81 protein-coding genes, 8 pseudogenes and 1 riboswitch (1 of these 90 running past the window's edge) are annotated in these 115,343 nt (G+C 62.9%); of the genes and pseudogenes, 50 read left to right on the top strand and 39 right to left on the bottom strand.

Translation table 11 applies throughout. From position 1 onward, the window contains the following. A protein-coding gene (locus tag CEX87_RS18640) for an NAD(P)-binding protein (RefSeq protein ID WP_094288571.1) crosses the window boundary here: on the top strand, window positions 1-498 show its 3' end. It extends 885 nt beyond the left edge of the window; the window shows 498 of its 1,383 coding nt (coding positions 886-1,383); its start codon lies beyond the left edge, outside the window; it ends in the stop codon at window positions 496-498. Between the two features lie 102 nt (window positions 499-600). Here CEX87_RS18640 and CEX87_RS18635 read toward each other — a convergent pair whose 3' ends face one another. The 3 genes and pseudogenes from CEX87_RS18635 to CEX87_RS27675 form a co-directional block, all read right to left on the bottom strand. Continuing rightward, complete coding sequence (locus tag CEX87_RS18635; RefSeq protein WP_094288569.1) at window positions 601-2,445, bottom strand: ABC transporter ATP-binding protein; 1,845 nt, start codon at window positions 2,443-2,445, stop codon at window positions 601-603. Further along, on the bottom strand, window positions 2,442-4,367 hold the full coding sequence (locus CEX87_RS18630; RefSeq protein ID WP_094288567.1) for an ABC transporter ATP-binding protein: 1,926 nt from the start codon (window positions 4,365-4,367) through the stop codon (window positions 2,442-2,444). Before CEX87_RS18630 ends, CEX87_RS18635 begins: the two co-directional genes overlap by 4 nt. Window positions 4,368-4,535: 168 nt before the next feature. Further along, window positions 4,536-4,790 (bottom strand): annotated as a pseudogene (locus CEX87_RS27675) (molecular chaperone HtpG); the annotation flags it as partial. 531 nt (window positions 4,791-5,321) lie between these two features. On the opposite strand from CEX87_RS27675, the gene CEX87_RS18620 reads away from it, so the two are divergent. Continuing rightward, the gene (locus CEX87_RS18620) at window positions 5,322-6,419 is read left to right on the top strand and encodes an acyltransferase family protein (protein WP_094288565.1); all 1,098 of its coding nucleotides are present in this window, start codon (window positions 5,322-5,324) and stop codon (window positions 6,417-6,419) included. Window positions 6,420-6,492: 73 nt separating this feature from the next. Here CEX87_RS18620 and htpG read toward each other — a convergent pair whose 3' ends face one another. Beyond that, window positions 6,493-8,418: a molecular chaperone HtpG gene (htpG, locus tag CEX87_RS18615; RefSeq protein ID WP_094288563.1), complete on the bottom strand. Its 1,926-nt coding sequence runs from the start codon at window positions 8,416-8,418 to the stop codon at window positions 6,493-6,495. Between the two features lie 340 nt (window positions 8,419-8,758). Here htpG and CEX87_RS18610 point away from each other — a divergent pair, with 340 nt between their 5' ends. Then, window positions 8,759-9,637, top strand: a complete 879-nt coding sequence (locus CEX87_RS18610; protein ID WP_198957253.1) for an SDR family NAD(P)-dependent oxidoreductase — start codon at window positions 8,759-8,761, stop codon at window positions 9,635-9,637. Here the strand turns inward: CEX87_RS18610 and CEX87_RS18605 are convergent. The 3 genes and pseudogenes from CEX87_RS18605 to CEX87_RS27990 form a co-directional block, all read right to left on the bottom strand. Beyond that, the gene (locus tag CEX87_RS18605) at window positions 9,624-17,324 is read right to left on the bottom strand and encodes an amino acid adenylation domain-containing protein (RefSeq protein ID WP_094288561.1); all 7,701 of its coding nucleotides are present in this window, start codon (window positions 17,322-17,324) and stop codon (window positions 9,624-9,626) included. The two genes, CEX87_RS18610 and CEX87_RS18605, sit on opposite strands and share 14 nt — an antisense overlap. 686 nt (window positions 17,325-18,010) lie before the next feature. Next, window positions 18,011-18,814 (bottom strand): GAP family protein, encoded by an 804-nt coding sequence (locus CEX87_RS18600; protein ID WP_094288559.1) that lies wholly within the window; start codon window positions 18,812-18,814, stop codon window positions 18,011-18,013. Between the two features lie 22 nt (window positions 18,815-18,836). Further along, a pseudogene (locus tag CEX87_RS27990) lies at window positions 18,837-19,073 on the bottom strand (TniB family NTP-binding protein); the annotation flags it as partial. 51 nt (window positions 19,074-19,124) lie between these two features. Here CEX87_RS27990 and CEX87_RS18595 point away from each other — a divergent pair. Both CEX87_RS18595 and CEX87_RS18590 read left to right on the top strand, forming a co-directional pair. Further along, a complete protein-coding gene (locus tag CEX87_RS18595; RefSeq protein ID WP_094288557.1) occupies window positions 19,125-20,177 on the top strand; it encodes an NAD-dependent epimerase/dehydratase family protein in 1,053 nt (350 codons plus the stop codon). Between the two features lie 687 nt (window positions 20,178-20,864). Next, a complete protein-coding gene (locus CEX87_RS18590; protein ID WP_094288556.1) occupies window positions 20,865-21,830 on the top strand; it encodes a class I SAM-dependent methyltransferase in 966 nt (321 codons plus the stop codon). Between the two features lie 50 nt (window positions 21,831-21,880). On the opposite strand, the gene CEX87_RS18585 is transcribed toward CEX87_RS18590, so the two are convergent. Continuing rightward, on the bottom strand, window positions 21,881-23,149 hold the full coding sequence (locus tag CEX87_RS18585; RefSeq protein ID WP_094288554.1) for a glycosyltransferase: 1,269 nt from the start codon (window positions 23,147-23,149) through the stop codon (window positions 21,881-21,883). A 764-nt stretch (window positions 23,150-23,913) separates the two neighbouring features. Between CEX87_RS18585 and CEX87_RS18580 the strand changes: the two genes are divergently transcribed. Beyond that, window positions 23,914-25,197: a glycosyltransferase gene (locus CEX87_RS18580; RefSeq protein WP_094288552.1), complete on the top strand. Its 1,284-nt coding sequence runs from the start codon at window positions 23,914-23,916 to the stop codon at window positions 25,195-25,197. A 103-nt stretch (window positions 25,198-25,300) separates the two neighbouring features. Here CEX87_RS18580 and CEX87_RS18575 read toward each other — a convergent pair whose 3' ends face one another. Further along, the gene (locus CEX87_RS18575; protein WP_094288550.1) at window positions 25,301-26,524 is read right to left on the bottom strand and encodes a class I SAM-dependent methyltransferase; all 1,224 of its coding nucleotides are present in this window, start codon (window positions 26,522-26,524) and stop codon (window positions 25,301-25,303) included. Window positions 26,525-27,098: 574 nt separating this feature from the next. Next, window positions 27,099-28,355: a glycosyltransferase gene (locus tag CEX87_RS18570; RefSeq protein ID WP_094288548.1), complete on the bottom strand. Its 1,257-nt coding sequence runs from the start codon at window positions 28,353-28,355 to the stop codon at window positions 27,099-27,101. A 496-nt stretch (window positions 28,356-28,851) separates the two neighbouring features. On the opposite strand from CEX87_RS18570, the gene CEX87_RS18565 reads away from it, so the two are divergent. Then, a complete protein-coding gene (locus CEX87_RS18565) occupies window positions 28,852-29,193 on the top strand; it encodes a hemophore-related protein (protein ID WP_094288546.1) in 342 nt (113 codons plus the stop codon). 215 nt (window positions 29,194-29,408) lie between these two features. On the opposite strand, the gene CEX87_RS18560 is transcribed toward CEX87_RS18565, so the two are convergent. From CEX87_RS18560 to CEX87_RS27670, 6 genes are all read right to left on the bottom strand, one after another. After that, window positions 29,409-29,747, bottom strand: a complete 339-nt coding sequence (locus CEX87_RS18560; RefSeq protein ID WP_198957252.1) for a hemophore-related protein — start codon at window positions 29,745-29,747, stop codon at window positions 29,409-29,411. A gap of 247 nt (window positions 29,748-29,994) precedes the next feature. Beyond that, complete coding sequence (locus tag CEX87_RS18555; RefSeq protein WP_094288544.1) at window positions 29,995-30,789, bottom strand: GAP family protein; 795 nt, start codon at window positions 30,787-30,789, stop codon at window positions 29,995-29,997. 2 nt (window positions 30,790-30,791) lie between these two features. Continuing rightward, window positions 30,792-38,447, bottom strand: coding sequence for a non-ribosomal peptide synthetase (locus CEX87_RS18550; protein ID WP_094288542.1), 7,656 nt, complete (start codon window positions 38,445-38,447; stop codon window positions 30,792-30,794). Continuing rightward, entirely contained in the window at window positions 38,444-48,703 is a 10,260-nt protein-coding gene (locus CEX87_RS18545) for a non-ribosomal peptide synthetase (protein ID WP_094288540.1), read from the bottom strand. Before CEX87_RS18545 ends, CEX87_RS18550 begins: the two co-directional genes overlap by 4 nt. 26 nt (window positions 48,704-48,729) lie before the next feature. Continuing rightward, window positions 48,730-48,960, bottom strand: coding sequence for an MbtH family protein (locus CEX87_RS18540; protein ID WP_094288538.1), 231 nt, complete (start codon window positions 48,958-48,960; stop codon window positions 48,730-48,732). A gap of 1,140 nt (window positions 48,961-50,100) precedes the next feature. After that, window positions 50,101-50,340 carry a hypothetical protein gene (locus CEX87_RS27670; protein WP_094288536.1) on the bottom strand — a complete coding sequence of 80 codons (240 nt, stop codon included), beginning with the start codon at window positions 50,338-50,340 and terminating at the stop codon, window positions 50,101-50,103. 532 nt (window positions 50,341-50,872) lie between these two features. On the opposite strand from CEX87_RS27670, the gene CEX87_RS18530 reads away from it, so the two are divergent. From CEX87_RS18530 to CEX87_RS18515, 4 genes are all read left to right on the top strand, one after another. Further along, window positions 50,873-51,820, top strand: coding sequence for an ATP-binding cassette domain-containing protein (locus CEX87_RS18530; RefSeq protein ID WP_233151436.1), 948 nt, complete (start codon window positions 50,873-50,875; stop codon window positions 51,818-51,820). Then, complete coding sequence (locus CEX87_RS18525) at window positions 51,817-52,560, top strand: ABC transporter permease (RefSeq protein ID WP_094288534.1); 744 nt, start codon at window positions 51,817-51,819, stop codon at window positions 52,558-52,560. Before CEX87_RS18530 ends, CEX87_RS18525 begins: the two co-directional genes overlap by 4 nt. Beyond that, the gene (locus CEX87_RS18520; RefSeq protein ID WP_094288532.1) at window positions 52,560-53,348 is read left to right on the top strand and encodes an ABC transporter permease; all 789 of its coding nucleotides are present in this window, start codon (window positions 52,560-52,562) and stop codon (window positions 53,346-53,348) included. The genes CEX87_RS18525 and CEX87_RS18520 overlap by 1 nt, the downstream gene beginning before the upstream one ends. Window positions 53,349-53,573: 225 nt before the next feature. Beyond that, window positions 53,574-54,626 carry a glycosyltransferase family 2 protein gene (locus CEX87_RS18515; RefSeq protein ID WP_094288530.1) on the top strand — a complete coding sequence of 351 codons (1,053 nt, stop codon included), beginning with the start codon at window positions 53,574-53,576 and terminating at the stop codon, window positions 54,624-54,626. A 31-nt stretch (window positions 54,627-54,657) separates the two neighbouring features. Here the strand turns inward: CEX87_RS18515 and CEX87_RS18510 are convergent, their stop codons facing one another. After that, window positions 54,658-55,440, bottom strand: a complete 783-nt coding sequence (locus tag CEX87_RS18510) for a methyltransferase domain-containing protein (RefSeq protein ID WP_094288528.1) — start codon at window positions 55,438-55,440, stop codon at window positions 54,658-54,660. A 198-nt stretch (window positions 55,441-55,638) separates the two neighbouring features. Between CEX87_RS18510 and CEX87_RS18505 the strand changes: the two genes are divergently transcribed. Continuing rightward, window positions 55,639-56,646, top strand: a complete 1,008-nt coding sequence (locus CEX87_RS18505; protein ID WP_233151435.1) for a Gfo/Idh/MocA family protein — start codon at window positions 55,639-55,641, stop codon at window positions 56,644-56,646. A gap of 231 nt (window positions 56,647-56,877) precedes the next feature. Continuing rightward, window positions 56,878-57,318: pseudogene (locus tag CEX87_RS18500) on the top strand (leucine zipper domain-containing protein); the annotation flags it as partial. Here the strand turns inward: CEX87_RS18500 and CEX87_RS27665 are convergent. Next, a pseudogene (locus CEX87_RS27665) lies at window positions 57,307-57,564 on the bottom strand (IS110 family RNA-guided transposase); the annotation flags it as partial. The pseudogenes CEX87_RS18500 and CEX87_RS27665 sit on opposite strands and share 12 nt — an antisense overlap. A gap of 138 nt (window positions 57,565-57,702) precedes the next feature. Between CEX87_RS27665 and CEX87_RS18495 the strand changes: the two are divergent. From CEX87_RS18495 to CEX87_RS18470, 6 genes and pseudogenes are all read left to right on the top strand, one after another. Then, a complete protein-coding gene (locus CEX87_RS18495; protein ID WP_094288526.1) occupies window positions 57,703-59,064 on the top strand; it encodes a Mu transposase domain-containing protein in 1,362 nt (453 codons plus the stop codon). Further along, window positions 59,061-59,453: pseudogene (locus CEX87_RS18490) on the top strand (ATP-binding protein); the annotation flags it as partial. The gene CEX87_RS18495 and the pseudogene CEX87_RS18490, both read left to right, overlap by 4 nt. Before the next feature lie 120 nt (window positions 59,454-59,573). Next, window positions 59,574-60,755 carry a tyrosine-type recombinase/integrase gene (locus tag CEX87_RS18485; RefSeq protein WP_094288524.1) on the top strand — a complete coding sequence of 394 codons (1,182 nt, stop codon included), beginning with the start codon at window positions 59,574-59,576 and terminating at the stop codon, window positions 60,753-60,755. After that, window positions 60,752-62,911, top strand: coding sequence for a tyrosine-type recombinase/integrase (locus tag CEX87_RS18480; protein WP_094288522.1), 2,160 nt, complete (start codon window positions 60,752-60,754; stop codon window positions 62,909-62,911). The genes CEX87_RS18485 and CEX87_RS18480 overlap by 4 nt, the downstream gene beginning before the upstream one ends. Continuing rightward, on the top strand, window positions 62,908-63,351 hold the full coding sequence (locus CEX87_RS18475) for a DUF6262 family protein (protein ID WP_094288520.1): 444 nt from the start codon (window positions 62,908-62,910) through the stop codon (window positions 63,349-63,351). Before CEX87_RS18480 ends, CEX87_RS18475 begins: the two co-directional genes overlap by 4 nt. Before the next feature lie 43 nt (window positions 63,352-63,394). After that, window positions 63,395-63,859 (top strand): annotated as a pseudogene (locus tag CEX87_RS18470) (ATP-binding protein); the annotation flags it as partial. A 62-nt stretch (window positions 63,860-63,921) separates the two neighbouring features. Here the strand turns inward: CEX87_RS18470 and CEX87_RS18465 are convergent. Further along, a pseudogene (locus CEX87_RS18465) lies at window positions 63,922-64,388 on the bottom strand (IS110 family transposase); the annotation flags it as partial. A gap of 94 nt (window positions 64,389-64,482) precedes the next feature. Here CEX87_RS18465 and CEX87_RS18460 point away from each other — a divergent pair. Next, a pseudogene (locus tag CEX87_RS18460) lies at window positions 64,483-64,647 on the top strand (integrase core domain-containing protein); the annotation flags it as partial. 13 nt (window positions 64,648-64,660) lie between these two features. Here CEX87_RS18460 and CEX87_RS27140 read toward each other — a convergent pair. The 3 genes from CEX87_RS27140 to CEX87_RS18445 form a co-directional block, all read right to left on the bottom strand. Continuing rightward, complete coding sequence (locus CEX87_RS27140; protein WP_158220783.1) at window positions 64,661-65,941, bottom strand: glycosyltransferase family 87 protein; 1,281 nt, start codon at window positions 65,939-65,941, stop codon at window positions 64,661-64,663. Window positions 65,942-66,278: 337 nt separating this feature from the next. Beyond that, complete coding sequence (gene rffA, locus CEX87_RS18450) at window positions 66,279-67,418, bottom strand: dTDP-4-amino-4,6-dideoxygalactose transaminase (protein WP_094288516.1); 1,140 nt, start codon at window positions 67,416-67,418, stop codon at window positions 66,279-66,281. Between the two features lie 77 nt (window positions 67,419-67,495). Next, window positions 67,496-68,476 carry a glycosyltransferase gene (locus CEX87_RS18445; protein WP_233151440.1) on the bottom strand — a complete coding sequence of 327 codons (981 nt, stop codon included), beginning with the start codon at window positions 68,474-68,476 and terminating at the stop codon, window positions 67,496-67,498. A gap of 133 nt (window positions 68,477-68,609) precedes the next feature. Here CEX87_RS18445 and CEX87_RS18440 point away from each other — a divergent pair, with 133 nt between their 5' ends. From CEX87_RS18440 to CEX87_RS18420, 7 genes are all read left to right on the top strand, one after another. Further along, on the top strand, window positions 68,610-69,938 hold the full coding sequence (locus tag CEX87_RS18440) for an FAD-dependent monooxygenase (RefSeq protein WP_332888964.1): 1,329 nt from the start codon (window positions 68,610-68,612) through the stop codon (window positions 69,936-69,938). Window positions 69,939-70,201: 263 nt separating this feature from the next. After that, complete coding sequence (locus tag CEX87_RS18435) at window positions 70,202-70,837, top strand: methyltransferase domain-containing protein (protein ID WP_094288512.1); 636 nt, start codon at window positions 70,202-70,204, stop codon at window positions 70,835-70,837. A 9-nt stretch (window positions 70,838-70,846) separates the two neighbouring features. Then, complete coding sequence (locus tag CEX87_RS27135; RefSeq protein WP_142301111.1) at window positions 70,847-71,800, top strand: DegT/DnrJ/EryC1/StrS family aminotransferase; 954 nt, start codon at window positions 70,847-70,849, stop codon at window positions 71,798-71,800. Window positions 71,801-72,225: 425 nt separating this feature from the next. Further along, complete coding sequence (locus CEX87_RS18430; RefSeq protein ID WP_094288510.1) at window positions 72,226-72,921, top strand: WbqC family protein; 696 nt, start codon at window positions 72,226-72,228, stop codon at window positions 72,919-72,921. A gap of 84 nt (window positions 72,922-73,005) precedes the next feature. Then, window positions 73,006-73,656: a methyltransferase domain-containing protein gene (locus CEX87_RS27130; protein WP_142301110.1), complete on the top strand. Its 651-nt coding sequence runs from the start codon at window positions 73,006-73,008 to the stop codon at window positions 73,654-73,656. Between the two features lie 432 nt (window positions 73,657-74,088). After that, complete coding sequence (locus tag CEX87_RS18425; RefSeq protein WP_332888965.1) at window positions 74,089-74,931, top strand: class I SAM-dependent methyltransferase; 843 nt, start codon at window positions 74,089-74,091, stop codon at window positions 74,929-74,931. Window position 74,932: 1 nt separating this feature from the next. Beyond that, complete coding sequence (locus tag CEX87_RS18420; protein WP_094288508.1) at window positions 74,933-75,550, top strand: class I SAM-dependent methyltransferase; 618 nt, start codon at window positions 74,933-74,935, stop codon at window positions 75,548-75,550. 420 nt (window positions 75,551-75,970) lie between these two features. On the opposite strand, the gene CEX87_RS18415 is transcribed toward CEX87_RS18420, so the two are convergent. The 3 genes from CEX87_RS18415 to CEX87_RS18405 are packed head-to-tail and all read right to left on the bottom strand — an operon-like array spanning window position 75,971 to window position 82,239. Beyond that, window positions 75,971-78,919, bottom strand: a complete 2,949-nt coding sequence (locus CEX87_RS18415) for an MMPL/RND family transporter (protein WP_094288506.1) — start codon at window positions 78,917-78,919, stop codon at window positions 75,971-75,973. A gap of 9 nt (window positions 78,920-78,928) precedes the next feature. After that, the gene (locus CEX87_RS18410; RefSeq protein WP_094288504.1) at window positions 78,929-81,823 is read right to left on the bottom strand and encodes an MMPL/RND family transporter; all 2,895 of its coding nucleotides are present in this window, start codon (window positions 81,821-81,823) and stop codon (window positions 78,929-78,931) included. Next, on the bottom strand, window positions 81,820-82,239 hold the full coding sequence (locus tag CEX87_RS18405; protein ID WP_094288588.1) for an MmpS family transport accessory protein: 420 nt from the start codon (window positions 82,237-82,239) through the stop codon (window positions 81,820-81,822). The genes CEX87_RS18410 and CEX87_RS18405 overlap by 4 nt, the downstream gene beginning before the upstream one ends. 1,094 nt (window positions 82,240-83,333) lie before the next feature. On the opposite strand from CEX87_RS18405, the gene CEX87_RS18400 reads away from it, so the two are divergent. The 7 genes from CEX87_RS18400 to CEX87_RS18370 all read left to right on the top strand — a co-directional run bounded on the left by CEX87_RS18400 (window position 83,334) and on the right by CEX87_RS18370 (window position 89,887). Beyond that, the gene (locus tag CEX87_RS18400; protein ID WP_094288586.1) at window positions 83,334-84,377 is read left to right on the top strand and encodes an acyltransferase family protein; all 1,044 of its coding nucleotides are present in this window, start codon (window positions 83,334-83,336) and stop codon (window positions 84,375-84,377) included. A gap of 71 nt (window positions 84,378-84,448) precedes the next feature. Further along, a complete protein-coding gene (locus tag CEX87_RS18395; protein ID WP_094288502.1) occupies window positions 84,449-85,741 on the top strand; it encodes a sensor histidine kinase in 1,293 nt (430 codons plus the stop codon). Further along, a complete protein-coding gene (locus tag CEX87_RS18390; protein WP_094288500.1) occupies window positions 85,729-86,373 on the top strand; it encodes a response regulator transcription factor in 645 nt (214 codons plus the stop codon). The genes CEX87_RS18395 and CEX87_RS18390 overlap by 13 nt, the downstream gene beginning before the upstream one ends. A 20-nt stretch (window positions 86,374-86,393) precedes the next feature. Further along, entirely contained in the window at window positions 86,394-86,852 is a 459-nt protein-coding gene (locus CEX87_RS18385; protein ID WP_064396412.1) for a DUF6197 family protein, read from the top strand. Next, window positions 86,849-87,730: a hypothetical protein gene (locus CEX87_RS18380; protein ID WP_064396414.1), complete on the top strand. Its 882-nt coding sequence runs from the start codon at window positions 86,849-86,851 to the stop codon at window positions 87,728-87,730. The genes CEX87_RS18385 and CEX87_RS18380 overlap by 4 nt, the downstream gene beginning before the upstream one ends. Window positions 87,731-87,833: 103 nt before the next feature. Then, window positions 87,834-88,547, top strand: a complete 714-nt coding sequence (gene prrA / locus CEX87_RS18375; protein WP_064396416.1) for a two-component system response regulator PrrA — start codon at window positions 87,834-87,836, stop codon at window positions 88,545-88,547. After that, entirely contained in the window at window positions 88,547-89,887 is a 1,341-nt protein-coding gene (locus tag CEX87_RS18370) for a HAMP domain-containing sensor histidine kinase (RefSeq protein WP_094288498.1), read from the top strand. Before prrA ends, CEX87_RS18370 begins: the two co-directional genes overlap by 1 nt. A 75-nt stretch (window positions 89,888-89,962) precedes the next feature. Here the strand turns inward: CEX87_RS18370 and CEX87_RS18365 are convergent, their stop codons facing one another. Further along, window positions 89,963-90,346, bottom strand: a complete 384-nt coding sequence (locus tag CEX87_RS18365) for an FKBP-type peptidyl-prolyl cis-trans isomerase (RefSeq protein WP_198957251.1) — start codon at window positions 90,344-90,346, stop codon at window positions 89,963-89,965. Window positions 90,347-90,368: 22 nt separating this feature from the next. Between CEX87_RS18365 and CEX87_RS18360 the strand changes: the two genes are divergently transcribed. Next, window positions 90,369-90,617, top strand: a complete 249-nt coding sequence (locus CEX87_RS18360) for a DUF2630 family protein (protein WP_094288496.1) — start codon at window positions 90,369-90,371, stop codon at window positions 90,615-90,617. Continuing rightward, window positions 90,614-92,152, top strand: coding sequence for a phytoene desaturase family protein (locus CEX87_RS18355; protein ID WP_094288494.1), 1,539 nt, complete (start codon window positions 90,614-90,616; stop codon window positions 92,150-92,152). Before CEX87_RS18360 ends, CEX87_RS18355 begins: the two co-directional genes overlap by 4 nt. On the opposite strand, the gene CEX87_RS18350 is transcribed toward CEX87_RS18355, so the two are convergent. The 5 genes from CEX87_RS18350 to pdxH form a co-directional block, all read right to left on the bottom strand. Next, complete coding sequence (locus CEX87_RS18350) at window positions 92,149-92,568, bottom strand: MarR family winged helix-turn-helix transcriptional regulator (RefSeq protein WP_094288492.1); 420 nt, start codon at window positions 92,566-92,568, stop codon at window positions 92,149-92,151. The two genes, CEX87_RS18355 and CEX87_RS18350, sit on opposite strands and share 4 nt — an antisense overlap. Continuing rightward, window positions 92,558-93,970, bottom strand: coding sequence for an MFS transporter (locus CEX87_RS18345; protein WP_198957256.1), 1,413 nt, complete (start codon window positions 93,968-93,970; stop codon window positions 92,558-92,560). Before CEX87_RS18345 ends, CEX87_RS18350 begins: the two co-directional genes overlap by 11 nt. A 196-nt stretch (window positions 93,971-94,166) precedes the next feature. Next, entirely contained in the window at window positions 94,167-95,474 is a 1,308-nt protein-coding gene (locus CEX87_RS18340; RefSeq protein ID WP_082680721.1) for a citrate synthase, read from the bottom strand. A gap of 97 nt (window positions 95,475-95,571) precedes the next feature. Beyond that, window positions 95,572-96,222: a TetR family transcriptional regulator gene (locus CEX87_RS18335; protein WP_064425020.1), complete on the bottom strand. Its 651-nt coding sequence runs from the start codon at window positions 96,220-96,222 to the stop codon at window positions 95,572-95,574. Window positions 96,223-96,334: 112 nt separating this feature from the next. Next, entirely contained in the window at window positions 96,335-96,964 is a 630-nt protein-coding gene (gene pdxH / locus CEX87_RS18330; protein WP_064418805.1) for a pyridoxamine 5'-phosphate oxidase, read from the bottom strand. 116 nt (window positions 96,965-97,080) lie between these two features. Here pdxH and CEX87_RS18325 point away from each other — a divergent pair, with 116 nt between their 5' ends. The 3 genes from CEX87_RS18325 to CEX87_RS18315 all read left to right on the top strand — a co-directional run bounded on the left by CEX87_RS18325 (window position 97,081) and on the right by CEX87_RS18315 (window position 99,392). After that, a complete protein-coding gene (locus CEX87_RS18325; RefSeq protein ID WP_094288488.1) occupies window positions 97,081-98,199 on the top strand; it encodes a citrate synthase 2 in 1,119 nt (372 codons plus the stop codon). Further along, window positions 98,196-98,813, top strand: coding sequence for a maleylpyruvate isomerase family mycothiol-dependent enzyme (locus tag CEX87_RS18320; protein ID WP_064418803.1), 618 nt, complete (start codon window positions 98,196-98,198; stop codon window positions 98,811-98,813). The genes CEX87_RS18325 and CEX87_RS18320 overlap by 4 nt, the downstream gene beginning before the upstream one ends. 123 nt (window positions 98,814-98,936) lie before the next feature. Next, window positions 98,937-99,392, top strand: coding sequence for a VOC family protein (locus CEX87_RS18315; protein WP_064398196.1), 456 nt, complete (start codon window positions 98,937-98,939; stop codon window positions 99,390-99,392). A 5-nt stretch (window positions 99,393-99,397) separates the two neighbouring features. Here the strand turns inward: CEX87_RS18315 and CEX87_RS18310 are convergent, their stop codons facing one another. The 3 genes from CEX87_RS18310 to CEX87_RS18300 all read right to left on the bottom strand — a co-directional run bounded on the left by CEX87_RS18310 (window position 99,398) and on the right by CEX87_RS18300 (window position 102,713). After that, window positions 99,398-101,077, bottom strand: a complete 1,680-nt coding sequence (locus CEX87_RS18310; RefSeq protein WP_094288486.1) for an FAD-dependent oxidoreductase — start codon at window positions 101,075-101,077, stop codon at window positions 99,398-99,400. Between the two features lie 9 nt (window positions 101,078-101,086). Then, window positions 101,087-102,103, bottom strand: a complete 1,017-nt coding sequence (locus tag CEX87_RS18305) for an AurF N-oxygenase family protein (RefSeq protein ID WP_064398192.1) — start codon at window positions 102,101-102,103, stop codon at window positions 101,087-101,089. Window positions 102,104-102,269: 166 nt separating this feature from the next. Then, window positions 102,270-102,713 carry a CAP domain-containing protein gene (locus CEX87_RS18300; RefSeq protein ID WP_064398191.1) on the bottom strand — a complete coding sequence of 148 codons (444 nt, stop codon included), beginning with the start codon at window positions 102,711-102,713 and terminating at the stop codon, window positions 102,270-102,272. A gap of 186 nt (window positions 102,714-102,899) precedes the next feature. Here CEX87_RS18300 and serC point away from each other — a divergent pair, with 186 nt between their 5' ends. Continuing rightward, window positions 102,900-104,012 carry a phosphoserine transaminase gene (gene serC / locus CEX87_RS18295; protein ID WP_066810136.1) on the top strand — a complete coding sequence of 371 codons (1,113 nt, stop codon included), beginning with the start codon at window positions 102,900-102,902 and terminating at the stop codon, window positions 104,010-104,012. Window positions 104,013-104,304: 292 nt separating this feature from the next. After that, entirely contained in the window at window positions 104,305-105,120 is an 816-nt protein-coding gene (gene sepH / locus CEX87_RS18290) for a septation protein SepH (RefSeq protein WP_094288484.1), read from the top strand. Window positions 105,121-105,135: 15 nt separating this feature from the next. Here sepH and CEX87_RS18285 read toward each other — a convergent pair whose 3' ends face one another. Together CEX87_RS18285 and CEX87_RS18280 are read right to left on the bottom strand one after the other, a co-directional pair. Beyond that, window positions 105,136-105,408 (bottom strand): DUF2537 domain-containing protein, encoded by a 273-nt coding sequence (locus CEX87_RS18285; RefSeq protein WP_094288583.1) that lies wholly within the window; start codon window positions 105,406-105,408, stop codon window positions 105,136-105,138. 5 nt (window positions 105,409-105,413) lie between these two features. Next, window positions 105,414-106,259 (bottom strand): TrmH family RNA methyltransferase, encoded by an 846-nt coding sequence (locus tag CEX87_RS18280; protein ID WP_064398185.1) that lies wholly within the window; start codon window positions 106,257-106,259, stop codon window positions 105,414-105,416. A 51-nt stretch (window positions 106,260-106,310) separates the two neighbouring features. On the opposite strand from CEX87_RS18280, the gene CEX87_RS18275 reads away from it, so the two are divergent. Together CEX87_RS18275 and CEX87_RS18270 are read left to right on the top strand one after the other, a co-directional pair. Further along, entirely contained in the window at window positions 106,311-106,550 is a 240-nt protein-coding gene (locus tag CEX87_RS18275; RefSeq protein WP_064398183.1) for a DUF2530 domain-containing protein, read from the top strand. Between the two features lie 27 nt (window positions 106,551-106,577). After that, on the top strand, window positions 106,578-107,030 hold the full coding sequence (locus tag CEX87_RS18270; protein WP_094288482.1) for an SRPBCC family protein: 453 nt from the start codon (window positions 106,578-106,580) through the stop codon (window positions 107,028-107,030). Window positions 107,031-107,033: 3 nt separating this feature from the next. On the opposite strand, the gene CEX87_RS18265 is transcribed toward CEX87_RS18270, so the two are convergent. After that, on the bottom strand, window positions 107,034-107,795 hold the full coding sequence (locus CEX87_RS18265) for a DUF3027 domain-containing protein (protein ID WP_064398178.1): 762 nt from the start codon (window positions 107,793-107,795) through the stop codon (window positions 107,034-107,036). A gap of 211 nt (window positions 107,796-108,006) precedes the next feature. Here CEX87_RS18265 and CEX87_RS18260 point away from each other — a divergent pair, with 211 nt between their 5' ends. Then, window positions 108,007-109,593: an MFS transporter gene (locus tag CEX87_RS18260; RefSeq protein WP_198957255.1), complete on the top strand. Its 1,587-nt coding sequence runs from the start codon at window positions 108,007-108,009 to the stop codon at window positions 109,591-109,593. Then, entirely contained in the window at window positions 109,590-110,072 is a 483-nt protein-coding gene (locus CEX87_RS18255; RefSeq protein ID WP_094288478.1) for a DUF2771 domain-containing protein, read from the top strand. Before CEX87_RS18260 ends, CEX87_RS18255 begins: the two co-directional genes overlap by 4 nt. A gap of 7 nt (window positions 110,073-110,079) precedes the next feature. On the opposite strand, the gene CEX87_RS18250 is transcribed toward CEX87_RS18255, so the two are convergent. Next, window positions 110,080-111,096 (bottom strand): glutathione S-transferase family protein, encoded by a 1,017-nt coding sequence (locus CEX87_RS18250; protein ID WP_094288581.1) that lies wholly within the window; start codon window positions 111,094-111,096, stop codon window positions 110,080-110,082. Between the two features lie 53 nt (window positions 111,097-111,149). Between CEX87_RS18250 and CEX87_RS18245 the strand changes: the two genes are divergently transcribed. Further along, complete coding sequence (locus tag CEX87_RS18245) at window positions 111,150-112,019, top strand: endonuclease domain-containing protein (RefSeq protein ID WP_094288476.1); 870 nt, start codon at window positions 111,150-111,152, stop codon at window positions 112,017-112,019. Between the two features lie 45 nt (window positions 112,020-112,064). On the opposite strand, the gene CEX87_RS18240 is transcribed toward CEX87_RS18245, so the two are convergent. Beyond that, complete coding sequence (locus CEX87_RS18240) at window positions 112,065-112,475, bottom strand: cold-shock protein (RefSeq protein ID WP_064398168.1); 411 nt, start codon at window positions 112,473-112,475, stop codon at window positions 112,065-112,067. A 150-nt stretch (window positions 112,476-112,625) separates the two neighbouring features. Here CEX87_RS18240 and CEX87_RS18235 point away from each other — a divergent pair, with 150 nt between their 5' ends. The 4 genes from CEX87_RS18235 to CEX87_RS27660 form a co-directional block, all read left to right on the top strand. After that, a complete protein-coding gene (locus tag CEX87_RS18235; protein ID WP_064418793.1) occupies window positions 112,626-113,030 on the top strand; it encodes a YccF domain-containing protein in 405 nt (134 codons plus the stop codon). Continuing rightward, window positions 113,027-114,076, top strand: coding sequence for a GTP 3',8-cyclase MoaA (moaA, locus tag CEX87_RS18230; RefSeq protein ID WP_094288474.1), 1,050 nt, complete (start codon window positions 113,027-113,029; stop codon window positions 114,074-114,076). The genes CEX87_RS18235 and moaA overlap by 4 nt, the downstream gene beginning before the upstream one ends. Window positions 114,077-114,089: 13 nt before the next feature. Then, complete coding sequence (locus CEX87_RS18225) at window positions 114,090-114,359, top strand: MoaD/ThiS family protein (RefSeq protein WP_064398163.1); 270 nt, start codon at window positions 114,090-114,092, stop codon at window positions 114,357-114,359. Window positions 114,360-114,612: 253 nt separating this feature from the next. Next, window positions 114,613-114,793, top strand: a riboswitch (cyclic di-AMP (ydaO/yuaA leader). A 9-nt stretch (window positions 114,794-114,802) separates the two neighbouring features. Further along, window positions 114,803-115,343: transglycosylase family protein (locus CEX87_RS27660; RefSeq protein ID WP_142301109.1), on the top strand; the 541-nt coding region annotated here is incomplete at its 3' end.

Genomic DNA, 115,343 nt, shown 5'->3' with positions numbered 1-115,343 from the left:
ATGGGCCACGTCCGGGCGATCGAGCCCGGGCGGATCGTGCTCGACGACGGTGTCCGCGAGGTGGACGGCTCGGTGCTGTATATCGACTGCAGCGCAGACGGTTTGGGTAAGGAGCCGGTGACGACGATCTTCGACGGCGACCACATCGCGCTCCAGACCGTGCGCACGTGCCAGCCGGCGTTCAGTGCGGCCGTCATCGCACACGTCGAGACCGCGTACCCCGACGACGACGCCCGCAATCGGCTCTGCCGGCCGGTCCCCTACCCGCACGTGCCGGTCGACTGGTTGCGGATGATGTTGATCTTCAACGAAAACCAACTGCAGTGGTTCTCTGACCCGGACATGATGGCGTGGGTGGACGCGGCGCGGCTCAACGCGTTGCATCATGTGACCGCGAACGTCAGCGAGCGGGCCCGCGAGCGGATCATCTCGATGCTCACCTCCGAACTTCCGGCAGTCAACGAGAAGTTGAAAGCGCTGCTGGCTTCAGCCGGCTAGTTGTCGCCCCGCCCCCGCTCCCCGCGCCGAATCTGAGCTTCTGCGCGAGATTTCGCGCGAATCTCGCGCATTTCTTCAGTTTCGGCGCGTGGAACGCCCGTATCAAGCCAGTGACTCCACCCATGCGCGGTGCAGCGCGGCGTAGTGACCGCCCGAACGGGCGATCAGTTCGGCGGGTGTGCCGTCCTCGACGATGCGACCGTGCTCGAGCACCAGCACACGATCGGCGACCTGCACAGTGGACAAGCGGTGCGCGATCACCAACGCGGTGCGGTCGGCGAGTACGGTCTCGAGCGCTCGCTGAACCATCCGCTCGCTGGGGATGTCCAGCGATGACGTCGCCTCGTCGAGGATCAGCACCGCCGGGTCGGCGAGGAACGCCCGCGCGAACGCGACGAGCTGCCGCTGCCCTGCCGAGAGCCGTCCGCCACGTTTGGCGACGTCGGTATCGTATCCGTCGGGCAGCGCCGCGATGAAACGGTCGGCGCCGACGGCTTCGGCCGCAGCGGCGACCTCGGCGTCGGTGGCGTCGGGTCGGCCGAACCGGATGTTGTCGGCGATGGTCCCGTCGAACATGAAGTTCTCCTGGGTGACCATCACGACGTGGCGGCGCAGTTCGCTCTGCGAAAGCTCGCGCAGGTCAACGCCGTCCAGCGTCACCGAGCCGGATGTCGGATCGTAGAACCGTGCGATCAGCTTGGCGATCGTGGTCTTGCCTGCGCCGGTGGTGCCGACCAGCGCGACGGTCTGGCCGGCAGGCACCTCGAGCGTCAGCCCGGGCAGCACCGGGCGGTCGGCGACGTACTGGAATCGCACATCGCGGAAGGCGATCTCACCGCGCACGTCGGTCAGCGTCACGGGGTTCTTCGGGTCCTTGATGCCCGGTCGCTGGGCGAGCACGCCCGCCAGCTTCTCCAGGGCCGACGCCGCCGACTGGAACGTGTTGAAGAACTGCGAGATCTCCTGCATCGGTTCGAAGAACATGCGCAGGTACAGCAGGAACGCGGTCAGCGTCCCGATGGTCATCTGTCCGTTCAGGACGCGGTAGCCGCCGTACAGCAGCACCACGCCGGTGGTGAGGTTGCCGACGAGTTTGACCCCCGGCATGAAGATCGCCAGCAGTTGGAAGGTGCGCTCGTTGTCGGCCTTGTAGCGGTCGGCGATGTCTTCGAAGATCTGCTGATTGCGCGGTTCGCGGCGATAGGCCTGCACGGCCTTGATGCCCGTCATCGTCTCGACGAACTGCACGATCACCAACGCCGCGCTTTCGCGCACCCGCCGATACGTCCTCGCCGACTCGTTGCGGAACCACCACACCAGCCCGATCAACACCGGGAAGGCACCCAGGCACATCAACCCGAGCCGCCAGTCGAGCACGACGAGCAGGACCGCGGTGCCGAACAGCGTGAGCACCGCGGTGACCAAGCTGTCGAAACCGGTCTCCAGCATGTCCTGGATGGCCTCGACATCATTGGTGGACCGACTCACCACCCGCCCGGAGGTGTACCGGTCGTGGAAGGCGATGTCCAGGCGCTGGAAGTGCCGAAACACCCTGCGGCGCAGCTCCAGAAGCACTTTCTGGCCGATGCGCCCGGAGCGGCGGAGGAAGAACATCCGACTGGTGGCCTGCACCGCCACGACGATGGCGAGGGTGCCGACGATCATCAGCAGTGTGTGGGCCGGACCGCCGTCGACGATCGGCGGGATGCCCCGGTCGATGCCGCGCTGCACGAGGATCGGAACCGACAGGCGTGCCGCGTTTTCCACAACCACGACGAGGGCGAGCAGCGCAACGGTGAAGCGGTATGGGCGCAGCAGATCCCCGAGAAGCGAGCGGGCCTCCCGGCGACGGTCGAGGGTCTCGTCGATCGGGAGGTCGTCCTGTTGTTCTTCGAACTTGCCGCGCCATTCTGGTGTCGCGGTATCAGGGGTGTCGGTGGCGGTCATCGGCGTTCGGCCTCCGAAGCGGCGAACCGTCGCTGCGCCGGGTCGCGGTGCAGCGCCTCCTGGTCCTCGACGGCGTGGTCGAGGAGGCGACGGTCCCGATCGGCCTCCCATTCACACACGCGCTCGGTGCCGTCGTCGAGTTCGTCGTCAGCGGCCAGCAGGTAGCGGTACTGGGGCACGTCGGCGAGCAGTTCGGCGTGGGTGCCGACATGGGTGATGGTTCCGTTCTCCAACAGCGCCACCTTGTCGGCGAGCAGCACCGTCGATGCACGGTGGGCCACAACGATTCCGGTGACGGAGTGCAGCACCCGGCGCAGGGCCTCCTCGACGACCGCTTCGGTGTGCACGTCGAGCGCAGACAATGTGTCGTCGAGAACGAGGATCTTGGGCGCCGCCAGGATCGCACGCGCCAGAGACAGCCGCTGTCGTTGCCCGCCTGACAGGCTCATGCCCTGTTCGCCGATGCGGGTGTCGAGGCCGAACGGAAGGTCGTAGACGAAGTGCGCTGCCGCGACGTCGATCGCCTCGGCCAGATCGTCATCGGAGGCTTCCGGTCTTCCGAGTCGTAGATTCTCGGCGACCGACATGGAGAACAGCGTCGGGTCCTCGAACGCCGTGGCCACCGTTTCACGCAGCGCGGGCAGGCTGAGCTCCCGGATGTCGCGGCCGTCGATGCGGATGGAGCCTTCGGTGACGTCGTACAACCGGGACAGCAGCGCGGCCAGCACCGACTTTCCCGATCCCGTCGAGCCGACAAGCGCGAGCGTCTCCCCCGGTTCGACGGTGACCGTGACGTGGCGCAGCGCACACTCGTCCGAGTCGGGGAATCGGAATCCGACGTCGACGAGTTCCAGGCGCCCGCCACTCGGCGGCTGGTCCACGGGACCGTCGACGATATCGATTGGCGTATCGAAGATCTCGGTGATCCGGTTCGCGGCGGTGAACGACTCCTGCGTCATCGACAACAAGAAGCCCAAGGAGGCGATCGGCCAGACCAGCGACAGCATCATCGTGATGAACGCGACCAGGGTCCCCAGGGTCACGTGACCTTCGCCCGCGGCGTAGGCGCCCAGACCGAGCACCAGGATCAACGTCAGGTTCGGGATGACTTCGAGCAACGTCCAGAACTTCGCCGAGACCGACACTCGATTGAGCTGCGTGTCATAGAGATCGGTGAGTTGGTCGTCGAACCGTTCGTAGACGTAGTCCTCGCGTCCGAAGGATTTCACCACCCGCAGCCCGAGCGCGGACTCCTCGACGTGGGTGGCGACGTGGCCCGCCTGATCCTGCGCCAGTCGCGACAACCGGGTGTACTCCCGTTGGAAGTGCAGCACGGTCAGCGTGATCGGCACGATCGACACCATGACCACCACGCCGAGCGGCCAGTACATCGCGAGCAGGATGGCTGTCACGACGGTGATCTGCAGCCCGTTCAGCAGCAGGAAGAGCAAGCCGAAGGACATGAAGCGACGAATAGTGCTGAGGTCGTTCATGATTCGCGACAGCAGCTGGCCGGACTGCCAGCGTCCGTGGAAGCTCATCGGCAGCACCTGCAGCCGGGCGTAGAGATCTTTGCGGATGTCGGCCTCGACCCCCATGGTCGCGCGGGCCGCCAGCCATCGGCGGATGAACCACAGCACCGCCTCGGTGATACCGACGCCCATCGCGGCGGCGCCGAGCAGCCACAGCCCCTGCTGATCCTGATGGCGCACCGGACCGTCGATGACGGCCTTGGTCATCAGTGGGATTGACACGGTGGCCGCCAGGCTGGCGATGGCGACGGTGACCATCGCGATCCAGCGCGCCCGATACGGCATCAGGTACGGCAGCATCCGCCACAGGTCCGAGCTTGCGCGTCGGCGTTGCGGTGGCGGGGCGATAGCCGACGTAGTGCGCAGGTCCTGGATTACGGGGTCAACCACTTAGCCCATCTTCCCACGCTGGGCAAACGGATAACGGCTGCGGCGAACTGCCCGCTTCGATGCTCATGAAATCACCGTAGAACCTCAACAACGGATGAGGTCAACGGCTTCCCACGCCGCTGACCAGGGCACATACTGGGTACCCAGGTTCGGCGCGCTCGCCCGCGGTCAGACGGTACGGGCGAGGCGTTCGGCGATGAGCCCGGCGAACTTGGCCGGGTCGTCGGGAAGGTCGCCTTCGGCGAGAAGAGCCGTGCCGTAGAGCAGTTCGGCGGTGTCGTTCAGTGCGGCCGCCTCACCGCTGTTCTTGTGCGCCTCCCGCAGACCCGTGACGAGCGGATGCTTCGGGTTGAGCTCGAGGATCCGCTTCGAGACAGGGACCGTCTGGCCCGAGGCCCGGTACATGCGGGCGAGTGCGGGTGTGCTCGCCGCGCGCGACCGGGGAACCAGGCGCTTCCAGCGATATACCGTCTTTGCTGTGCGTATCGGAGCTTTTGGAGTGTTGCGCTGACTCACTGACGTCGCAACGCAAGTTGCCGTAGACCCGAAGGTAGTACTTACCAAGCGAAATACCACCTGATAAGGAGTGGAGAAGAGTTTAGGCGGGACCCAAGGGTCTTCCATCTGAGGGGATCCGACGCCTCGGTACCGTTTCGAACCGCGGTTGAAGATCGCTCTGGCCCTTCGCAATTCGATGCTGGCTCAGCATTTTGCCGACATCGTGACGGGACCTGAACCTGTTACTTGCCGTCTCGATCAACACGGTTTGTCGCCGGTTCAACCACAGCCAGGTTGATCAGATTGAATCAGCAATTACTGCCCACACTTCGATACATAACCCAAGGAGCGGAGCCCCGCCTATGTGCACCACCTGGTTGCTGAAAACGCGATCGTACTCAGCGGACCAACGATATGATGGCGCGGTTGTCCATCTCATAGGCTAGCCAGGTGTCGATGAAATTAGAGCAGGTCTTTGATCCGCGGAAGAATGCGCTGAACGCCTTGAGGCTTGCGTTGGCGGCCGAGGTGATCCTGTTCCACTCCTTTCCGATCACAGGACGAATGCCCCCTGCCGCGACGCTCCAACTCCTCTTCGCGGTCGGGGTGGACGGATTTTTTGCTATCTCGGGTTTTCTCATCGCTAGAAGCTGGCTCACCAACCCACGCCTGCGCGAGTACCTCGCTGCCCGAGCGCTTCGCATCCTTCCGGGCTTATACGTCTGTCTGATAGTGACCGCATTCGTCATTGCTCCGATCAGCGTGGCGCTTCAAGGCGGCTCGGCGCTGAAATTGTTGACATCCACAGGCCCGATCGAGTTCGTCCTCAAGAACAGCGGAGTGATTTATCTTCAACACAACATTGAAGGCACGCCGACCGGGATTCCGTCCCCCGGCAACTGGAATGGTTCCCTTTGGTCACTCATTTGGGAGCTGATGTGCTACCTCGCCGTCGCCGTCCTCGGTGTCCTGGGACTCGCGTCCCGGCGGTGGATTTCTCCAGTGCTGCTGACACTGGCAGTGACGGGGGCACTGTTGTTGCCGCCCCTGACGTTTCCCGGGCTGTGGACCATCCCTCAGGTACTTGTGCGTTGTGCGATCATGTTCGCGGCTGGGGCGGTGATCTATCACTGGAAAGACGTGATCCCCGCGCGATGGTCGCTAGTAGCAGTGAGCGTGGCCTTTGTCGTTCTCTCGACTATCTTCCTGCCCGACTATCGAGTCGTAGCTGCTCTTCCCCTCGCGTACGCCGTTATCGTATCGGGTGCGCTGATCAAGAACAGGCGCCTAAGACTGCGGACTGATGTCTCCTACGGCCTATACATCTACGCATTCCCCGTTCAACAGCTGCTAGCCGTCCTTGGGCTCGCATTTCTGCATCCCGTGGTGTTCTTTCTTGTCTCGACAGTCGCCACCTTGCCGCTTGCCGCCCTGAGCTGGTTCTTGGTCGAGAAACGTGCGATGTCTTTGAAGCATCGCCTCAAACGTAAGAAGGATCCCTCCGCCGGTGAACCCGAGCACGGCGTTGGTGACGAGGTGCGACAACCAGGCTGACTTCGGTTTCGCCCTACCGTCCGTTTCCGGCTTGATTTCACCACGCATGCTTGGTGCACCGACACAAAGGGATCTACACGGTGCGGGCGAGACGTTCGGCGATGAGGCCCGCGAACCTGGCTGGGTCGTCGGGTAGGTCGCCCTCGGCGAGCAAAGCCGTCCCGTAGAGCAATTCGGCGGCATCCTCGAGGGTGTCCGAGTCGCCGCGTTCCTTATGCGCCTGTCGCAGACCGGTGACGAGCGGATGCTTCGGGTTGAGTTCGAGGATTCGCTTCGAGACAGGGACCGTCTGCCCGGAGGCCCGGTACAGGCGGACCAGTGCGGGTGTGATCCCGAAGGTCGGGGTGATCAGGCACGCCGGGGAGTCGGTGAGGCGGGTTGACAGCCGAACCTCGGAGACGTGCTCGCTCAGGGTCTCCTTCAACCAGTCGAGCAGATCTGCGAACTCCTTCTGTTGTTCCTCGCGCTCGGCGTCGCTCTTGTCGTCGTCAGAGTCCAGGTCCACCTCGCCGCGCGCGACCGACTGCAGCGGTTTGCCGTCGAACTCGGGCACAGAGCCCACCCAGACTTCGTCGACCGGGTCGGTGAGCAGCAGCACCTCGTAACCCTTGGCGCGGAACGCCTCCAGATGAGGTGACTTCATGAGCTGTTCGCGGGACTGTCCGGTGGCGTAGAAGATCTGCTCTTGACCGTCCTTTATCCGCTCGACGTACTGGGCGAGGGTTGTGGATTCGTCGTCGCTGTGGGTGGAGGCGAACGACGAGATCCGCAGCAGGGTGTCGCGGTTGTCGAAGTCCGACATCAGACCCTCTTTGACGACCGACCCAAAGTGGGTCCAGAAGGCGCGGTAGTCGTCCGGCCGTTCGTTCTGGAGTTCCTGGAGCGTCGACAGGACCTTCTTTGTCAGCCGGCGGCGGATCGCGGTGACCTGCCGGTCCTGCTGGAGGATCTCGCGAGAGACGTTGAGCGACATGTCCTGTGCGTCGACGACGCCTTTGACGAAGCGGAGGTACATCGGCATGAGGTCTTCGCAGTCGCCCATGATGAACACGCGCCGCACATACAGCTGTATGCCGACCTTGGCGTCGCGGGTGAACAGATCGAAGGGCGCTTGCGACGGGATGAACAGCAGGGCCTGGTACTCGAAGGTGCCTTCGGCTTTCATCGCGATCACCTCGAGAGGGTCGTCCCAGGCGTGCGCGATGTGCTTGTAGAACTCCTTGTACTCCTCGTCGGATACCTCGTCCTTGGACTTGGCCCACAGCGCCTTCATCGAGTTGAGGGTCTGCGTCTCGACGGTGACCGTCTCCTCGCCGCCCTCTTCCTCCGGCGGGGTGCGGCGCTCGACGTCCATCCGGATGGGCCAGGCGATGAAGTCGGAGTACTTCTTCACCAGCTCCCGGATCTTCCACTCCGAGGTGTAGTCGTGCAGCTGGTCCTCGGTGTCTTCGGGTTTGAGGTGCAGGGTGACCGAGGTGCCCTGGGGAGCGTTCTCGACGGATTCGATGGTGTAGGTGGCCTCGCCGCTCGAGATCCACCGGGTCGCCTCGCTCTCGCCGGCCTTGCGGGTGAGCAGCTCGACCTTGTCGGCGACCATGAACGTCGAATAGAAGCCGATGCCGAACTGACCGATCAGTTCCTCGGCGGCGGCGGCGTTCTTCGCCTCGCGCAACTGCTGCCGGAGCTGGCCGGTGCCCGACTTGGCGAGCGTACCGATGAGCTCGACGACCTCGTCGTGGGTCATGCCGATGCCGTTGTCGCGGACGGTCAGGGTGCGGCCTTCTTTGTCGGCGACGATCTCGATGTGCAGGTCGGAGGTGTCGACGTCCAGGTCCTTGTTGCGCAGCGACTCCAGCCGCAGCTTGTCCAGCGCGTCGGAGGCATTCGAGATCAGCTCCCGCAGGAACGAATCCTTGTTGGAGTAGACCGAGTGGACCAGCAATTCCAGAAGTTGGCGGGCCTCTGCCTGGAACTCCAACTTCTCGACTCGAGCAGACATGTGCCTCCGTTCCACCTATCCAGTTTGCGAAAGTCCGGAGACCATAGTACTGCGGGCGCCGTGACCTCTGTTCATGTCGTGCCGTGCCGATCGGACTGACGTTGCCAGGGGCGCGCCTAGGCCGCGACCTACGTCGCCACTGCGGCGTCCGAACCATTCTGGTGAGATTGTTGCCAGAGGCTCAGTTGCTGGCTGAAAAGCCGTGCACTGGCGAAGATGCATTTGAGCGTTCTACTTGCTAGTGTTCTTCCTGTTTCACATACGTCTAGCCGCCCGGGTCACGGCTCGACACCCATCGGTCTGGCATCAGGTCGACGACGAGGTGACGTCGAGGAGCAAAGTGGCTAAGTCGCGGGTGATGATCAGCGGCCGGACGGCGGTCATCAGCGGCGCCGGGTCTGGTATGGGCCGCAGCTTGGCGCAACGCCTCTCTGCTCACGGCAGTCCGGTGGCGATCTCTGACATCAACGAACAGGGCCTGGCGGAGACTGCAGCCAATCTTTCAGGACCGGTTTTGTCGAGGGTTCTCGATGTAAGGGATGCGCAGTCTCAGCTCTCCTTCGCCAAGGAAGTGAGTGACTGGACACCCACGAAAATCGGTGCTGTCTTCAACAATGCCGGCGTCGTCTTGGCGGCCACCATCCTCGACGGTGACCCCGCTGATGATGAATGGCTGTGGGACATCGACTTCCGTGGTGTCGTTAACGGAACCCGAGCGTTCCTCCCGATACTCGTCGAACAGGACGAGGGGGTAATCGTCAACACCTCCAGCGTGTATGGCCTAGCTGCCATGCCGGTGCAGAGCGCCTACTCGGCCGCGAAGTTCGCGGTACGGGGATTCACCGACTCGCTGCGTCATGAGTTGCGAGATACGGGAGTGAGTGCAGTTTGCGTTTTTCCCGGAGGCGTGAATACGAACATCGTTCAAAACGCCCGCTTCCGCGAAGGCCCCGAGGGGATCGGCATTTCGCGCGAACAAATGAAAGCGGATTTTGCGGCCATCTCACTGACGCAGCCCGACAAGGCCGCAGAGATCATCCATCACGGCGTTGAAGCCGGAAAAGCACGTATCTTGGTGGGACCGGACGCATACGCGATAGATCTTCTCGCGCGCATCACGCCCGCCCACTACATGGACGTAATGATCAAGTTTCAATGGGTTGCGGACAAGTCTTTGCGCCTCCTCAACCGCATCCGAGCGGGGCTCAGCACCGCATAGTCGCGCAGTGAACACGCTGGAGCAGCCCCAGCCGCTCTAGGTCGGTGGCATACTTGACGATGACCGGTGCCGTTACATGGGGAATGTCCGGATTGTGCTTATCGGGCCCGATTTTGGCCTCGCGTACCGCCGCTCGGAAACGGTCGGTTGGTCCATACGCCCCCAGCGTCGGAGGTGGAGGCTCGAGGCTCTTCGCATTGTGCAGCACGACCAGCAGCATTTGAAGGACGGAGTTCTGGCGCTGCTCATCGGGCAGGGCTCGGAGGCCCGCCTCGAAGCGACGCAACCATTCGCCGAAGTCGTCGACTCGCTCAATGGGATAGCCGGCCTCGATGAGCCAGTCGACGTACTCGTCGAGTCCGATGCCGTCGTCGTGGGGATTCATGACGTGATAAGTCTCAAAACCTTCAACTATTTGAGACCCGAGCGTCGCGATCGCCTCGGCGACGAAATCCACGGGAAGACCATCGAAGTGGGCTCGTTGCCGGTTGCCTCGCGCGTCGCGCCGGTAGAAGGAAACCGGCGCCAACCCGGCCGCTACGAGGCTGAGCACCAACCTTGTCGCGTTGTCCGACACATTCAGCTGACCGGCGTACGTGGTCTCGGGCAAGATCATGTCGCATCGAAAAACCGAAACCGGTAGCCCGCACAGGTCGTGCGCCTCACGCAGCAACACCTCACCGGCCCACTTGCTCGTGGCATAACCATTGGCGAAGCTACCGTCGAGCGTCCGGGTGGGACTGATGACGCGGATGTCGGCGTCCTCGGTGAACGATGCGGGTTCGATCTGCTTGCTGACATCCGCCGTGGAGGCGAATGCGTACCGTTTGAGCCTCGAGGTCAAGGCGAACCGGATGAGCTCGGCGGTACCCATCACGTTCGGGCCGAAGAGTTCGCTGTAGGGCAGCACGCTGTTGACCAACGCGGCCGAATCGGCAATCAAGTCAACGGATTCGGTCAACCGTTGCCAGGTGTGCTGATCCAACCCAAGCTGGGGTCTGCCTTTGTCCCCGGCCACGACCTCCAGATGCCGAGCGGCCATGCCATGGAAATGCCGCAGCAGGTGGGCATCTCCTGTGTCGAAGGTCTTGTCTAGACGGCACCGGGCATCCTCGTTGGTTTCTCCTCGCACCAAGCAGATCAGCCGGCCGCCGACCTGTTCCATCTGCTCGAGCAACTGCAACGCCAAATACCGTCCGAGGAATCCGGTTGCGCCCGTCAGTAAGACAGTCCGCACTTCGGCGCTCGGGGCGGCCAACAGCGGCGCACCCCTCAACGTGTCGGCATCGAGGAACTTGTCGAGCGTCAGATCCCGTGCATGCACCTCGGTGGCGTCGCGGCCGTGTACCGCCTCAAACCTGGCCGCGCTGACACGGCCCGCTTTGGCCTCACCGGTGTTGTCCAGGTGTTGGCTCAAGCCGCTGACGCTGGGCGCGGAGAACAACGCGTGCACGGCGAGGTTAGCGTCCAGAGCCGTGTTGATCGCTGCGGTCACCCGCATCGCCGAGATCGAGTCCCCGCCAAGGTCGAAGAACGAGTCATCGACACCGACCCGCTCGACCGCCAGCACCTGGGCGAAGATTCCGGCGATGATCTCCTCGACTGCGCTCGACGGTGCCCGATAGCGGGCCACCCCGTGGTATTCCGGTGCGGGCAGGGCGCGGGCGTCCACTTTGTTGTTCGACGTCAGCGGCAGTGCGTCGAGCACCATGATCGAAGCAGGCACCATGTAGGGCGGAAGTAGATCGGTCAGCTGCGCGCGGAGGCCCCCAGGATCAGCTGTTCCGGTGACATAGGCGACCAGGCGCTTGTCGCCGGGGCGATCCTCTCGAGCGATCACCGCGGCCAGGTTGACGCCGTCCAGCCCGGCCAGCGCCGCCTGGATCTCGCCGAGCTCGATGCGGTAACCGCGGATTTTGACCTGGTCGTCCAGCCGCCCCAGATACTGCAGCTGACCATCGGAACCCCAGCGCACTAGATCGCCCGTGCGATACATCCGCGCACCAGGCGAACCGAATGGGCAAGCCACGAACCGCGACGCGGTCAACTCTGAACGACCCAGATAGCCGACTGCCACCCCGGCGCCAGCCACATACAGTTCACCGATCACACCCGCAGGCACTGGGCGCAACCACTGATCAAGGGCGAACAGCGCCGCCCCCCGGACAGGCGAACCGATGGGCACCGCCCCTCTTCCCGAGTTCAGCGGCGCACTGATGGCGACACACATGGTGGTTTCCGTCGGACCGTACGCGTTGATCATCACCCGTCCCGGCGCCCACTGGTCCACCACTGAACTCGGACATGCCTCACCCACGACGGCCAATGCCGTCGACTCCAATACCTCTGGAGACAGCATCATCACCGCCGACGGCGTCTGGGTCAGCACGCTGATGCTCTGCTCGACCAGAGCAGCGTTAAACGCCTCGGGAGACTTCGTTATCACGTCGGGCATCACAACCAGGCGTCCACCGCGCAATAGTGCGCCCCAGATCTCCCAAACCGAAACATCAAAGGCCAGAGAATGGCACAACGGCCACACGCCGGGGCTCGGCAATCCCGCGTCGAGACATGTCATCAGCTGGGTGACATTCCGGTGGGTGACCGCCACGCCCTTCGGCGTTCCGGTGGTCCCTGAGGTGTAGATGATGTAGGCGAGATCATCGGGTTCCGGTGTTGACAACGGTGATTCGTGCGGGCCGCCATCGATTGGGGCATCGATATCGATGGCGACCACATTCAGCCCGTCGAGCCTTGACCGAAGTCCGGTAGTCGTGATCACGGCCGCCGGCGCCGCGTCCTCGAGGATGAACCGCAAACGCGCCTCAGGCACGCCCGGGTCGATCGGCAGATACGCCGCGCCGGTCTTGAGTACAGCCAGTATCGCGACGACGGCCCGGGATGACCGTTCGGATAGCAGCGCGACCGGGTTGCCCGGGCCAACCCCATATGCCGCCAACACATTTGCGAACCGCGCAGCCGCGTCGTTCAACTCTCGATACGTCCACGAGTCACCACCGGCAGTGAGGGCTTCTGCGTCCGGGGTGTGGGCTGCCTGGGCGTCGAACAACGCCGGGATCGAGACGGGCGTGCCGATCGGCTCGTTCAGTGCTGCCCGATTCTCCCATCCCGCGAGTTGGTCGTGCTCGCTGGCGTTCAGCAGGTCGATCGAGGACACCCGTGCGTTCGGGTCGGCGGCCATCTCGTCGAGGATTCGCTGGAAGCGTGCGGCCATCATTTCGATTTCGTAAGGATCGAAGACCTCAGCGTCGAATTCAACGCGCAGACCGATCTCGTAACCCGGAATGGCCACCATCGACAACGGATAGTGGTTGTATTCGCGACTGCTGAAGGCGGTTATCGCCAGCTCGCGCACACCCGTCAACGCGGCAGCGTCGATCGGATAATTCTCATACACGAAGACGGTGTCGAACAATCGGTCGTGACCGGTGGCGTGATGAATCTCGTTGAGCGGCAGATGCTCATGCTCAATTGTGTCGTTGTGACAGCTCTGCAGCTGAGCCAGCAGGTCAGCAATGGTGGTGGCGGGGCTGATATGCGCACGTACCGGCACCGTGTTGATCATCAACCCGACCATGGCATCGGAGCCCGGCAGATCCGCCGGCCGCCCCGATACCGCGGTACCGAAGGCCACGTCATGCCGGCTCGTCATCACCATCAGCAGTTGCGCCCACGCAGCTTGCAGCACAGTGCTGACGGTGGTGTGGCAGGCGCGCGCCAGCTCACCGAGCGCCTGTGTGGTGCGGGCCGATACCCGGAACGTCCTGTCGCATTGCCTTCCCGTCACGTCGGGGGGCGCCACCAAGGTCGGCGTATCAAACCCGTCGAATAACCGACGCCACTCCGATTGGGCCGCGGCACGGTCCTGATTGGCCAGCCAGGTGACGAACCGCCGATAGGACACGGGGGCCGGCAGGCGCTCTTCGAAATAGGTCGCGAATATCTCCTGCAACAGAATGGGTTTCGACCACCCGTCGAGCACTATGTGATGGTTGGTGAGTACGAACCGGTGTTCGTTGTCACCAGTGCGAATAAGAGCGGCCCTGAAGGGAGGGCGATCGCTCAGCTCACAGACCGCGGCACGCTCTGCCGCACAGAGCTTTTCGAGTTCGGCATTCGAATTGCGGTCATCCCACCGGAGGTCGAGGTATCGCCAGGCCATGACAGCATCGGCGGGGATGACCTGCACCGGCTCCTCGAACTCTTCACAGAACCGTGCGACGAGGTTCGGGTGGCGCTGGACGACGTTTTGCACCGCTTCACGCAACCGGCGCGAATCGAGGGGCCCTGTCACGGTGATGTCGAGCTGCACCGCATACACATCATCACCGGTGCCACGCGCGATCGCCGAATGAAACAACAAACCCTGCTGCAACGGCGTCAACGGCAACACATCAGCAATATCGTGCTCGGCACACAAATCATCGATCTGCGACTGGGTCAGCCGCGCCGGAGCCAAATCCGACGGGGTCAAACCGCCGCCGCCGCTGCGCACATGGGCACAAATCCCGGCCAGGGCTTGGAACCACAACCGGCTCAGCCGCGCAACCTTGTCCTCGTCGAGCGCCGAGGGCGTCCACGTCCACGCTGCCTGTAGCTGCGGGCCCTCATCGGTATCGACGGTGCCGGCGTTGAGTTCCACGGTATGCATCAACGGCATCGCCACCGCTGAGACCGCATCCGACAACGCGAAACTATCCTCGCTGAGCTGCCACAAATCATCTCCGAGATCACCAGCACCAGCACCCAGGCGTCCCAGGTAGTTGAACCCGATCACTGGATCGGGACCCGCCAGATCGACATCGGGATTGAGGTAGCGCAGCAGACCGTAGGTCAGCCCATCAGGCAGGGCGCGCAGTTGCTCTTTAGCGTCTTTGATCACCACACCCAGTGCGGTATCACCGGAGGCGACCTGGTCCCACGACAGTCGACCGACGCTCAGCGCCACCGGTGACTTGGTGGTGAACCATCCGACCGTGCGGGACAGATCCACATCAGCGGCCAAGTCTTCGTTGCGCCCGTGGCCTTCGACGTCGATGGCGATCGGGGTTTGGGCGCCGCCCAGGAATTCGGTCCAGGCCAGCCCGAAGGCGATCAGCAGAATGTCTTGCACGCCCGCATGAAACGCCGCGGGCACCTCCCCGAGCAGCCGCCGGGTGGTGTCCACATCCAACGGCACCGACATTTGGCCGGCATTGGCATAGGTGTCGGTATCGGGTTGCACCGCCGGCAACACCGCCGGCGCCGCCTCGACCCGACGCCACGTGTCGGCGTGCGCGACGACCTCAGGACGCAGCGCATGCTCTGCCAGCAGGGACGCCCAATGCTGAAACGACGTACCGCCCACCGGCAACTCGATCGGTTGTCCGCTGTGATGCTGGACCCAGGCGATGTTCAGGTCTTCGAGCAGGATGCGCCACGACACGCCGTCAACGGCCAGGTGGTGGAACATCAGCACCAGCTGGTTGGTGGAGCTCACCCACAGCGCCGACAGCATCGCTCCCGCACCCGGGTTCAGCCGCGACCGCGCCCCCACCAACGCCTCGTCGGTCAACGCGTCGACCACGTGCAGGTAGTCGCGCGCAGTCACGGTGCCGGGCTTGGGCACGGTGAAGGACCATTGGCCGGCGCCGTCGTCGTCGAGGTAGAGGCGCAGGGAAGCGTGGCGATCCAGCAGGGCTTGCAGGACGACCGCTACATCGGCCTCGGTCACCGCCGCAGGCGCTTGCACAATCAGGGTTTGGTTGAACTCATCGACCGGGCCTTCGACTTCTTGCAGCCAGCGCATGATCGGGGTCGCTACCACCGGGCCGATGCCCTCGTCGATGACCGCGGCCTCCCCACCGACAACCTTGGTGGCCGCAGCCAACCGCGCCACGGTCTGCTCGACGAAGATGTCGCGCGGGCGGCACAACAACCCGGCCGCCCTGGCCCGCCCGACGACCTGCATCGACAAGATGCTGTCGCCACCCAGATCGAAGAACGAGTCATCGACCCCGACCCGGTCCACACCGAGCACCTCGGCGTAGATCGTGGCCAGGATCTCTTCCACCTGGGTGGAGGGCGCGCGGTAGTCCGCAGCGGTGCTGCGGTACTCCGGCGCCGGCAACGCGCGCTTATCGAGCTTGCCGTTGACAGTCAGCGGCAGCGTTTCGAGCACGACGATTGCCGTGGGCACCATGTAGGCCGGCAGACGCTGAGCCAGCGCGCCGCGCAGTTCGGCCGGATCAGCGGTACCGGTGATGTAGCCGACCAGCCGCTTGTCACCCGGGCGGTCCTCACGCGCGATCACCGCCGCGTGATCGACCCCATCCAGCTTGGCCAACGCGGCCTGAATCTCACCCAACTCGATGCGATACCCGCGGATCTTGACCTGCTCATCAGCACGGCCCAAATACTGCAGCTGACCATCCTCGCCCCAGCGCACCAAATCCCCGGTGCGATACATCCGCGCACCCGGGCCTCCAAACGGGCACGCCACAAACCGCGACGACGTCAACCCCCCACGATTCACATACCCCGCAGCGACCCCCGCACCGGCCACATACAACTCACCAACCACACCCTCAGCAGCCGGACGCAACCACTGATCCAACACAAACAACGCCGCCCCCGGCACCGGCGACCCGATCGGCGCCACCCCCGCATTGGCCACCAACGGTTTGCTCATCGCCGCATAGATCGTCGCCTCGGTCGGACCGTAGGCGTTGATCATCACCCGATCACCGGTCGCCCACCGATCCACAAGTTCGGTCGGGCAGGCCTCCCCGGCCACGATCAACGTCGTCGACTCCAACCCCTCCGGCGACAACATCCCCGCCGCCGACGGGGTCTGACACAACACGCTGACCTTCTCGGTGATCAACAAGTTGTGAAGATCGATTGGCGAACTGGCCACCGACTCAGGCACCACCACCAGGCGCCCACCGTGCAGCAGCGCACCCCAGATCTCCCACACCGACACGTCAAACACCAACGAATGCCACTGCGACCACACCTGCCCCGGCCCCGCAGGCAGGTCGTCGTGCAACACCTCCACCAACGACGCCACATTCGCATGCGTGACCGCCACCGCCTTGGGCACACCCGTCGTCCCCGACGTATACGTCATATACGCCAGATCATCAGGCGCGGGCCCGGCCGCCGAGACGACGGCTGGCTGGTGGTTGACGGCCGAATCGTCGACATCGATGACCACGACGTCCGAATCATCCAGACGCGAGCGCAAATCACCCGTGGTCACCGCAACAACAGGCACCGCATCGCCGAGCATGAACTTGATGCGCTCATCGGGATGGGCCGGATCGATCGGCAGATACGCCGCCCCACTCTTCAACACTCCCAGAATCGAGATAATGGCCTCAGCCGATCGGGGAATCAGCAACGCGACAGAGCGACCCGGGCCTGCATCATGCTCAACCAAAAGGTTGGCCAGACGGTTCGACGCCTGATCCAACTCGCGGTACGTCCACGACTGCTCACCGCACACCAACGCCACCGCGTCGGGGGCACGCATGACCTGGGTGGCGAACATGTCCGGAATCGAGACACGGCTGCGCACCGGTTCGGTCAAGACCGAGTGGTTCCCCCACTCGGCCAGCAGGTCATGTTCGTCATCGTCGATTAGATCTATTGACAGTAGAGTTCGGCCGGGATCGACTTTCATGGCATATCGCCGAATTCTGCGCTCGATTGCATGCAGAAAAGCTCGAATGCCACTTCCGGATGAGCAGATTTCTTTACGGATTCAGCCTTTGACGACAAATTTCGCCCAGAGGTCACGATGCCAGATAGGCCAGCTAGGCACTCAGCCGGTATCTGCTGTGTCCGATGATCGAGCAGCATCCAATCGCCCCCCACGGATCTCGCTACGGCCTCAACTCTGCCAGCTTTGATGCGGGGCTGTCGCTATAATTCGCTTCACGGGTCCCATCTCCCAACCTGGTCGCCATGCGGCACAGAGGGTCACTTCGCACCTGCACTCGCCTGCAAGGGGCAGCTCGCTGCCCCCACAGCCGACTACTTCCCTACTCCCCTCGAGCGAGGAGGGGTCTTATTGTCGCCGCCGAAAGTCGATACTCACACCTCCGTGTTGTTACTGCACATCAGCAAACATACTTCGATCAGCCGTGCGAGTCTGCGTTTTCGCCGTCACTGGCCACGGTTAAGTGGTAAAGAATTTTCAAAGTCACACCTTAGAAAGACCATTGAGCTGGTACTTCAGCAGTCGGCTGATTCGTCGGGTTCGCGAAGGTCCTTGGGAAATCGATGAGGCGCCCGCTTACAGCCCACAACCGCGTGGCCACAAAGCGCGGAGAGTCTTGAAAACGATGTAAATATAGTAGGAGTTCGCTAGGTAACGATGCCGGCGCCAATTGCTAACTGCCATATGCCGAGGCCCGCGAATAGTGCCAGCAGCACGTGCTCCCGATGAACCTCCGACCAGTTATGCAGAGGTCGCAGCAAGGCCGCTGTCCTCGCCGGCGAGACTACGTAGCTCAAGAGAGCGATCTCCAGTACCGCAAGCGTCATGACAACGAACACGATCGAGGCAAGAATCTGGGCGCCCAGGGTCGCCGCAGAGCCCACGATCACCGTACCGATGAGCGCGACCAGAGGCGGCGGTGGGAAGTACCCCAAGCCAACTACTAGTGCAACCCACAAAGCGCCGTTCTCCCATGCATCGCGCCCCCGCGCTAGAAGCCGACGGAATGCAGACTCGACCTTATCGACCAAGTTCCTGACGCAACTGGGGGATCGCGTGCTAACAGGTGTCCTGCCCGACTCCCGGGAAACCCCCGGTTCGCTTTCTCCAGAGTCCTTCGATGAGGATGGCGCGGTCCGACGTCTCCAGAGGTGCCACGCTATCGCGGCAGCGACCAATAGGGCGAGGCTACCCACTACGAGTTGAAGGGGCTTTACCGTCACACTGGAGTCAGAACCTGCGAGTTCCTCGGCGGTAGACGCAAACCCCGGCACTAGATGTAGAAGCAGGAGGAATCCCAGGTAGGTGGGGATGTTCGCGATCAGACAACCAAGCCAGAATGCCAGCAAATTGGGGACCGGCCTGGGCCTCGACAAGACGAGCAGAATGACTGAAAGCAGCACAGGATTCAGTGACACTGCAAGTCCGACACCGACCAACTCGCCCCACATGCGCGTATACGCTACAACTTTGCTGTTTCGATGTAACAATCACTGGGAGCTCCCGATTCCGTTGCTGCCGTTGGCTTGAACGCTTCCCTTGAAACCGTTGAAGCACCCGCGATTTAGCTACGTTGGTCGCCCCTCGCGCGAGACAACAGGGCATAAGAAGGCAGCGGGCCCAGTCCAATCGACTTGAGCCAGCGCCGGGTGGCGTCGGGTTGCTCGCTATACTTCGAGTGACCGCGCTTCGATATCGCGTATCGGTCACTTCACATTTTCGTCCAGCGGTACGGGGAGGCGTCGGTCCTTGGCAAAGTCTGTGTTGATTACCGGTGGGGCTGGATTTGTTGGATCCGCACTATCGCGCCGGCTGGTCGAAGCTGGTTACGAAGTTGCAATGATGGACATCTTGCTCGCGCAAGTGCACGCCGGACGACAAGCCCTCGACCTTCCGCAAGCGGTGCGCTTCTTCACTGGCGATGTCACTCACGCGCCCGACTGGGACGCTGTTCTTCGTCTATTTCGTCCTTCTCAGGTTGTGCACCTAGCGGCTGAAACCGGAACTGGGCAGTCGCTGACGCACGCCACACGTCATGGCTCTGTCAATGTAGTCGGCACGACCCAGCTGCTCGATGCGCTGACTCGAGCAGACGTGGTTCCTGAGCACTTGGTGGTTGCGTCATCGCGGGCTGTCTACGGCGAAGGTGCTTGGCAGGCGGGCAACCACATCTTTTACCCCGGTCCGCGCAGCCACGCCCAGCTCGCAACTGGGCGTTGGGACCCCCCTTCGCCCACGGGCGAGCCCCCGGTGCCTCTGCCGCACCGCGCAGGCCACACCGAGCCACGCCCCACCAATATCTACGGTGCGACCAAGCTCGCTCAAGAGCACCTCTTGACTGCCTGGGCTGCGGCACGCGACACCAGTGTCAGCATTCTGCGTTTGCAAAACGCCTATGGGCCAGGCCAATCGTTGACTAATCCCTACACAGGGGTGGTGCCGTTCTTCGCGCGATTGTCACGCGAACAACAGCCGTCAGAGGTGTACGAGGACGGCCAAATAGTTCGCGATCTCGTCTACATCGATGACGTCATCGACGCGCTGTTCCTCGCGGTGGAGGAGCCGCCCTCCGAACCGCGCTGTCTTGACATCGGGTCTGGTACCCCGACCACGATCCATCAGCTCGCTCAAAAAATTGCTGCCAACTTCGGAGCGCCACCTCCAGTTGTCGTAGGGAAGTTTCGTGACGGTGATATCCGAGCGGCGAGTTGTGATATCACACCAACCACGGAGGCACTCAATTGGCGGCCGCGGTGGACGCTGGACAATGGTCTACATGCGCTACTCGAATGGATCGGCCAACAGACAAGGTAACCGGATTCGGGGGCGTATCTCCCGCTGGACGCACAATCGTGCCGCCAGAAGCGCGCGACGTGTCGCCGAGGGCGATCCCTGGCTACGATCCGGAGCCGGGCGGGTTAGCTCTAAAAATCGATTGCATGGTGCATCTATTAGCCCGCCCGAATCAGATCCCAACTGTGGTGCGCCTAGGCGTCGCGCCGGCGGCAGGAAGCCTGCCTGCCGCTTATACCCGGTGAGCTCACTCCGTAGGCGCATTCAGTAAGCCCGGGTCCGGACCGTCTTCTATCCAGCCATGAGATGATGCCGGATGACGCATTCGCTCGGCCTGCGCGAGGCAGTTCATGTGATAGTTGATATCCAGGAGCACTCAAAGCCGATGCGTAGAGTGGTCTGACATGAGCGTGCCGCCCGGCCGCATACAGATATTGCGCTAGGAGAGCCTTGAGGTGAAAGCCACCCCCGCAGGATTCGCCGTCGTTCCCGAAGCGAGACTGGCTCGCTCGCAGTCATATGCACTGTTGTCCGGTTCGTGTCGAAGCCCAAGCCTTATCGTCGAAAAACTCTTGGCCAAGCCGGTGGGCTCCGGGCGATCATTGCTGCCGGGCAACTGGATAGCCCTGGCCTGAAGTGACGGATACCTGCGACGAGTGCCGGTTGTGCCACTCTGCCGGCCCTCATTCGGTTATCTCGGTTCGGGAAATGTACTTCGGAACCAAAGAGCGATTTGATTATTTCAGCTGTGCCGGATGCGAAACGCTGCAAGCCGTTCGATCACTGACGAGTCAGGAGCTTGGACGCCATTATCCGTCAGATTATTATTCATATAAAATCTCGGATAGACCGTCGCTTCTTAAGTGGTTCAAAGCCCAGCATGACCGCTATATGCTCCATGTCGGTGGAAAACTCGTGGGAGCTATTGTGGAGATGGTTCCGAAAAATTTGCGTACTGTCTTAGGAGCCCATGATAGCGGTGGAGACGTCGTTGCCATGCTCGGTGAGCTATCACTGCGCTCAGATGCACGAATCGTCGATGTTGGTTGCGGTAGTGGCGGACTACTTGATCGGTTATCCCGTAGCGGATTCACTAGGTTACTCGGCGTCGATCCATTCCTTCCGTCAGATGGGGAGACGCCCGAAGGCGTTCGGTTGGTCAAGGGATACTTGGATGATTTAGCCGGCCCATTCGACCTGATCATGTTCAATCATTCGTTAGAACACGTCCCGGACCCGGTCGCAACGCTGGGCGCAGTACGCGAGAGGCTGGCCGCCGATGGAGTCTGCCTGGTTCGGCTGCCGACCACTTCATCAGATGCATGGAACCACTTCCGCAGCGACTGGATTAACCTGGACGCGCCTCGCCATATAGTCATACCTTCGCGACAAGGGATGGCGATCGCAGCGGAATCTGTCGGCTTGCGAGTGGAAAAGTCGATAGATGATTCGACGTTCCTGCAGTTCCTCGGCAGTGAAGCCTACCGGCACGACATACCGTTAGCTGATCCAAACTTCTCGAGGAAAACGATCCGCCTCTTCGGCCCGAAGCGAATTTGGAAGTGGCAAAAACTAGCCGCGAGCCTGAACGAAGAGGGGCGCGGCGACTGGAGCGGGTTTTTCTTGCGAGCTATACGAGACGGCCAACACGCAGAGCAGTCGGCGGCGGGTTGATAACGAACACGGTGTCGCCCCGCTCTAGTTGACCTAAATCAGGCGCTAGGCTATTTAAGTCCTTCGAAAGTAGCGAAGCGCTCCGCGAGATCAGCGGCATGGCGAGCATTGTCAGCTGGATCTGACATTCGGGTCGCGATCTGTCGCGCGCGCCCAACGTAATCTGGACGGAGTATCCGTCGTAAATCATCAACGAGCGTTTCGCGAGTGGTTCTTGAAAAGCGGCGCGTGGTTCCGATTTTGAGTCGCTTGACCTGGCCACCCCAGAGTGCTTGATTCGCGTCCATCGACAAGATAAGCGTAGGAACCCCCGCGCGCATGCTTAAGGCGGTGGTTCCAGAGCCACCGTGATGAACGACCGCGCGGCACAAGGGAAAGATTGCACCGTAATTGACAGCGCCGACCACTTTTACGTAATCGAATTGCGGGGCGTCGCTGAAATCGGTCCAACCGGCGCACAATAAGGCACGCTCCCCTAACTCGGCGCAGGCGGCGCTAATCATCTCAACAGTTTCGGCTGGCGATTCCACCGGCATACTGCCAAAACCAAAACAAATCGGCGGTGTTCCGGACGCAATCCACGACGTGACCTCGTCGTCAACTTCGGTGCCTAGCTCCATCGTCAAAATACCAACGAAAGGACGCTCTTTCTCCCACCTAGCCCATTCAGCAGCTAGTCCGGGAAAGCAGGCCTCGTCGTAGGCCTGCATCTCCAACGTTCCGCGTGCGGCGATCCGTTGCGCGGCAGGAGCCGTTGCCCTAGGTAGATCGAGCTCACGACGCTGCGTGTCCTCAACCTTCTTGTTAAGTCGCCAAGCCAACCAGTCGAACGCTGCGATAGCCGTGCGACCGACAGCCGGCGGGAAGATCGAAACTAGTTGGCCGTTTGGCCGCATTGGGATGTGGTGCAGCGTGACCAGCGGTATATCGAGGTACTCGGCAACGTTTGCAGCGGCCTCTTGGTAGCTCTGTCCGGCCAATATCACGTCTGCATCTTCAGCGAGCGAGGTAAGGGTGCGGTTCATTTGTGCCCAGCACTCGTCGCTCAGGGCCCACATCTCCCGCCATAACTCCCTCAGCTCCCGGACCTTCCAGAACGTGTGGAGGGCACATTCCCAGAAATTGCGATATATGCCGAGCCACGTTTGTGTGTCGAGTCCATATGCGACAGTCTCAAGCCCTGCGGACTCAGTGAACGCAACTAAATCGGGAGGAACGGCCATGTGTACATCGTGTCCCCTCCCTTGCAGCTCACGCGCAATCACGAGCGACGGTTCAATATCGCCTCGTGTCCCGTAGCTAGCAATGGCGAATTTCATAACGAATGACACCCCGGAAAGTCTGCGTTGCGGTCGCCGTGCACGCCACGAACGCTCGGCAATCGGCAGTATCCCCACAGAAGTTGAGCGGCGCTTCGCGCGCGTCGACTCACCGCTCGCCGTTGAACACCCAGGTAAGCACCCGCGCAGAGAGCTCGGCCCCCTTCGTGCGCCGATAGCATCTCCCGAAGCTTGAAGCTGGCGGTGGTTACGGTTACCGACTCGGCCGACCGCTGCATGACCCGCCTTCCCTTCTGAGGCACGAAGACGCCGCGCCAACGACGCGGCTTGCGCTGCAACCTTACGCAAGCCGCATAGCTGCAGGACTTGCGGGTCTGCGTGACGGGCTCGATCGCAGTGAACTGACGGCTAAGGCGGAATCAGACTCCCTCACGACGCATGCCGCGGTGTGCGCTCAGCGAAACCGGAGGTCCTCCATGCGAGGACCCATCCGATGAGGAATCGACCGCTTGGCGATGGGAGTGCTTGGACCCGCGAAAGAGTAAAAGCGTGAACATAACCGCAGTTCAGGGACACCTTCAGACCTGAGTTGGCTCTATCCGGTCGGCGTCTTGAACCCGAAAGGCTGCAGGGCTCGACGGACTGACGATACGATGGCGCCGATAGATGCGTGGGGGGTATCGATATCGCTGAAGTCTCGTCTTACTCGGCGGAGTGGTGCTTTACTACCGCACCGCTGTTGATTGACATTCCCGGAAAACCACCTCGAAATGCCAGTCACAAGATCAAGTGAGGAATGCACGATGAAAATTGTGCTAGCAAGCCATGGAACTCGTGGCGATATAGAGCCTGCGGTTGTCATCGGTCGGGAACTGATGCACAGAGGCCATGACGTGCAGATGGCGGTCCCGCCCAATCTAGTTGACTTCGCGAAATCAGTTGGCCTGACAGCAGTAGCCTACGGGCCGGAACCGCATGCCTTTTGGGACACCGAAACGCTTCGCAACTTCTGGTCGGACTTTTTCAAGAGCCTATGGAAGATTGGAGAGCCGATCAGACTGGTGCGCGAATTGTGGGAGCCGATTTTTCGCTACTGGGGGGAGATGAGCGACACGCTCACGTCCCTATCTCGAGACGCCGACCTTCTCTTTACAGGTCAGGTGTTTCAGGAGTTGGCAGTCAATGTGGCGGAGTTCTGCGACATCCCGTTGACCACACTCCACTATTTTCCCATGCGTCCCAACGGGGAATTCCTCCCGATTCCCGCGCCGTTGGCCAGTGCCGCCATGCGCGCGGACGACTGGTTCTGCTGGCGGATGAACAAGAGGGCCGAGGATGTGCAGCGACGCCAATTTGGGCTACCGCGAGCTAAAAGCACGGCAGCGCAACGAATCACAGAGCGCGGGGTGCTTGAGCTCCAGGCCTACGACAAAATCTGCTTCCCCGGGTTGGAGGCCGAGTGGGCCGAAGTCAGCAACGTACGGCCGTTCATCGGTGGGCTGTCGATGGAGATGCCAACAGAAGCGGACGATGAAGTTACCTCATGGATCGCGGCAGGAACGCCTCCGATCTGCTTTGCTTTCGGCAGTATGGACGTCCCGTCGCCGGCCGACACACTCGAAATGATCAGCTCGGCATGTGCGCAGCTGGGAGAACGAGCGCTGATCTGCTCTGGTTGGAGTAACTTCAGTGAAGTGGCGCACCCTGACCACGTCAAAGTAGTCGGGCTGGTGAACTACTCTGCGATATTTCCGATCTGCCGTGCGGTCGTTCACCATGGTGGATCGGGAACCACGCATGCATGCCTTCGGGCAGGTGTTCCGGCGCTTATTCTTTGGACCGCCGGCGACCAACCATTCTGGGGCGCAAATCTCAAGAGACTGAAGGTCGGCACCGGCCGTCGCTTCTTGTCCACCACCCGCGATTCGTTGGTAGAGGATCTAAGCCAGATCTTGTCCCCTCAGTGCATGACTCATGCGCGCGAACTAGCTACGCGAATGACAAAGCCTGCCGAAAGCGTCAGCAGGGCAGCGGATCTGATGGAGGCTTATGCTCAGTCGAGGCCCTCAATGTGGACAACACCCTGACGATCTCGCGCTCGGCTAGAGCGAATGTGCTGTGAGAACATGAAACCCGAGACCCAGGTGCTCGACCATTCATCGGTGGGAGCACTTTCGACTCAGACGGCCATCACACTAGATGGACGTCGGGCACATAGACGATCCACCGCCCGCCGCGCTCCTGGAAGACGTGCTCCTTCGCCTTGATTTCGTCGGCGTGGTTCCAGGCGAACAGCAACGCGTAGTCGGGGTATGGGTCCGAAAAGACCTCCGGCGCGCAAACCGGGATATTCGATCCTGGCGTGACACGGCCTTGCTTCTCTGGTGTCGAATCGCATACCAGCGGAAGTAGTTCCGGACCGATCCCGCAGTAATTCAAAACGGTCGCGCTCCTCGACGTAGCCCCGTATCCGACAACCCGCCGACCCTCCGCGCGTATCCTTTCGAGGAGCGAGACAAGGTCCTTCTTGATGCGATCAATGTCCGCCGAGAATCGCACATACGTGGCTTCTTCAGTAAGCCCCTCCGCCTTCTCCTGCGCTAGGAAGTTTCCAACGGCCGTGCTCGGTGCTCGCGTACCCGCACGAGCGACCGTGTAGCGGATGGATCCTCCGTGCAGCGGGAGATGCTCCGCATCGACCAGTTCGAAGCCAAAACGAGCAGCCATCGCCTGGACCGACGTGACTGAAAACAAGTAGATGTGCTCGTCGTAAATCTGGTCGAAGTAATTGTTACGGAGAATGTCGGCGAGCGAACGATCTTCGAAAACAAAGAGACCATCAGGCGCGAGCAATGAGTCCACCCCGTGGAAAATCGAATCCAAATACGAGATATGACTGAATGTATTGGCCGAGAAGATCAGGTTCGCATGGCCATTTTCTGCGTATACCTCTTCAGCGGTCGATGCGTTGAAGAAATCGGTGCGAATATTGATTCCCCGCGATCGAGCCACGTCCGCTGCGCTAGCGGCTGGGTCAACTCCGAGGTGCCGCATCCCGGCTTCACTGAGGGTCTTCAGCATGACGCCATCGTTGCTGCCAATTTCGACTACGAACTTGTCGTCGTCGCCGGGACATGTCTGAATTATGTGCCGGGCGACCTCCTCGAAATGCCTCCGTATCATCTTGGAGCCAGAGGCACGGTACGGATAATCCGCGCGATACATTTGGCTTGGCGGGACTTCTTCGAGCTGCTGCACCATTGTGCATGACTTGCAGAGTCCGACGGCGAGTCTAAAAGAGGGCACTTGGTCGGCGTCTTCGGCCTTCACAAACGCGTTCGATACGGGCTGACGACCGAGATCGACCACCTCATGAAGTGCCCCGCCGCAAAGACGACAGCTATGGTCGGACAAGTTGCCCCCTATTCTGGCATGAATTCGCCTTCGGCGATGCTATCCCCTGGCTGAAGAGCTTAGACGCGATTCGGGCGAGGCATGACGGCGACCCCAGGATGGGTAGAGGTCGCTAACCGCCCCGACACTAGCAAGGATCCCGCTATCGGCGCACAACCGATCCGGCGGCCGGGGTCTGCGGGCGGATGCACCTACCATGAATTCGATGCGACGACCTCCCGTGCGCACGATACGAGTTGAGGCGGTTACATTGCACATCTGATTGGAGTTCGCGCCGAACTCCCACCCATCATTTTTCGATGACGAGGGGAACGACCGACTCCCATCCGCACATACGTTCCAGGTGCTTAGTCCCCTGCTTGTCGCCGACGATCACTAGAGTCGCAACGTTCGTTCCCGATGTCTAAGCCCATGAACCTAGTACGAGTGTCAACCAATCTACTGGTGCCTCATTCTGCTGGAGCGTCGGGTTCGTGAACATCAGACGAAACTCGCCGCGGTCGGCGCACATCCGTCGTGAGTGCGCGCATAGCGCGTGTTGAATTCATACTCGTCTTTGTCGGGGGAGCGTCCGTTACTCGATTTTATGCCGACGGACCGCATCCTCGAACAGATCAGCGGCTTGAGCGACGCTTTTCGAGGGATCCGTCATGCGAGCCGCGAGCTCTGCGGCGCGGCGGATGCATTCGGGATCAAGCACCCGATTGAGATCGGAAACCAAAGTGTTCCGGGTGGTTGCGGAAAAATGCCGGGAAACACCTACCTTCAACTCTTGCACTTGGGCGGCCCAGTATCTCTGTTGACCTGAGTTCCAGAGGACCAGGGACGGTAATCCGGCGCGTAGGACCGCCGCCGTCGTACCCGAACCACCATGATGCACAGCGCCACGGCAGGCCGGAAAAACTGTTCCAAAGTTGACGGTGTCGGCCACCTTCACATTCTCGAAGCGTGGAGCGTCGCTGAAGTCAGTCCCGAAGGAGCAAATCAATGCCCGCTCACCTAGGTCTGCACATGCTGAGCTGATCAGTTCGACGATCTCGGCGGGTGATTCAACCGGGATGCTGCCGGGGGCAAAGAACACGGGCGGTGTCCCTGCTGCAATCCATGAAGCAATCTCGTCGTCGGCGTCCGTCGGCAATGCCAGCGTTAGCGTGCCAACGAACGGTCGCTGCCTGCGCCACTTGGCCCATTCTGCAGCAAGGCCTGGGAAGCAGGCTTCGTCATATCCTTGGATCTCCAGCGATCCGCGTTCGAGGAATCTCTGCGGCGCTGGACGTTTGGCTTCGGGTAGGTTCAGCAGCCGCCGCTGGTGGTTTTCAACCTTCTTCGTCGATCGCCAAAAAAGCCACTCAGTGAGTTTTCCGACGTTGCGGACTAGCACCGACGGCAAGTTCGGTAGGAGTTTGCCGTTCGGACGCATCGGGAAGTCGTGCAGGGTCACGAACGGGATGTCGTAGTGCTCGGCGACATTTGCGACCGGCTGCTCGAAATTTATGCCGGAGGATAGAAGATCAACCCCCTCGGCCACGGAGACGAGGGTCGTGCTCACCTCCTCCCAGTACCGGATGATGGGTTTCCATAGGTCGCGCAGGAGTCGGGCTGGATTTCGGGCGAACCCCGTCCAGAAGTTGCGCAGGAACTCGTCGTCCAAGAAGTCCTTCATCGGCGGTCCGTATGGGACGGCTTCAATGCCTGCCCCTTCAACGAAAGCGATGAGCTCGCGCGGTACAGCCATCCGAACTTCGTGACCCCTGGCTAATAATTCGCGGGCGACAGCCGCAGACGGCTCGACATCGCCGCGAGTTCCATAACATGCCAAGGCGAATTTCATCACCTATCCTCGTCTTCCGATGTCGTGTAAGGGGCTCGAGCGGACCAGCCAGGGACGGGCGGAGGTCGTCGATTTCTCCAACACACTCCGGCGAGCTTAGTCCCCGTCCAGTGACCCATCGACGCGGTGTAAGGCCGCGGATCGCCCGCACGCTGGCCGTCGTCGCATGTGTCGCTGCGCGCGCCCAGGTGGCTGCGCCCCTTACAGGGTGTGATCGTGCAGGCAGTGCCCGCCGCGAGTCCGCCCCGTGCGTCCCATTCAGCCAAAATGCCGTCGTCTGCGCCGGACGTGGCCACGACGCATCGTCGGCATCGCAAAGTGAAACCCGTGCAATCAACACTGCTCATGACCTGTAACAGTTTGGACGGGCAGGCAGATAATGGATATGAAGTGCGTAAGTCTCGTCTGAAAGTTTGAGACGGGTAAGTTGCTGGGTAGTACCGCCGCCATGGGGATAGAGGCCCCAGAGTCGGCTAGCAATAGGAGGGGACATTCAATGGCACACAGCTTCTTAATCAAGCTCGCAGTCGGAGCGGGCGGCGCCCTGGCGCTGGCACTCAGCGCGGGCGCGGGATCGGCTACCGCTGATCCTGATTACGGCCCTATGATCAACACGACCTGCACCTACGAGCAGGCGATAGCCTCTGTGCACGCTGAAAATCCGATGGCCGCGGAGTACCTGGACGCGTCTCCGCCGAACCTTCAATTCCTTCAGATGTACATGGCAGCGTCACCGGACGAACGTGTTGACCTCCTGAACAGGATTAAGAACAACCCGGGTATCGATCAGGCGCTGCCGGTCTTTCAACAGATGATGACGAACTGCGTCAATTACTGACCTGACGGCTCGCGGCAGGCTGCTGTCGACGCCTGTAGCAGCCGTGCGCATGCCTCGCCAGGAGATGAGACGGTAAAGACCTCCGAGATTGCTCGCTGCATCACTACGCGCGAGCGTCCACCTCGGAGGTCTTTACGTGTCTGAAGTGTTTGAAAGGCTGTCTAGACAGCCCCCGGCGAGATGTGTCCCACCGATCAGGTTTACGGACAAGTTCGTCAGTATTTGTGGCAGCTGGCGAACATCTGCTGGATGACCGGAAAGGCCTCGGCTGCACCGGGATTATTCTCGACCTGGCGGATGAGATTAGCGCGTCCTTCCGGCGAAGCGGCAAGAAACATGCGTAGGAACTCGAGGTTCGGCGGCGATGAGTCTAAGTACTGCGCCGCGATCGGATTCTCAGCGTGTACAGCTGCAAGGGCCTGATCGTAGGTGCAGGTCGTGTTGATGAGCGGCCCATAGTCGGGTTGCGCAGATGCGGTTCCGCCCCCGGCGACCAATGAAGAAAGCGAAACAGCGAGAAACAAACCTAGCAAGGTCGACTTCGCTTTGATCACGTGAAGATCCTCTCCTTCGCCCTCACCCCGACGGACATCATTTTTCAGCCTGAACCGTCTGGTGGATTTCCGCAAGCGCCAATCAACGGTGTTCTCATGGCGCACTCCGTCGACGTCCCACCATTGGGGTGCCTCCAGAGAACGAAAACGTTCCCCATATCTAGATCCTCAGCATGCGAACTCGGGTCCGCCTCATTGGGGTCTATCTCTTGAGAGCCGCCGCACGAAGGCTGACGTCCACGCTCCGTTACACGACGCCGAGACCTTTGCTAAGTTGCCAGAGGCCAACCAGAGTGAAAAAGACCGTGAGGATCTGTCGATTGTGAGCACTTGCCCACTCATGTAATGGTCGGAGGACAGCTTGTGTTTGCGTCGGTACAACGACGTAGCTGATCAGTACAATTTCCAGGACCGCCAGAAAGCCGACGATGAATGCAATCGCGGCGATTACCTGCTCGCCGATGCCCGCTCCCGAAGCGACGATCGTGGTATCAATGAGCAACACAAGCGTCGCCGATGGCAGATACAGCATGCCGAAGACGAACGCCACCCACAGCGACCCGTTCTCCCAAATTTTGCCGAGCCGGTCCAATGCCCGTCGGATGGCGGCGAACGCATTGGACGCCTTCTCTGTCCAGCGGCCGCGGGGTCTCGACTTTTCGGCCCGGGTATCAGACTCCGCCACCGAATTTGCGTTGCCATTACTCACGCGTGCACTTGCGCGCTCACGCAGGCGGGGGCGAACCGCCATTATCGCGGCAACCGAGAGAAGCACGACACCCATGCCCAGAGGAATCGGCTGGAACGTGCCGCTCGATGCTTCTGGGGCGGCCAAGTTGTCCGCGAATGAGGCGAACCCGGGCGTCACATGTAGCAGCGTCAATGGGACTAGAAACAACGGGATGTTAACGGTCATAGCGCCCGCCCAGTAGAAGAACAAATTCTGGACGGGACGTGGCCGCGAAATGATGAGAAGGATGAACCCGAGGAGAACCGGATTCAGCGATATCAGAAGCGCCAGACCGAGAAGAGAACCCCACATACCTACAGCAGTCCGAGCATTTGTAGGTCGGTGACATATTTGACGATGACCGGTGCCGAGACATGCGGGATGTCGTCCTCGGGACCGATCTTCGCCTCCCGCACGGCGGTCTGGAACCGGTCCGCTGGCGCAAACGAGCCTAAGGTCGGCTCCGGCGGCTGGAGAGAACCGAGCGCCCGCATCATCAACAGCATTTGCAGGACCGACTGCTGGCGCTTCTTATCGGGCAGTGCGCGCAGTGCGGTTTCGAAGCGGTGCAGCCATTCGTCGAAGTTGTCGATGCGTTCGATGTGGTAGCCGGCATCGATGAGCCAGTCGACGTATTCGTCGAGTCCGATGCCGTCGTCGTGCGGGTTCATCACGTGGTAGGTCTCGAAGCCGTCCACCGTTTGTGAGCCCAGAGTTGAAATCGCCTCGGCGACGAAATCGACGGGCAGCCCGTCAAAGTGGGCGCGTCTGCGCTTGCCTGCGGCGTCGCGCTGGTAGAACGACACCGGCGCCACCCCGGTTGCGACGATACTGAACACCATCCTGGTGACGATGTCGGTCACGTTGAGCTGACCCGCATAGCGGGTGTCGGCCAGGATCATGCCCGAGCGGAAAACCGAAACCGGCAGCCCACAGTGGTCGTGGGCTTCGCGCAGCAGCACCTCGCCGGCCCACTTGCTGTTGCCGTAGCCGTTGGCGTACCCGGAATCGACAACCCTCGTGGCGCTGATATCGCGGATATCAGCGTCCTCGGTGAACGCCGACGGCTCAATCTGACGACCGACATCCGAGGTTGACACGAACGCGTACGGCTTGACCTTGGCGGTCAACGCGAAACGGATCAATTCGGCTGTGCCCACCACGTTGGGCCCGAACAATTCGCTGTACGGCAGGGCGCTGTTGACCACCGCCGCAGAATCGACGATCAGGTCAACGGTGTCGGTCAAGTACCGCCAGGTGTGCTCATCCAGGCCCAGGTTGGCTTGGCCTTTGTCACCGGCGATGACGTCCAGATGCCCGGCCGCGAGTTCGTGGAATCGTCGCAACAGGTGCGGATCGCCACTGTCGAACGTCTTCTCGAGACGCTGACGCGCCTCATCATCCGACTTGGCCCGCACCAAGCAGATGAGCCTGCCGTCGATTCGCTCCATCTGCTCGAGCAGCTGTAGCGCCAGATAGCGCCCGAGGAATCCGGTCGCTCCGGTCAACAACACGGTGCGCACTGCGGCGTTGGGACCGGGCAGCCCCGGCGCGACCCCGAGAGTGCCTGCATCGATGAACTTGTCCAACGTGAGATCGCGGGCGTGGATCTCGGTAGCACCGCGCCCGTGCACCTGCTCGAACAGGGCAGCGCTGGCATCGTCGGACCCTGCGGCCTCCAGTCGGTGACTCAAGCCGGCCACCGTCGGCGCCTCGAACAACGCATGCACCGACAGATGGCTGTCGAGGGCGGTGTTGATGGCGGCGGTCACCCGCATCGCCGAGATCGAGTCGCCGCCCAGATCGAAGAACGAATCATCGACCCCGATCCGCTCCACACCCAATACCTGGGCGTAGATGCCGGCCACAATCTCCTCGACCGCGCTCGAGGGCGCCCGATACTCGGTGGCGTTGCGATATTCCGGCGCCGGCAGGGCCCGCCGGTTGAGCTTTCCGTTGACCGTCAACGGCAACGCCTCGAGGGCAACCACCGCTGACGGCACCATGTACGCCGGCAGCCGCTCGGCCATCGTGGCACGCAACTCGGCCGGATCCGCCGTCCCGGTGATGTAGCCGACCAGGCGCTTATCGCCGGGACGATCCTCACGCGCGATCACCGCCGCCTGATCTACTCCGTCGAGCGCGGCCAACACTGCCTGAATCTCCCCGAGCTCGATCCGGTATCCGCGGATCTTGACCTGATCATCAGCCCGGCCCAGATACTCCAGCTGCCCATCAGAATTCCAGCGCACCAGATCCCCGGTGCGATACATCCGCGCCCCCGGCTCCCCGAACGGGCATGCCACAAACCGTGACGCCGTCAGTTCGGACCGGTTGACGTAGCCGAGGCTCACACCGCGACCCCCGAGATACAACTCACCAACTACCCCGGCCGCCACTGGACGCAACCACTCATCAAGCACGAATGTCGCCCCACCAGGCACCGGCGAACCAATCGGCACCACCGACGAACCCGTCACCAACGGCGCACTGATCGCCGCATAAATCGTCGTCTCGGTCGGACCGTAGGCGTTGAGCATCACCCGCCCCGGCGCCCACCGATCCACCACCTCACTCGGGCAGGCCTCCCCGGCGACGACCAACGTCGTCGACTCCAAGCCCTCCGGCGACAACATCCCCACCGCCGACGGAGTCTGATACAACACCGTCACACCCTCGGCGACCAGCAACTCGTGCAGGTGATCGGGCGACGCGGCCACCGATTCGGGCACCACCACCAGACGACTGCCATGCAGCAGCGCACCCCAGATCTCCCACACCGACACATCGAAAACCAACGAATGCCACTGCGACCACACCTGCCCCGATCCCGCGGGCATATCGGCGTGCAACGACTCCAACACCTGAGTCACATTGTGATGAGTCACCGCCACACCCTTGGGCACCCCCGTCGTACCCGACGTGTAGATGAGATAAGCGACGTCATCGGGAGCCGGGGGCAGCAAGGTGGTGCTGGGATACATGTCGATAGCGGGGTCGTCGACCTCGACGACCGGCACACCCGACCCGTCTAGGCGGGAGCGCAACTCCGGAGTGGTTATCGCGGCGACCGGTGCGGCGTCGGCCAGCATGAACTCCAACCGTGCAGCGGGCACGGCCGGGTCAATCGGCAGATACGCCGCACCCGTCTTGAGCACGGCGAGCATGCCGACAATCGCGTCGTCAGAACGGGGAACCAGCAGCGCCACGGATCGGCCCGGCCCCGCGCCGTGCATGGCTAGCAGGGTGGCAACCCGATTGGCGGCCTCATCGAGTTCGCCGTAAGTCATCGAGCGACCGTCGAAGGTGATCGCAATGGCCTCGGGCGTACGGGCCACCTGCGCTTCGAACCGCGCGGGAATCGACATCGGGGTGCTCACCGGCCGGCTCAGAACCGCCCGGTTCGCCCACGCGTCGAGTTCCTCGCATTCGTCTGCGTCGAGCACCTCGATTTCGGCCAATCGCTGCGTGGCGTCGGCGGTCATCGAAACGAGGATCCGCTGGAACCGATCGATCATGGCGTCGATCTCGGTGGTGCTGAACACGGTGGCGTCGAATTCGACGCGCAGTCCCAGTTCGTGGCCGGGCAGGGCCATCACCGACAGCGGGTAGTGGTTGTACTCGCGGTTGGTGAACTCGGTGACCGCCAACTCCTGCAACCCCGACAGTGCGCTGGTGTCAATCGGATAAGACTCATACAAAAACAGCGTGTCGAACAGCGCTTCGTGCCCAGCGGCGTGATGGATCTCGGTCAACGCCAGATGCTCATGCTCGACAGTGTCGTTGTGGTGGCGCTGCAACTGCTCAAGCAGATCACCCACCGTCGCCGCGGCCGACATATCGGCCCGGATCGGCACCGTGTTGATCATCAACCCGACCATCGCCTCAGCACCAGCCAGATCAGCCGGCCGCCCCGAGACCGCGGTACCGAACGCCACATCGTGCTGGCCGGTCAACGCCATCAACAACTGCGCCCACCCGGCCTGCAACACCGTGTTCACCGTGGTGTGACAGCCGCGCGCCAGCTCCCCCAACGCCCGAGTCAACTCCGTGGGCACCCGATACGACTCCACCCCACGCGGACCCGGCACCCCCGGCGGGGCCACCAGCGTCGGGGTCTCAAACCCCTCGAGCACCTGGCGCCAGGCCGCCCGCGCCGCTTCGCGGTCCTGACCGTGCAGCCAGGTGACGAAGTTGCGGTACGACGGGGCCGCCGGCAACCGGTGGCCGTAGTAGCTGGCCAAGATCTCCTGCAGCAGGATCGGCATCGACCAGCCGTCGATGACGATGTGGTGAAACGTCAACACGAACCGATGCTGGTTGCCCGCCGTGCGGATCAACGCCGCGCGGAAGGTGGGCCGATCCGCCAGATCACAGACCGCCGCGCGTTCTGACGCGCACAACGCATCCAGCTCGGCCTCAGACTTACGGTCATCCCACCGCAGATCCAAATACCGCCACGCCATCACCGGATTAGCCGGCAAGATCTGCACCGGCTCACCGAACTCCTCAGTAAACCGGGCAGCCAGGTTCGGGTGGCGCTGCACGACGTTTTGCACCGCATCACGGAACCGATGCGCATCCAACGCACCAGCCACGGTGATATCGAGCTGCACCGCATACACATCATCACCGGTGCCACGCGCGATCGCCGAATGAAACAACAAACCCTGCTGCAACGGCGTCAACGGCAACACATCAGCAATATCGTGCTCGGCACACAAATCATCGATCTGCGACTGGGTCAGCCGCGCCGGAGCCAAATCCGACGGGGTCAAACCGCCGCCGCCGCTGCGCACATGGGCACAAATCCCGGCCAGGGCTTGGAACCACAACCGGCTCAGCCGCGCAACCTTGTCCTCGTCGAGCGCCGAGGGCGTCCACGTCCACGCTGCCTGTAGCTGCGGGCCCTCATCGGTATCGACGGTGCCGGCGTTGAGTTCCACGGTATGCATCAACGGCATCGCCACCGCTGAGACCGCATCCGACAACGCGAAACTATCCTCGCTGAGCTGCCACAAATCATCTCCGAGATCACCAGCACCAGCACCCAGGCGTCCCAGGTAGTTGAACCCGATCACTGGATCGGGACCCGCCAGATCGACATCGGGATTGAGGTAGCGCAGCAGACCGTAGGTCAGCCCATCAGGCAGGGCGCGCAGTTGCTCTTTAGCGTCTTTGATCACCACACCCAGTGCGGTATCACCGGAGGCGACCTGGTCCCACGACAGTCGACCGACGCTCAGCGCCACCGGTGACTTGGTGGTGAACCATCCGACCGTGCGGGACAGATCCACATCAGCGGCCAAGTCTTCGTTGCGCCCGTGGCCTTCGACGTCGATGGCGATCGGGGTTTGGGCGCCGCCCAGGAATTCGGTCCAGGCCAGCCCGAAGGCGATCAGCAGAATGTCTTGCACGCCCGCATGAAACGCCGCGGGCACCTCCCCGAGCAGCCGCCGGGTGGTGTCCACATCCAACGGCACCGACATTTGGCCGGCATTGGCATAGGTGTCGGTATCGGGTTGCACCGCCGGCAACACCGCCGGCGCCGCCTCGACCCGACGCCACGTGTCGGCGTGCGCGACGACCTCAGGACGCAGCGCATGCTCTGCCAGCAGGGACGCCCAATGCTGAAACGACGTACCGCCCACCGGCAACTCGATCGGTTGTCCGCTGTGATGCTGGACCCAGGCGATGTTCAGGTCTTCGAGCAGGATGCGCCACGACACGCCGTCAACGGCCAGGTGGTGGAACATCAGCACCAGCTGGTTGGTGGAGCTCACCCACAGCGCCGACAGCATCGCTCCCGCACCCGGGTTCAGCCGCGACCGCGCCCCCACCAACGCCTCGTCGGTCAACGCGTCGACCACGTGCAGGTAGTCGCGCGCAGTCACGGTGCCGGGCTTGGGCACGGTGAAGGACCATTGGCCGGCGCCGTCGTCGTCGAGGTAGAGGCGCAGGGAAGCGTGGCGATCCAGCAGGGCTTGCAGGACGACCGCTACATCGGCCTCGGTCACCGCCGCAGGCGCTTGCACAATCAGGGTTTGGTTGAACTCATCGACCGGGCCTTCGACTTCTTGCAGCCAGCGCATGATCGGGGTCGCTACCACCGGGCCGATGCCCTCGTCGATGACCGCGGCCTCCCCACCGACAACCTTGGTGGCCGCAGCCAACCGCGCCACGGTCTGCTCGACGAAGATGTCGCGCGGGCGGCACAACAACCCGGCCGCCCTGGCCCGCCCGACGACCTGCATCGACAAGATGCTGTCGCCACCCAGATCGAAGAACGAGTCATCGACCCCGACCCGGTCCACACCGAGCACCTCGGCGTAGATCGTGGCCAGGATCTCTTCCACCTGGGTGGAGGGCGCGCGGTAGTCCGCAGCGGTGCTGCGGTACTCCGGCGCCGGCAACGCGCGCTTATCGAGCTTGCCGTTGACAGTCAGCGGCAGCGTTTCGAGCACGACGATTGCCGTGGGCACCATGTAGGCCGGCAGACGCTGAGCCAGCGCGCCGCGCAGTTCGGCCGGATCAGCGGTACCGGTGATGTAGCCGACCAGCCGCTTGTCACCCGGGCGGTCCTCACGCGCGATCACCGCCGCGTGATCGACCCCATCCAGCTTGGCCAACGCGGCCTGAATCTCACCCAACTCGATGCGATACCCGCGGATCTTGACCTGCTCATCAGCACGGCCCAAATACTGCAGCTGACCATCCTCGCCCCAGCGCACCAAATCCCCGGTGCGATACATCCGCGCACCCGGGCCTCCAAACGGGCACGCCACAAACCGCGACGACGTCAACCCCCCACGATTCACATACCCCGCAGCGACCCCCGCACCGGCCACATACAACTCACCAACCACACCCTCAGCAGCCGGACGCAACCACTGATCCAACACAAACAACGCCGCCCCCGGCACCGGCGACCCGATCGGCGCCACCCCCGCATTGGCCACCAACGGTTTGCTCATCGCCGCATAGATCGTCGCCTCGGTCGGACCGTAGGCGTTGATCATCACCCGATCACCGGTCGCCCACCGATCCACAAGTTCGGTCGGGCAGGCCTCCCCGGCCACGATCAACGTCGTCGACTCCAACCCCTCCGGCGACAACATCCCCGCCGCCGACGGGGTCTGACACAACACGCTGACCTTCTCGGTGATCAACAAGTTGTGAAGATCGATTGGCGAACTGGCCACCGACTCAGGCACCACCACCAGGCGCCCACCGTGCAGCAGCGCACCCCAGATCTCCCACACCGACACGTCAAACACCAACGAATGCCACTGCGACCACACCTGCCCCGGCCCCGCAGGCAGGTCGTCGTGCAACACCTCCACCAACGACGCCACATTCGCATGCGTGACCGCCACCGCCTTGGGCACACCCGTCGTCCCCGACGTATACGTCATATACGCCAGATCATCAGGCGCGGGCCCGGCCGCCGAGACGACGGCTGGCTGGTGGTTGACGGCCGAATCGTCGACATCGATGACCACGACGTCCGAATCATCCAGACGCGAGCGCAAATCACCCGTGGTCACCGCAACAACAGGCACCGCATCGCCGAGCATGAACTTGATGCGCTCATCGGGATGGGCCGGATCGATCGGCAGATACGCCGCCCCACTCTTCAACACTCCCAGAATCGAGATAATGGCCTCAGCCGATCGGGGAATCAGCAACGCGACAGAGCGACCCGGGCCTGCATCATGCTCAACCAAAAGGTTGGCCAGACGGTTCGACGCCTGATCCAACTCGCGGTACGTCCACGACTGCTCACCGCACACCAACGCCACCGCGTCGGGGGCACGCATGACCTGGGTGGCGAACATGTCCGGAATCGAGACACGGCTGCGCACCGGTTCGGTCAAGACCGAGTGGTTCCCCCACTCGGCCAGCAGGTCCTGCTCATCGTCGTCGAACAGGTCCAACGACAGTAAAGTCCGGCTCGGATCGGCGCTCATGACTTCCCCCTCGTATCTACAGTCATAGCCACCAACACGCGCTGGAAACGATCGACCAGCTTTCCGATGCGGGCGCTAGAAAATACGTCCTTGTCGTATTCGACGCGCAATCCCAGTTCGTTACCTGGAACGGCCTGCACCGACAGCGGATAATGGTTGAACTCGCGATTTGTGAACCCCGTAATCGCCAGTTCCTGCACTTCCGACAACCCCGCTGCGTCGAGGGGATAGTTCTCGTAAACGAAAACGGTGTCGAAAAGCTGATCGTGGCCAGTGGCGCGATGAATCTCGGTCAGCGCCAGGTGCTGATGCTCCAGCGTGTCAGTGTAAGAGTTTTGCAGCTGCGTCAACAAATCGGCGATCGTCGTGGTGGGAGTGACGCTCGCCCGCACCGGAACGGTGTTGATCAGGAGCCCGACCATGGATTCGGCGCCCGGCATGTCGACCGGACGCCCCGAGACGGCGGTGCCGAAGGCGACGTCGGTCTGACCCGTCAACCAGATCAGGATCTGCGCCCACGCCGCTTGCAGCACCGTGCTGACGGTGGTGCGGCAGGAGCGGGCCAACTCGCCGAGTGCCTGCGTGGTGTCGGTAGAGACGGTGAAGGACTCGACTCCGCGCTGCCCAAGCGCGAGCCGCCCTGCAGGACCCACCAGGGTGGGCGTATCGAATCCTGCGAGCACGTTTCGCCACGCCGTCTGGGCGGCCTCGAGGTCCTGCTCGGCCAGCCAGTTGACGAACCGGCGGTAGGGCACGGGTGGCGGAAGCCGGTGACCGAAGTAGCTGGCGAAGATCTCCTGCAGCAGGATGGGCTTCGACCAACCATCGAGCACGATGTGGTGATTTGTGAGGACGAATCGGTATTGGTCTTCGGCGGTGCGGATCAACGCAGCCCGGAAAGGCGGTCGATCAGCCAGGGCGCAGACCGCAACGCGCTCGCCGTGGCTGAACTGGTCGATCTGCGCTTCGATGTCGCCGATCTCAGGGTCGAGTTCGACGTACTGCCACGCCAACTCCGGGGCGGCCGAGAGGACCTGGACCGGCGCACCGAAATCTTCGTAGAAGCGGGCCACCAGGTTCGGATGCCGGTTGATGACGGTGTGCACCGCATCGCGGAGGCGCTCCGGCTCGATCCGTCCGGTCACCGACACGTCCAACTGCACCGCGTACAGGTCTTCGCTGCCGTCGGCTTCGCCGGTGTGGAACAGCAGGCCCTGCTGCAGCGGAGTCAGCGGCAGGACATCGACGGCCTGGTATCGCCGCTGCAGCTCGTCGATCTGCTCCTGAGTGACGCGTGCCGGTGCGACATCGGACGGGGTCAGCCCGCCGCCGCCGGATTGCACGTGGGCGCAGATACCGGCGAGGGCCTCGAACCACAGCTGGCCGACCCGACCGACCTGCTCCTGATCCAGCGCCGATAGCGCCCAGGTCCAGGTCGCCTGCAGATGCGGCCCCGCTTCGGTGTCCATGGTGCCCGCATTGAGTTCGACGGTGTGTCCCAGCGGTGTGGGCACCGCCGTCGCTGCGGCGGTGATGGAGACGCCGTCGTGGTCGATGCGCCACAGGTCCTCGGAGAGCTCGGCCGCGGCCGCACCCAGGCGGCCCAGGTAGTTGAAACCGATGGCCGGGTCGGAGCCGGCGAGGTCCACGTCGCTGTTCATGTAGCGCAGCAGGCCGTACGTCAGGCCGTCGGGCAGGCCCCGCAGTTGTTCCTTGGCGGCCTTGACGACCGGGCCCAGGGCGGCGTCGCCGGCCGCAACCTGTTCCCAGGACAGCCCGCCGACGGTCAGGGCCACCGGGTACTTGGTGGTGAACCAGCCCACCGTGCGCGACAGGTCGACGTCACCGGCCAGTTCCTCCTGGCGGCCGTGGCCCTCGACGTCAATGGCGATCGGTCCCGCGTCGGCGTCGAGGAACTCGGCCCACGCCAGACCGAAAGCGATAAGCAGGATGTCCTGGACACCGGCGTGGAACGCCGCGGGCACCTCGCCGAGCAGCAGTCGGGTCGTGTCGGAATCCAACTCCAATGACAGCTGCCCCGCGTTGGCGTAGGTGTCGACATCGGGTTGCACAGCCGGCAGCGCGGCGGGAATGGCCGCCACCTGGCGCCATGCGTCGGCCCGATCCACCACGGCCGGCAGGTGAGCATGCTCCTTCACTATCGAAGACCAGCGAGCGAACGAGGTGCCGCCGGTCGGCAGCTCCACAGGCTGACCGCCGCGGTGCTGAGCCCACGCGATGTTGATGTCCTCCAACAGGATTCGCCACGACACCGCATCGACTGCAAGGTGGTGGGCGATCAACACCAGTTGGCGGGTGTCGGCCACCCACAGTGCGCTGAGCATCGTGCCGGCGGCCAGATTCAACCGGGACCGCGCCTCGAGCAGCACGTCATCGGACAACGCGTCCACCGATTGCAGGCAACTGCGGGCATCGACCGCACCCACCTCGGGGACGCTCAAGGACCAACCGCCGGTGCCGTCGTCATCGACGATCAACCGCAACATCGCATGCCGGTCAAGCAGACCCTGAAGGACGACCACCACGTCCGCCTCGGTGACACCGGCGGGGGCCTGCAGCACGACCGTCTGGTTGAACTCGTCGATCGGACCGTCGACACCGTTGAGCCACTGCATGATCGGCGTCACGACCACCGGGCCGATGCCCTCGTCGACCGCGCCTTCGGTGTCGGAGAATGTCGCCACCTGCGCGAGCCGGGCAACAGTCTGCTCGACGAAGATGTCTCGCGGCCGGCACACCAACCCGGCCGCCCGCGCGCGGGCAACCACCTGCATCGACAGGATGCTGTCGCCGCCCAGGTCGAAGAAGGAGTCGTCGACGCCGACGCGCTCCACACCCAAAACCTGCGCGAAGATGCCGGCGAGAATTTCCTCGACCGCCGTGCTCGGTGCGCGGTACTGGTCGGCATCTGAGAATTCGGGCGCCGGAAGCGCACGGGTGTCGAGCTTGCCGTTGACGGTCAGGGGCAACGCATCGAGCACGACCACCGCCGTCGGCACCATGTACGTCGGTAGCCGTTCACCGAGCTTGGCGCGCACCGCGGTCGGGTCCACCTGCCCGGTGACGTAGCCGACCAACCGCTTGTCGCCCGGGCGGTCCTCACGCGCGATCACCGCCGCCTGGTCGACACCGTCGAGATCGGCCATCGCGGCTTGGATTTCGCCGAGCTCGATGCGGTAGCCGCGGATCTTCACCTGCTTGTCCGCGCGACCCTCGTACCGCAGCTGACCGTCGGTGCCCCAGCGCACGAGGTCGCCGGTGCGGTACATCCGTGAGCCCGGCCCGCCGAACGGGCAGGCGACGAACCGCGTCGACGTCAGTGCCGACCGGCCGAGGTAGCCCGAAGCCAGCCCCGCCCCGGCCACGTACAGCTCCCCGGTCACGCCCACCGGCACCTGGCGCATCCATTCGTCGAGCACGAAGAACGCCAGGTGCTCAAGGGGCACACCGATGGGGCTCGAGGTGGTGTCGACGTCGCCGGCACCGATTTCGCGGAAGGACGCGTGCACGGTGGTCTCGGTGATGCCGTACATATTGATCATGCGCGGCAGCCCCGGATGGCTGTGCAGCCACGTCGAAAGGCGTTGCGGTTCAAGCGCTTCACCGCCGAAAACGACCGTCTGGAGCTTGAGTTGCTGGCCCAGCTCCGGCTGCAGCGCGTCGGCCGTCTGCAATGCGTAGAACGCCGATGGCGTCTGGCTCAGAACACTGACCTGCTCGGTCACGAGCAGCGCGTGAAGCTCTTCGGGCGACCGGACGACCGAGTCCGGCACGATCAGCAGGCGGCCGCCGTACAGCAGTGCGCCCCAGATCTCCCAGACCGAATAGTCGAACGCCAGGGAATGGCACTGCGTCCAGACCTGTCCGAGGGACAGTTCCACATCGAGGGACTCGAGCAGCCTTGTGACGTTACGATGGGTGACCGCAACGCCTTTGGGGGTTCCGGTGGTTCCGGAGGTATAGATGATGTAGGCGATGTCGTCGGGCGCCGACGCCGACAGCACCGCCGCGGGCTCAGAATCGGCGCCGTGGTCGTCGACGTCGATGATCGGGACGTCGTAGGACTCCAGCCGCGAGCGCAGGGCTTCCGTCGTAACCGCGGCGACCGGCGCGGCGTCGCCGACCATGAATTCGATCCGTGCGTCGGGGTGCGCAGGGTCGATCGGTAGATAGGCCGCGCCTGTCTTGAGCACCGCCAGGATCGCCGCGATCGCCTCGGTGGAACGTGGAAGCAGAAGTGCCACACGCTGTCCCGGTCCCGCGCCACGGCGGGACAGCAGTGTCGCCAACCGATTCGCGGCCTCGTCGAGCTCGCCGTAGGTCGTCGACCGACCCTCGAACGTCACCGCCACCGCCTCCGGGGCGCGGCTGACCTGGGCGTCGAACATCGCCATGATCGAGACCGGTGTGGTCGCGGGCCGAGTCAGTACCGCCCTGTTGCCCCAGCCGTCGAGTTGCTCGCGTTCACCGGAGCCCAGCAGGTCGATCGAAGACAACCGCCCGGTCGGATTGGCGACCATGGCCGCCAACACGTGCCGTAATCGGTCGACGAGCGTCTCGATCGCGGACTCGTCGAAGATGTCGGTGTCGAACTCGACGCGCAGGCTGAGTTCGTTACCGGGGGTCACCACCATCGAGAGCGGGTAGTGGTTGTACTCGCGGCTGTTGAAGTCGGTGACGGCAAGGTCCTGCACGCTCATCAGCGCGCCGATGTCGATCGGATAGTTCTCGTAGACGAACAGGGTGTCGAAGAGACGATCGTGTCCGACGACGCGATGAATCTCGGCGAGCGCGAGATGCTCGTAATCGAGGGTGTTGTTGTGGTCGCGCTGCAACTGGTCGAGTAGGTCGGCGACGGTGGTCGCAGCCGTCATGTCGGCGCGCACGGGAACCGTGTTGATCAGCAGGCCGACCATCGAGTCGGCACCGGCAAGATCGACCGGCCGACCCGACACCGCGGTGCCGAAGGTGACGTCGTGGTGGCCCGTCATCGCCATCAACAGCTGAGCCCATGCGGCCTGCAGGACTGTGTTGACGGTGGTCTGCCGGGCCCGTGCCAACTCGCCGAGCGATTGGGTGAGGTCCGCAGGCATCCGATGCGACGCGACGGCCCGTGGCCCGGCCTGAGCGGGCGGCGCGACCAAGGTGGGTTCCTCAAAACCGTCCAGCACCTCGCGCCAAGCCGCCCGTGCTGCGTCGTCATCCTGATCCGTCAGCCAGCTGACGAAATTGCGGAACGGCGGGGCGGCGGGAAGCCGCTGCCCGTAGTAGCTCGCGAAGATCTCCTGCAACAAGATCGGCAGCGACCAGCCGTCGATCACGATGTGATGGATCGTGACCACCAGCCGGTGTTGATTCCCCGGCAGGCGGATCAGGGCGCCGCGGAAGAGCGGCTGATCCGCGAACTGGCATACCGCGGCACGCTCGTCGGCGCACATCTGCTCGACGCGTTGATCGGAGGCATCGCTGTCGCTCAATTCGAGGTACTGCCAGGCGATTACGGGATCGGCGGGGATGATCTGCACTGGCTCGCCGAAGTCCTCGCTGAAGCGCGCGGCCAGGTTGGGATGGCGCGCGACAACGGTCTGCACCGCCTCACGGAGGCGGTTCGGGTCCAGGGAGCCGGTCACGGTGATGCCGAGTTGCACCGCGTAGACGTCGTCGTCGGAGTCCTCGATGAAGCTGGACTGGAACAGCAGCCCTCGTTGCAGCGGTGTCAGCGGCAGTACGTCGGCAGGGTTGTGCCGGCGGGTCAGATCATCGATCTGCTGTTGGGTGAGTCGGGCGGGCGCGAGGTCGGACGGGGTGAGCCCGCCGCCGCCGTTCTGCACGTGGGCGCAGATGCCGGCCAGGGCCTCGAACCACAGCTGGTTGAGCCGCTCGGCCTTGTCCTGGTCCAACGCCGTCGGCGCCCAGGTCCACGCCGCCTGCAGTTGCGGGCCGTCCTCGGTGTCGGCGGTGCCGGCATTGAGTTCCACGGTGTGCGCCAACGGCATTGACACCGCCGCCGCGATGTCGGTCAGCGCCAAACTGTCGGAGCTGATTCGCCAGAAGTCGTCGGACAACTCGCCTGCGCCGGCGCCCAGACGCCCCAGATAGTTGAAGCCGATCACCGGGTCCGGACCGGAAAGGTCGACGTCGGAATTCAGGTAGCGCAGCAGACCGTAAGTCAGACCCTCGGGAAGTGCGCGCAGTTGTTCTTTGACGTCCTTGATCACCGTGCCCAGTGCGGCATCACCGGCACTCACCTGAGCCCAGGTCACCCCACTCACGCTCAGCGCGACAGGGTACTTGGTGGTGAACCAGCCGACCGTGCGGGACAGGTCGACGTCGGCGGCCAATTCCTCGTTGCGGCCGTGGCCCTCCACGTCGATGCCGATGGGCACCCCAGTGGAGCCCAGGAATTCGGCCCAAGCCAACCCGAAGGCGATCAACAGAATGTCTTGCACGCCAGCGTGAAACGCGGCGGGCACCTCTCCGAGCAGCCGGCGGGTGGTCGCCGCGTCCAGCGTCACGGTGAGGCGTCCGGCGTTGGCGTAAGTGTCCACCTCGGGCTGTACGGCGGGCAGCGCCGCCGGAGTCGAAGCGACCTGCCGCCAGGTGTCGGCGTGCCGGACGACATCGACAGCGCCGGCGTGCTCTGCTAGAAGTGAGGACCACCGAGCGAAAGACGTTCCTCCGGTAGGCAATTCGATCGGCTGACCGCTATGGTGCTGCGCCCAGGCGATGTTGAGGTCTTCCAATAGGATGCGCCACGACACCCCGTCGACCGCCAGATGGTGGATGACCAACGCCAGCTGTCCGGTACTCGGCACCCACACTGCGCTCACCATCGCACCAGTGCGCGGATTCAGGCGCGATCGCGCCGCCACCAACGCCTCGTCGGTCAGCCCGTCGACGACCCGCACACAATCGGCGGCCTGAACCGCACCAGCCTCGGGCACCGTCAACGACCAACCGTCGACACCGTCCTCGGCGCGCAACCGCAACGTCGCATGCCGATCCAGCAGCGCCTGCAACACCGATTTGACGTCAGCCTCGGTTACGCCCTCCGGGGCCTGCACCACCAATGTCTGGTTGAACTCGTCGACGGCGCCGGACATCTGGTGCAGCCAGTGCATGATCGGCGTCGCCACCACCGGGCCGATACCCTCATCGACGACCGCGGCCTCACCACCGACCACCTTGGTCACAGCCGCCAGGCGTGCCACGGTCTGCTCGACGAAGATGTCGCGGGGCCGGCAGAACAGTCCCGCCGCCCGGGCCCGGCCCACCACCTGCATCGACAAGATGCTGTCGCCACCGAGATCGAAGAACGAATCATCGACCCCGACCCGCTCCACGCCGAGCACCTCGGCGTAGATCCCGGCCAGAATCTCCTCGACCGCACTGCCCGGGGCTCGGTAATCGGCTCTGCCGCCGGTGAATTCGGGTGCGGGTAGAGCGCGAACGTCCACCTTGTTGCTCGATGTCAGCGGCAACGACTCCAGGACGACGATGGCGACCGGCACCATGTAGGGAGGCAGCCGGTCCGCCAGCTGAGCGCGCAGGTCGGCCGGATCGGCGGTGCCGGTGATGTACCCGACCAGCCGCTTGTCGCCGGGGCGATCCTCGCGCGCGATCACCACTGCCTGGTTGACGCCGTCCAACCGTCCCAGTGCAGCTTGAATCTCCCCGAGCTCGATGCGATAGCCGCGGATCTTGACCTGCTCATCGGCGCGGCCCAGATACTGCAGCTGGCCGTCCTCGCCCCAACACACCAAGTCGCCGGTGCGATACATCCGCGCACCCGATCCGCCGAACGGGCAGGCGACGAACCTTGATGCCGTCAGATCGGGGCGACCCACGTAGCCGGGCGCCACACCCGCGCCGGCGATGTACAACTCGCCGACGACACCAACGGGCACCGGCCGCAACCAGGTGTCCAGCACGAACAGCACCGCATCGGGGACCGGCAATCCGATCGGGACCACGGTGTCGCCAGGAGTCAGCGGCGCACTGACGGTTGCCACCATGGTGGTTTCGGTCGGGCCGTAGCCGTTGACCATCAGACGCGCACGCGCCCACCTATCCACCACTGGCGGTGGGCAGGCCTCACCGACGACCACCAGCGCCATCGAGTCCAGCCCTTCCGGCGACAGCATCGCGACGGCCGAGGGGGTCTGGGTCAGCACGGTGACTCGCTGGCGGGCCAGCTCGTTGCGGAAGTCTTCGGGCGAGCTGGTGACCGCTTCCGGCACCACGACCACGCTTCCGCCGCGCAGCAGCGCGTTCCACATCTCCCACACCGAAGCGTCGAAGGCCAACGAGTGACATTGCGCCCATGCGCCCGGGTGCGGCAGACCGGAATCGATCGGCTCAAGGAGCTGGGTGACGCTTTTATGTGTCGCGGCCACGCCTTTGGGGACGCCGGTGGTGCCAGAGGTGTAGATGATGTAGGCCACGTCGTCGGGGGAAGGGGCCGACATCGCGCTGCCCTCATCGGTTTCGGCAGCCAAACCTTCGATGTCGACCACCGGGACGTCCGCCCCGTCCAGTCGGGAGCGCAAACCGGCTGTGGTGAGCACAGCAATGGGCGCGGCGTCCTCAAGGATGAACTTCAACCTCGCTTCCGGCACCACGGGATCGACGGGCAGATACGCCGCCCCCGTCTTGAGCACCGCCAAGATCGCGATGACGGCCCAGTCGGACCGATCCGAAAGCAGCAACAGGCATCGGCCAGGCGCGGCTCCCCGCGCCGCAAGCGATCGCGCGAACCGATCGGCAGCCTCATCCAGTTCGCGATAGGTCCACGACCGCTCTCCGAATACCAACGCCGTCTTCTCCGGACCCTCTGCCACCTGCGCGGCGAACGATTCGGTGATCGAGTCGGGTGTGGAAGGCTCGTCGGTCAGTAGATTTCGCTGCCCCATGCGATCGAGTTCGACACGCTCCTCCGCACTGAGCTCATCGATGGACGAGAGCGGACGATCGGGATCCTCCGCCATCGCGGTGATGATCCGCTGGAGACGCTCCGCTAGATCGGCGGCGTCGAAATTCGCAAACGGCTGACCCAGGCCGGCGGTGCTGAGCGACATCTGGTCGCTGGCGCCGGAGAAGAAGAACCCGTAGTGGCCGACCGGACCGTGGTTGGTGTACGAGGCGGTCGCCGGAACCCCCGCCAGGTCGAGCGTGAGCCGGGACGGCAGGAAGCTGATCGCTACGCGGTTCGTCCCTTGCCTGAGGCCACCCGCGCCTTCGAGGGTGTGCACCGGAAAACGCTGATGCTTCAGCAATTCACGAATGCGCAGGTCTACGTGTTTGCAGAACTCTGCGGCCGTCAGCTCCGGTCGCGCGCTCAGGACCAGCGGGACAACTCCGGCGAGCATCCCGGGAATCGACTTCGACTCCTCGGCGACGCGCCTGCTCACCGGGAAGTCAAGCGCCACTTCGGAACCGCCCGCTGACCATGAACGCGCCAGCAGCGCGCACGCTGCGGTCGTCACGGAGTAGCGGCGAATCCGCAGAGCCTTCGAAAGCTCTTTGATGCGGCTGACCGCTCCCTGTTCTATGTCGACGGACGTCGACGGGGTGTAGGCGTCACGACCGTCCGCCGCCTGGGGTGCCCGCGGATCTAGCCCGGTTTCCGGGGGGAGATTCTCACGCCAGTAGGCCTGATCGCTGGCGAAATCGTCAGACGCCTCGTACGTCGCCTCGCATTCAACGAGGTCCTGGATCGAACCGAAGTACGCGGGTGGGACCGGCTGCCCTTTGACCAATGCCGTATAAATCGTGGCGATTCGACGACATACAAGCGCCATTCCCATTCCGTCAACGGAAATGTGGTGTCCCAATCCATACGCATAATATTGATCGGGCTTTGTCTGAAATAGCGCAAATGTCACCATGCGGCCCGTGAGCGGCATTGGCGTGTGCTGGATGGACGAGGCTATCTCGCGGACTTTTCCTTCGGGATCGGCCGCGTCCCGGACGTCGTAGAAGGGCAGCTCGAGGTCGGAGTAGTCCATCGGCCGCTGCAGGATCCGGCCGTTCTCCTCGAAGAAGACGGCGCGGGCCGGTTCGGCTTCTTGCAGGGCCTGACGGATCGCGTGGTGGAAGTGGCCGCGTTGGATCGGGCCGTCAATTCGTACAAGAAGACCGAGCTGCCACTCCGTGCCGGCGAGGCCGCTCTCTTGGGACAGCCAGATATCCAGCTGTCCTCGCGACAGAGGTAGTGCCCCGTCGTCTTGTCCCATTAGTCGACTTCCCCCAACAAAGCCGGTCAGCCGTCGAGAGCCCCGCCCTGCGCCAACCTCTCGCGCAGGCTCTTCGGCCTGATGTCTGGCCAATGCTCCTCTACATACTGAAGGCACGCCGCCCGGTCCGCTTCGCCGTATACAACCCGCCATCCGGCCGGCACTTCGGCAAAGCTGGGCCAAAGGCTGTGCTGCTCCTCGTCATTGACCAGAACGAAGAAGGTACCCTTGTCGTCATCGAACGGATTGATGCTCACGTCTCTCCAGGCTAGTCGTCAGACACCGCAAACCATTGGCGAGCCTATCGCAAAGTTACCGCAGCCCATAGGGGTGGGCAAATCGTTACCGAGAGGTTTCCAAAAGGACCATCCTTAGCAAACTTTAGATAGCTAATCTTCTAAATTAACTGTAGCGTCAATTGCGTTTGCCCTTTGCCCTGTTCAAGGCTCGATTGCCTAGATCCGGGACGTTGCGAGCAATCATAACTTATGGGAAATCTGTGAGCTCGCTAAGTATCCGGAAAGCGCGCCTCCCAAAAAATTATCCAAGAGACTGCAGTCGCAGCAAACGTGCTTGCAAAATTTTCAGGCCAGCGAGTCTCGCGCGACAGCAACCCCCGACTGGAATCGCCAAGAATCTGTGACGACACGGTTTGGTCTGGTCACCGGGGTATTACAAACCTCGGTGTATGTTTGCTATATCACAGGTGCTGTCGATGTCACGTAAACTGCCAGCTCGCGGCGCAGGCATGCCGGCGCGCGAGCACTGCAACGGGGCACCCAGCAACCGCCTACGCCAATCTGCAAACCTGGCGGTTCGTCGAGTACTGAGCGCGATGCGCCGCACAGCCTCACGCCATGCCGTAAAAACTTCCGGCTCGACCTGCAACGATCTTGATTAGATTTTTCTGGGCTGCACAGCGAGGGATTGCCGAGGTGAGGCAGCGATATGTTGTCCGTCGACATAGAGGTCCCGTTCGGCGAAAATTCGACGGCACTACTGGGGTACGGGTTGTTTTCAAGATTGCGCTCGAGAGCAATCGCGCTTCTCCTCGAGCGGTAGAGCCGTGAACGTATTTGCAGAACCTGGTTCTCGGCACGGGCATGGTCGTCATGCGAGCACGAGGGGTTGCCGTGGTCAGCGACCTCGATATCAGTCCGCTCGCCGGATTACTTCAGGCGCAGCCGCCGTCCACCGCAAATTCTTGAGAGTTTGCGCAACAAAAGCGTAACGCCCCCGCGGGGAAAGGGTGGATACTGAGAAACCGGTGTTACTCACAGGCGGAATAGAATTTTTGCTTCTAGACTGTTCTCGTAACAGTTCTGGTCTCAGAAATTGATCGAAGCAAGTTTGACTCTCGGAAATCCGTCGCATTCGCAAAGAGCGGGATCTCGTGTCTACTCGTCTCCAGAGCGAACTTGCGAACCGCCGATTGGCGACGAGCCCGCCGGCATGATCGTGAAGAAAACTGGAATACTCAGCATCGCCCCTCCCGGAAAAGGTATACGCACCGCAAAAGAGATCACTTCCATCTCCAGGCGCTTGCCACGCTGAGTTTGCATTTCCAGGCGACCCGGTAGGTATCTAGGAGTCGACAACCACCTGAGGCCACGCTCCACCGCCCGGACAAGGTTCATGACATGACTATACGCCGAACCACCTGCGGTTTTTACGGACCGCGGGGCAGCCGAAGTAATTCGAGTGCACCACAATGCGTTTCGACTGATCGTGGATGCTCGCCCCCCGGTGCTCCAGGAGCGCAGGCCAGGTCAGCGCGGAGTACCCTCGCCTCATGGTGGAACGAGGGGCGCAGCCCCTCCAGATGGTCAGTAACGCCCCGCGCACATAATGCGGTGGAAGCACATCAGTCACTGGAGACCGACTTGAGGTGGTTTCCGCCCGAGGTCATGTCGGGGCCAATTCCCGGGCAGCGTCCGTGCCGGCGGCGCTCCCCGCCTTCGTTGCAAAATACCTACAACCGCCAAGCTCCGGCGCCCCTAACTACCGTTCGCCCAGCACTGCGAATGTGACTGCGCGATCCGAAGTCGGTGCGCCGCGCCGCCTTTCGACCGCCGCTTTACCAGAAGCCACCGACCTGCGTCGTATCGTGAATCTCTTTCGAGCGGCAAACAGCGAATCGGCGGTACTCGGCGTGGAATACTCGTGTCTGTGGGCGCGATGGCAATCGAGGTTGTCGGCATCACGAAAACATTCGGACGAAGCACGCACGCGCTCACCGGCGTCAGCTTTTCGGTGCCGATCGGAACAGTGTGCGGCCTGCTCGGGCACAACGGAGCAGGCAAAACGACCACGATCAACATCCTCTCCACGCTGATCAAACCGACTTCCGGAGGCGCCAGGGTCGCCGGGTACGACATCATCCGTCAGCCGTCAGAGGTGCGCGCCAGCATCGCCACGACAGGCCAATCCACCGCGCTCGATCCTTTGCTGACCGCCCGGGAGAATCTCGTTCTGTTCGGCAGGCTTCGAGGGTTGCGTCGGCGCCAGGCGAGGGCCCGGGCCGACGAGCTGATCGAGCAGTTCGACCTCGTCGATGCCGCAGACCGCGGGATCGCTACCTATTCGGGGGGGATGCAGCGGCGAGTCGACCTTGCCGCCGCGTTGGTCGTGCCACCGCAAGTGCTCTTTCTCGACGAACCGACCGCCGGGCTGGATCCTCGGAGCCGACGTGAGGTGTGGGCGCTGGTCGACTCGTTGGCCGCGCAGGGAGTGACCGTCTTGCTGACGACGCAATACTTAGAAGAGGCAGACGTGTTGAGCGACTCTATCGTGGTCATCGACCACGGCAAGGTGATCGCCAGCGGTACCGCCGAGGATCTCAAACGCAGAGTAGGCACCAGCTACTGCCAGGTCACTCCTGCCAATCCTGCCGACCTGCCCAAAGTCGCAGCCGCGTTAGCCGATCAGGAGCGGGTCGAGGTCGACACCGACGCGAGTTCTGTATCGGTATTTGCGCCAGATGGGATCGCCACGCTGACGCGGGTGTTCCGCCGCGTCGACTCCCTCGATATCGAACTGGCCGACATCTCGCTACGCAAGCCGTCGCTGGACGAAGTGTTCCTCAACCTCACCGACCGCACAATAACCCCCTCGTGAATGCCCTGGTCGCACTCACCGAACGCTCGTTGCTCGCCGCAGCGCGTGATGGCGAGTTGGTTTTCGAAATAATCTCCCCCATCGCGTATCTCGCGGGATTCAGCGTCGCGCTGCATGGTCTGATAGACACCGGAAGTCTGAGCTATTCGCAGTACCTGGTTCCTGCCGTCGTCGTGCAGTCAATGATTTACGTCGGGCTCGTCACCGCGGACCGCGCCGTACGCGACCGAGTGTGCGGCTTCGGGCGCCGGTTGCAGACGATGCCCATCGCTTCGGCGGTACCCGTCACCGCGCGCATGGCCGCCACCCTCCTCAGAGCGGTCTTGGTACTCACGGTGGCGATAGCGGGTGGCTTTGTCATCGGCTTCCGGATAAACGGCGGGCCGATGTCCGTCGCCGCATTCGTCTTCTTCTCACTGTTGCTGTGCCTGGCTGTCGGCTTAGGCTCCGACGCTCTGGGATCGCGCTCCAACAGTGCTTACGGTGCCAGCTACATAATTCTCGTCTTCTCGCTTCTCATGTTCATGCTCTCTACCGGAATCGCGCCGGAAGAGACCTTCCCCGAATGGCTGCGCCCCTGGGTGCGCAACCAGCCGGTGTCCCAAGTTGCCGAGACGCTTCGCAGCCTCGGGAGCGGTCATATTGCAATCGCAAACGCCGCCGCGAGCTTGGCCTGGTGTCTTGGCATGGTGCTTGTTTTCGGTGCGATCACTGTGCGAATGCAGCGGCGGGAGCCTTGATGCCGCCGGCAGAACCTCATGGGTCGCTACTGATCGAGACCTGGTTGCACGCCGGCCGCATTCTCACGCGCTTGCGGCGCGACCGATTTGTACTCATGGGTTCGCTGCTCCTCCCGATCTCTTTCTTGACTCTCTACGAAGTAGTGTTGGGCGCTAGGGTGCAGCAGCTCACTGGCGAGAGCAGCGTTTATGGCCTCGTGCCGATCTGCGCAATTCTTTCGGGCCTCTTTGGCTCTCTCGGCAACGCAGCCAGCGTCGCGTTGGACCGGGAGTCGGGCTTGCTAAGCCGGATCTGGGTGCTGCCGATACATCGCGCGAGCCCGCTCCTCGGACGGGTCCTCGCAGAGGCTGTTCGCGCGCTTGTCGGGACCCTTTTGATAGTCCTGTTGGGGATGCCTCTGGGCCTGCGCTTCGCGAATGGGGCGCTCGCGGCGCTCATTTTCTTGTTGATCCCCGCCGCAGTCGTAGTTGGATTCACATCATTGGTGCTTGCCCTCGCCATTCGACGAAATGCCCGCACGCTGATGGCCTGGCTGATCTCCGTCACCATCGCGTTGGCGTTCATCAACCCAGGATTTTCTCCGATCGAAACATTTCCGCCGTGGATTCAACCGTTCGTTCGAATGCAACCGATGTCGCCGCCCGTGGAGACAATGCGGGCACTAGCCAGTGGGGGGCCAATTGCATGGTCGCTGACGATGACCCTGCTGTGGACCATTCTGCTGCTCGCTGCTTTCACCCCGATAGCTGTCCGAGGCTTTCGGGCGGCTGCCGAGGCGAGCGCCTGATGACATCCCGCGCGCATCCCGTACGGCAAATACGCCATCAGGGCGTCGCGAGACCACCGGCCTTCACGAAACGTCAAGTGACGCACCGATCTACACAACTGGCGTACTGGATCAAACGCCGATCATCTACTTGAATCCGAAGGAAGACGGGCCAAAGGTCAAATCCTCGACCGCGTCGATGTAACATCCGTTTTCAGGGCCGAACGCCGGGGGAGGCACTGCCGCATGAACGAGCAGACACAGCAAGGCACACCGAAGGTCAGCGTCGTTTCAGTCACCTACAACCATGAGGCGTACATCCGCGATGCCCTAAACGGATTCGTGGCGCAGAAAACTGACTTCCCTGTGGAAGTGATTGTCGCAGACGACGGCTCGACTGACGCTTCGCCAGCCATCATTCGCGACTATGCCACCCGTTACCCCGAACTGTTCCGCCCCATCCTTCGGTCGAAGAACGTCGGCGTGAACGCAAATACCAAGGACGCACTGTCATCTGCTCGCGGGGAGTATGTGGCCTTATGCGACGGGGATGACTACTGGACCGACCCGATGAAACTCAGTAAGCAGGCCGCGTTCCTTGATGAGCACCCCGACATAGCAGTGTGCTTCCATCCGGTTCGAACGATATGGACCGCCGGCGACTATGACGAGTCGACCAAACTGCAAGACGTGCTGCGCACGTTAGAGCGCGTGGTGTTTCCGGAGTTTCCGCCGTTCTTCTGGGCCGGTGACATGAGCTTGAATACTCTGATCTCACGCAACTTCATCCAAACCAACGCGGCGATGTACCGCCGTCTCGATAACTATGGTGGTATTCCAGCTGATGTCATGCCCTTGGATTGGTTCCTCCATGTTTGGCACGGCGCCACCGGTGGGATCGCGATGTTGAGCGAAACCATGGGCATCTATCGACGTCACCCGAAGGGCATCTGGTGGGATGCCACCGTCAATCCGGCGAAGTTTTGGCAAAACTACGGCCCTGGACATCTCGCCACTCTTGAAGCGATGCTCGATCTTTTCCCTGACGACCCCGTGCGTGAAGCCATCATTGCCAAGAATGCGAGCAGATTTCTTGGTCGTATCGCACATTACGTTCCAGGTGAGACAGGGCACGCGCTGCTCTACGACCTTGTCCAGCAACATCCTCGGATCGCCATGCTCGCTTTGAGGCATCGATCTTCAAAGCGCAGCCGTGCGCAGGTCGATTCTCGGTGGCAGACGATGAAAGCTGTTGTCAAAGACACGCGACGAACGCTGCGATTGTCGCGCGATCCCTAGCCGGCCCACTCTAGAGCTGGCATCCGGGCGCTCAGTCCGCAGTCGGCTTACTGACAATGTAGAGCACTGAACTATGTCCTATCCCATGCCGCTCAAAGACCTCAGCGCCGAACGTCTCGACATCTAACAGCTGTACGTCGAAACCTCCGGCCCGCAGCCGCGAACATAGGGTAGAGCGGTCATAGAGGCGAACATGATCACCTTGGGCGAAGCGGCGCCAACGTTCATTAGTATCCGTCACTGTCGGGTCTTCATCGAAGCTGCCTTCGGGTGCCACCGGCGTCATGACGATGCCCTGCGCACCCGGGGACGAGATTCGGAACAACTCGCTTATCGCCTTGGCATCGTCCGCGACATGCTCCAAGACGTGCGAGCAAATGAAGAAGTCGAAGGAAGCGTCCGCGTATATCGGCATGTCGGTGATATCCACTTTGTCGTCCGCGTTCTTCATTGCGATGTCCGCTGAGCGGTAGCGAAGATCCGCACGCCCGCGCAGATACTCCCCGAGAGCTCTTGAGGGTGCAAAATCGAGTACACGTCTGACGCGGTCGGGCGGCACAAAGCGGTCGAAGTAGAGCTTGTAAAGCCGTTCGCGGTCAGCCGAGATGCACACCGGACAGAGATACCGCCGATGATTCAAGGTTTCGAAGTCATCGAGTGTGTACGGGTATTGGTGCTTTCCGAGGGTCCGCCCCAACCTTCCGGTGATGCTGAAGAAGCGAACGTGATTACCGCACACATTGCAGTGATCTGGTCCCGTGAAGATGACGCGACGGACAGCGCGCCCGGGACGTCGCAGAGTGTCGTTCAGCATTCGCTCATTAAACAGGACACCTGACGATCAAGTCGCCGTGGCCGCTACGGGAGAGTCGAGTTCTATGGCGCGCCGCGGACGACGTCTTGAGCCCCGATTTTTGAGATCGATCGGATTCTGTCAACCCTGTGACGGAGTGGTCTCCGAATCACGACATCGCACCGGTCGCCGACACACTCTGGTGTTAATCTCGACTTCGTGCCCGATCGTGAAAGCCCAATACGTTTAGGGATTTTGGGCGCAGCCCGCATTGCGCCGCTATCGGTAATCCAACCCGCCAAGAAGAACTCCGAAGTGGTCGTGTCGGCGATGGCGGCACGTGACTCAACTCGCGCACAGGCCTTCGCTGAAAAATACGGCATCGCGCGCACGCACAGCAGCTATGGATCGTTGATCGCGGATCCTGAGGTCGATGCGATTTACAACCCGCTGCCAAACGGACTTCACGGCAGATGGACTCGTGCAGCTCTCGAAGCCAACAAACATGTGTTGTGCGAGAAGCCCTTCACGGCTAATGCGGACGAAGCACGCGATCTAGCCACCTTGTCCGCGGCGTCTGACCGCGTCGTGATGGAGGCTTTCCATTATCGCTATCACCCCCTGACCCTACGTGTCGAGGAGATCCTCCAGTCGGGGGAGCTTGGAACGTTGCGGAGAGTAGAGGCAACAGTTTGTTTCCCTCTCCCGAAATTTTCCGATATCCGGTACGACTACTCGCTCGCCGGTGGAGCCCTGATGGACGCCGGCTGCTATGCCGTCCACATGGTTCGCACCTTTGGTGGTTCCACACCAACTGTCGTTTCTGCAAGAGCCAAGTTGCGTGATCGACAGGTGGACCGAGCTATTACCGCCGAGCTGCGCTTCGCAGACGGCCCCACCGCGGGTATTCGCTGCTCCCTGTGGTCCACCGATCTGATGCAAATCAATGCAAAGGTGATAGGTGATCGTGGTCAGCTCCGCGTAGTCAACCCAGTCATGCCGCACACGTTCCACCGGCTCATCGTCCGCTCTGAGAGCGGCAAGCGTAAGGAACGGTTCCCAAAGCGCTCTTCGTATGAATATCAATTGGACGCATTCGCCGGCGCAGTTCTGCGCGGCGAACACGTGCAAACAACGCCGGAAGATGCCGTGGAGAACATGACCGTCATCGACGAGATTTACCGAGCTGTGGGTCTGCCGCTGCGTCAGCCAACGTGTTTCGACTGACCAAAGGTATTGAAGCAAAGCATGCGCGACAGCTTCCGCAGTATTCGGGAAGCCACCGAATCAGACCTCCGCGGGGTATTTCCCCGCCCAGTGCGGCAGAGCTGACGTGCCCGCTCTGCGGCTAGTTTTACCTGGACACGAGATTGGTAGCGGGGCGTGTCGACTCGAAGTGAGGAGAACCCCCGGGTGGGGTGTGGCTTGTCTAAGGCCCATTACTGTCCGGAGGTTCTCGTGTCCCACCGTAATGCGCGCACTACGTCTCGCGGCCGACAGCTGATCGTTGAGGGGTTCGCCCAGGGTTGGCCGAAGGCCCATATCGCCGCTGCTATGGGTATTTCGCGAAAGTGTGTCGGGACATGGTTTGCCCGGCATGCGGCCGAGGGCGAAGCCCGCCTGGGCCTGCATGATCGTTCGTCGCGGCCACACCGCATGCCCACTCACACACCAGATGCTTTCGAGGACCAAATCGTGACACTGCGCCGGGCTCAGCGGTGCGGGCCCGAGGTGATCGGCGCTGAACTCGGCGTGGCAGCGCGCACCGTGTCGCGGGTGCTGCGGCGCCGGGATGTGTTCTATCTACGCGACTGCGACCCCATGACCGGAGAACTGATTCGCGCGTCCAAGACCACAGCCATGCGGTACGAAACAACGCCCGGGCGGGTCGCCGATCTCCACGGCCAGCCCGAAGGCGGTCAACGTCGCGACACCGCGGATGCAGCCCAGTCGGTGCACCACCGGGGTGAACTCGCTGTCAGCGGCCAACTTCGTGATCGCCTCATCAAGACGATCGCGTCGATCCCGGCAGGCCAGTGTCGCTTCGAACGCAGCCTCGTAGCTCAGCTGCAGGGCCGAGTTCTCGAACCGCTGGGTACCTAGCCATGCTTCGTGTCGGGTGGTCCAGGCGTTCCCGCCGTAGTAGTGACCGCGCTCACTGAAATTCCCCACTGACGCTCATCGAAATTCCCCACCCGTGTGGCTCCGCCGAGAAGGGCGGGCCTCCCTCGAAGCTGCTGGTGTCTGACGCCAGTTGCTCCACCGAAGGAGGCCCGCTTTCTCATGCTCACATGGGAGGACGATTTGGAAGTACATGCCCTGGCCAAGCGTGGTTGGACGATCTCAGCGATCGCCCGCCACACCGGCTTTGACCGCAAGACGGTCCGTAAGTATCTGGCCGGTGACGGCCAACCGGGAGTGCGTGCCCACCCCGGTCCGGATCCGTTCGATTCGTTCGTCGACTACGTCACCGCGAGGCTGACCGAGGACCCGCACCTGTGGGCACGCACGCTGTTCGACGAACTCGAGGACCTGGGGTTTGCGCTGTCGTATCAGAGTCTGACCCGCAACATCTGCACCCGTAAGCTACGCCCGGCCTGCGAAGCATGCCGCACGGCCACGCAGCGCCCCAACGCGGTGATCCCACACCCGCCGGGTGAGGAAACCCAGTGGGACTGGCTGGAATTGCCCGATCCACCGCAATCGTGGGGCTGGGGCAAGACCGCGCACCTGCTGGTCGGGTCGCTGTCCCATTCCGGGAAGTGGCGCGGCTACCTGGTACCGAGCGAGGACCAGCCGCACCTGGTCGCTGGCCTGGACCGCGTGAGCCGCGGTCTGGGCGGGTGCATCCGGAAGTGGCGGTTCGACCGGATGGCCACCGTCTGCGACCCGGGCTCGGGCCGGGTGACCGCGTCGTTCGCCGGGGTGGCCAAACACTACGGGGTGGCGGTGGCGGTCTGCCCGGCCCGGCGCGGCAACCGCAAGGGCGTGGTGGAGAAGGTCAATCACACCGCCGCGCAACGCTGGTGGCGCACCCTGGCCGACGACCTGACCGTCGAGGCGGCACAGGCCAGCCTGGATCGGTTTGCCCGGGTCCGAGGTGATATCCGGCTGCGGGCCACCACTGACGGCCGGGCCTCGGTCGCCGTGGTCGCCAAGGCCGAACCGCTTGCTGCGGTGCCGGCGGTGGCGTATCCGGTGATCGTTTCCGAGGCCCGCACCGCCTCGCGGCAAGCGCTGGTGTCCTACCGCGGTAACCGCTACTCGGTACCCCCGGAACTGGCCGCAGCCCAGGTCATCGTGTCGCATCCGGTCGGCGAGCAGTTCTGCGACATCGCCACTACGAGCGGGATCGTGATCGCCCGGCACCGGATGGCCGCCGACGGGCTCGGGGTGATGGTGCGCGACAGCGGCCATGTCATCGCCCTGGACTCCGCGGCGATGGCCACCGCGGCGACCGGACGCCCGCATCGCCGCAAGGAACGCATTCCACCGGGCCCGGCCGCCAAAGCCGCTGCCGCACAACTACTTCAACTCAAGGAGCCATCCGCCGCAGGTATTGAATCTCCAACTCCGTCAACCGATTCCACCGTCATCGATCTGTCCGCCTATGAGCGGGCCGCACAGAACAGGACCATCCAATGACCCCCACCCCACGCACCAACAAGACCACCACGACCACCGCCACGGAGACACCGTCGGTGGCCGCCTCCCGGTATCAGCAGCTGCGCTCGCATCTGGCCGAGCTCAAACTGGCAGCGGCCGCCGAAGCCCTACCGGCGGTGCTGGATCAGGCCGCCGCCGAAGGGCTGTCGCTGACCGTGGCTTTGGAGCGGCTGCTGACTGTGGAGGTCGAGGCCAGCACCGCCCGGCGACTGGCCGGCCGGTTGCGGTTCGCCTGCCTGCCCACCCCGGCCACTCTGGCGGACTTCGACGTCGATGCCGCCGCCGGGATCGACCGCAAGCTCATCGAAGAGCTCGGCACGTGCCGCTACCTGATATCGGCGACCAACATTTTGCTGGTCGGGCCCCCGGTTATCAACGGGTAGCGACACGCTCGAATCTATGTATGTAACAAGGGGGTTGATGCTGGGCAAGTCATCGTTGTTGCCGGTTTATCGGCGGGTGTTCTTCGACGTGAAGGAACGGCAACGATGGCGTATCCGGTGGCAGTGTCTCCTGCGGGAGGGCAGCGGACCTGGACTGTGCTCGGCGGAGACTATGCAACGGTCGGTCCGGTCGAGGAGTGGATAGAGGCCCACCGGCACCTGTGGTCGCCGAACACGGTGCGCGGGTATGCGACGTCGTTGGCGCAGTGGTGGACCTTCCTGGAGCAACGCGGGCAGACAGATGCCTGGCGTGATGTCGGTGTCCCCGCATTCACGGCGTTTCTGTCCTGGCAACGCAACGACCGCACAGTTGAGCACCGGCTGGTCGAGTCGGACCAGAAACCGAGTGCGGCAACACTGGAAATCCGCCTCGCAGCGTTGATTTCGTTCTACCGCTGGCATCAGGCAGTGTCCGGTGTGGCGGTGGCAGGACGGCTCCTTCGAGGAACACCGCGGCACCGACCGGCCCGCGGCTTGCTTGCGCATCTGGATACGCGGTCGGCCCCGGCGGCGGCATCGCTGGTGCGCGTGCGCCGCGACCGCCGCCGCGACAGACCACCCTTGCTGCTGCCCGCGCAGATCCAGGCCATCCTGGATGGCTGCGCGGTCTTCGATGCCGAGTCCGGGTCGTGGCGAGGAAATCTGCGGGACCGGTTCGTGTTCGCCCTGCTGGCCGAAACCGGCATGCGACTCGGGGAGGCCCTGGGCCTGCGGATCGGTGAGTTCGTACTCGGCCGCGGCGAGACCGCGTATGTGCAGATTGCGCCCCGCGCCGATAACCCCAACGGGGCACGGGTGAAGATGATGCGACCGCGACGAATCTATGTCGGGGCCGACCTCGAGCGGCTGTTCGCCGACTATCTCACCGACATCGCCTGCCGGGCAGCCGAATCCGGTATCGCTCTGACTGATGCGTCGCCGTTACTGGTGAATGTTTTCCGACCACCGATGTTGGCCGCATTGCGAGAGACGACGGTCCGAGAGAAAGTGGCCACGCTGCGACGGCGCTGCATCGGGCCACCCGGGTGGACGCCGCACTGGTTCCGCCACACCCATGCCACCGCCTTATTGCTCGCCGGAACACCGGAGTGGGTGGTCTCCCGGCGTCTTGGCCACGCCCATGTGCAGACCACCCTGGACCTCTACGGCTGGGTCCGCGACGACGAAGCCCTGCGAGCAGCAGCCAACTGGGCGTCCTACGCCAGCAGCTGGCAGGTGGCCGAATGATCGACGAGCACGGCCACCTGCGCCTGCGCAGTGCCGCACACCTCGATCCGATCTGGCGGCTCTGGGACGAACTGCCAGCGCAGTGGCGCGGCCCCGTGCTCGGGCCGGGCATCCCCAACTGGGCCTCGATCACCGAGAACGATTGGCCGCATCTGGACCTGAGCGGGCTGCCCGACCCGTTCGCTGCGGAACTGGCGTGGATGGCGCACTGGCAGGCCAGCGACGGCACCCGCGTCTCGGTGTTGGCAATGGCGCAGCTGGCCAACATGATTCGGCGGGCCGACACCGCGGGCCGTGATTACCCCTCATCGATCCGGACGATGGATTACGACGCCGCCGCGACGTTGCAGAGCTGGTTCTATCTCAGCAGGGGCAAGCGACTGCCCTCCCCCCGAGGCCGAGGCCGGGTGCACGCACTGTTCGGCTTCGCCCGGCATGCTTTGATCGCCGCCAGCCACGACGGCCCGTGGTGGCAGCTGGACGTCTGGCACCCGCGCTGCGATCCGCGGATCCCACTGACCGATCGTGAACCAGTCGCCAACTACGGCTGCTCACCGGGAGACATCCAACTGCCGTGGTTGCGGGCCGCGGTGAAGTGGCACCTGGGCACGATGCTCGAATCCGGGGCGCTGCGCTGGACCAGCGTCAGCCAGGAACGCATGCGCAGCTTCCGCCGATTCGACAACTGGCTGACCGCCAGTTTCGATGACCCCACCGAGATCCTGGGCGACCCGACGAGCGCGGTCGAACAGGCGGCCGCATTCGGACGGTGGACCGCCGTGGCCGCCAACCGCGTCACCCGCCAATCCGACACCCGCCACCTCGGACGAACCGTGCCGATCCGGGGAATCAACGACGACCTGCGAGCGGTGGCCGGCCTTCTGGACTTCGTCGCCGCCAACCCAGCCGAGGCTCGCCGCATTCTCGGCGTCGAGCCCTGGCATCGAGTGAGCGCCGCCCACGCGGCCAGCTGGTTCGGCAGAGTCACCCGGATACCGCACCAACGCGGATTCAACGACGCGAACTACATCGACGACCACGCGCTCGCGCAGATCACCGCGGCGCTACCGCTGATCGGATTGCCCCGCACCGAGCAGATGACCATCACCCGCGACGACGGCACCACCATCACCGCCAACGGGCTCGACGACCCGCAAGCAATGCGAATGATCCTGCTGCAGATCCTCACCGGCCGACGAGCCAGCGAAATCCGCACCTGCGACTTCGACTGCCTTTCGGCTGCACCCGCCACCACCACAGCCGCGGGCGACGACCAAACACTGAACAGGTTCCGCTACGCACAAAGCAAGATCGACGTCGCACCCGACACCATCCTCGTTGACGACGAGGTCACCGAAGTCATTGCCGAACAACACCGTTGGATACACACCCAGCATCCCGACGGCACCAGGCGGTATCTGTTCGCCCGGCGCCTGGGCAACCGTCGCGGCGACAAACCCTACCCATCGGGCACCTACAACTGGGTGCTGCGCACCCTCAGCGACCTCGTGCAGATCACCGACGCCAAGGGCCAGGTCGTGCGTTTGAGCCACACCCACCGCTTCCGCCACACCCGACTGACCCGGCTGGCCGAACTCGGGTTGCCGATCCACGTCCTGCAGCGCTACGCCGGGCACGCCACCCCCACCATGACGATGCACTACATCGCCGCCCGCGACGAACACGCCGAGCAGGCATTCCTGGCCACCGCCAAGCTGCGCGCCGACGGCACCCGCATCCAACTCAGCAGCGACGACCACGACAGTCTGCACCTGTTCCGCCGCGCAGACCGGTTCCTGCCCAACGGGTGGTGCATGCTGCCACCGCTGCAATCCTGCGACAAAGGCAACGCCTGCCTGACCTGCTCGGTTTTTGTCACCGACCACACCCACCACGACGTGCTGCAGCGCCAACTCCGTGAAACCGCCGACCTGATCGACAGAGCGACAACAGAATTCGAGCAACGACACGGACATCCCATGCCCGGCGACAACGTCTGGCTGATTCGCCGCCGAGCTGAACACTCCGCGCTCACCAAGCTCCTAGCCGCCCTGGACGACAAGCCCGACGGCGCGGACGCCCAGTGTCATCGAGCCAGCACCGGACCCATCCCGCTGACTCTCGACCTAACCGCCCACCGCAGGAGCACCCCATGACCGACTCTCGACAACGCCGCATCACCGCACTCACCGAGGCAGCGAAAGTCAAGTCGCAGAACAAAACCCGAGACGCTGAACAGGCCATCCGCCGACTGATCAAACGCGGCGACCCGATCACGTTCCAAGCCGTGCAACGCGAAGCTGGCGTCTCCCACGCCTTCCTCTACAACCACCCCGAACTGCGCACACGCATCGAGCACCTGCGCGGCACCCGCCGCAAAGCTTCTGCCGACCAGCCCGTCGACGCCGACAACACCCTCGTCATCACCCTGACCCGCCAGATCGCCGAACTCAGGAAACAGCACCGCCAGCAACTGCAAGCCCTACGCGACGCCCTCGAACGAGCACACGGAGAGAACCGCGACCTGCGACGCGAACTGGCCCGCCGCGGCATCCACCCCTCACCCAACGTCGCATCAATCGCAACAACGTCCTGAACAGGTCGAACACGCCCTTTCCGCGCCCGAACCTTCGATAACACCGGGTACAGGAAAGACACACTTGTCGGTCGGATTGGCACGGGCTGCAGCACATGCCGGCTACCGCACCTACTTCACCACCGCCGCCGATCTGGCCGCACGGTGTCACCGTGCCGCGATCGAGGGACGCTGGGCCACCACCATGCGGTTCTACGCCGGCCCGACCCTGCTCGTGATCGATGAACTCGGATACCTGCCATTGCCCGCCGAGGCCGCCTCGGCGTTATTTCAGGTTGTCTCCCAACGGTATTTGAAGACCAGCATTGTGATCACCAGCAACCGCGGGGTGGGAGCCTGGGGAGAAATCCTCGGCGACACCACCGTCGCCGCCGCCATGCTCGACCGCCTGCTGCACCGCTCCGTGGTCATCAACCTCGACGGCGAGTCCTACCGCCTACGCGACCACCAGGCCGCCGCAGAAACCCTGCGCCGAACCACCACCGGCACCCGCCAACCACTACACTGACCGCTGCTCACAGGTGAGGAATTTCGGCGAGCACACCTGGGGACTTTCGATGAGCGCCGTCAGTGGACGATCCCTTGTCGAAAAAGCAGTTTCGACAGGCGGTGGCGCGCGCTCATTAAATCTCCGCAGCAGTCCTCGCGGGCCCGCACCAAGTCGCGGGCCGCTTCCTGGTCGGCGGTGGGGATGGTCACTGCGGTGATCTGCCCCAAATGCAGCAATCGAGCCAGATGGGCGGCGTCGCGGGCGTCGGTCTTGACCCGGTCCCCGGCGGGCGGATCAACTTCGACGGTGCGGCCACCTCACAATTGATGCCGGCCGCGGTCAATGCGCGAGCCAACCCAAAGCCGGTCGGACCGGCCTCGTAGGTCACCGCCACCGGACCGGGCAAGTCGTTGAGCCAAGCCACGATCTCCCCGCGATCGGGGGTCAATCGCCGCTGGAACACCTCACCGCTGTCCCCGTCCAACGCGCATCCGGATACCGATCGCGCGTGCACATCCAAGCCGACGCTCGTACGCTGAATCTTCACTGGGGCCTCCCACATCTTGTGGCTCTACCGGCCAGGACCTCATTCCTGTCGGCAACCCACGTTCACATGTGAGCGGGGCCCCAGCCCGACATACCGTCTAAACCGCACCCTGCAAACCGAGTGGGCATACCGCCAGGTATTCACCAGTAACGCCGAGCGAGCCGCAGCCCTTGCATCCTGGAGCGAGAACTACAACACTCAGCGACGCCACAGTGCACTCGGCGGTCTACCACCGATTAGCCGACTGCTACCAACCTGATGGCTGGGTACAGCTAGTCGTTTGGCGAGTACTTAGATGGCTCAAGCACACCTTCTACGCCCAGGACATTCGTGTCGGACGGCTCCTCGGCTAGCGGCCCATCTTCGGACTCGTGATGGCGAACAGGCTGGCGTGAGAACGAGACGACGAGCGCGATAATCGCGGAGAGCCATAAGAACGGCACGAAAATTACGGAGGTTACATATGCGATGGGAGTGCTTCCGACGACTCCCCGGGCTCCCAGTTGACCGAAGATCGGCGCATCTACCACTATGCCGGGAATAGCAAACTGCGCGATACTCAATGCCGTCGCAAGAGCCAGGGCCGTGCCGACCACCCGTCGAGGCCGATCTCGCACGGCCAACGAATCGAAAATGCCAGATTCCGCCGAGGCTTTCGGATCTCGTACGATGAGTGCAGCAATTGGCAAGACAAGTACCAAATAATAGTAATAAACACCCGTTGGAAAGAACGCCACGGTTGCGAGCAGCACGATACCCGCCATGACGGGAGGAATGCGGCGTCCAAGCACTACCACTGCAACAACGACCACTAGGAGCACTGCCCACCCAAACAGAGAACGCGGACCCATAAGGAATCCATCCGGCATTTCGCCACCAGTCGTGAGGAAAACATATGCATCCGGCACGAAAAAAATTGCCCTGCCGAGAGATACATTCCGTAGACTAACAGCATCTTGGAAAGAACTCGAGATGTGAGAAAGGTTGTCAAACGCTTGTGGAATGGAACTCGGGAAGGCCCTCGGCCACAGCAGATACGCGGCAAAGTTGGAGACGGCCGCTCCCGCGATCGCTAACGTCCCTATGCGCCATCGCCGCGCCGCGAATAGGGCAAAGGCCAGTACGAGAAACCACGGTTTGACCAGCGCGGCTACAACCACCATGATCGCGGCGAGGTGCCACCTCTCTCGTCGGAGCGCGATCAGGTAGATAAGGGCCGCCGGCACTACAAAACCCGCCGAGTTACCTCGATCGATCACTGCCCAAACCGGAATCGCCGCAGCGCCTAAGGCCACAAAGACCACTACCCGCTCCAGACCACGCGACCCTCTAGCTGCCCAGAGTGCGGGTGAGAACACCGCCAGCGTCAGTGCAAGCAAATAGCCGATCAGGCCGAACAACGGTGCATTCACTAAGTGCGCGGGCAACCCGAACAATAAGTGTGGCAGCATCGCGGCCGCTGCGCCTCCGAGGCGGAGAGGCTCGTACTCTCCCCATGGCATTGACGCTTCGTAGGTCCATGGGTTCGGTTGCAACGCAACTTCTACCACCATGCTGTAGTCACTGAAGCAGTGCCGCCCAATGCGCGTGGGCCATTCACGCCAGCAATCCTCGGGTACGTGCAGAAGGGACGAGAGTACGTCAACCGAATATAGGGTCAGGAGGTAAGCCAATGCGACGGAGGAAGCTGAGACGAGGAGGATCGTGCCAAGTAAAATAGTGCGCTCAGATTGGCCAGCAGCCTTCGACAGTCGATTCCGCAAGGAACTCATAACCCCGGCGATTCTCTAATTTGTCGATCCATGGAGCCCCCAATACTTTGTCCCGGTGAGACGGTAGCAAGGATGAGCAAGCTCGTAGGCTTTTTCGCTATATCTTCGAATACCGCGGTCACACCGCGAAAGATGTGACTGCATCGATAACTCTTGCGATCTGATCGTCCCGAAGGTCGGGCCAGAGCGGCAGGCGTACCACCGTGCTAGCAAATTCAGCGCTGCATACGCACGGAGTCGGAGTGCGTCCGAACTTGACCCCAGCTTCACTGGAATTCAGTGGGACGTAGTGGAATGGCGCGGAGATGGCCCGCTCAGCCATGTGCGCGATCAGATCGTCGCGGCTCTGCTCGGTAGGTGTACGCAGATAAAACAAGTGGGCAGTGTGCGCACGATCGGAGGGAACCTTCATTAACAGTATGTCGTTTCGGTTGGCCCAGTCGGGCAGGGCGGCGGCGTAGGCGTTCCACACCCGATGGCGCCCTGCTTGAATAAGGTCGAATTCTTCCAACTGAGCGTCGAGAACCGCAGCGTTCAGGTCGCTAGGGAGATAGCTAGAGCCGATGTCCTGCCAGGAATACTTGTCGACCTGCCCGCGCCAGAAACGAGCACGGTCCGTACCCTTCTCACGGATGATCTCGGCGCGTGCCATGCGCATGTCATCACGAAGCAGTAGCGCTCCGCCCTCCCCACAATGCACGTTTTTGCTGTCGTGAAAGCTAAGGGTGCCCATCGTTCCAATCGTGCCGAGGGGGAGACCGCGCCAACTCCCTCCGAAGCCATGCGCATTGTCCTCGACCACAGCAATGCCATACGCCGCGGCCAGTTCCAGAAGCCCTTGCATATCGGCCGCGACTCCGCCGTAATGGATGGCCACAATGGCCCGCGTGCGATCGGTAACAGCATCAGCTACCGAGGCAGGGTCGATGTTGCCGGTATCTAAGTCGATATCCGCGAAGACGCAGGTGGCCCCGCGAAGCGCCATCGAAGTAGCTACAGAGCTGAAGGCGAAACTCGGCATGATCACTTCGTCGCCTGGACCAAGTTCCAATAAAAGCCCCGCCATTTCCAGCGCCGATGTGCAAGAAGTCGTCAGCAGCGCGTGGCGAGCTCGCGTGATGGATTTGATCTTCGCTGTCGCCGAAGCGGTGAATCGACCGTCGCCGTGACTGTGGAATGACTCAAGCACAGCTGCAACATTGTTCAACTCGTTCCTCGCCCGGTACGGGCGAATGAATACGATATGGTCTGCTCTCAACCCCTCAGCAGTGGTCAACCCCCAACCCCCTCATTCACGGTCCTCTCAACCCCCTTGTTTCATGTCAATTCAAGCCATCAGCCGCTTCCAGCTCTGGCAGAGACGTCTTTTTGACTCAAGAAAGGGCGCGGTGTGGGCGTTTCAACTGTTAAGTACAGGGGTCGCCCGACGAGCGTATGCAGCGCAACGCCAAGATATTCGGCGATAAGACCTAGCGAGAAAAGAATCGAGCCCGAACACAGCAACAGAACTACAATGGTCGAGGTCCATCCTTCCGGAGCCCGACCATCTGCCATGACGCTCGAATAGATCACGAAGGCTGCCAACAGCCCGCCTAGTAAGCCGAGCGTGACACCGAGCATGCTCACGATGCGCATCACGCGGGTCCCGCTGCACAGGACCATTTTCCAGAAAAGTGAGAATAGCCGGCGGAAACTGTAGCTCGAGCTGTCCCGATGCTCGGCGCGTAGCGCGACGGGTGCGTGCGAGATAGCTTCGACCACCCAGCCCAACGCTATATCGAGATAGACTCCACTGTGGGCTATTCCAGCGACCTGACGACCAATATCTCCCCGGATAAGCCGGAAGCTTTCGAAGTGGCTGAACTCTCGGAACCTGAAGGCTGTCGCCATCACGATCTGCGCGCCACGCCTTGTTAAATTTCGCATGGCCCCCTGCGGGCGATTATTGATTGGCTTTGAGTAAACGAGGTCGGCACGCTCCGCCAGCGCAGTGTCCAAGAAAGTGCTGATGTATTCGGGGTTGTGCTGGCCGTCTTCGTCCATCGTGACGATCCAATCGCCCCTCGCGACCGATAGGCCCGCGATCGTCGCCGCGTCCTGCCCGAAATTTCGACTAAGCCATACGATGCGAACATGCTCACACGTCTGCTCCAGCTCAAGGAGCACTACATCGGACCGATCTGGTCCGTGATCGTGCACGAGGACGATCTCGTTGACTAAGAAAGTGACGCCGCCCGGCGTCGTAGTCGGGCGGGTGAGCCGTTGTAGTTCGGCAACCAATATGCCGATTGTGTGTTCACCTCGGTATACCGGCACGACAACAGAAACGCGATGCGGACGCCCAGCGCCGCGGCGGGCAGACTGGGGTGCTGTGACCGCTTCGAAGGCGGACGTATCCACCAGTGAAACGTAACGCAACGCACGTCGGCTTTCCGGGTTTCTATCTAGTGTGCTCAAATTCTTGTATGTGCTCAAGAGAAGGGCACCCGGGGTTGTGCGCCAGCATCCACGGCGCAAACCCTTGCTGGGAGGTGGCAGAAGCGTGGGAGCAATCCGTCCCGGACGAGCCTTGATCGTAGGTCTTGGTATCAGCGGAATGGCAACTGCCATCCGGCTTCGAGGCCTGGGGTGGGATCCAGTGATCATCGAGCGGGCGCCGGCGCGGCGGACCCATGGCTACTTCATTGCAACAATGGGTACTGGTCAGGCCGCCGCGAAACGACTGGGCGTTCTAGATGTCCTGCCAGACCGCACCCCTTCCGGTGACAGCGTCATGTACGACATTCAACGAAATGGCAAGACACGCAAATCCGTGGCCTTGTTCGACCTCCCGGTGAGGCCCAAGCCGATGCTCATGTTGCGAAGTGACATCGAACAGGCTCTTTTCTCGGCCCTGCCAGGAGACGTCGAGATTCGGTACTCCACTGTCCCTACGCAAATAGTGCAGGACCCCGATGGGGTGGACGTATTGCTGCGCGACACGCTCGCAGAGACCTCTACCGCCGCGCGGTTCGACCTTGTGGTCGGCGCCGATGGGTTGCGCTCCACGGTGCGATCTCTGGTATTCGGTCCTCATGAGCGGTACCTGCGCCCGCTGAACTATATGATTGGGGCTTTCGCACCCCAAGAATCACCCGGTGGGCTGCGAAACGGGGACGGCGCAATGTTGTTCGAGCCCGGACGTGCATTGATCATTTACCCTTTCGCCGACCATCCACCTACCGTGCTCTTTTCGTATTACACCCCAGATGTCGATGCGGAGTTCGCTGCCTCACCCGTCGAGCGAGTCCGGTCCGTCTACGGACCGCCCCCCTACGGCGAGATCCTCGGGGAGATGATCGACGGGTATGCGGCGGCCGATACGTACCTCTTCGACTCGGTCGAACAGGTATGTGTAGACCGCTGGCACCGAGGCCGAGTGGTGCTTGTAGGCGACTCAGCCTGGTGTCCAACCTTATACTCCGGTATGGGCTCGTCCACCGGTATGGCCGGGGGGGAACTCCTTGGCTCTGTCTTCGAACAGCACACAGGAACCCTTGAGGAAGCGTTGACAGATTGGGAACGTCGACTACGCCCCTACACCACTTCCTTTCAGAACATCGGCGCTAGGGCATCTCGGGCCTTCCCTCCGCGCACTCGAACCGGACTCGTCCTGCGGCGTGCGCTGATAATGGGGCGGCGTTCACCTGTTATCGCGCCCGTCTTGAACTCGGTGATACGGCATATGCCATCGCTGAGTGTTCGCAGCACCGACATCGCTGCGGCGACTCAGGGATAGACAACCTCAAATTATCAGCTAGCTAGCTAGCGGTTATCCTAATTAGCAAACCTAACCGATCGAAGCGATCTGAGCTTTCTACCCAAATCACGCAACCGGATGTCGGTGAGAGGCCCGCCTTAACCCCTATTACGACTGGATGCGCTGAAGTCGCCGCGAGCTCAGTTCCAATCCTTCGCCGTAGCCGACACAGAGACGCGCTTCAAAAGGGCTACCACGACCTGTAGAATCGACAAGCAGAACCGCTTAGGGGGTGTGGACCGATGCCCATTGAAGATACGCAGCAAAAGTTGCAAGATTACTTCGTTAATAGGCTAGAGAGCTTTGGAGCCACGCCGAAGGGAGTTGACTACAACGGCGCGGAAGCCCAAACGACACGTTTCGAGCAATTAGTCAGGGTGGTCGACTCTGTCCAACCATTCACCGTGATCGACTATGGCTGCGGCTACGGCGCCATGTTCGACTTCCTTTATGCTAAGGGCTGGGATTTCGAATATCATGGAATCGATCTGATTGACGAGATGATTAAAGCGGGGCGAGAGAGCCATCAAGGCTACCAAAATGCGCATTTTACCACCCTCGAGCACGAATTGCCGCCAGCAGACTATCTTTTAGCTTCGGCCATCTTCAATATTAAGTTAGAGGCGCCAGAGGATGAATGGCGCAAATTCACGCTACAAACACTAAGGAAAATGGATAGCTTATGCACCAAGGGCTTTTCCTTCAATATGTTGACAAACTATTCAGATGCCGCCCGCATGGCAGAACGACCGGATCTCTTCTTCGCCGATCCCCTATCGTATTTCGACTTTTGCAAACGGAACTTTTCCCGCAACGTCGCCCTACTTCATGATTACGGCTTATTCGATTTCACAATCGTTGTCCGAAAAAACGTATAACGGCGAAACGTGCGAACCATTCTCGCGCCAAGGGCGGCCGCAATCCTATATCAATTGCTCAAGAGTCAAGACAGTAACGGCACCTGGCTGCTGCCCGCAAATATTTGCCCCATCGTTCCACTCACATTCTTCAAGGCTGGGTTTCCCGTACAATTCGTGGATATCTCCCCAGAGAATCTCAGTATGGATTTAGAAGCGGCGGCGGACCGACTGACGAAGGAAAAATACGGAGGGCTACTCTACGCGCATACGTACGGAGAACCGTCCACGCCGAACCGCGCTTTCCGGGAGATCAAATCTCGATATCCCGAGCTGCTTCTGGTAGATGATCGGTGTTTGTGCGCCCCCGCCCTCGAATCGGACGCAGACACGATTGCCGATGTTACGCTGTATAGCACCGGTTATGCTAAACAAATCGACCTCGAATACGGCGGATACGCGTTCATCAAAGACGATGTCACCTATTATCCACACCGCTTGCCGTTTGATCCGCAAGCGCAACACAAGGTCGAGGAAGATTACAAGCGAAGCCTCGAAAGCCGCACGGCTTACGTGTACAGAGACAGCGCATGGCTCTGTACAGATGGACATTTACCCACATGGGATGCCTACCGTGAACAAATTCGTACCCGTTCTGAAGAGTTAAACCCGCACCGGGCGAGGCTGAACGAGATCTACGCCAGCGCCTTACCAAATGAAGCACAATTACCGCCCGAATTCCAGATGTGGCGATTCAACTTGCGTCTCGAAAACCGTAACCATATTATGAGTGCGATCTCTTCGGCCGGATTGTTCGCGAGCACGCATTACGCCTCATTAGGTGGCGTGATTTCCGGCGGCTATTTTCCGCAAGCCGAGCTATTGGGGAGACAAGTCATCAACCTATTTAATGATAGTAATTTCGACACGACGAAAGCGCTCCAGATTTGCGCCGTAATACTCGAGAACCTTTCAGCCGGCTAGAGATCTTTCAACGGCTCGAGATATTGTCTAGCCAGCCCAATTGCGTCTCTTTAAGCTTGTGCTAGACAGTGACAAAATAAGATACGGGTTATCGACGTCCGGCTCGAAGGGATCTTATCAGATGCCCGACCAGCTACCTAGCTCGTGAAATAAGCCGCAGCACCCTGCCACAGCAATTGATTCCGAACGCCCCCACAAGGCACGGTGTCAGGCGCGTACAGACATCCCGTGTCTAGATTGACACTCGGCCCCCGGGCCGCCATGCTGAGAAGCGTTATGCAGTATAACGTGACTATCGAGCTATCTGTTGCTTGCACAACAAACCGGTTCGATCTGGATGTCGCAGTATCACATACCTCATCCGCCGCGTTTGCGCGGAACCGCCCCTCCGCGACTTGCTCTGGCGTCCTAGTGGAGCCCCGCCGGTGAAAAGAGTGGCGATACTTCAATCGAATTACATCCCCTGGCGGGGGTACTTCGACCTAATCGCGTTCGTCGATGAATTTATACTTTATGACGATGCCCAGTATACAAAGAATGACTGGCGAAATCGCAACCGGATCAAGACGAGGCAGGGTTGGCAGTGGATAACAGTCCCGGTCGTGAAGCGTTTCGGCCAGAAAATTAGTGAAACGATGATCGATGGCGATCACTGGGCCAGCAAACACTGGCGGACCCTAGAGTTCAACTATAGCGCAGCCCCTTATTTCGCAGAGGTAGCTGAGTGGCTCGCCCCAATCTACCTTCAGGAGGAGCACGATTATCTCGCGCTTCTCAATCGACACCTTCTGGAGGCTATTTGCGACTACCTCAATATTTCCACCAATCTGACCAAGTCATCAGACTATGAGTTGAGTGAAGGAAAGACCGAGAAACTCGTTTACTTGTGCCGTCAGGCCGGCGCTACGGAATATGTGTCTGGCCCAGCAGCTCGCTCTTATCTCGATGAGCCGGTATTTGAAGAGTGCGGCATCGAAGTCTCGTGGTTCGACTACGACGGCTACCAGGAGTACCCGCAACTATGGGGGGAATTCGTGCCAGCAGTATCGATTGTGGATCTGCTGTTCAACGTCGGACCTAACGCGCCAGATCATCTAAGATATGGGCGACGTGGTAACTGATCCTTACTCAATTGCAGTACTCAACTCTAATATATTTCAGAGTGCAACCGCTTCGTCTGTTATATCAGGATCCGGGGAGAATAGGTGACCCGCCCCCTGGCTGAAATCGCCTGTCGACTCTCCCGCCCCCGCGTGTTGGCGACCTGGATCTTTGACCGACTCTTTGACCGAGTTCTTGATAGGAGGTTTGGTATAAACAGCAGCTTCCGCGCGTCATTGACATCACTTCGTCTCGAAGCCCCAGATCGGGCGGGATACCAGCCCGTAAGCTATCTCGACTTCGAAGTCCTCATGCACGCAATCGATGTCAACGGGATTTTCGTGGATTTCGGGTCGGGGGCGGGACGCTGCGTTTGTTTAGCCTCTCAGTACCCATTCGAGGCCGTGGTCGGTGTAGAATTATCGGACGTGCTATGCGCCGCTGCGCGGCGAAATGTCATCGCCGCCGGCGTAGATGGGCAGATCGTGTGTGCAGATGCCACGCAATTTTCGATTCCGCCGCGAGCAACTACGTTTGCCTTCATCAACCCGTTCCGGGGAAGAACGATGCAATCGGTACTTTTTAATATCAGGCAGTCCGCCAACAAATATCCTCGTAGTGTGACCGTGCTTGCGTACGGATCGCCCGTTGATTTCGAATTTTTCGATCAATTCAAAAGAACAGAGGGATTTCGAATGGTGCGACAGGTCGACCTTCCGACCGGTTGCGTCGCGATGATATTTGAAAACATTTAACCAGATTCGTGAACTCCACACACCGCCACGTAGAAGCCTGCGACGCGCAGCTGATAGCTCTCCTTCTACCCTTGATGATTTCCGATTTGTTCCCAGCTATCGGCAAGAGCGATAGAGTCGTGATGTGAATTCGACCCTGAGCGGCACATTTGTTGAATGACTTGAAGAGTGAACCTTGCTCTCCCTTGGACTAGTTTTGGCGCTTGCGCCCGCCACGGCGCGGCTTAGGTCGAGGTCAGACACCTCCGATGTCCGGCCGTAGCGCAGGTACTCCAGTAACCCATCGGAAAGATTTCCGGAGTCAGGAGCAAGCTTTACGGGTCCAGGCTTCGGAGCGGGTCCCCGTGCCAAGGACTGCGGTGACGCCACTGTCCCGTGGCAGCCAATGCGCGGTATCATTCGAAGAAGGGTAATGCGTTGAATAGTAGGAACTTGGACGCCTTATTGGCATGTATTCGCGCGTATCTTGATTCCAGCGAGCCACAGTTGCGGCCTCTCTTTGAGGTGATGGCGGCCGAGGCGGTATTTGCTCGTGATTGGTTATATGACGACCTGGCGCAGCTCCCCAGCAGTGCAGCACTGTTGGAAGTAGGCGGCGGTGTTTTCATTCTTTCATGTCAGTTAGCATCGGAGGGCTTCGCCGTTACTGCGATCGAACCTACGGGTGATGGTTTTGGTGCTTTCAAGCAACTGGGGGATATCGTCTTAGCCCTTGCCCCAGTGAAACCAAATATATCGCGATGCATGGCAGAAGATTTTGCATCGAAAGAACGCTTTGACTTCGCATTCTCTGTAAATGTGATGGAGCACGTTGACTCGCCGGCCGAGGTGATTACGCGAATATCGAATGTACTCAAGACTGGCGCGAAATATCGGTTCTTATGTCCGAATTATATTTTCCCATACGAACCGCACTTTAATATTCCAACATCGATTACTAAACATCTTACTTGGCGAGTGATGAGTCGACGCATCATGAGTAATCCACGCGTTGATGACCCCATCGGACTTTGGCAGTCCATAAATTGGATCACCGTCGCCAAAGTTCGGCGATTTGCTGCTAGCGATCCAAGGCTTACGGCATACTTCCGGCGCACTACACTTGTCTGGATGCTGGAGCGCGCCCTCGACGACGACGAATTTGCCCGCCGCCGTGCCCCATGGATGATCTCTATCATCCGCGCAGCGGTCGCGGTTCGCCTTCATTACCTCGCGTCCTACCTCCCAGCTGTTTTACAACCGATCATGGATGTAAGCTTGACGAAGAGGCAATGATATGACGCAAGTGACATCGGGGATCCGCCGAGTATTGACGAATCCTCATGTGTATGAAGCATTCCAACGCCTTATGGGGGCGCGCCGGGGCAGGGACTGGATTGTCCGTGATCTCATCCGGCCATTTTCAAGCATGCGTGTTCTTGATCTCGGCTGCGGACCCGCCCAGATACTTGGCCATCTTCCGGCGAATGTGACATATGTGGGCTATGACATGAGCCCTGAATATATTGAGGCGGCTAGACGGAACTTTGGTCCGCGGGGTACTTTTCATTGCGGTTTGCTCCAGCAGGCGGAAGTTTCGAGGCTCGAACCGTTCGACCTCGTGATGGGCATTGGTGTGCTACATCATCTCGATGACGAGACAGCGCGGGAATTCATGAAACTAGCGAAGATGGCATTGAAGCCGAAAGGACGGACCTTGACGCTCGACCCGTGCTTTACGCCTAGGCAAAACCCAGTCGCCCGCTTCATCATAAGTCGCGATCGTGGCCAGCATGTACGCGACGAGACCGGATATCGCGCCTTAGGGCACGGAATCTTCGCTTCTATTTCCGGCAGAGTCACACATCAGACGTGGATTCCGTATACGCACTGGGCAATGGAATGCAGAGAGTAGAAACTTCCTATTCGCGTACCGAATCACTCAGTTTTCCCGAAGGATGAGTCGCCAACTGCGTGCCGTCCCGCGATTCTGTGGATTGGATTTGCGCTACTTCAATGACACCCCATTGCGCTTTCGATCACCCCGCTGGTGGTCATTGCTACCATCGACGCTATATGGAAACAGACCAGATTTTCCTAGAGGCCAAGTTGATAGAGTGATCTTTGCAGGTGCGAGGTGCGAGTCACATCGCTTTGGCCGACCTACGTCCGGGTTAGAAGATGCGCTTTATCACCGTTAGCAACCTAAATGATTGAATGCGTCTTGAGACGCCACGTCAGACGAATGCCGAAAAGGAACTCCGCCAACCCGGAGAATCACGCTGGCGAGACTATTGCTCGTGGCCCCAAACAGGTGCAACTGACCGCCTCAGTCTCACGGCGATTGCCTAGGAATCTCTCCGGTTGGCGCATCATCGTCATACGCGGAACGCCCCTCTCCTAACAGCAAGGACCTCGCCAGCGGACGCGGTCCGATATCCCGCAGCAGACTGCTGGATGGCCTCGGACGCACACGCTGCGGCCACCAGAACCATCGCCCGAGGAGCGCGGCAATCGAAGGGGTCATGAAAGCACGCACAATCAACGTATCGAACATGAGGCCGAGCGCAATCGTGGTTCCGATCTGGCCGATGATCAGCAGGTCGCTAACCACCATGGAGGCCATGGTGGCGGCGAATACTAATCCTGCTGTGGTCACGACTTTGCCGGTTCCACCCATCGCACGAATAATGCCTGTATTAATGCCGGCACCGATCTCCTCCTTCATTCGCGAAACCAAAAGGAGGTTGTAATCAGAGCCCACGGCCAAAAGAATTATCACTGTCATGGCGAGCACCATCCAGTGCAGATTGATGCCGAGGATGTACTGCCAAAGTAGGACCGAAACCCCGAAAGATGCACCGAGCGAAAGCGCTACTGTTCCGACAATCGCCAGCGCAGCGATAAAGCCTCGCGTAACGATGAGCATGATCGTAAATACAAGACAGATGGCGGCGATGCCCGCGATCCACAAGTCATAGGTCGATCCGTCGTGCCAGTCTTTCGCTGTCGAGGCAGCACCGGCCATGTAGATGTTGGCGCCCTTCAACGGGGTGCCCTTGATGACTTCTTCTACTGCATGCTTTATCGCGTCGACCCGCGCTATTCCCTCCGGGGTGGCTGGATCACCGCGATGCGAAATTATGAATCGTACGGCTTTACCATCCGGCGAGAGGAAAGATTCCATTGCACGTTTGAAATCTTCGTTTTCGAATACTTCGGGCGGCAAGTAGAAAGAGTCGTCATTCTGTGCGGCATCGAAGGCTTGTCCTATTGCAGCGACGTTTTTGCCTGCCTCATCCATACCCGTGAGATAGCCGGTCATGGTGCTATGCATGGTTAGCAAGTTTCTACGCATGAATTCCTGGAACGTTATAAGCCGCGGCATCAGTTCGACCATTTGCGGCATAAGCTCGCTCATCTTGTCCAGGTCCCTGAGTAAATCCGTCATTTTTAGACTGATCGTGTCAACGCCATCGATTGTGTCGAAGATCGCCCTAATCGCCCAGCAAATCGGAATATTGTAGCAATGCGGCTCCCAGTAAAGATAGTTGCGTAGCGGACGCCAGAAATCATCGAAATCAGCTATAGAGTCACGTAGGTCATCCAGCACTTCTTTAAGCTCGTGCGTTTGGTCAGTCATGCGAACAGTGAGTTCTGTTATCTGCCGCATGAGCTCGTATTGTCGTTTCGTAATGCCGATCATAGTCTGCAGATCGTCAGCCTGCTTGAGCAGGTCATCCATCCGCTCTCGCTGAAACTGCATCGCTTGAATCTGGCCCGCGCCCTGGAGGCTGATCAGAAAGGGGATCGAGGTATGTTCGATCGGCGTCCCCTCCGGTCGAGTGATCGCCTGGACACGCGAGACGCCTGGCACACGGAAAATAGCCTTCGCAACCTTATTCAATACGACAAAGTCGCCTGGGTTCCGTAAATCTCTTCCAGTTTCCAGCATCAGGATATCCGGCATTAATCGCGTTTGCGAGAAATGGCGTTCGGCGGCCACGTATCCTTCGTTGGCAGGAATGTCATCGGGTACATACAGCCGGTCGTCGTAACTCGTGGTATAGCCCGGCAGCGTAAGCAGACTAACCAAGGTAACCGCGCACGTAGCAGCAAGGACAGGCCCCGGCCACCGGACGATCGCGGTTCCGATCCCCCTCCAGCGACCGACCCGGAGCTTTCTCTTGGGCTCCAACAAACCGACACGACTGGCGAGCGCAATTCCCGCCGGTACAACTGTGACCGCGGCCGCCACGGCTACGAGCATGCCTAGTGCGCAGGGCACACCCATCGTCTTGAAGTAGGGCAATCGCGTAAAGCTGAGACATAGAAGCGCCCCGGCAATCGTCGTTCCCGACGCCAAGACCACCGGGGTGACGCTGCGATACGTTCGGTAATAGGCGGTCTCCAGATTTGCGCCAGCCGCACGTTCCTCCTGGTAGCGGCCGAAGTAAAAGATTCCGTAATCGGTGCCGGCTGCAATACAGAGAAACACCAGCATATTGACGGCAAACGTTGACAAGACGAAGAGTTGTTCATGTCCCAGGAATGCAACCACACCGCGGGCGGCCGCTAACTCCACGCCAACCATCACCAGCAACACAATCACCGTGAGCAGAGAGCGGTATACGAGAAGAAGGACCGCGAAGATAATGACGACTGTTACAGCGGTGATCTTCAAGATGGATTCGTCACCACTGCGCTGCATATCGGACGCGAGCGGTGCCGCACCGGTCAAGTAGACGTCGACTCCGGCAGGCGGTGACAGGCGATCCACAGTTGCCCGGACTGCGTTTACTGACTCCTCCCCAATGAATGTCCCTTGATTCCCGACGAGGTACAGCTGCACATAGGCGGCTTTTCCATCTGGGCTCTGCACACTGGACGAAGTAAGCCGATCTCCCCAGAGATCCTGGACATGCTCCACATGCTTGGTGTCATTGCGGAGCTCGCGGATCAGCTCGGCGTAGTACCTGTGTGCGGCCTCCCCCAACGGCTCCTGGCCCTCAAGCACGATCATTGCGAAGCTGTCGGAATCAGACTCCTTGAAGACCTTCCCCATACGCGTCATAGCCTGGACCGACGGGGCGTCCTTGGGCATCACCGAGACGGACTGTTCTCGCCCAACCTTTTCCAGTGCCGGAATTGCCGCAGCCCAGTTCCCATTGACGGCCGCCAAGGTAGTGACCAAGATCAGCAGAACCCACGCAAGGATTACGACGAGTGGGAACTTGCGAATCGCCCTAGGAACGAAGGAGCGCCGAGTGCTGTTGTCGCTCATGGGGTCGCGTTAATCGTTCCTGAGCAAGAGTGAGCGCACGAGCGGACGCGGTCCCACCGACCGGAGGAGACCGCTCGCCGGCCGCTGGCGGACTCGCATCGGCCACCAGAACCACCTGCCGAGGAGCGCGGCGATCGAGGGAGTCATGAAAGCACGCACGATCAGTGTGTCGAAGAGAAGACCAAGCCCGATAGTCAGGCCAACTTGACCAATCGTGAGCAAGTCGCTCACGACCATCGAAGCCATAGTTGCAGCGAACACCAACCCCGCTGCCGTTACCACTTTGCCGGTGCCGCCCATCGCTCGGATGATGCCCGTATTGAGCCCGGCGCCGATTTCCTCCTTCATTCGGGATACGAGCATCAAGTTGTAGTCGGACCCAACCGCGAGCAAGACAATCACAGACATCGCAAGCACGACCCAGTTGATCTGTATGCCGAGTAGATGTTGCCAAAAGAGCACTGACAGACCGAAGGACGCACCGAGCGAGAGTGCGACGGTACCGACAATTACCATCGCGGCAATGAGGCTGCGCGTCATCAGTAACATGATGATGAATACCAGACAGGCAGCTGAAACTGCGGCAATCAGAAGATCGTACCGGGACCCATCAACAAGGTCTTTCACAGTCGCCGCAGTGCCGGCGAGATGAATTTGGGCGTTCTCGAGGGGGGTGCCTTTCAGAGCTTCCTCAGCTGCGGCCTTTATTGGGTCGACTCGCGAGATCCCTTCAGGCGTCGCAGGATCTCCCTTTTGCGAGATGAGCATGCGCGCGGACTTGCCGTCAGGGGACAGGAAGATATCCAAAATCCGCTTGAAAGCTTCATTCTCGAAGACCTCAGGAGGCAAGTAGAAAGAGTCATCGTCTTTTGCGGCGTCGAAGGCTTTACCCATGGCTGTCGCAGTGTCGCCCGTCTGGTCCATCATTCCGATGGTGCCCGACATGGTGCTGTACATAGTCAACATCATCGCCCGGGTGCTCTCCATCGTCGCAATCATCGCCGGGAATTCAGCGAGCATCTGAGGCATCAATATGTCGAGTTTGTCGAGGTTTTCAACTAGCTCATCCATTTTTAGGCTGACCTGGTCGACGCCATCGAGTGATTCAAAGATCGACCTCAACGACCAACAAATGGGAATATTGAAACAGTGGGGTTCCCAGTAGAAATAATTGCGGATCGGGCGGAAGAAGTCATCGAACCCTGCGAGCGCGTCCCTGAGTTCATTAGTGACTTCTTGCAATTCATGTGTGGTTTCGACCATGCTGTGCGTCGTTGCCACCATTTGCTTCATCAAGCCATACATTCGTTGCATGATGCCGATGGTCTCGGTCATCTGCTGAGCCTGCTCGAGCATGTCGGCCATGCGATCCTTTTGAAACGGGATCATCAGGGATTGGTTGGCCTGAACCCTCGTCAGCAGGAATGGTATGGTCGTATGTGGTATTTGTGTGCCCTCGGGCCGGGTTATCGACTGGACGTCTTCGACGCCCGGAACTGCGAACACGGCTTTTGCAAGCTTGTTCAGGATTAGAAGATCCGCGGAGGTGCGCATATCGTGATCGGTTGAGATCATTAGCACATCGGGTGCGGCCAGTCGAGATTCGGGGAAGTGACGAGCGGCAGCGTCATATCCTTGCTTCGCCGGAATATCCGCGGGAATGAATTCCTCGTCGTTATAGCTCGGATTATAGCCAGGGAGGGTAACAAGTCCGATAATCGATAGAGCTAGAGTTGCGGCAAGGATCGGCGCAGGCCAACGAACGACCGACGTCCCCAATCGGCGCCATCGTCGCGTTACAATCTCCCGTTTCGGTTCGAAAAGGCCAATACGGCTTCCAGCGGCTATCACCGCTGGGATTAACGTGAGAGCCACTGCGACTGCCACAACAATTCCGAGCGAACCGGCAGTTCCCAAAGGCTGGAAGAATGGCAACCGAGTAAAGCTAAGGCAGAAGATCGCTCCCGCAATCGTCATGCCGGAGGCCAAGACCACTTTAGCCACACTCCGATAAGAGGTGAAAAAGGCGGACTCCTTATTCTCACCGGCCTGCCGGGCCTCCTGATATCGGCCAGTGAAGAATATGCCGTAATCAGTGCCCGCGGCGATTCCCACAGACACGATTAGATTAACTACATAGGTTGTCAGGCCTACAATGCCGTGAAGGCCAAGGAAGGCAACGATCCCTCTGGCTACTTGTAACTGAATTCCGACCATCAGCAGCAACAGAATTACTGTGGTTACCGAGCGGTACACCAGCAGCAACATAATGAAGATCACTGCGAAGGTCACCACCGTGATCAGGATCACTGTGCGGTTACCGCTCTTACCCATGTCCGCGACAATGGGGGCAGGACCCGTTATGAAAGCCTCTACTCCCGGTGGAGCGGGAATACTTCCCACGATTTTCTGCAGAGCAGCGACAGATTCGTTGCCAGCAGGAGAGCCTGTTGCTCCAATTATGTTTACCTGCGCATAAACGGCTTTTCCATCGGTACTTTGCGCGGCGGCTGCCGTGAGCGGATCCCCCCAGAAATCCTGGATGTACTGGACATGTTTTTTTTCGTCACGAAACTGTCGGATGATTTCGTCGTAATACCTGCGTGCATCCTCGCCCAAGGGCTGCTGACCCTCCAGAACGAGGATCGCCATGCTTTCTGGACTGGACTCGGAAAACTCCTTACCCATACGGTTGGCCGCCTCATAAGACGGCGCATCAGTCACAACGAGCGGGACCGACTTTTCCCTCTCAACCTGCTCGAGCGGTGGTACGAACACGGTCACTGCGACGGTAATTGCCAACCACCCGAGGATTATCAGCACCGAGAACCGACGGATCGTGCGCGCAACGAACGGGCGCGATAATGTCTCGCTGCCGTTCTGACCTACGTGCCTGCCGGTCATGCGGCCTCGAGAATGCAGGAAGTGAACGCGTCCACCTGGTTTGAGGAATTCTCGGTCTTGACTTCACCATCTATCAGGATGCGGCAACTGATGCTTTCCGCGTTGCCTTGGGCCACGACGCTTCCCACCGCTGTTGCCTCGCTGATATCGAATTGCAAAGTCCACGGGAGACTCGCTCCCCGAATCACCTGCGGCACGAAGTCGCTGTCGAAGTAGCTGATCGTAGCCAGGGTCCCTGGCGGCCCAGAAACCTCGTATGTGAGGCGTTTGGGGTCATAGGGCTTGGTATCGGCTACTTCCGTATCGGCGTACGCCGGACGATCGTCAGAACCAAACATGCCGTGGAGACGTGAGACGGTGAAACCGCCCGCGACAGCGACGATGGCGATGACCAGCGGAATCCACACCCGCTTCAGAAGCCTGAAGATCGTCGACTCCCTCCACCTAGTTCCACGCCCGGCATCGTTTCGGCGACCATGCAACTACACACCGGACACCCCACGCAAGGAACGACCCCTTCCCCCACTCAGGTCGAAGTCGCTACCTCGCACGACGACCTCCACCGCAAACATCGGGACATCAGCAGAGCAATTCGATCTCGACGAGTAAACCATGTGCCGTCCCCCCAATAACGTCCTGTTCCCAAGGCGATATGGGATCGGAACACAGTTGATGTGTCATCGCACGATACGAAACTCAACACTCACCCGCAAATCTGGTAGCACGCCTTTCTGCGAGGAGCGGAGTGTACCGCTCAGCGGCTTGACTCGAAGGAGAACATAGAGTTACGGGGGTTATCCCCCGTAGGCCGGCCACGCAAGATTCTGGTAACCACTCCCGCAGCAACACCACAGAAATCACTTGGATGATCCGGACGCCGCCATGCCTTCTCGAAGCGACTCGTCCTGTCCTGAAACAACATTCGCGATCAGCCGAAGCGACCGCCTCAGGTCCCGCTGTCCCCAAGCGCCGATGAAGGTCAGCCACCGGGGGTGCTTCAATCTCAGCGTCAGTGGGAGACAGGCAGCGTCACAGGCTCCTCCGCCAGCTTCGATTCGACGCTTGCGGGTGAATTGCGCCAGCATGCGGTCTGGCCCAATCTTTGGATCGGAGCAAATACTCGCGACTTGATTTTGGAGTCGGCCGTTTATCGAAGTCGGACAGGTCAAATGGAGTCCTCCGGGCCGCAACCGAGGGCTTACCTTGGTGTTGTCGGGCTTGGGCGTGGTGAGTTGTCAACATGTCCACCCATCGCACGGCTTGCTCACTATAGGAACGTGCAAGCGGGGCAGCCTGGGACAGCAACGGGAGGTCTGGCGCCTCGTCCTCTAGATGATGACCATGCGCCCATTGGGAGACAGCACGGCCGAATCGATGCCTCGAGCGGAGATCCCGTGTCGGCGAGTGCCATGTTCCACCTCTACCAGCAATGCGCATGCAGAGCTAGGCCCCTTACTTATCAATAAGAGCCACGGGTAGTTACTCCGCAAACTCAGCTACAGTCATGGCGATGAGAGGAACTCTCAGCGAAGTCTTCGACCCCCGGCACAACGCACTGAATGCGTGGCGGCTGATTCTGGCCGGCGGGGTGATACTCCAGCATTCCTGGCCGTTGACGGGCAGGACGATAGAGACACCACTCGCCCAGGTGTTTACGCAAGGGTGGGTGGACGGGTTCTTCGTGGTGTCGGGATTTCTGATCACCGGCTCCTGGCTGAACAATCCGCGATTGCGCGAGTACGCGGCGGCACGGGCCTTGCGCATCTTCCCCGGCTTGTGGATCTGCGTACTGATCGTCGCGTTCGTATTGGCGCCGATCGGTGCGGCGCTGTCCGGTGGCTCGTTGAGGTTGTCGTCGCAGATCGCCTACGTGCTCAACAACGCGGTGCTGAACATCTACTACGCCGATATCGACGGCACCCCTCTGAATGTGCCATGGGACGGCGTTTGGGACGGGCCGTTGTGGACCCTGATCTTCGAGTTGATCTGCTACATCGCCGTGGCGGTGTTAGGCGTCGCAGGCCTACTTCGGCGTCGCTGGACAATCCCGGTTGTGTTCGTCCTGTCGGTTGCCGGGTCTGCGATCGTCGGATATCCGGTCATGGCGCTGGAGACGCTTCCGCAAATGGTGATGCGGTTCGCCGTCGTCTTCTCCGCAGGTGCGTTGTTGTACCAGTACCGGGACCGGATACCCGCACGGTGGTGGCTGGTGGCGGCGTGCGCAGGGCTGGTCGTGACGCTGGGACTGCTACCGAACTACCGGGTCTATGCGGCGCTGCCGTTGGCGTACGCGGTGATCGTGTCGGGAGCCTTGTTGAAGCGACCCCGCCTACGGAACGACCTGTCGTACGGCATGTACATCTACGCCTGGCCGGTGCAGCAACTCCTCGCGGCGGCGGGCTTGATCTGGCTGGACCCGCGCCTGTTCTTTGTGGTGGCCACGGCCTGCACGATTCCGCTCGCCGCGTTCTCATGGTTCGTCGTGGAGCGTCAGGCAATGAAGCTGAAGCGACGCGTACGGCGGCGAGAGTTTGCCGAACAAGCGACGATATAGGGGTTAACCCCCGCAAAGTCGCCCGGGTACCGCCATGTCCTTTCAGCGAGGCATTCCCGTAATTTAACGGCATGGTCGCAACCACCGATCACGAGGCGGAGCCGGTTACCGCCGAGAAAGCGACGCCGGCGCCTCGTCGGATCGGCATCTGGCCCAGCGCATCGATGATCGCCGGCGCGGCGATCGCGGCGCTCTGGCTGTGGTTTCCGATCATGCTCGTGATCTTCGGGATCGCCTCGATCCCTACGGTGATTGGACCGGTGGTCGTCACGATCCTGTTCCTTTACCTGATGCGCGGCGTCGAGTGGCTCGAACGGTTGCGCAGCGAGGCCGTCTTCGGCATGGGCATCCGGGTACCGCCCCGAAAACTGTCCCACCGCAACGGTTTTCCGGGTTGGGTCCACCAGTTGTGGCTCGACCTGGGTAGCACCCGCTTTTGGAAGGGCTGCACGCACCACTTCTTCCGGATGTTCTACGACGCGGCGGCCGGGGGGCTTGCTCTGTTCCTGCTCGCCTTCGCGCTGCTGGCACCCGCCGGAGCGATCGCCGTGACTCGGAGTTCGGCCAACGCCGGGGTGTCGTTCATTCCGCCGGCCCTGGCGTGGCCGTTGGCCGTGATCGCGCTCGTGGCCGCCGTTGCGATCGTGGTGTTCGCGCCTATCCTCGACGCCAAGATCGACCACTGGCTGCTGTCGCCGTCGCCAACTGCGATGTTGAAGCACGAGGTCAACGCACTCGACGACGCCCGACGCGGGGCAATGACCTCCGCCGAGACCGAGCGCTACCGCATCGAACGCGACCTGCATGACAGCGTGCAGCCGCGCCTCGTGTCGCTCGCGATGACGATCGGTCTAGCCCAGACCAAGCTCGAGTCCGACCCGAACGCTGCGAAGTCGCTGATCGCCGAGGCTCACGAGGACGCGAAAACCGCTCTGGTGGAGCTGCGTAACGTCGTGCGAGGCATGGCGCCGACGATTCTCTCCGATCGCGGGCTGGATGCCGCGTTGTCGGCCGTGGTGCAGCGCGCGGCGGTACCCACCACACTGAACGTCGACTTGCCGCGGGACATCCCTCAAGAAGTTGAATCGGTTGCCTACTTCGTCGTGGCTGAGGCACTCACCAACGTCGCCAAACACGCTCACGCGTCGCGGGCCGTTGTCACGGTGCGGCTCGACTCCGAAAACTGGTTGGCCGTCTCGGTTTTCGATGACGGCCGCGGTGGTGCCCACGTGACCGACACCGAGACGGCCACCGGCCTTCGCGGCTTGGCCGAACGTGTCCGCGCCGCCCGCGGTACGTTCACCGTCGCCAGCCCTGCTGGAGGGCCCACGACCGTCACCGCGCTACTGCCATGCGCATCGTGATCGCAGAAGACTCGGCGCTGCTGCGCGCGGGTATCGAACGCATACTGACCGACGCCGGCCATGAGGTCGTCGCCAGCGTTGCCGACGCGACGGACCTTCTGCGCCTGGTCAATGAGACGCACCCCGATCTGGTGATGGTCGACGTGCGGATGCCGCCGACCTTCACGGACGAGGGCATCCGTTGCGCAGCGCTTCTGCGCAGCCAAAACCCCGAATCGCCCGTGCTCGTGCTGTCGCACTACGTCGAAGAGCGATACGCCTCCGATCTGATCAGCTCGGATACCCGCGGCTTCGGCTATCTGCTGAAGGACCGCGTCGCCGACGTACCGGCCTTCCTCGAAGCGGTCACGGTGGTCGGTGGCGGTGGCACCGTGCTCGACCCCGAGGTCGTCTCCCAAATCCTTGCGCGTTCGCACCGTCGTAGCGCACTCGACCAACTCACGCCTCGAGAGCGAGAGGTCTTGCAGCTAATGGCCGAAGGCAAGACCAATTCGGCGATCGCCGCGACCTTGTACATCACGACTGGATCCGCCGAGAAACACATCGCCTCCATCTTCACGAAGCTGGGACTGGCACCTGATGACACCGAAAACCGCCGTGTCCTCGCCGTCCTGCGCTACCTCGAGACTTAACCGAAGGACATAGAGACACCATGACGACGATCAACACGGACCGAGAGGTGGTCGAGGGCGCGATGGCGCTCATCGCAGCCGACGGCGCGTGGACCCAGGGCACCTACTGCCGCGACGCCACTGGCAACCAGGTCATGGCATCTGTCGACAGGCCTGGCGATTGGGTGCGCGTATGCGTGGATGACCTTGGCCAAGGGGGCTTCTCCGCGCGCACCGAACTCGGGGCCACGCCGTACAGCTTCTGTCTGCAGGGCGCGCTACGCACCGCGGCGGGTTACTGGATGCTTCGGGACTCGCAGGCGGTACACGAGCAGATCGAGCGGCTGGAGACGCTGCTGCTGGAGTTGGCCAATTCTGTCGCCGTTCCGGGATGGCCGGCGCTTGACGCCTTCAACGACGACGCGAGCACCACGAAAACCGATGTCGTGCTGCTACTCAAGCACGCCGTCGCTCTCCTGGAAAGGGAGGAGCACCGATGAACGCGATCGACGTGACCACACCCCGGGAGGCCAATTCCTCCGCAGAGGACTCGCCGCCACCATCGCTGACCGGTCGGCAACGAACGGTGATGCGCGTAGTGCTTGTCATCGTCGGATCCTTGCTTGCGCTCGGCAGTTTCGTCAGCCTCGGCGTTCTCGCGTCCGGCCTCGGCGGCACCCGGGTCGTGACGGATACGAAGAACCTGCCGACCGATATGCGCGCGCTGACCATCGTGACCGGCGACGTCCCAGTCACCGTCCACGTCAACACTGACGCCAACGCCAACGAACCCCGTGTCGACCTTCGCCTCGTCACCAACTCTGACGACACACAGCTGGCGGTAACACAGGAAGGCGACGCCAGCCGAATCACGCTCCACGACAGCGGGTCTGGATTTCTCTGGTTCCACCGCACAGGAGAACTCCGGGTCATCCTCCCACCGGACACCGCCCGAAATCTCAGCGTCACAGTCGACCAGGGAGCGGGCTCGCTGTCCGTCGACTCATCCCTTCGGGAATTGGTGGCCCAAACCGATCACAACGCCTCACTCGCCGGATCGGCACGCCTGATCGATGTCAACGCCCGCGGGGATATCAAGACCAGCAGCGCTATCGCCGTCGCCGATTCGTTTAAAGCACATTCAGGGTCCGGAAGCATTTCGACGGAGTTCCGTGCGGCACCGCGCACAACCGAAGCCACCGCCGAAGGTGACGTGAAGGTACAGGTGCCTGGCCCCGATCCGTACCGAGTGCGCGCCGAATCCGCGGAGTCCGATAGCGGAACGCTGGTGACCGTTCCGCAAACACCAGCCCAGGATGCCCCCGCGGTGACGGCCCGCTCGGCGACCGGCAACGTCGAAGTCACCGAGCTTCCCTGAGAACTCCTCGATGAGGGCCGGCAACTTCCAGCGCGATTCGGCCGGTACCCCTGTTCGCACGGCCTCCCCCGATTGGGGCCGTCCGTCAGGCAAGATTGGCTACATGGCCAGTGGTACAGACAGTGGCGGAGCCTCACCTCGAGTTCTCGTCGTCGACGACGATCCCGACGTGCTGGCCTCCCTCGAGCGCGGGTTGCGGCTGTCCGGATTCGACGTGGCCACCGCGGTGGACGGCGCCGAAGCGCTGCGCAGCGCGACCGAGACCCGGCCCGATGCGATCGTGCTGGACATCAACATGCCCGTGCTCGACGGAGTCAGCGTAGTCACGGCGCTGCGCGCGATGGACAACGACGTGCCGGTCTGCGTGCTCTCGGCGCGCAGCTCGGTCGACGACCGGGTCGCCGGCCTGGAGGCCGGGGCCGACGACTACCTGGTCAAACCGTTCGTGTTGCAGGAACTGGTCGCCCGGGTGAAGGCGCTGCTGCGCAGGCGTGGGTCCACCGCGACCTTCTCCTCGGAGACCATCCAGGTCGGACCTTTGGAGGTCGACATCCCGGGCCGCCGAGCCCGCGTCAACGGCGTCGACGTCGACCTGACCAAACGCGAATTCGACCTGCTCGCGGTGCTGGCCGAACACAAGACCGCCGTGCTGTCACGCGCACAGCTGCTCGAGCTCGTCTGGGGTTACGACTTCGCCGCCGACACCAACGTGGTCGACGTCTTCATCGGCTACCTGCGCCGCAAGCTCGAAGCGGGTGGCGCCCCCCGGCTCCTTCACACCGTCCGCGGAGTGGGGTTCGTCCTGCGGACACAGTGATGTCTCTGCTGTCGCGGATCTTCCGCCGAACCCCGTCGCTGCGCACCCGCGTAGCGCTCGCCACCGCCATCGGCGCGGCGATCGTCGTCATCATCGTGGGAACCGTCGTCTGGGTCGGCATCACCAATGACCGCAAGGAACGCCTTGACCGCCGCCTCGACGAGGCCGCCGGCTTCGCGATCCCGTTCCTGCCCCGCGGCCTGGACGAGATTCCGAAGTCGCCGACCAACCAGGACGCGGTCATCACCGTGCACCGCGGCGACGAGGTGACGTCCAACTCCGACGTCGTACTCCCCCAACTCGAACCCGGATACGCCGACACCTACGTCGACGGCGTGCGCTACCGGGTTCGCACCGTCGACATCCCCTACTACCCCGGGCCGATGTCGGTGGCCGTCGGCGCCACCTACGACGCCACCATCGCCGACACCAACAACCTGCACCGACGGGTGATCATCATTTGCGTGTTCGCCGTCGGCGCCGCGTCGGTGTTCGGCTGGGTACTGGCCGCTTTCGCGGTGCGCCCGCTCAAGAGCCTGGCCCAACAGACCCGCCAGATCGATGCCGGCGACGAAGACCCCGACGTCGAGGTGCGCGGCGCCACCGAGGCCGTCGAGATCGCCGAGGCGGTCAAGGGCCTGGTCGAACGCGTGTGGAAGGAACAGGACCGGACCAAGGCCGCGCTGGCCTCGGCGCGCGACTTCGCATCCTCCGCCCACGAACTGCGCACCCCGTTGACCGCGATGCGGACCAATCTCGAGGTGCTGTCCACCCTCGACCTGCCCGAGGACCAGCGCAAAGAGGTGGTGAACGACGTGATCCGGACCCAGTCGCGGATCGAGGCAACGCTCGGCGCGCTGGAACGCCTGGCACAGGGTGAGTTGTCGACCGCCGACGACCACGTGCCCGTCGACATCACGGAGTTGTTGGACCGCGCCGCCCATGACGCGATGCGCGTCTACCCCGACCTGGAGGTGTCGTTGGTGCCTGCGCCGACGGTGATCATCGTGGGCCTGCCCGCGGGTCTGCGGTTGGCGGTCGACAACGCGATCGCCAACGCCGTGAAGCATGGTGGCGCTACCCGCGTACAACTGTCGGCGGTCAGCTCACGAGCGGGCGTGGAAATCGCGATCGACGACGACGGCGTCGGCATCCCCGAGGAGGAGCGCTCGGTCGTGTTCGAACGGTTCTCTCGCGGATCGACGGCGTCGGTGTCGGGCTCGGGGCTCGGCCTGGCGCTGGTCGCACAGCAGGCCGAATTGCATGGCGGCACAGCTTCTTTAGAGGAAAGCCCGCTCGGCGGCGCTCGGCTGCTGCTGCGCCTGCCGGGCCATCAGTGAGCTTTGGCGCCGAGTCTGAACATTTGCGCGAGGATTCGCCGTTTCAACGCGTAAATCTTCAGTTTCGGCGGCAGGTCAGCGGGTCGCCAGCAGGTCGATGACGAAGATCAGCGTCTTACCCGACAGCCGGTGCCCACCGCCGGCGGGACCGTAGGCCTGCTCAGGCGGGATGACGAGCTGTCGACGACCGCCGACCTTCATGCCCGGAATGCCGTCCTGCCAACCCTGGATGAGTCCGCGCAGGGGGAACTCGATCGACTCGCCGCGGTTCCATGAACTGTCGAATTCTTCGCCGGTGTCGTACTCCACGCCGACGTAGTGCACCTCGACGTTGCCGCCGGGCACCGCTTCGGCGCCGTCGCCAACGACCAGATCGGTGATCACCAATTCGGTGGGCGGAGGGCCGTCGGGGAATTCGATTTCGGGCTTCTGCCCTGAACTTGAGGTCACCGCACTCACGGTAGTCGGGCAGACTGGTGCTGTGACCAAAGACCAAGACATTCTCGACCAGGTCAACAGGCTGGTCGCCGAGGAGCAGGAGCTGCGCGCACAGCTCCAGAACCGCGAGATCGACGAATCCGAGGAGCACCGACGGCTGAAGGCCGTCGAGGTGCAGCTCGACCAGTGTTGGGATCTGCTGCGGCAGCGCCGGGCGCTTCGGGAGACCGGCGGCGATCCACGCGAAGCCGAGGTGCGTCCGCCCGATGAGGTCGAGGGCTACCTCAACTGAGCCCCAGTTACGACGTCATCGTCGTCGGCGGCGGGCACAACGGTCTCGTCGCGGCGGCGTATCTGGCGAAGGCGGGTCGTCGGGTTCGGGTGCTGGAGCGACTGGACCACGTCGGCGGCGCGGCGGTTTCCGCGCACGCTTTCGAGGGAGTCGACGCCCGACTGTCGCGGTACTCCTACCTCGTCAGCCTGCTGCCCCGGCGCATCATCGACGACCTGGGCGCGCGGGTGCGCCTGGTGCGTCGCCGCTACTCGTCATACACGCCCGACCCGACGACCGGCGGCCGCACCGGACTGCTCATCTGCCCTACGTCGACGTTCGATGCGATCGGCGCGGCCGCCGACGAATCGCGGTTCGCCGAGTTCTACCGCTGGTGCGGTGGCCTGATCGAGCGGTTATGGCCGACGCTGCTGGAACCGCTTCTGACGCGCACACAAGCGCGCGCTCTCGTCGATGACGAAACCGCGTGGCGGTCGATGGTCGACGAGCCGATCGGGCACTCGATCGCCTCGGCCGTCGACAACGACGTGGTCCGCGGCGTGATGGCCACCGACGCGTTGATCGGGACCTTCGCTCGCCTCGACGACCCGTCGTTGATCCAAAATGTCTGCTTTCTCTACCACCTGCTCGGCGGCGGAACCGGCGACTGGGATGTGCCGATCGGCGGGATGGGCGCCGTTAGCGGTGCACTGACCGCGGCTGCCACCGGCTTTGGCGCCGAAATTACCTGTGGCGCAGAGGTGTACGCGGTCGATCCCGAGGGCGAAGTGCGCTACCGCTGCGGTGGTGTCGATGGCACCGTCCAAGGCGACGTTATTCTGGCCAACGTGACTCCGACCGTGCTCGCGGGCTTGCTGGGTGAGCAACCGCCGGAGTCGACGCCGGGTGCGCAGGTCAAGGTGAACCTGATGCTGCGGCGCCTACCGCGATTGCGCGACGACGCAGTCACACCCGAGCAGGCGTTCGGCGGAACGTTCCACATCAACGAGACGTACCGCCAACTGGACGCGGCTTACGGGCAGGCGGACCACGGCGTTGTGCCGGACCCGCTGCCGTGCGAAATCTACTGCCACTCGCTGACCGATCCCTCGATCCTGTCCGATGAACTGCGCGCTGCCGGTGCGCAGACGCTAACGGTGTTCGGCTTGCATACCCCTCACCACTTGGTGTCCTCCGGCGATCCGGATCGAATGCGCGACTCCTTGACCTCTGCGGTGCTCAATTCGTTGAACTCCGTTCTGGCCGAGCCGATTCACGATGTGCTAATGGAAGACTCGGCTGGCCGGTTGTGCATCGAGACGAAGACGACCGTCGACCTCGAACACTCGCTCGGCATGACGGGCGGGCATATCTTTCACGGAGCGTTGACGTGGCCGTTCGCCGAGGATGACGAACCACTGGACACCCCGGCTCGACGCTGGGGCGTGGGGACCGCACATGAGCGAATCCTGTTGTGCGGATCGGGTTCACGTCGTGGTGGCGGAGTATCAGGTATCGGTGGACACAATGCCGCGATGGCGGTGCTGGAGCGTTAATCGGCCGACAGCTTGGCGAGTATCTCGCGCAACGCCTCGACGTCGGCTTGGTCCAGGTTCGCCAGGGACTCGGGCGCCGGGTCGTCGACCGCGTCGATCTTGGCCACCATGGCGCATCCCGCATCGGTGAGCGACACTCGCTTGCACCGGCGATTCTCCGGATCCACCTGACGCACCACCAACCCGCGCCCCTCCAAGTCGTTGACCGCGACCGTCGCGGCCGGCGCGTCGATGGTCGCCGCGTGCGCCAACTCCTTGACGGTCATCGGCCGTCGGCTCAACCGCCGCAGGATGCGCACCCTGCTGAACGGCAACCCGGAGTGCTCGACGATCGCCCGCTTCCAGCTGTCGTGGTTCTCGACGACGAACGTCGCCATCGCCCGCCACGCCTCGTCTGCCCCTCGATTACCGGACATCGGCCGTCACCAACGGTTCCAGTCGATCGGCAGACCGCAACGCCCTGCCGGACGTCGAGTAGAAGCCGAGCACGATGATCACCACCCCAAGCACCGCGCAGATCATCCACAGCGGGCGAGCGGCCTCCGCGAACCCTGGGCCCGTCGCGGCCAGCGCGCCGCCTGCGACCGAACCACACAGTGCCACACCAATACTCACGCCGACCTGCCTGCTGGTCGATGCGATCGCCGACGCGGCCCCCGCCCGGTCGGTCGGCATGCCGCTGACGGCGGCGTTGGTCACCGGCGCGTTGACCATCGAGAACCCGATGCCGAAGACAGCGAAGATCACGAGCAGCTGCCACACCGGTGTCGTCGCCGACAGCTGGGCGAGCATAATCGTCGCCGCCGTGATGAGCACACCCGCAGACAGCAGCGAAGGTCGGGCACCGAACCGCCCCACCATCCGGCCGGACAACGGCGAAAACATCAGTGCCCCAACGGCTATCGGCAGATAGATCAACCCCGTGTGAAACGCCGAGAAACCGCGCGCGTCCTGCAGGTACAGCGACATCATGAACAGGAACGCACCCCACGACGCGAATGCGCACACCGCAATCATCGTCGCCGACGCAAACGGAATGCTCCGGAAGAACCTTAGATCGATGAACGGGTCCCGCCTGCGAGCCTCATAAGCCACGAAGCCGACGAAGGCCGCGACCGCGCCGACCGCCACGGCGACCGTACGAACGTGTCCCCATCCCATGACCGGTCCCTCGATGAGCACGAAGACGAGGCCGAACAGGAACGCCATACCCAGCAGCTGGCCGATCGGATCGACGTCGCGCATGGTCAGCGACTTGGACTTCGGGACGAAGATGACGGTGAGCAGGATCGCCACCGCGCAGATCGGCAGATTGATCCAGAACACGGCGCGCCAGTTGATCCACTCGATGAGCACACCGCCGACGATCGGCCCCGCGGCCATCGAGATGCCGACGACACCGCCCCATATGCCGATGGCCCGGGCGCGTTCCACCCTGCCGGTGAACACCTGCGTGATGATCGACATCGCGACGGGGTTCATCATCGAGCCACCGATCGCCTGGAGGAAGCGGGCGGCGATCAGCGTCTCGATGTTGGGCGCCAGGCTGCACAGCAGCGACGCGACCGCGAACACCGTCAGCCCGATCTGGAACGTGCCTCGACGACCGAACCGGTCTGCAGCCGCTCCCGACAGCAATAGCAGCGAGGCCAACACCAGCGTGTAGATGTCGATCACCCACTGGAGCTGCGACCCGGTGGCGTCGAGGTCGGCGCGGATGTTGGGAATCGCGACATTGACGATCGTCGCGTCCATCGACACGATCAGCAGGCTCAGGCAGCAGGTCACCAAGATGGTGGCCTTGCGCCGAGCGCTCATTGACCGGACGACGGTTTCATTCACCCAACAATTGTGAAACTACAACTGTTCTCCCGGCAAGCTGCCAAGGCGGTGAGATTCGCGACGCCGATTGTGGGCTTACGCCACGCTCCGGACGCCCAGAACGTGCGGGTAACCCACGTTCGGCGCGGGGGAGGCAGCACAGGCGGGGGAGGCGGCGCAGGAGGCAACCTAGTTAGCGGCTGCTGACGTCCTTGTAGTCGCGCTCGGTGTAACCGGTGTAGACCTGGCGCGGACGGCCGATCTTGCCGCTGCCCTCGTCGTGCATCTCCCGCCAGTGCGCGATCCAGCCGGGCAGCCGGCCGAGCGCGAACAGCACGGTGAACATGCGCGTCGGGAAGCCCATCGCCCGGTAGATCACGCCGGTGTAGAAGTCGACGTTCGGGTAGAGCTTGCGCTCGATGAAGAAGTCGTCGGTGAGCGCGGCTTCCTCGAGAGTCCGTGCGATGTCCAGCATCTCGTCGTCGCCGCCGAGCTTGCCGAGGATCTTGTCGGCCTGCTCCTTGACGATGCGGGCGCGCGGGTCGTAGTTCTTGTAGACCCGGTGGCCAAAGCCCATCAGCTTGACGCCGTCCTCGCGGTTCTTCACCTTCTTGATGAACTCGTGGACGTCGAAGTCGGCCTGGCGGATCTTCTCCAGCATCTCCAGCACCGCCTGGTTCGCGCCGCCGTGCAGCGGGCCCCACAGCGCGTTGATGCCACCGGAGATCGACGTGAACAGGTTGGCCTGCGACGAGCCGACCAACCGCACCGTCGACGTCGAGCAGTTCTGCTCATGGTCGGCATGCAGGATGAACAGCATGTCCAGCGCGCGGACGATCTCGGGATCGACCTCGTAGGGCTCGGCCGGGAATCCGAACGTCATCCGCAGGAAGTTCTCGACCAGCGTCAGCGAGTTGTCCGGGTACAGGAACGGCTGGCCGGCCGACTTCTTGTAGGCGTACGCCGCGATGGTCGGCAGCTTGGCCAGCAGCCGGATCGTCGACAGCTCGACCTGGTTGTCGTCGAACGGATCCAGCGAATCCTCGTAGTACGTCGACAGCGCGTTGACCGCGCTGGACAGCACCGGCATCGGGTGGGCGTTGGCCGGGAACCCGTCGAAGAACCGCTTGAGGTCCTCGTGCAGCAGCGTGTGCCGCTGAATCCGGGTGGTGAACTCCGCGAGCTGTTCCTTGGTGGGCAGCTCACCGTAGATGAGCAGATAGCTCACCTCGATGAAGTTCGACTTCTCGGCGAGCTGCTCGATCGGGTAGCCGCGGTAGCGCAGGATGCCGGCGTCGCCGTCGATGTAGGTGATCGCACTCTTGGTCGACGCCGTGTTGACGAAGCCCTCGTCGAAGGTGGTGTAGCCGGACTTGGCCAGAAGTGAACCCAGCGCGATGCCGTCAGCGCCTTCGGTGGCGGAAACGATGTCAAGGTCGAGCGTGCCACCGGGGTAGGAGAGGGTGGCTTGCCCTTCCCCACTCTTCGCGTTATCGGCCACGAGTTTCCCTTCGTCGCTGCTGGGAGTATTCGGACATTGCTCCTACAAAAGGTAGTCCCATTCCGGCACGCGTGCCCCGCCGGGGGCGGTCACTTGCTCAGACGGGCAGCCGCAGATTACCCAACAAGCCGGTGAACTCCGCGAAGACCGTCTCCAAGTGGTCGATCAGGTCGTCGAGGGACACCTGTGACCAGTCGCTGTTGACCTGCACGACATCGGTGAGCGCCGTCATTATCACCGCACTCCACGTCGCGGATGTCAGCCGCACCCGGCGGTCGCTGAGGTCGACGCGCATGCGCCTGGCGAGCGCGCGTTCGACCGCGTTGCCCCGGAAATCGGGGGTGATCTGCCGCAGCGTCGGCGACGACAGGATGATCCGGGCGATGCACAACACCCGCTCGGCTCGCAGATCATCGGGCCCCGCGTGCTTGGCCGCCTCCCCCATCGCGACGTAGGCGCGCAGGATCGCCTCCAGGTGGTTCAGTTCGGCGGGTTGGCGCTCCAACTCGACGGCGACTTCGTCGACGATTTCGTCGACCAGGGCCAGCGCGATCGAGTCCTTGGTCGGGAAGTACCGGCTAAAGGTGCGCGGTGAGACGTCGGCCACCGCGGCGATTTGGTCGACGGTGGTGTTGTCGAAACCCTGTCCGTTGCACAGTTCCACGGCGGCGTCGATGAGAGTCGCACGCGTGCGCTGTTTCTTGCGTTCTCGCAGCCCAACGGACTGCGCCCCCCTACCGTCAGGCACGAACGCGATCCTAACGGTCGAATCTATGAAGGAGCTAAGAATTCATCTGCTCCGAGAACATGATCGACGTCAGCATTTCGGGCCGGTGCCTCGCGGTAGCGAACGCCGGCACCTAAGGCTGCAGCCGCTCGATGCGCCCGTCCTGGATGCGAATCCTGTTGTGCACCCGGTTCTCCCGGCCCTGCCAGAACTCGACCACGTCGGCGGCGATCAGATAGCCACCCCAGTTCGGCGGGACAGGCACCGTGTCCTGACCTTCGAAGCGCCGCGTCACCTCGGCCAGTTGCTCCAGCAGCGCCGCGCGCGAGGCGATCGGCTTCGACTGGTACGACGCCCACGCGCCCAACTGCGACCCCCGCGGCCGCTTCGACCAGTACTCGGCGGTCTCCTCCGCCGACACCTTGGTCACGGGGCCTCGGACGTGGACCTGGCGACTGGTCAGATACCAGGGGAAGGTGGCCGACGCGTACGGCGTCGCCGCTAGCTGTTCGCCCTTGTCGGAGTCGTAGTTGGTGTAGAACGTGATGCCGGTGTCGTCGACGCTCTTGCACAACACCGACCGGGTGACGGGCCGTCCCCGGTTGTCGACGGTCGCGATGACCATGGCATTGGGTTCGGCGACACCGGCGCGCTCGGCATCGGCTAACCACTTGCGCAGCAACGTAACCCAGCCGTCGGCCAGCCAATCCACGTCCAGGTCTGGACTGCCGTCCTTTTCCGCCGAACCGTATTCCACCCGCATCCTCGCCAAGTGTTCCGGGCTTACCTCCGCCACGCGCCAACGCTACGCCCACACCGGCTGCCGTCGTGTCCGCAACCGCCAGATGAGCGCCGTTTCACAGGTGCGAGAATCTGGCCATGAGCGCGGTGCCCGAAGACTTCGTCCCCGGCCTCGAAGGCGTCGTCGCCTTCACGTCCGAGATCGCCGAACCCGACAAGGACGGCGGCGCGCTGCGGTACCGCGGCGTCGACATCGAGGATCTGGTCAACCAGCGGGTCACCTTCGGCGACGTGTGGGCGCTGCTGGTCGACGGGAAGTTCGGCAACGGTCTGCCGCCTGCCGAGCCATTCCCGCTGCCAATCCACAGCGGTGATGTGCGCGTCGACGTCCAGGCCGGACTGGCGATGTTGGCCCCGATCTGGGGCTATCCCCCGCTGCTCGACATCGACGATGCGACCGCCCGCGAGCACCTCGCCCGGGCCTCGGTGATGGCACTGTCCTACGTCGCGCAGTCGGCGCGGGGGATCTATCGCCCCGCGGTCCCGCAGCGCACCATCGACGAATGTTCCACCGTGACAGAGCGATTCATGACCCGCTGGCAGGGCGACCCAGACCCCCGGCACGTCGAGGCCATCGACGCCTACTGGGTCAGCGCCGCCGAACACGGTATGAACGCCTCGACCTTCACCGCTCGCGTGATCGCCTCCACCGGCGCCGACGTCGCTGCCGCCCTGTCCGGCGCGATCGGCGCGATGAGCGGACCGCTGCACGGCGGGGCCCCGGCCCGGGTGATCCCGATGATTGAGGAGGCCGAGCAGACCGGCGACGCCCGCGCCGTCGTCAAGGGCATCCTCGACCGCAACGAGAAGCTGATGGGCTTCGGGCACCGGGTGTACCGCGCCGAGGACCCGCGGGCCCGGGTGCTGCGCGCGACGGCCAAGCGGCTCGAGGCCCCGCGCTACGAGGTCGCGGCCGCCCTCGAGCAGGCCGCCCTTGCCGAACTGCGGGAGCGCCGACCCGATCGCGCCATCGAGACCAACGTCGAGTTCTGGGCGGCGGTGACCCTCGACTTCGCCCAGGTGCCGACCAAGATGATGCCCGCGATGTTCACCTGCGGGCGCACCGCGGGCTGGTGTGCGCACATCCTCGAGCAGAAGCGGCTCGGCAAGCTGGTGCGCCCGTCGGCGATCTACGTCGGGCCGGCGCCGCGCAGCCCCGAGTCGGTCGAGGGCTGGGACCAAGTCGTCCGGTCGTGACTGCGCCCTCGATCCTGGAGACGTTCGCCTCAGCGGCACACAGTTTCGCGGACCTGGTCGGCCGCATTCCCGCCGACGCGTTATCGGGGCCGGGTCTGGGCGAGTGGGACCTGCGCTCGCTTGTCGGGCACACGTCGCGCTCGCTGACCACCGTGCTCACCTACCTCGAGACCACAGCTCAGGCCGAGGACATCGCCACGCCGCAGGAGTACTACGCGCGGGTGAACCCGGCGGCACTGGGCCTGGACCCCGCCGACGTGGCTGAGCGCGGCAGGCAAGCCGGGCGCGACCTCGGTGACGACCCGGCGGCCGCCGTGGCAGACCTCGTCTCCCGAGCGATCGCGCGATTGGAGACGGTGGACGACCCGTTGATCCGGGTGCTCGGCGGGCTGGGCATCCGGTTGCGGACCTATCTGCCGACGCGGACGTTCGAGCTGGCCGTGCACAGCCTGGACATCGCACGTGCCGTTGGTCTTTCGTTCACGCTGCCGCCACCTGTACTCGAGGACGCGCTGGTGTTGGCAGCACGCATCGCCGCCGGGCAGCAGGGCGAGACGGTGCTGATGGCGCTGACGGGCCGCAACGCTCTGCCGGCGTCGTTCTCGATCGTCTGAAGCCTCTGATCTGTCGGTGGGCAGTGGTTGCATGACCGCGTACCGATGAATTGCGTCCGCTCGCCGAGTCGGTACTGGTAACCCGCCCGCGGGCCTAACCCGAATCGAGAAGGAGCTCTCCACATGGCCATCGACTTCGAGCCAGCAGTGTCGCCCATGCTCACGGTCAGCGACGGCGCCGCAGCCATCGACTTCTACGTCAAGGCCTTCGGCGCCGAGGAACTCGGCCGGGTGCCGGGGCCCGACGGCAAGAGGCTGTTTCACGCCGCGCTGCGCATCAACGGGGCGCTGGTGATGCTCAACGACGACTTCCCGGACATGAACGACGGCAAGTCTGCGACGCCGGAAGCTCTCGGCGGCTCGCCGGTGACCATCCATCTGACGGTCACCGATGTCGACGCCAAGTTCCAGAAGGCCGTCGACGCAGGCGCGACGGTCGTCATGCCGCTCGGTGACATGTTCTGGGGCGACCGCTACGGCGAGCTGCGTGACCCCTTCGGGCATCTGTGGTCGATGGGTCAGCCGGTGCGTGAAGTCAGTCCCGAGGAGATCGAGAAGGCGGTGCAGCAGCACCAGTGACGGAGCTAGCGGCGCAGGCCGGCCAGTAGGCGCCGGCCGAACCCGGATCCGCGGGAGTCGGCCGCGGCGGAGAGCATGTCGGGGACCGCGGTGAACTTCACGCGCGGTCGTTCGTCGCCGCCGCGGGCGACTTCGGCGGCGTCGATCGCCTTCCACCCGGCGGAGTCGACCATGTCGGGCCGCCTGCTGCACACGAGTTTGTCGAGTGCCGCGGGCTTGTGCACGGGATCGCGCAACCTGCGCTCGTTGTAGTCGGCGACGAGGTTGTGCACGGTCTGCGCGGCGCACGACTTGTTGGTGCCGATGAAGCCCGTCGGTCCGCGTTTGATCCAGCCCGCGACGTAGCTGCCGGGAACGGGTGCGCCCGACCGCGGGTCGACGACCCGGCCGCCGTCGTGGGGCACGACCGCGGCCTCCTCGTCGAAGGGCAGACCGCGGATGGGCTTGCCGCGGTAGCCGATCGAGGTCAAGACCAAACCGGCGTCGACCCGACGAACCTCGTCGGTGCCGGTGACCGTGAAATCCATCGCCTCGGTGCGGACGTCACCGATGACGCGCTTCGGCGTGAGCGAATAGGCGAGCCGGATACGGGGTCGCGTCACCGGCGCGGAGGTGTCCGCCAGCTTGCTCAGGATCTCCAACTTGTTGCGGGTCAACCGATCCTGGGCCGCGGCCAGGTCGCGGTTCACCAATTCGTGGTCCTCCGGCGAGAGCACCACCTCGCACGTCGACGTCAGCCCGATCAGCTCGGGCAGCGTGAACGCCGAGTCGGCGGGGCCGCGGCGGGCCGCGATCACCACCTCGGTCACCTTCGATGCGCGAAGCACGGCGAGCGCGTGATCGGAGATGTCGGTGCTCGCAAGGACATCGGGCGGTGTGGCGAGTATCCGCGCGACGTCGAGGGCGACGTTGCCGTTGCCGACGATGACCACGCGCTCGTGGCTCAGATCGATTGGCAGCGAGCCGAAGTCGGGGTGCCCGTTGTACCAGGCCACGAACTCGGTGGCGGTGCCCGTGCCTTGCAGGTCCATTCCCCCGATGTCGAGCCGGCGGTCGTTGGGCGCCCCGACGGCGTAGAGGACGGCGTGGTGATGCTCGAGCAGCTCGTCGTGGGTGACGTCGGAGCCCACCTCGACGTTGAGGTAGAACGTGAATCCCGGTTGGGCCGCGACCCTGTCGAACAGCTTGGTGACGCGCTTGGTGCTCTGGTGGTCGGGCGCGACGCCGGCGCGCACCAATCCGTAGGGCGTGGGCAGCCGCTCGAAAACGTTGACGCGCACCCCTTTCTGGGTGAGCAGCTCGTCGGCGGCATACATCGCCGCCGGTCCCGATCCGACGATCGCCACGGTGAGCGGTCCACCTGCCCTCGGGTACACCACCGGCGCCTCGATGACCGGCGCCAGTTTCGATGTCGGCGGCACCTTTCCGTCCGGTTCGGGATAGAACGCGGCGTTCAACTCGACGAACGGAAGCTGCGCGGGCGTCAACTTCGAATCATGCGATATCGCACCGACCGGGCACGCCGACACGCACGCACCGCAATCCACACACGCCACCGGATCGATGTGGAGCATCTCGGCGGTCGCGAAGCCGGGTTCGTCGGGTGTCGGGTGGATGCAGTTCACCGGACACGCGTAGACGCAGGACCCGTCGCTGCAACACGACTGGGTGATCACATGGGGCACAAGCGCTCCCTACGCGGCAGCGACCACGTGCTGGCGAGCCGGTTCGCTGCGGTAGCGGCTGGGCGGACCGTCGATCCTGCACATCCGCCACACGAGCTTGGCGAACGGGTTCATCAGCCCGGTGTCGTGGCACAACATCCGGACGTCACCGAACATGTCGCGCAGGAACTGCCTCGACTTGGGCGCACGGAAGAACAGCTCCTTGCGCACCGAGCGCGGGATGTCGAACTCGCGCCAGAACGACCTCGGCGGCACGATGATCGCCTGGCACAGCACCCGCATGATGATCGGCACGTTCCACGACAGCCAGAACCGCTGCCGGCGATTCAGATGCGGCAGGCGCTTGCGCAGATACTCGTGGGCGAACGAGATGTGGCGCGCCTCCTCGGCGACGTGGATCGCCATCACCCGCTCCATGATCGGGTGCAAGTCTTTGCCCTCGCGCAGCACGTTCTTCTGGGTGTGGTCGATCGGTTCCTCGCCGGCGAGCACGCCGAAGAAGAACGGGATCGGCAGCGGCCCCGCGATCAACGGGATGAACGGCGACAGCCAACGCAGCATGCGCGGCATGCCCGGCACGTCCGCGCCGATGCGGTTGACCATCTCCTGGAACATCATCGTGTGGTTGCACTCTTCGACCGACTCGTGCAGGCAGTACCGGTATTCGGGCGAACCGTTGGGCACCCAGAACGCGTAATTCGTCAGGCCGCGGATGAGGATGATCTCGAACTGCAACCCGACCTTGGCGACGTTGGCCTGCCGCCACATCCCGATTTCGATCTGCCGCTCCAGCGGCTGGGCCTGATACCAGGGATGTCCGCCGAGCGGGTCGGTGGCGGGCAGCACCCACCGCGGATCGTTCTCGGTCACCGCGAACTCCGGGGAGTCCCAGTCGATGTCGGTGTACGGGTTGAAGTTCCGCCGCACCGAACCCTCGGACAGTGTGGTGAGCGTGTCGACGTAATCGGCGTCGTCGCTGACCTCCATGTTGCGACGCCATCGCCTGACCATTCGAGTCCGCGCCATCTTCAGCCTCCCCTGTGAGGTTTACATTCGCGCCTCTGATGTCCAACAACGGTACCGGAGGTATCGCCTACTGAACATACCCCTCGGCGCGATGTGTCACACCGGCTGAAATACGGCGTGACGTGATGCCCGTCACATCAGAGGTAGGCGTGCGGGCGGTTCGGGTCTACCGGCTTCCGAACTCCCCGACAGCGGCGGCCCTGGCGCCGTTGCGCACCACCGCGACGCCGGCTTCGGTCATGCCGCAATCGGTGATGATCGCCCGGTGGCCGGGGCTGTTCATCCACCAGTTCACGGCTTCTGCAGGAACGGCGGCCACCCCGGTGCTCCAGAAAATGATCTCGCCGGCGTTGGAGAACTGCGTGTAGCCGGCGGCGGTGATGCGCTGGCCGACCGAAGATCCGTCCGAACCGGTGTGGCTTCGCACATTGTTGGCCAGCATGTCGTTGGCCTGCCGGGCCGCGGCCGCGCTCAGCTGTGGGTTCGCCGCGACCGGACCGCATCCGTTCGCGGCGCGGGCGGCGTTGATCTCGTTGAGCAGTGCACCGTCGTCGGCACCGTCGGCATGAGCAAGCACCGGGGCGCTGACGGCCGCCGCGGCCGCACACATTGAAATCAGGACCGAGCTTCTTCTACGACTGTTCACGTGCCCCCCTGGGCTCGAGCTTCAGTCCCCGACAGGTCACAGTATGGACACGGCGAGGTCTCTATGAAGCCCGTTTACCCACTTTTGTGACTTTTCTCTGCCGCCCCTCCCCACGGCGACGGCACAGGTCCGGTCATTACTGTTGACCGCATGTCGCAGCTGACGATTCCCGCCGACCTCAAACCGCGCGACGGCCGCTTCGGCTGCGGGCCCTCCAAGGTCCGACCGGAACAGCTCAGTGCGCTCGCCGCAGCGGGTGACCTGTTCGGCACCTCGCACCGCCAGGCGCCGGTGAAGAACCTGGTCGGCCGGGTGCGTGACGGGCTGCGCCAGCTGTTCTCGCTGCCCGACGGCTACGAGGTGATCCTCGGCAACGGCGGCACCACCGCGTTCTGGGATGCGGCGGCGTTCGGCCTGATCGAGAAGCGGTCGCTGCATCTGACCTACGGCGAGTTCAGCGCGAAATTCGCCTCGGCCGTCGCCAAGAACCCGTTCGTGGGCGATCCGGTCGTCGTCAAGGCCGACCCGGGCAGCGCGCCGGAGCCGACGTCGGACCCGTCGGTCGACCTGATCGGCTGGGCACACAACGAGACCTCGACGGGTGTCGCGGTCCCGGTGCGGCGTCCGGACGGGTCGGGCGATGCGTTGATCGCGATCGACGCGACGTCTGCGGCGGGTGGGCTTGAAGTCGACATCACCGAATCCGACGTCTACTACTTCGCTCCGCAGAAGAACTTCGCGAGCGACGGCGGACTGTGGCTGGCGATCATGTCGCCGGCCGCGCTCGCGCGCGTCGAGGCGATCGCGAACTCGGGCCGCTGGGTCCCGGAGTTCCTGTCACTGCCGATCGCGATCGAGAACAGCCTCAAGAACCAGACGTACAACACTCCGGCGATCGGCACCTTGATCATGCTGGCCGAGCAGCTGGAGTGGCTGCTGGGCAACGGCGGACTGGACTGGGCGGTCAAGCGCACGGCGGATTCGTCGCAGCGGCTGTACGGATGGGCCGACGGGGCCGAGTTCGCGACGCCGTTCGTCGCTGATCCGGCGTTGCGTTCGCAGGTGGTGGGCACCGTCGACTTCAACGACGACATCGACGCCGCGGCCGTGGCCAAGACGCTGCGGGCCAACGGCATCGTCGACACCGAGCCCTATCGCAAGCTCGGCCGCAACCAGCTGCGGGTGGGGATGTTCCCGGCCGTGGAGCCCGATGACGTCAGCGCGCTCACGGCGTGCATCGACTGGGTGGTGGAGCGGCTTTAGCCGCGACCAACAGGCGGGGAGCGGCTTTAGCCGCGACCAACAGGCGGGGAGCGGCTTTAGCCGCGACCAACAGGCGGGGAGCGGCTTTAGCCGCGACCAACAGGCGGGGAGCGGCTTTAGCCGCGACCAACAGGCGGGGAGCGGCTTTAGCCGCGACCAACAGGCGGGGAGCGGCTTTAGCCGCGACCAACAGGCGGGGAGCGGCTTTAGCCGCGTGTCCTACCAGGTAACGCCCGGATAACGCAGTAGTGTCCGGTTGATCGGGCTTTGCGCTAGCCCGGAGGAGGTCGCCATGCGGGAACTCAAAGTCGTCGGACTCGATGTGGACGGCAAACGAATCATCTGCGAGGTCGACGGCTCCGGCGAGAAATTCACGCTGCGGCGCGACGATCGGTTGCGGGCCGCCGTTCGAGGTGACCAGATGGGTTCGAGCCAGACACGAGACGAGGCCGAGGTTCAGAACGTGTTGCGCCCCAGAGAGATTCAATCGCGGATCAGGGCGGGCGCGTCCGTCGAGCAGGTCGCCGAGGCGTCGGGTGTCGACGTGGCCCGTGTCGAGCGGTTCGCCCACCCGGTGTTGCTCGAGCGTTCCCGAGCCGCCGAGCTGGCAACGGCCGCGCACCCGGTGCTTCCCGACGGTCCGTCGGTGCTGACCCTGCTCGAGACGGTCACGACGGCGTTGATCGCGCGCGGGCTCGACCCCGACGCTCCCGCATGGGATGCGTGGCGCAACGAGGACGGCCGCTGGACCGTGCAGCTGGCGTGGAAGGCGGGGATGTCCGACAACGTCGCGCACTTCCGGTTCACGCCCGGTGCCCACGGCGGGACGGTGACGGCGTTCGACGATGCGGCCTCCGAGCTAATCGACCCGAACTTCTCGCGTCCGCTGCGCCCAGTCGCAGCGCTGCCGCAGCCAGCGGCCGAGGTCGAGGAGCCGACGCTGCCGATGGAGCCGCCAGTGCAGGTCAGTACACCGGAACCGCAGCCCGAAGCGGAGGCCGAGCCGGTCGCCCCGAAGCAGCCCAAGGCGCGCAGGGGCAAGGCCAAGCCGGCGGTCCCGGCGTGGGAAGACGTTCTGCTGGGCGTGCGTTCCAGCGGCCAGCGCTGACTTTCCGCGCCAAGGTCAGCCGCGCAACGCAACGGCGAGCACCACCAGCCACGCCGCAGTCACGCCGACGCCGGAGCCCAGCACGAACCACCGCCACACCGGCCGATTGCGCCACCCCCACACCGTCGGAGCCAGGCCGCCGACCGCGACCAGGTTGAGACCGATCGCCAGCAGCGGGTGCAACCGCAACAGTCCGAGGCTGAGCACGACGATCGTGGCCGCGACGACGGCCGCGACGAACCCCGCCACCGTCAACCCCATCGCCCACGGCGTCGAGTCGTCGGCCATCTCATTCACTCCGAGTCGCTCCGCTCAATCTCGCCGGCGTCCAATCTAACCCGCTCATAGAACGCCAGGGCCGCAGCGGTCGCGACGTTGAGCGAGTCGGTTCCCCGCGACATCGGGATCCGCACCCGCAGATCGGCCGCGCGCATCGTCCGCTCGGTGAGCCCCGGACCCTCCGCGCCGACGAGGATCGCCACCTTGTCGTCGGCGACGCCCGTCATCGCGTCGGCCAGCGTGCTTGCGGTAGGCATGGGTGTCATCGCCAGCAGTCGAAACCCGTTGGCCCGCAACAACTCCAGGCCATCGGGCCACGACTGCGCCCAAGCGTAGGGCACGAGCAGCGCATGGCCCATCGACACCCGAACGGCTCGCCGATACAGCGGGTCGGCGCAACCGGTGCCGAACACGACCGCGTCCACGCCGAGGCCGGCCGCGTTGCGAAAGATCGAGCCGAGGTTCTCGTGGTCGTTGACACCTTCGAGGACCGCGACGGTGCGCGCACCGTTCAACACCTCGGCGACCGTCAACTCGCGCGGCCGCGACGCCGACGCCAGCACGCCGCGGTTGAGGTGAAATCCCACCACTTCGGCCATCACATCGGCGGGCACCCGGTAATACGGAGCCGAGACGCCGACCAGGTCGCCCGCGAGTTCCTGCAGCCGGCGGTCGGTGCCCATCATCGCGCGCGGCGCGAACCGCGAGGCCAGCATCCGTTGCACCACCAGCACGCCCTCGGCGATCACCAGCCCCTTGCCCGTGGGCAGATCGGGCCTGCGGTCGACGCTGTTGAGATCGCGAAAGTCGTCGAGTCGCGGATCGGACGGATCGTCGACGTCGATCACGGTGTGCGTCACGGCAGGCGCGCTCGGCCGGCACCGCAGCGCGGTGGGCTACCGTTCATAGCGATGACGCCGCAACCGCCCCCGTTGCCCGGCAACCTGCTCAGGCCGTGGCCGGTCATCGTCGCGATCGCGGCCGGTTGGGTCGTCGCTGCGATCCTGGCGTTCACGGTGACCGGTCTACACGAGTGGCGGCCGTACACGGTGGCCGGGCTAGGGGTCGGCGCCCTTGGCACGGCGATCTGGTTGTGGCAACGTCACGCCGTGCGTCGCGGATCGCGCGGGGCGCAGAGCGGACTCACCTAGCGCGAGATGAGCAGACAGGAGAAGGCTATGGCAGCCCCGGTGTTGCAGGCCGAAATCACAATCAACGCCCCGGTGGCGAAGGTGTGGGAACTGGTCTCGAACCTCAAGAACATGCCGCGATGGAGCCCGCAGTGCCGGGCCATGAAGACGTTCGGCCCGCTGCAGCCGGGTGCGCGGACGATCAACCTCAACCGGCGCAAGTTCCTGATGTGGCCCACCACGAGCCGGATCATCGAAGTGGTCCCGGAGAAGAAGCTGGCGTTTCGGGTCAACGAGAACAACACCGTGTGGAGCTACGAGCTCGAGCCCACCGAGATCGGCACGCGTCTGGTGGAGACCCGTCACGCGGAGAACGGGGTCAAGCCGGTGTCGACGATGTTGGTCAACGCGGTGATGGGTGGCGTGCCCAGCTTCGAACGTGAACTCGTCGAGGGGATGAACGAGACGCTTGCGCGGATCAAGGCCGCGGCCGAAAGCTAACCGCTACTCGGCCGGCTCGGTCAGGTCGAGCACGCCGTCGTCGTACGGGTCGTAGAGCGGGGATCCGCCGCCGGCGGGCTGGGGCGTGTCCGAGTGTGCGCCGCAACCGTATTCGGAGTCGACGACGTGCCCGTCTGCGGAGAACTCGTTGGCGCAGACACCGAACGTCGTGCCCAGGGCACCGGCCAGCGGAAGGTAGAACCCGCAGTCGCGGCACACCCGCCGCGTCGAGCGCGCCATCGCCGAACCCGGACCGTACTCGCCGTCGTGCCAGCGTTGCGCCGCGTCCATGCGGCCCCACCGGCTGAGCACCTGGCGACGGCCCAGACCCACCTCGAGCGCGACATCGTCGATCTGTGGGTCGCCGGTCGCCACGTAGCCAGGTACCAGACGCGGGTCGTCCGGGGGCGGGGCGAGCAGATCTCCCGGGCCCAGATCACCGGGCTGGACGCGGTCGTGCCAGGGCACCCACTTCGGCGCCAGCAACGCCGTCGGCCCCGGAACCAGCACCACCTCGCTGATGGTGGCGTGGTCGGCGCCGGGCCACGCCGCGACCACGACGGCCCACTGCCAGCCGCGGTAGCCCGGCATGTCGGCGAGGAAGCGGTGCGTGGCCGCGGTCGGGTCCTCGAAGCTGGCACCCAGGTACTCACCGACGGTGTCCTCGCCGCTGAACTCAACGATCGCCGCACGCGCGTCGTCGACGGCGCCCAGGAGTACCGCCTCCAGATCCGGCCGCTCGGCGGATTCGGTCACGCTGTCCATCGCCCTCAATACTGCCTGACCGGCTAACCGGCAGCCACACCGGTTGGCTGCACGCCCGCCACCGCTTCGATGGTGGAGAATCGACATCGTGACCGGACCGCGCCGTGACCCCCGAGACTCTGCGGATCGGCGCGACCCTCGGTACTACCCGCCACGACCACCCGCCGACGACCGCTGGGGCGATGACCGGTGGGGTGACGAGCACCCGGGGATGGCGAACTACCCGAGCGACCCGAGCTACCGTCGTCCCCGGCGCAGCGGCCCGACGCCCAGCGCCAACCGATGGCTGCCTCCGCTCGACCAGCCCACCCGCGAATTCGGTGCCACGCCACCGCCGCACAGGATGGGCGGCGCCGCTGGCGAAAAGGTCACCGTCACACGGGCGGCCGCGCAGCGCAGCCGCGAGATGGGCTCCAAGATGTACGGCCTGGTGCACCGGGCGGCGACCGCGGACGGGGCCGACAAGTCGGGGCTGACCGCGTTGACGTGGCCGGTGGTCGCGAACTTCGCCGTCGACGCCGCGATGGCCGTCGCGCTGGCCAACACGTTGTTCTTCGCGGCGGCCTCCGGTGAGAGCAAGGGCAAAGTCGCGCTGTACCTGTTGATCACGATCGCGCCGTTCGCCGTCATCGCCCCGCTTATCGGGCCCGCGCTGGACCGGTTGCAGCACGGTCGCCGCGTAGCGCTGGCCACGTCGTTCGCGTTGCGCACGGGGCTCGCGGTGGTACTGATCGCCAACTACGACGGTGTCACCGGCAGCTTCCCCTCGTGGGTGCTCTATCCGTGCGCGCTCGGAATGATGGTGCTGTCCAAGTCATTCAGTGTGTTGCGCAGCGCGGTGACCCCACGGGTACTGCCGCCGACCATCGACCTGGTGCGAGTCAACTCTCGACTGACCACGTTCGGTCTGCTCGGCGGCACGATGGTCGGCGGCGCGGTGGCCGCGGGTGCGGAGTACCTGTTCAAGTTGTTCCAGATGCCCGGTGCCTTGTACGTGATCGTCGCGGTGTCGGTGGCGGGCGCGGCGCTGGCGATGCGGATCCCGAAATGGGTCGAGGTCACCGAGGGCGAGGTCCCTGCGACGCTGAGTTACCACGGTCGCACGGGCGAACTGCGGCGCGGCGCCGAGCATCTGCCGCCGGCGAAGTCGAGGCGGCAGCCGTTGGGCCGCAACACCATCGCCGCGCTATGGGGCAACTGCACCATCAAGGTGATGGTCGGCTTTCTTTTCCTGTATCCGGCGTTCGTCGCCAAATCGCATGACGCCAGCGGATGGGAGCAGCTGCGCATACTCGGACTGATCGGCGCGGCCGCGGCCATCGGCAACTTCGCGGGCAACTTCACCAGCGCGCGCCTCAAGCTGGGCCGTCCGGCGCAGGTGGTGGTGCGCTGCACGATCGTCGTCACCCTCGCGGCGCTGGCCGCCGCGCTGACCGGCAACCTGCTGGTCGCCGCGATCGCCACGCTGCTCACGTCGGGGGCCAGCGCGATCGGCAAGGCCTCGCTGGACGCGTCGCTGCAGGACGACCTGCCCGAGGAGTCGCGTGCCTCGGCCTTCGGCCGCTCGGAATCGGTGCTGCAGTTGGCCTGGGTCGCCGGCGGTGCGGTCGGCGTGCTCGTCTACACCGAACTGTGGGTGGGCTTCACGGCGATCACCTCGGTGCTGATCCTCGGTCTGGCGCAGACCGTGGTGAGCTACCGCGGTGATTCGCTGATTCCGGGTCTGGGCGGCAACCGACCCGTGCTGGCCGAGCAGGAGGGCGGACGCACGGAGACCGCGGCGGTGGCGCACGAGTGAAACGCATGATCGCCGCGCTCGTCGCGGTGGTGATCCTCGCGTCGGTGGGTACCGGTGTGCTCGTCTGGTGGCTGCGCAGCAATGACGACTCACCGAAATACCCTGAGATCAGCGCGTATTCGCACGGACACCTCGTGCGTGTCGGTCCGTACCGCTACTGCGAGGTGCTCAACCCCACCAAGTGTGAGGTCTTTCAAGACCAGGGCGAACTGCCCGTCACCGAGAGCGACGCGGTCCAGCTGTCGGTGCCACCGGCGATCGCCAGGGCGCCGTGGGTGCTGCTGCGCCAGTACGAGGACTCCGACGTCGTCGAGGAGTTCCGCCCGGGGACGCGACTGGCGGTGACGATCCCGACCGTCGACCCGCGGCGCGGCAAGCTCACCGGGCTCGCCGTGCTGCTGCCCACGCTGGTGCGCATCGACGACGAGGAGGTGCCGGCGCCGCACGCCGAGTGGTCGGTGCGCACGGTCTGGTCCTGAGTCGGCGTCACCCGGCGCCGTGGCCCTCTTCGACCCGCTCACCCTGGCGCGTCGGACCTGGCGGTGTCCCGTCTCCGAACGGCCTGCCGCCCAAGGCTTCTCGACCGTGCGGTGTCAGCCAGTTGGCCAGATCCGGTCCTTTCGGAACGACCTGCGTCGGGTTGATGTCGGTGTGCACGATGTAGTAATGCTGCTTGATCTGAACGAAGTCGATGGTGTCGCCGAACCCCGGGGTCTGGAACAGGTCGCGGGCGTAGGCCCACAACGCGGGTAGCTCGGTGAGCTTGTGGCGGTTGCACTTGAAGTGCCCGTGATAGACGGGGTCGAAGCGCGCCAACGTCGTGAACAGTCGCACGTCGGCCTCGGTGATGGTGTCGCCCACCAGATACCGCTGGCCGTCCAGGCGCTCGGAGAGCAAGTCGAGCGCGAAGAACAATCTGTCGTAGGCCTTGTCGTAGGCCTCCTGCGATCCGGCGAACCCGCACCGGTACACGCCGTTGTTGATTTCGGTGTAGATGCGTTGAGCCACTTCGTCGATCTCGTCGCGGTGCTTCTCGGGGTAGAGGTCGGGCGCGCCGTCGCGGTGGTACTGCGTCCACTCGGTGGAGAAGTCGAGCGTGATCTGCGGGAAGTCGTTGGTGACGACCTCACCGGTCGGCACGTCGACGATCGCGGGGACCGTGATGCCCTTGTCGTAGTCGGGGAAACGCTTCAGGTAGGCGTCTTTGAGCCGGGGGATTCCCAGCACTGGGTCGACGCCATCCGGGTCGAGGTCGAACGTCCAGCTGTCCTGGTCGTGGGTGGGCCCGCAGAAGCCGATGGACAGGGCGTCTTCGAGTCCGAGCAGCCGTCGGACGATGATCGTGCGGTTGGCCCACGGGCAGGCCCGCGCGACGACGAGCCGATAGCGGCCGGGTTCGACGGGGTACCCGTCGCGGCCATCGGCCGTGATACGAGTGCCGATGTACTTGGTGTCGCGGTTGAACTCGCCACCGGAGTCGGATTTGTCGGCGACATATGCCATGTATCCAGGATGCCCCACGGGAACCGTCACCACCGCGGCAACGTCATACGCACATGGTCCCGTTTGTCGGCACCGAAGCTTTAGCCGTGGGCGCGGTGACCCGCTACCAGTTGCGCACGCGGTACCGGATGGTCCATCGGAATGTGTACGTGCCCCGCGACCATGTGCTGAGCGCGGTGGACAAAGCGGTCGCAGCTTGGCTGTGGTCCAGACGGGAAGCGACGCTGGTGGGACTGTCGGCGGCCGCGATGTACGGCTCGAAGTTCATCGACGGGCGCCTGCCCGCAGAGGTGCACCGGCGATCCCGCGACAGGCCGGCGGGGATCGTCGTGCACAGCGGGGAACTCAGCAGGGAGGAGATCCGCCGGGTCCGGGGCATTCTGGTCTCCACGCCGGCGCGCACAGCCTTCGACCTCGGCCGGCGGTATGGGCGGACGCTGGCCGTCATTCGCGTCGATGCGCTGCTGCAGGCAACCTCGCTGAAGTTGCGGGACGTCGAGGCGCTCATCGAGCAGCACCGCGGCGCACGAGGTGTCGTTCAGCTGCGGGAAGTGATAAAACTCGCCGACCCTGGCGCGGAATCGCCGCAGGAGTCCCGGACCCGCCTGGTGCTGACCGACGCGGGAATTCGGCCAACACACACGCAGATCGACGTCTTCGAGCGCTATTACAACCACGTCGGCCGCATCGACATGGGCTATCCGAAATGGAAGGTCGGCGTCGAATACGACGGCGCACAACACTGGACCAACCCGCGGATCCGCGCAGCCGACATCGAACGCCAAGCCAGACTCGAGGCCCTGGATTGGCGGATCGTCCGGGTCAGCGCCGAGATGCTGCGCTACCGACCCCACACGATTGTCGAACGCACTTTGGCCGCTCTGCGCGCCGCCGGCTGCTCGAGCGTCGAGTTGTTGTCGTGAGATCGGCAATTCATCGACAACAAGTCGACGTTCGGCGCGAAGAAACTAGGCCTCGAGCTCGCGGCCGACCGCCCGCACCACCTCGGAGACCCGGCGGGCGACTTTGCGGTCCGGATAGCGACCCTTACGCAGTTCGGGCTGCACAGCGCTTTCGAGCAGCGTGATCATGTCCTCGATCATGCCGTGCAACTCGTCGGGCGAATGCTTACGCTCGGCGGCGGCAGCCTCCCGGCGCGTGCGCGACAGGCTCGGCGGCGGGTCGATGAGCGTCAGCGTCAGCGCCTGCGGCCCGCGCCTGCCCGCGGCGATGCCGAACTCCACGCGCTGCCCGGCCTTGAGGGTCTCGACACCGGAGGGCAGCGCCGAGGATCGGACGTAGACGTCCTCGCCGTCCTCCTGGGACAAAAACCCGAAGCCCTTTTCGGCGTCGTACCACTTAACCCTGCCGGTCGGCACTGGTCTCACCCGCTCGTCGTTGTACCTACAAAAGGAAAGCGCCCCGATGCGCCGGGACGCGTGCTGCTCGATCCTACTCTGACCTCTACCTCGCCAGCACCCCCTTATCGGTAGGCTGAAGACCACCGCTGGAGGAGAAGAAGCGCGCATATGCGATTGATACTCAACATCATCTGGTTGGTGTTCGGCGGCCTGTGGCTGGCGCTGGGCTACCTGCTGGCGGCGCTGATCTGTTTCGTACTGATCATCACCATTCCGTTCGGGTTCGCCGCGCTTCGTATCGCGTTGTATGCGCTGTGGCCGTTCGGCCGCACGATCGTCGAGAAGCCGGGGCCGCGGCCAGCCGCGCTGGTCGGCAACGTCATCTGGGTCATTCTGTTCGGCGTCTGGCTGGCCCTCGAGCACATCATCACCGCGATCGCGATGGCGATCACGATCGTCGGCATTCCGCTCGCACTGGCCAACCTCAAGCTGATCCCGGTGTCGCTGATGCCGCTGGGTAAGGAGATCGTGCCCGTCGACGCCGCGAACAACCCGGAGCGGGCGTTCGCGTGACCGTCGTCCACCTCGGCGTGCCGTCCGCCGCAGCGTCCTCCCCCGCCCCGGCCGGCGGGCCGCTGATCGACACCTTCGGCCGCGTCGCCACCGATCTGCGGGTGTCGTTGACCGACCGCTGCAACCTGCGGTGCACCTACTGCATGCCCGCCGAAGGCCTGGACTGGTTACCGTCGGAGCGGCTGCTGCGGCCCGAGGAGTTGACCCGCCTGCTGCGCATCGCCGTGACGAGGCTCGGCGTCAGAAGCGTGCGCTTCACCGGTGGCGAACCTCTGGTCGCCCGCCACCTCGAGGACGTCATCGCCGCGACGACTGCGCTGAGCCCCCGGCCCGAGATCACGCTGACCACCAACGGCATCGGCCTCGACAAGCGGGCCGAACGGCTCAAGCAGGCCGGGCTGGACCGCATCAACGTCTCGCTGGACACCGTCGACGCCGCGCGGTTCGCCGCCATCACGCGTCGGGACCGGCTCCCCGATGTGCTGGCCGGTCTGCGGGCCGCGAAGGCCGCGGGCCTGGACCCGGTCAAGGTCAACGCCGTCCTCGACCCGGTCACCGGCCTTGACGACGCGGTCGGGCTGCTGCGCTTCTGCCTCGACCAGGGCTACCAGCTCCGCATCATCGAGCAGATGCCATTGGACGCCGGCCACTCGTGGCAACGCGGCAAGGCGATCTCCGCCGATGACGTTCTCGCCGCGCTGCAGCAGCATTTCGACCTCACCCCGGACACCACCCCGCGCGGGTCGGCGCCGGCCGAGTTGTGGCGCGTCGACGGCGGCGTGGGCAAGGTCGGCATCATCGCCTCGGTGTCACACGCGTTCTGCTCCGCCTGCGATCGCACCCGACTGACCGCCGACGGCCAGGTCCGCAACTGCCTGTTCGCGCAGCAAGAGACCGACCTGCGACACCTGATGCGCGCGGGCGCCGACGACGCCGCCCTCGAGGCCGCGTGGCGTGCGGCGATGTGGGCCAAAGCGGCGGGCCACGGCATCAACGATCCGAACTTCGTACAACCCGATCGGCCGATGAGCGCGATCGGCGGATGAGTCAAAGGAAGCAATGACGACGACAACGACCACGGTTGCGGTGAACGTCCGCTATTTCGCGGCCGCACGAGCCGCCGCCGGTAACGATGAGGAGACGATTCGGCTTCGGCCGGGAACGACGCTCGCCGAACTGGTCGGGCAGCTCAGTGAGCGCGACGAGAATCTGGCGAAAGTGCTGAAACGCTGCTCGTTTCTGACCGACGGCATCGCTGTGCGCGACGACGCCGTCGCGCTGCGCGACGCTCAAACCGTCGATGTCCTTCCCCCGTTCGCCGGCGGGTAACGGTGATTTCCGTCACATCACGGAATGATCACAACCTGACTACGACGCGATTTAGCGCGCGATAGTCCTGCGGAAACGCAGAAAACTGCTGGGCATTTAGAGGATTTTTAAGATTTGCCAAAGGCGAAAACGCCGTAATCGGCAAAAGATGACGCGCTCAAAACGAGCCGATACGGTTCAGTCCCAAGCCGGTCGACCTCAAACCGACTGGCCCGCCGTGCCCAACCGCGCCGAGCTCCATCCGTTGGCGCACGGGATACCAACGAACAACTTGGATGGAGGCGGGGGACCCAACCGGTCCGCCGAGTCAAAGACGGACCTGGAGCCGATCGGTTCCTTGGGGTGAAGCCGAATCGCATTGTGCGACAAGGCCGGGCAATACCTCTCCAGCCCGAACCCGACAGCTGACCTCGTGGGCGCCGAAGAGAGGACCGGAAGCACCTATGAGTGGACGGCACCGCAAGCCGGCTTCATCGGCTGTAAGCGTCGCGAAAGTCGCCTTCACGGGCGCTGTGCTCGGAACCGGAAGCCTTGCCCTCGCCGGCCAGGCCCACGCCGCCACCGACGGCGAATGGGATCGGGTGGCCAGCTGCGAGTCCGGCGGCAATTGGGCCATCAACACCGGCAACGGCTACCAGGGTGGTCTGCAGTTCGCGCCGAGCACCTGGACCGGTCACGGCGGCGGTGAGTACGCCCCCGCCGCGCATCTGGCCAGCAAGGAAGAACAGATCGCCGTCGCCGAACGCGTGCTCGCCAGCCAGGGCAAGGGCGCGTGGCCGACGTGCGGTAAGGGCTTGTCGGGTGCGACGCCGCGCAACGTCGTCGACGACGCCGTCGAGGCCGTCAACAACCTGCTGCCACCGCCGCCTCCGCCGTTCGACCCCTTCGCGCCGCCGCCTCCGCCCGCACCGGTCGATGCGCTGGCCGCACCCGCGCCTCCGCCACCCCCGCCAGTCGATCCCTTCGCCCCGCCGCCTCCGCCCC

This window comes from Mycobacterium lehmannii, assembly GCF_002245535.1.
GTDB classification, from domain to species: domain Bacteria; phylum Actinomycetota; class Actinomycetes; order Mycobacteriales; family Mycobacteriaceae; genus Mycobacterium; species Mycobacterium lehmannii.
The sequence above is the reverse complement of the archived record's forward strand: the minus strand, read 5'-3'. Positions and strand labels throughout refer to the sequence as shown.

Bases quoted from the DNA above. Each gene is read 5' to 3' on its own strand.
- sepH (WP_094288484.1), top strand. From the start codon at position 104,305: ATGCGGGAACTCAAAGTCGTCGGACTCGATGTGGACGGCAAACGAATC.
- CEX87_RS18395 (WP_094288502.1), top strand. From the start codon at position 84,449: ATGGTCGCAACCACCGATCACGAGGCGGAGCCGGTTACCGCCGAGAAA.
- pdxH (WP_064418805.1), bottom strand. From the start codon at position 96,964: ATGCGGGTGGAATACGGTTCGGCGGAAAAGGACGGCAGTCCAGACCTG.
- CEX87_RS18415 (WP_094288506.1), bottom strand. From the start codon at position 78,919: ATGAGCGACAACAGCACTCGGCGCTCCTTCGTTCCTAGGGCGATTCGC.
- CEX87_RS18605 (WP_094288561.1), bottom strand. From the start codon at position 17,324: ATGAAAGTCGATCCCGGCCGAACTCTACTGTCAATAGATCTAATCGAC.
- CEX87_RS18520 (WP_094288532.1), top strand. From the start codon at position 52,560: ATGCCGCCGGCAGAACCTCATGGGTCGCTACTGATCGAGACCTGGTTG.
- CEX87_RS18285 (WP_094288583.1), bottom strand. From the start codon at position 105,408: ATGGCCGACGACTCGACGCCGTGGGCGATGGGGTTGACGGTGGCGGGG.
- htpG (WP_094288563.1), bottom strand. From the start codon at position 8,418: ATGTCTGCTCGAGTCGAGAAGTTGGAGTTCCAGGCAGAGGCCCGCCAA.
- CEX87_RS18345 (WP_198957256.1), bottom strand. From the start codon at position 93,970: ATGAGCGCTCGGCGCAAGGCCACCATCTTGGTGACCTGCTGCCTGAGC.
- CEX87_RS18580 (WP_094288552.1), top strand. From the start codon at position 23,914: ATGAAAATTGTGCTAGCAAGCCATGGAACTCGTGGCGATATAGAGCCT.
- CEX87_RS18270 (WP_094288482.1), top strand. From the start codon at position 106,578: ATGGCAGCCCCGGTGTTGCAGGCCGAAATCACAATCAACGCCCCGGTG.
- CEX87_RS18260 (WP_198957255.1), top strand. From the start codon at position 108,007: ATGGCGAACTACCCGAGCGACCCGAGCTACCGTCGTCCCCGGCGCAGC.
- CEX87_RS18495 (WP_094288526.1), top strand. From the start codon at position 57,703: ATGCTCACATGGGAGGACGATTTGGAAGTACATGCCCTGGCCAAGCGT.
- CEX87_RS18400 (WP_094288586.1), top strand. From the start codon at position 83,334: ATGAGAGGAACTCTCAGCGAAGTCTTCGACCCCCGGCACAACGCACTG.
- CEX87_RS18565 (WP_094288546.1), top strand. From the start codon at position 28,852: ATGGCACACAGCTTCTTAATCAAGCTCGCAGTCGGAGCGGGCGGCGCC.
- CEX87_RS18585 (WP_094288554.1), bottom strand. From the start codon at position 23,149: ATGAAATTCGCCATTGCTAGCTACGGGACACGAGGCGATATTGAACCG.
- CEX87_RS27140 (WP_158220783.1), bottom strand. From the start codon at position 65,941: ATGGTGGTAGAAGTTGCGTTGCAACCGAACCCATGGACCTACGAAGCG.
- CEX87_RS18300 (WP_064398191.1), bottom strand. From the start codon at position 102,713: ATGTGTGCGGCCGCGGCGGCCGTCAGCGCCCCGGTGCTTGCTCATGCC.
- CEX87_RS18225 (WP_064398163.1), top strand. From the start codon at position 114,090: ATGACGACGACAACGACCACGGTTGCGGTGAACGTCCGCTATTTCGCG.
- CEX87_RS18265 (WP_064398178.1), bottom strand. From the start codon at position 107,795: ATGGACAGCGTGACCGAATCCGCCGAGCGGCCGGATCTGGAGGCGGTA.
- CEX87_RS18435 (WP_094288512.1), top strand. From the start codon at position 70,202: ATGCCCATTGAAGATACGCAGCAAAAGTTGCAAGATTACTTCGTTAAT.
- CEX87_RS18600 (WP_094288559.1), bottom strand. From the start codon at position 18,814: ATGTGGGGCGAGTTGGTCGGTGTCGGACTTGCAGTGTCACTGAATCCT.
- CEX87_RS18370 (WP_094288498.1), top strand. From the start codon at position 88,547: ATGTCTCTGCTGTCGCGGATCTTCCGCCGAACCCCGTCGCTGCGCACC.
- CEX87_RS18250 (WP_094288581.1), bottom strand. From the start codon at position 111,096: ATGGCATATGTCGCCGACAAATCCGACTCCGGTGGCGAGTTCAACCGC.
- CEX87_RS18390 (WP_094288500.1), top strand. From the start codon at position 85,729: ATGCGCATCGTGATCGCAGAAGACTCGGCGCTGCTGCGCGCGGGTATC.
- CEX87_RS18245 (WP_094288476.1), top strand. From the start codon at position 111,150: ATGGTCCCGTTTGTCGGCACCGAAGCTTTAGCCGTGGGCGCGGTGACC.
- CEX87_RS18475 (WP_094288520.1), top strand. From the start codon at position 62,908: ATGACCGACTCTCGACAACGCCGCATCACCGCACTCACCGAGGCAGCG.
- CEX87_RS18550 (WP_094288542.1), bottom strand. From the start codon at position 38,447: ATGAGCGCCGATCCGAGCCGGACTTTACTGTCGTTGGACCTGTTCGAC.
- CEX87_RS18485 (WP_094288524.1), top strand. From the start codon at position 59,574: ATGGCGTATCCGGTGGCAGTGTCTCCTGCGGGAGGGCAGCGGACCTGG.
- CEX87_RS18510 (WP_094288528.1), bottom strand. From the start codon at position 55,440: ATGCTGAACGACACTCTGCGACGTCCCGGGCGCGCTGTCCGTCGCGTC.
- CEX87_RS18635 (WP_094288569.1), bottom strand. From the start codon at position 2,445: ATGACCGCCACCGACACCCCTGATACCGCGACACCAGAATGGCGCGGC.
- CEX87_RS18620 (WP_094288565.1), top strand. From the start codon at position 5,322: ATGAAATTAGAGCAGGTCTTTGATCCGCGGAAGAATGCGCTGAACGCC.
- CEX87_RS18315 (WP_064398196.1), top strand. From the start codon at position 98,937: ATGGCCATCGACTTCGAGCCAGCAGTGTCGCCCATGCTCACGGTCAGC.
- CEX87_RS18590 (WP_094288556.1), top strand. From the start codon at position 20,865: ATGTACTTCGGAACCAAAGAGCGATTTGATTATTTCAGCTGTGCCGGA.
- CEX87_RS18305 (WP_064398192.1), bottom strand. From the start codon at position 102,103: ATGGCGCGGACTCGAATGGTCAGGCGATGGCGTCGCAACATGGAGGTC.
- CEX87_RS18480 (WP_094288522.1), top strand. From the start codon at position 60,752: ATGATCGACGAGCACGGCCACCTGCGCCTGCGCAGTGCCGCACACCTC.
- CEX87_RS18380 (WP_064396414.1), top strand. From the start codon at position 86,849: ATGAACGCGATCGACGTGACCACACCCCGGGAGGCCAATTCCTCCGCA.
- CEX87_RS18235 (WP_064418793.1), top strand. From the start codon at position 112,626: ATGCGATTGATACTCAACATCATCTGGTTGGTGTTCGGCGGCCTGTGG.
- serC (WP_066810136.1), top strand. From the start codon at position 102,900: ATGTCGCAGCTGACGATTCCCGCCGACCTCAAACCGCGCGACGGCCGC.
- CEX87_RS27670 (WP_094288536.1), bottom strand. From the start codon at position 50,340: ATGAACCTTGTCCGGGCGGTGGAGCGTGGCCTCAGGTGGTTGTCGACT.
- CEX87_RS18515 (WP_094288530.1), top strand. From the start codon at position 53,574: ATGAACGAGCAGACACAGCAAGGCACACCGAAGGTCAGCGTCGTTTCA.
- CEX87_RS18555 (WP_094288544.1), bottom strand. From the start codon at position 30,789: ATGTGGGGTTCTCTTCTCGGTCTGGCGCTTCTGATATCGCTGAATCCG.
- CEX87_RS18275 (WP_064398183.1), top strand. From the start codon at position 106,311: ATGACGCCGCAACCGCCCCCGTTGCCCGGCAACCTGCTCAGGCCGTGG.
- CEX87_RS18420 (WP_094288508.1), top strand. From the start codon at position 74,933: ATGACGCAAGTGACATCGGGGATCCGCCGAGTATTGACGAATCCTCAT.
- CEX87_RS18385 (WP_064396412.1), top strand. From the start codon at position 86,394: ATGACGACGATCAACACGGACCGAGAGGTGGTCGAGGGCGCGATGGCG.
- prrA (WP_064396416.1), top strand. From the start codon at position 87,834: ATGGCCAGTGGTACAGACAGTGGCGGAGCCTCACCTCGAGTTCTCGTC.
- CEX87_RS18410 (WP_094288504.1), bottom strand. From the start codon at position 81,823: ATGACCGGCAGGCACGTAGGTCAGAACGGCAGCGAGACATTATCGCGC.
- CEX87_RS18350 (WP_094288492.1), bottom strand. From the start codon at position 92,568: ATGTCCGGTAATCGAGGGGCAGACGAGGCGTGGCGGGCGATGGCGACG.
- CEX87_RS18570 (WP_094288548.1), bottom strand. From the start codon at position 28,355: ATGAAATTCGCCTTGGCATGTTATGGAACTCGCGGCGATGTCGAGCCG.
- CEX87_RS18325 (WP_094288488.1), top strand. From the start codon at position 97,081: ATGAGCGCGGTGCCCGAAGACTTCGTCCCCGGCCTCGAAGGCGTCGTC.
- CEX87_RS18545 (WP_094288540.1), bottom strand. From the start codon at position 48,703: ATGGGACAAGACGACGGGGCACTACCTCTGTCGCGAGGACAGCTGGAT.